The organism is Maritimibacter sp. DP1N21-5 (genome assembly GCF_019218295.1).
Classification (GTDB): Bacteria; Pseudomonadota; Alphaproteobacteria; order Rhodobacterales; family Rhodobacteraceae; genus Maritimibacter.
Genome location: NZ_JAHUZF010000002.1, coordinates 1 through 115343, shown reverse-complemented (window position 1 = coordinate 115343; position 115343 = coordinate 1). Strand labels below are relative to the sequence as shown.

The following is a 115343-nucleotide window of genomic DNA, read 5'->3' as shown; positions in this document are numbered from 1 at the left end:
GCAGAAGCGTCGCGCCGAAGCGCCCGCCCTCGATCCCCGCCCGCAGCGCCTTTGCCGCGCGTGCCTGATCCTCGGCCAGGGGCTTGCCGGCCATCTCCGCGTCGAGGAAGGGAAACGGCAGGTCGCGGGGGCTTTCGACCTCTTCCACCGATCCCAGCTTGACGAGGCCCTTGACCACGCTCGTCGTCACCCCGGCCTCTTCGGCCAGTTCGCCCAGCGTGAAGCCCAGCCGCCCCTCGGCCTCGAGCACTTCGAGCACCCGCTCCCGCGCCTCGGTCATCCGGTCGGGTTCGCGGCCCCCCAGACGGTAGATCTTTCGCATCGAGGGCGGGTCCATGAGCCCCGGCGCGCGGGTCGCGAGGCGCAACATCTGCGACATGGGTGTGAGCGTGTAGTCCCCGACCCGCCGCAGGAATTCGGCCATCTCGGGACGCATGGGCGCCACGTCGAGCACCTTGCCCACGGCACGGAGCTTTGCGGCGTCGAAGCCCGCTTCCCCTGCCCCCCAGACCACCCCCAGCACCCGGCGGGGGCCGAGCGGCACCTCGACGAAAGCTCCCTGCCAACAGCCACCTTCAGGCGCACGGTAGGTCAGCAGCCGGTCAAGCGGCTGCGCGGTCAGAACCGACACCCGTGCGCCTTCCTCGAAGAAGGTCATACTCTCGTCCTGTCCGAAACCGCCTATCATTCGTGCCCGATCCTCATGAGGTCCACATAGGCCCAAACGACGCCGACTTTCCATCCGCCTCCGCGTTCAAATTCGCGATCCGAGGGGTTTCCGCGCCCAGTCGCCTCCTGTATGAGAGCGCCAACATCTGCCATCGTTTACCCGGGGGACCCCCATGAAATTTTTCGTCGACACTGCCGATGTGGACGCGATCCGCGAACTCAACGACCTTGGCCTTCTTGACGGGGTGACCACGAACCCCTCGCTGATCAAGAAATCCGGCCGCAACATCATCGAAGTCACCAAGGAAATCTGCGAAATCGTCTCGGGCCCGGTCTCGGCGGAAGTGACCGCCACCGATGCCGCCGACATGATCGCCGAGGGCCGCAAGCTCGCCAAGATCTCGGGCAACATCGCTGTGAAGGTGCCGCTCACGCTCGACGGGCTCAAGGCCTGCAAGACGCTCACGGACGAAGGCACCATGGTCAACGTGACGCTCTGCTTCTCGGCAAACCAGGCGCTGCTCGCGGCCAAGGCCGGCGCGACCTTCATCTCGCCCTTCATCGGGCGTCTGGACGACAACTCCTACGACGGGCTTGACCTCATCCAGGATATCCGCACGATCTATGACAACTACGGCTTCGAGACCCAGATCCTCGCGGCCTCGATCCGCACCGTGAACCACGTCAAGGATTGCGCCCTGATCGGTGCCGACGTGATGACCGCGCCTCCCGCCGTGATCAAGGCGCTGGCCAATCACGTGCTGACGGACAAGGGCCTCGACGCCTTCCTGGAGGATATCAAATCGGCAGGGATCAAGATCCTCTGATCGGGTCTGCTTGCACGAACACGACAGACGCGGGGGCCTCGGCCCCCGTTTTTCGTGAAATAATTGCAGAAATCACGCATCAAGCCTGCTAAGCTTGGCTCAACAAAAAAACGAAGCAGTCACAGGACAGGCCCATGACAACGCAGACGACGCAGCAGTCGAGTTTTGCCCCGATCAGCGAAGACACGCGCGAGGCGCTGATCAAGTCCCCGGAATACATCCTCGAGGATCAGGATCTCATGCGGGCGCTGATCGCGGCCAACGAACGCGCGATGGGGTCGAATATCGTCGATCTGCGCGGAATCGCCATGGAACGGCTCGAAGCGCGACTCGACCGGCTCGAGGATACGCACCGCAGCGTGATCGCTGCCGCCTATGACAATCTGGCCGGGATGAACATCATCCACCGCGCCGTGCTCCGGATGCTCGACCCCGCCGATTTCGAGGTCTTCATGCGCGATCTTGGCGGCGAGGTGGCCCAGATCCTGCGTGTCGATTGCGTGCGACTGGTGCTGGAAAGCCAGCAGGACGAACAAAGCGCCGCGATCGAGAAGCTGGGCGACGTGCTGGTCACTGCGCCCAAGGGATTTTCCGACCGCTATATCGGACGTTCGCGCGAAGCCGGCGGGCCCGGGGTAGTGCTGCGGCAGGTGCAGGATCAGGACCAGAAGCTCTATGGTGACACGGGCTTCTGGATCCGGTCGGAGGCGATCCTGAGGCTCGATCTGGGCGAAGGCCGACTGCCGGGCCTGCTGGTGCTCGGCGCCGAGGACCCGCACCAGTTCAAGTCGGGACAGGGAACCGACCTTCTCGGGTTTTTCGGCGGTGTCTTCGAACGGGCCATGCGCCGCTGGCTTGCCTGAGCGAATGTTCGAGGAAGACAAGCACCGAGATAGAACTGCGGCAATTCCGGCCCTGATTTGTTCGATCCCACCATGTCAGACGGTATAGACATTTCGCCCGGCGCCCGTGACGCCCTATCCAGATGGCTCGATCACATACGGGCCATCGACGGGGCCGCCGACAACACGATCGAGGCCTACCGCAAGGACGTCGTCGGCTTCCTTGCGTTCCTGTCTGCACACCATGGCACCGGCTTCGGACGCGTCGCGCTTGCCGATGTGACGCTGTCGGACATGCGGTCGTGGATGGCACGGGAGCGTGCCGACGGGTTGTCGTCGCGATCCCTTGCACGGGCGCTGTCGGCGGTGAAGGCCTTCTACCGTTGGCTGTCGGACCGGGACGATTTCGATGCCTCCGCCGTCCTGATGACCCGGGCGCCCAAGTTCACCAAGAAACTCCCCCGCCCCGTCAGCGCCGAAGCCGCGCGGGAGGTTATCGCGCTCACCGAAACGCAGGCGCGCGTCGGCTGGATCGGGGCGCGCGATGCGGCGGTGGTGACGCTCCTCTACGGCTGTGGGCTCCGCATTTCCGAGGCGCTCGGGCTAACCGGCGCCGATCATCCCCTCCCCGAGGTGCTGCGCATCACCGGCAAGGGCGGCAAGGAGCGGATCGTGCCGGTCCTGCCCGCCGCGCGCTCGGCGCTCGCCGCCTATGTCCGGCTGTGCCCCTATCCGGTGACGCCGGCGACACCGCTGTTCTACGGCGCACGGGGCGGGCCGCTGGGACCGCGCGCGGTGCAGATGGCGATGGAGAGCGCGCGGCTGCAACTCGGGCTCCCCTCTACCGCCACACCCCATGCGCTGCGCCATAGCTTCGCGACCCACCTGCTCAACGCGGGGGGCGACCTCAGGGCGATTCAAGAGCTGCTGGGTCACGCCTCGCTATCCACGACTCAAGCCTATACCGCCATCGACACCGAACGGTTGATGGAGGTCTACGACAAGGCCCACCCCCGCGCACGCTAGGCAGGGTTGCCGTTAGCGGAATCTTCACGCCGCCCTGCGATGGTGTCACCGATCATTACCGACCGGAGGCGCAGATGGCCTTGTCCCCTTTATCCCTGATTTCCGACATGCGTCCGGCTGCCCTGGCCGGTCGGGCCGTCGATGCGGCGCGACAGATGGCCGCTGAACCGAGGCATGGCCCCGAGGGAAAGGGGTTCGCCGGTATGATGGACGCGCTCGATGCCAACCGGGACGGGCATTTGTCCGGGATCGACGCCATCGGCCATGCCGGTCGCGGCGCGGCCCGGGTCTTTTCCGCCTTCACCGGCGTCGAGATCGACACTTCAGGGCGCGATGACCCAACCATGCTACAACGTGGGTCACATGCAGATGTGCAGGCGGACGAGGGAACAAAACCGGCGCATCCGGCGGTGTTACCCTCAGGGACAGTGCCGCCTACGATCGCAGGCATTCACCAGCTATACGACCAATTGCGCGCGCTTCGCTGATCCTGGAAGAAATGCGCGAGGACCATTCCTGCCTGGTCCGACACCAACGCCGTATCTTGAGCCGGCGTCAACACTGGCCCCTTGCCAGCCCGGATGCCTTCGTCCATGAGGGGGCATGACCCAGACTGCAAAAGCCCTCGCCGTCCATCTTTTCACTGCCATGGGGGCGATCTTCGCCATGCTGGCCATGCTGGCCGCGGTGGAAGAGGAATGGGGGCTCATGTTCCTCTGGCTCGTCGTCGCCTTCGTAGTGGACGGGATCGACGGGCCTCTCGCCCGCCGATATCACGTCAAGCGCTACGCAGCCCAGATCGACGGGGTCCTCATGGACCTCATCATCGACTACCTGACCTATGTGTTCATCCCGGCCTATGCGCTTTTCAAGTCTGGTATCCTGCCCGGCTGGACCGGCTGGATTGCGATCATCGTCATTACCTATGCCTCGGCGCTCTACTTCGCGGACACGCGGATGAAGACCAAGGACAATTCCTTCGCGGGCTTTCCGGGATGCTGGAATATGGTGGTCATCGTGCTCTTCGCACTCACGCCGAATTTCTGGGTGACTCTCACGCTGGTTGTGGCGCTGGCCGTCGCCATGTTCGCGCCGCTCAAGTTCATTCACCCCGCACGCACCGAACGTTGGCGCAGTGTCTCGCTTCCTGTCGCAATTGCCTGGACCATCTTCGCGGGCTGGTCGGCCTGGGTGGATTTCGCCGCCGGAAGCTGGGCGCATTGGGGCCTGACCGCGACCTCGATCTACCTGCTTTTCGCCGGCGTCGCGCAGCAGATCATCCCCGCGCGCAAGACCGCCTAGAGCAGCAGCCCCCCGGCCCCTTCGAGGCGCAGGAGCGCGACCTTCGTTTCGATCCCGCCCTCGCCCGAATATCCCCCAAGGCCCGAGGCCGCGAGAACCCGGTGACAGGGGATCAGGACCGGGATCGGGTTGCCACCGCAGCCCTGCCCCACCGCCTGCGCGGTCACGCCAAGCTCGCGTGCGAGATCGCCATAGGTCCGCGTCTCGCCGAAGGGAATCGCCAACATCGCGTCGCAGACGGCACGCTGGAACGCGGTCCCCGAAACGCGAAACGGCAGGTCGAACGCCTGCCGTTTGCCTTTGAAATAGTCGTCGAACTGCGCCGCCGCATCGGCCAGCAGGGGACTTTGCCCCTCCTCCCGGCCCCGCCACGACAACCGCATGATCGCCCCGTCCTCCTCTGTCACGAACAGAGGCCCGACGGGGCTTTCGACGCGGGCGGTCGTCACCCCAGCGCCTCGTCGCAGCGGTGGCAAGTGGCGTCGTGGCTGTGCGTGCCCACGTCGGACAGGATTTTCCAGCAGCGCTGGCACTTCTCGCCATCTGCCCTTTCGAAGACCACGGCGATTCCAGGCACTTCCGTCATGCGAAACGCCTCGGACGGGGCCGGATCGGTGGTCACGGACACATCCGACACGATGCAGATATCGGCGAAATCGACCGACCGAAGCGCCGCGGCGAGCGCCGCATCTTCCACATGCACCACGGGGGCGGCTTCCAGCGACGCGCCGATCACCTTGTCCCGACGCTGCACCTCGAGAGCCGCAGTCACGACACGGCGCGCCCGACGGATGCCGGCCCATTTCTCGGCCAGCGCCGCATCCTTCCAGGCCGCTGGCGTGTCCGGGATATCCACGAGATGCACCGAGCTGTCGTCGCCCGGGAAGCGTTCGAGCCAGACCTCCTCCATCGTGAAGACGAGCACCGGCGCGAGCCAGGTCACGAGCCGATGGAACAGGATGTCGAGCACGGTGCGCGCGGCACGGCGGCGCAGGCTGTCGGCGGCGTCGCAATAGAGCGCATCCTTGCGGATGTCGAAATAGACCGACGACAGGTCCACGGTCGCAAAGTTGAAGACCTGCTGGAAAAGTCCCTGGAAATCGTAGGAATCGAAGCCCTCACGTACGATTTCGTCAAGTTCCGCCACCCGGTGCAACACCCAGCGCTCCAGCTCCGGCATCTCCTCGACCGCGACCTTCTCGGCCTCCGAGAAGCCCGCGAGGTTGCCCAGGATGAAGCGCATGGTGTTGCGCAGGCGCCGGTAGCTGTCGGCGGTGCCCTTTAGGATCTCCTGCCCGATGCGCAGGTCGACGGTGTAGTCAGACTGCGCCACCCAGAGCCGCAGGATGTCGGCCCCGTATTGCTTCACCACCTCTTCCGGCGCGATGGTATTGCCCAGCGACTTGGACATCTTCATGCCCTTCTCGTCGAGGGTGAAGCCATGGGTCAGCACGCCGCGATAGGGCGCGCGGCCCTTGGTCCCGCAGGCTTGCAGAAGCGAAGAATGGAACCAGCCCCGGTGCTGGTCGGTGCCTTCAAGGTAAAGGTCGGCGATGCCGTCCTCGGTGCCGTCCTCGCGATCCCGAAGCACGAAGGCATGGGTCGAGCCGGAGTCAAACCACACGTCGAGCACGTCGAAGACCTGATCGTAGTCGTCCGGGTTCACGACATTGCCCAGCACCCGGGCCTTGAAGCCCTCTTCATACCAGACGTCGGCACCTTTTTCCTCGAACTCGGCCACCACTCGCGCGTTCACGGTGGCGTCGCGCAGCAGGAAATCGGGATCGGTCGGCAAGGCGCCTTTCTTGGTGAAACAGGTCAGCGGCACACCCCAGGCGCGTTGGCGCGACAGCACCCAGTCCGGGCGCGCTTCGATCATGGAGTAAAGCCGATTGCGCCCGGTCTGGGGCGTCCATGTCACGAGCTGGTCGATCGAGGTCAGCGCCCGTTCGCGGATCGTATCGCCATAGGTCCCCATGCCGTCGTCGAGCTTGTAGTCGACGGCGGCGAACCATTGCGGAGTGTTGCGGTAGATGACCGGGGCCTTGGAGCGCCAGCTATGCGGATAGCTGTGCTTGATCTTGCCGCGGGCGAGCAGACCGTTCACTTCGACCAGTTTGTCGATGATGGTCTTGTTGGCATCGCCCTCGCCGCCCTTGCGGTTGAGGATGTATTTGCCCCCGAAGAACGGCAGATCGGCCCGGAAGCCGCCATCGTCCATCACGTTGTAGGTGATGACCTCGGACAGCATCCCCAGATCGCGGTAGAGCTCGTATTCCTCCATCCCGTGCGACGGCGCACAGTGGACGAAGCCGGTGCCTTCTTCGTCGGTCACGAAATCGGCGGCGCGGAAATCGCGCGGCTGGTCCCATTCGCCGTTCGCGCCCTCGGCCCCCGCGAGCGGATGGGCAAGCGTCATGGCCGCGAGCTGATGCGAGGTCACGTCAGAGACACGTTTCCACTGGCCCTCTTCGAGCCGGGCCTTGGCAAAGGTCTGCGCGGCGAGCTTGTCGGCAAGGATGAACCGTTCACCCACGGAGGCCCAGCATTCGTCCGGCGTCGCGATGACTTCGTACAGGCCATAGGCATAGTCGGCCCCGAAGACGACGGCCTTGTTGGACGGGATGGTCCAGGGCGTCGTCGTCCAGATCACGACCTTTGCGCCGAGGAATTTCTCGCGCGTTTCGGCGATGGTGGCCGCGACGGCTTCACGCGCCTCGGAGCTTTCCTCTTCCGACGGGCGATCCTCTTCGGCCACGGCAAAGTCGATCACCGGGAATTTCACCCAGATAGTGAACGACTCCTTGTCGTGATATTCCACCTCGGCCTCGGCCAGCGCGGTCTGTTCGATGGGCGACCACATCACGGGCTTCGACCCCTGATAGAGCGTGCCATTCATGAGGAATTTCATGAACTCCTCCGCGATCACGGCCTCGGCGTGGAAGTTCATCGTCAGGTAAGGATCGGCCCAGTTGCCGGTGATCCCCAGCCGCTTGAACTCCTCACGCTGAACGTCGATCCAGCCCTCGGCGAACTTGCGGCACTCCTGCCGGAAATCGATGACCGGGACATCGTCCTTCGACTTGCCCTTCTTGCGGTATTCTTCCTCGATCTTCCACTCGATGGGCAGACCGTGACAATCCCAGCCGGGAACATATCGCGCATCGCGACCCATCATCTGCTGCGAGCGCACGATCATGTCCTTGAGGATCTTGTTCAATGCGTGACCGATGTGCAGATGCCCGTTCGCATAGGGAGGGCCATCGTGAAGCGTAAAGGGCGTGCGGCCCGTTTTTTCCCGCAGACGGTCGTAGACGCCGATCTTGTCCCACCGGGCGAGCCAGCCGGGCTCGCGGTTGGGCAGACCTGCCCGCATCGGAAAGTCGGTTTCAGGGAGCGTCAGCGTGTCCTTGTAGTCGGGCGTGACGGTTTCGGTGGTGTCGGCGCACATCTGGGGCGTCCTTCGGCTTGGCCCGCGCGGGGTGAAGCGGCTCACGGCGCGTTTCGGGCGGATCGTATTTTCGCTGGTTTTATTGAACAGGCGGCGCGGGGTCCATACGCCTTGTCCCGGCGACTCCTGTCAGAGCGCCGGGCCAGTAATTCGAATGATGATCGCCTTAGAAAACATGACCGCGATATAGCGCGCGGCCCCCGAGCGGGCAAGCCCGCACCCGTCAGGAGGAACCGAAGAGCCCCGTCAGCGCCCGCTTGATCAGGTTGGACACGGACGGACGTTTGCCTCGTGTGAAGGGCAAGGGACGACAGACCTCCATCGCGGCGACGCCAACGCGCGCGGTCAGGGCGCCGTTCACGACGCCTTCGCCGAAGCGGCGGGAGATACGCGACAGCGCCGTGCCCCCGGCCACCGATCCGATCAGGTCGTCGCCGACCGCGACCGCCCCCGTCGCCACGAGATGCGTCATGACCGCCCGCGTCAGTCGCCACGCGCCAAGCGCCCCGGAGCGTCCGCCATAGATGTCGGCCACGCGCCGGATCATGCGGATGTTCGCGGTAAGCGCGGTCGCCACGTCGGCCAGTGCGAGGGGCACCACGGCCGTCACCGTCGCGACCTGTCGCGTCGCCGCCTCGACTTCGCGTTTGGCCGCCTCGTCCAGCGGCAGAAGCAGTTCCGCCTCGGCCAGATGAATGAGCCCGTCGGCATCGAACACCTGCGACTCGCGCTCTTCCATCCGGTCGAGATACCAGCGCATCTCGCTCTGGGTGCGGAACAGACGCTTGAGCTCGCCCACGACCACTTTCGCCTCCGCCAGGTCCTGATGCGCGATGGCGGCCTCGGCCGCCGAATGGATGTGATCGACCCGGCGCAAGCGGGCAAAGGCCGCGAGCTCCCGGATCGAAATGACCAGAAGCACGATCAGGAACCCGGCGAAAAGCACGGTCGCGACAAGGCCCAGAACCGGATTGCGGTTGAGAAGGTCGGTCACGAAGTTCCAGGCTGCAACGGACGCCATGAAACCGACAAGCGACAGCGCGAAGCCCCAGAACCAGCGCGACAGCTTCGACGGTTTGCGTGCCGCGATCCGTGCCGCCAGTTCCATAGCGCGCGGCTCAGGCAGGCCAAGATCGGTGTCGGGCACCGGGGGGGCGCTCGCCGGGGTCTCGGGCGCATCCGCCTTGTCGTCGAGGTCGATCAGCACCGGACCGGGTTTGCGGCTCATGTCGCCTTCTCCCATTGGAAACGGATGTCGGTCAGCCCTTCGTCGTTGGCCGTGCCGATGGCGGTCGGGCGAAAGCCCATCGTCGCATAGAAACGCCGCGCCTCGTGGTTCGCGGCATGGGTGTGAAGCGACAGGCAAGCGTGTTCCGACTGGACCCGGGACAGGAGCGCGCGCCCGATCCCGTGGCCCCGGTGCACCCGGGCAAGGTAAAGCGCATGCACCTGGCCATCCTCCACCGCGATGAAGCCCACGACCCGAGCCCCGAGCCGCGCCACCCGCACCCAGCCACGCGCCACCATGTCGCGTGCGATCCGCGCCTCTTCGGCCCGGCTGCGGGTCCGGTGCAACCACGGCGGTTCGTCCAGAGCATCGGACAGGATGCGCGCCACGGCCCGCGCGTCCCACCGCCGGGCGGGTGTTATGCGAAGGCCCCTCACAACCGGTCCCCGATCAGGAAGTCCGCTGCCCGATCAAGCCGGATATGCGGCGGCCCTTCGCCGGGACGAAGCGTGATCTCGGCAGGCCGAAACCGCATGATCCCGTAGTCGGCGTCGAGCCAGTCGACGGCCCCGTCCCGCGCAGGTTTAAGGAGCTGCGCCGGGTCCTCGGGCAGCTCGCCCGGATAGAAGGCCGCGCGTTTGTCGCCGTCCAGAAGGGTGCCGCGCACGCAGTCGAGTTTCTCGCCCTGGTGGTCGATGGTTTCCTCGGTCGTCGTGCGCAGTGCCGCGATCGACATGGCCCCGGTCTGCGCCCCGGCGAAATCCGCCCGGTCGCGCGCGTCCCGCATGAGGGCCGCCATGATCGCGGTCAGCCGTGCGTGCTGGAGATGGTGCAAGTGATCGGCCTTGGTCGCGCAGAACAGGATCTTCTCGACCCGACGCCCTACGAAAAGCTGGGTGAGCCAGGCGTTGCGCCCCGGTCGGAAGGCCGACAGGATCTCGGCCATGGCGCGGCGCAGGTCCTCGAGCGCAGCCGGCCCCGCATGGATTGCCCCCAGCACATCGACCAGCACCACCTGCCGGTCGATCCGTGCGAAGTGGTCGCGGAAGAAGGGTTTCACGACCTTGGACTTATAGGCTTCGAACCGCCGTTCGAACTCGCGGTAGAGCGATCCCCGCGGGGTCCGGTCGGGCTTGGGAAGGGGCGCAAAGGTCAGCGCGGGCGATCCCTCCATCTCGCCGGGCAGGAGGAAGCGCCCCGGCGTACAGTCGGAGAACCCTGCCTCCCGCGCGTCACGCAGATACCGCGCGAAGCTATCGGCCAGCGTCTTGGCCTCCGGCTCCTCGAAACGGTCCTTGGCTTCGGTCTCGCGGGCCATTGCCAAGAAGTCCGATGCACTGCCGCGCGGCGCCGCGCGGGCAAGCGCGTCCGCCGACCATGTCGCATAGTCCTGATCCAGGAGCGCGAGGTCCAGAAGCCATTCGCCGGGATAGTCCACGATGTCGAGATGCACCGTGCGCGGGCTGCGCACCCCGGCCAGAAGCCCGCCGGGCTTGATCCGGAAGGACAGGCGCAACTCGGAAATCGCGCGGGTCGAGTCCGGCCAATGGGGGTCCGGTCCGGTCATCGCGGAGAGATGCGTCTCGTAGTCGAAGCGTGGCACATCGTCGTGGGGCTGCGGTTGCAGGAAGGCGGTCAGGATGCGTCCCTCGGCGGCGGGCACGAGACCGACCATCCTTTCCCGGTTCATGAGGTTCGCGACCAGCGAGGTGATGAAGACCGTCTTGCCGGATCGAGACAGACCCGTGACGCCGAGCCGGATCACCGGCTCGAACAGCGCCTCGTTCACCCCGTCGCCCACCGCCTCGATCTGGCGATAGATGCCGTCTGCTATGTCACCGAGACCCAAGGAATCCCCCTTTGTTTCGATGAACATAGGAAGAGACCGGCCAAGGTTCCAGATCGCCCGCTCAACCGGGCCATCCACGGGGTTCTATCGCTTGTCTCCGTAGTTGGGCTTCGACCGTCTGGTCTCGATGGGGTTTGGGCCTCAGGCCCGGCGCCGGATCGGCGCGCGCGGCGCCGTGAGCGGCCGACGGTTGCGGACCTTCAGGGGCAACGACAGGCGGACGCGGAACATGTCGCCTTCCTGGCTCACCGACAGTTGCCCGCCCACGCTGCGCGACCGCTTGGCCATGCCGATGATGCCAAGTGAAATGCCCGAAGCCCCGGGGTCGGCCTTGGCCGCACCTTCGGCCGTCTTGGCCGATTGCGGCGCCTCGTTCCGGATTTCGATGGTCAGCCGCTTGGAGGTGACCTTGGCGTCCACGAAGATGCCCTTGCCGTTGGCGTGTTTCTTTGCGTTGTTCAGGCTTTCATAGACCGTGCGGTAAGCCACCACCTGCAGGGGCTTGTCGGCGAAGACCTCTTCCCCGTCGAGCCGGCGCGGAACGTGAATATCCGTTTCATCCTCGAAAGCGTCGATCGCCAGACGCACACTTTCCAGAAGCGAGGCTCCTTCGAGTTCCGGAAGAATGAGCCCGACAGAAATATTGCGCAGATCAGAGAGCGCCTGGGACACGAGTTCGCGCGCCTTGCGTTCGGCTTCCACATGTTTGGGGTCGATGGGCACCTGGCTTTGGTAAAGCGACGAGAGCGACAGAAGCTGGATCGGCCCGTCGTGAAGTTCGGCCCCGACGTGGTTCAGGAACCTGTCGTTTTCATCTGCAAGCGCCCGGCGAAGGCCTTCGGATTCGTCCAGGAGTTCCGAGTTGTGCAGGGTCAGGGCTTCCTGTTCCTTCAGCACGTCGAGCAGCTTGTTTTCCTGCCGCGTGAGCCGCCTTTGGGCGAAAAGGATCAGGAGCGAGAGCAGGATGATCCCGACCACGATGACGATGGTGCGTATACGGTCGATTTCGCCGACCATGCGTTCGATCCGGGCCACCAGAAGTTCGACCGAGCAATAGATTTCCGCGATGACGATCAGCTCGCCCGCGGTGTTGTACATCGGCATATAGACTTCGTAGACGTGGTCCCCGATCCAGACGTCTTCCTCGTTCTCGACGCTTTCGAGGTCGAGTTGGTTGATCACCGTCTCGCCGTCGTAGACCCGCATGTCCTGCGGATCCATCATGTAGTCGCGCAGGGGTCCGCCTTCCGACGAGTAGAGCAACCGGCCATCGAGGCCCCAAAGCTTGATCAGGTTGATGTAACCGTCTTCGACGCTGCTTTCCAAAACGTTGTCGATCGCCGTCCTGATGGCCGGGTCGATGGTGCCAGTCAGCGGCTCCTGACCGATCAGCGGCACGAGAATGGACCGCGCGAGCGCCTGTTCCACCTCGAGAGAGCTTTCCACCATGTTTCGTGCAGCGATCCCCCGCTGCACGAAAGAGGTGATCTGCGTCGTGCTCCACAGGATCAACACGATCAGGAACAGGAACTGCGTCAACAGCCCGCTCGAACGCCAGAGGTCGGCAATATGGTCCCGCACACGGAACACGTGCACGCCGAGCGACATGAGCACCGAACGGACCGCGTCAGTTGCCATAGATAGATACCCCATGCCCAATCCTGGACCAAATCATGCCCTGAGAAGGTGTTTGTGGCAACAAATTAAGCGTTTCGAGGTTACGAGTGGGTATCACCACTCGGTCATCGCACGAGACATGCTGTCGCGAATGGGCTGCACGATGTAGTCAAAGGGGCTCCGTTCCCTCGTGGTCAGATAGACCTCCACGGGCATCCCCGGCACAAGACGTGCACCATGCGGCAGCTCGATGTTCTCGACCGGCTCGGCATTGGCGAGGTAGAAGGATGCCCCCGCCGCCTGATCCGTCACGCTCGCAGGTGCGATGTGCGACACGACCCCGTCGAACTCGGGCGTCAAACGCTGATCGAACGCAAGAAAGCGCAGACGTGCGGCCTGGCCCAAGGCGATCTGGTCGATGTCCGTCGTGGCCACCTTGAACTCGATCACGAGCTTGGCGTCACGCGGCACGATGGTCACCATGGTCTGCCCTGGCGCCACGACCTGGCCGATGGTGTTCACCGGAACCTGGTTCACGGTGCCGGCCACCGGCGCACGCACGACGCTGCGCGCCAGAAGGTCTTCGCGCGACAGGATCTGGAGTTGAAGCTCGGCGATCTTCGGGGTCAAAACGCGCAGTTCCTTATGCGCATTCGACACCGCCGCCGTGTCCAGTTCGGACATCTCGAGCTCGACGCGGCTTTGTTCGACCCGGTTGGTCATGAGCCGGGCTTCCACCTCCGCGAAATCCCCGGTGAGCCGCGCCTGCGCCGAGGCGGACTCGGTCAGACGGCTTTCGGCCACCGCGCCGCGCGCCACCAGTTCGGTGTTGCGCTCGAGGGCCTCATTGGCAAGTTCAAGCTGTTTGAGCAGCGCATCGCGCCGTGACTTGAGCGCTTTTTCCTCAAGCAAGAGACGCTCAGACTGAAGCGCGAGAGCCCGCTTGCGCGCGGTCCGCTCCTGCCGTTCGTTGTCCAGAAGCATCATCTCGCCAGCCATGGCCGCAACGAGTTCCACATCGGCCGCATCCGCGCCGGCAGGTGCCGCCAGTGCATCCCATCCCTCGCGCTCGGCCTCGAAGCGGGCGGCCTGAGCACGGGCTTCGCGCAGTTGCATGCGCAGGATGGCAAGTTCGCTTTCGGTCTCGTGGGTTTCCAGTTTCACGAGCGGATCGCCCTTTGCGACCTCCTGCCCCGGCAACACGAGGATTTCGCTGATCGTGCCGCCCTCGGCATGTTGGGCCGTGCGCAATTCGCGGTCCACCTGCACGTTGCCGCTCGCGATCACGGCGGCGTTCAGCTTGGCTTCCATCGCCCAGCTGCCAAGTCCGGCGACCAGCGCCACCATCAGGACGCCGGATATGGCGATCGGCCACCCCAAGCCAAGCCGCAGCGACGGTCCCGCTTGTTTCATCGTCATCTCTGTCATTTCAATTACCCCCTCAAATTAAGTGCAGCGCTCAGCCAAGATCCGTCGAGTGAAGGTCGGCCGGATCGACCGGCTCCACCGTCATCGCGGCCTCGGCCGGCGCTGCGTTTTGACCGAACCCCATTCGGTCAGCAAAAGCGTCCCGTGCCGACGGATCGCGCAGCACGATGACCTGAGACAGGAAGGGCAGACCGGACGGATCGTCCACCAGCCCCGATTGCCGCAGGATTTCTTCCATCGGCAGATGTTGCATCAGATCACCGACCACGAGATCCGTGACCCGGCCCACCGTTTCATCGGGCAGGTCCCCAAACCAGTGCCCCATGTCCTCAAACAGCCGGGCGATGGCATCGCCCCCCGGCTGTGCCGGCGCGGGACCATCCGGGCCGGCGTTTTCGCCGGGCTGTTCCGTCTGGCCTTCGCCGTTCTCTCCTGTCTGGCCCGGCGCCGCGTTCGCTCCGCCGCCACGGTTCACCGGCGCGGCGCCGGTGCTGTTGGTGCCCGTGAAGGCCGCCAGATCGGGCCCCGACAGGGGCCCCATCGGATCGGGCCATGTGTTGCCCTCGCCCAGCGCGCGGCTGATCAGGTCGTCAAGGCGATCGGACCCCTGCCGCCCGTTGGACGCATGGATCGAGGTCGAGAAGTCGCGACCGCCACCATCCATGTCTGACTTGTCCTTCTCTGCGTTGATCCCGTCGAGGCGCAGAGGATCGACGGCGGCGAGTTGATCCCCGGACGGGGCGGGCCCCGCCGCGGCGGCGTCATCCTCGCCGGTGTCGCTTTCCTGCTTGTCCACCTCGATGGCGCTCGCGTCTTTCGCGTCCGAGAACAGTGTGTTCGCGAAGTAGACGAAAGGCAGCAGCATGAGCGCAAAGATCCGGGCAGCGCGGCTGGGCCGCTCGTCGACGGGTTTTGCCGCTTCTTCTGCCGCGGTCGGCGGCGTGGTCGGCTGTGCCTTCCGCCCTGCGCGACTTGCGATATCGATACGGCTGGTCACGACATTCCCTCCTGATTATGCACCCGCTGCCGGAGCACGGGTGTTGTTCTGGAAATCGACCGAGGTCACGAGGCTGCCGGACTTGCCCAGGACCTCGTCGCGCGGCCCAAAGGCAGCGAGGCGTCCGTTGTGCACGACGGCGACCGTGTCCACGGCGGCCAGCACGTTGGTCCGGTGCGCAACCACGATCACGATGCCGCCGCGGTCGCGGATGGCGGTGATGGCGGTGTTCAGCGCCTGTTCCCCCTGCGCGTCGAGCGCGGCGTTGGGTTCATCGAGAAGCACGACGAAGGGCTCGCCATAAAGCGCCCGGGCCAGACCGATCCGCTGACGCTGACCAGCCGACAGCCCTGCCCCGCCGGATTCGACGCGGGTCTCGTAGCCGTCGGGCATCCGGGCGACCATCTGGTGCACCCCGGCGAAATCCGCCGCCTTGCGCACGAGCTCGCCGTTTCCGTTCTCGGCCATGCGGCCGATGTTGTCGGCGATTGTGCCGGTGAAGAGGTTCACCTCTTGCGGCAGGTAGCCGATGAAATCCCCGCGCATGGACGGGTCGTAGTGATCCAGCGCGATCTCATCGAGGCGGATGCTCCCGCGCAGCGGCGACCAGACCCCGGCCAATGCTCGCATCAGCGTGGATTTCCCGCCGCCGCTCGGCCCGATGATGGCAAGCGCCTGGCCCGCCTTCAGGTCGAAGGTCAGGTCGCTGATCAGCACGCGGCCGGATTCCGGCGAAGCCACGGTCACGTTCTCGACCTTGAGGCTCGCCTTCGGCAGCGGATGGGCCATGGTTTCGCGCGACCGGTCCCAGGCAGCGAGCGTGTCGCGAAGCTGCTGGTAGGAGTGACGCGCTCCAAGGATGTTGCGCCAGTTCGCGATCACCTGGTCAATCGGGGCGAGCGCCCGCGACGAGGCTACGGAGACCGCGATGATCGCACCTGCCGACATCTGGCCGTTGATGGTGAAATAGGCACCAAGCCCGAGCAGGCCCGATTGCAGGATCATGCGAAGCACGCGGCTGTAAGACGAGATCGTCGATCCCGCGGTTGCGCCACGGGTCTGATAGCCGAGATGTTCGTCATTGAGCGCCTCGTAGCGGTGCACCGCACGATCCGCGACACCCATGGCCGCGATCACGTCCGCGTTCCGGGCATTCGACTCTGCTGCGGCGTTGCGGGCGACCAAGGCGGACTGCGTCGCCTGCGTCAGATGCCGCGAGCGCAGTTCGGCCACGACCGTGAGAAGCGCCAGAACCACGGCGCCGGCGGCCGTCACCAGCCCGAGAACCGGGTGAAGCATGTAGACGAAGATCAGGAAGATCGGCATCCAGGGCAGGTCGAAGACCGCCGAGGGCGCTCCGCTGCTCAGGAACCCGCGCAGGTTGTCCACGCTGCGCGACCGCTCCAGCGCCTCGGTCGTCGAATAGCCGAAACGCGGCATGTCGATGGCGATGCGGTGGGCGATCGGCGTCAGACGATGATCGAGCCGCGCCCCGAGCTTGACGAGGATGTGCGACCGGATCGCATCGAACGAGCCGTGGAAGAGATAGAGCGACAGCGCGAGGATCGACAGGAAACCCAGCGTCTCGACGGACCCCGACGTGAGCGCGCGGTCATAGACCTGCATCATGTAAATCGAACCGGTCAGCGCCAGAACGTTGATCATCCCGGACAGGATGAAAAGGAAGATTGCAAGCCGACTGAAGTCCTTGCGGATCATCGCAGCGGCCTTGAGGCGGCTGCGGAAATCGGTGGTGTTGCGCGAACCTTGCATGAAACTACTCCGAAAAACTGACCTTCAGGTCCTTGTTTGGTCCGGCCCCCCCTGAGGGGTCTTGTGGGGTGCGGGGGGGCCGGTGGTGCTGGCGGATCAGAATGTGAAGTCGCCAGCCCCAAGCGTGTGACGGCTGTTGACGGTCAGCGAGAAGTCCGCTTCGCCGTCATCGTCGACGTGACCCTGGACCAGCGTGGCGCCGTCCTCGGTCTCGGAGAGTGTGACCAGACCCGCGGCCGGGCTGGCGCCCTGGGCGGCCAGAGTGAAGGACTGGTTGCCCACCACACCGCGCACAGCGTCGATCCCGGACAGGTCGATGGTATCGCCCGGCTCGAAGTCGAGGATGTGGTCGCCATCTGCGGCCGTCTCGCTGTTGAAGCGGTAGGTGTCGTTGCCTTCGCCGCCCGAGAACGTGTTCGCCGCATCGCCCGCGATGATAACGTCGTCGCCGCTGCCGGCTGCCACGTTCTCGATCGAGACCAGACGGTCCACGGTGTCCCCGATGGTGAGCGTGCCCACGTCGGGTGCCGACAGGTCGACCCGCGCGCCGATGTTGACGGCCGTGATGTCGAGCGTATCGGTCCCTTCTCCGCCGAAGACGAAGTCAATGGTCGCATCATCCGAGAGGAAGAAGCGGTCATTGCCAAGGCCGCCGAAGAGGGCGTCGGAGCCGTCGCCACCGTCGAGCATGTCGTCGCCGGCACCACCCACGAGGGCATCGTCGCCGCCTTCGCCGAGGATCAGATCGTCGCCTTCGCCGCCTTCGAGCGTGTCACGCCCTTCGCCGCCGCGGATCAGATCGTCACCCGCACCGCCGGTGAGGACATCATTGCCGTCCGTTCCGAGAAGGACCTGGGCGGTAGCGGTTTCGGTCGGGGTCTCTTCCCCACCCGTTTCCTCGCCGCCGGTTTCTTCACCGCCGGTTTCCTCGCCTCCGGTTTCCTCGCCGCCCGTCTCTTCGGTCGGCGTTTCTTCGTCGGGCGTCTCATCCGTCGGGGTTTCTTCCCCACCGGTTTCCTCGCCCGTCCCCGGAATGTCGTCGGCGTCCACTTCGATCACCGGCAGGATGATGCCCGCGTCTTCCATGTCCTGCGAGAAGACATCTTCCTGAAGGCCCTGGATGCCAGTGTTACGCATCACGATATCGGCCAGGCTCTGCCCTTCGAGGAAGTTCTCGTAGACCGGAACGTTGTCCATCCGTTCGGCGTAGTAGAACCGGTCACCTTCCTGCAGACGGTCGAACTGTTCGTGGATGATGACCCAGAAGGTCTGCCCCACGACACCGCCGTTGATCCGCTTCTCGGCCAGCCCGCCGACCCAGAGATCGACCCGGTCGATCCCCTTGATGGTCACCGTGCCGTCCTCGTTGATCAGGAAGGGCACATCGGGGTTCGCCGCCATGAAGATGCCGATCGATTCACCCTGAAGGATGAGGTCCGGATAGGCCTCCTTGAACCGCGCGATCAGCTCATCGGACACGTCGTTGCGTTCCTGATAGTCCTCCCACGAGGTGTAGGGGCTCAGATCCCCGGCGAAACCGACCGCTTCGGAGACATAGGGATTGTCCGAAGCCGAGAGCGCCGCACGCACCTGGTTCATGGTGCCGATCCCGAGGTCCCATCCCCGTGCCACGTTGAACGAGAAGAGATCAGCGTTGATCCGGACGAGGTCGTTGCGCACCGCGTCGGTCATCGCCACGTCGATCGCCTCGGACGCCTGACCTGCCAGACCGCCAAGGATCTGCGCCGTGCCGTATTGGGCATAGCCCGGCTGCGGTGCGTAGCCATAGGCGGACAGAGCGTCCAGAGCGTCCTGACCCGTCAGCATCGGCGCCGGTCCGGCCCCGTCGGGATCCATGGCGAAGGCCATCGGATCGTTCGTCGGGTTCAGGAACACGTCGTAGAGAGGCACGTCACGAGGTTGGCCGTTCTCGTCGAGAATGGTGAGGGTCTGGCCGATCATGGTGTGACCCACGCGATAGGCCGAACCCGCGAACTCGTAGCTGATGCGCGCATCGACATCCGGGTTGTATTCGGAATGGCCATGCGTGCCGTCGCCCATCATCCCGCCGAGGAGCTTGTCGGCGAACTCGTTGAACACGACCCGCTGATATTCGGTCTCGTTCAGGATTTTCGCCGCCTGGAACAGGTCCTCCTGGGTGCCCTCGAAGCCCGCGTCGATCAGTTTTTCGACGTGGAAGTTGTGGTTGCGTGCCCAGATCGTGTGGAGCGAGGTGAGCCCCACGTTCTCGTTCACCCGGCCGTCGCCACCGATGTAGTGATCAAGCAGCGACATATAGGGGTTGGTGTCGATCAGAAGCGGCCAGCCCTGCCCCATGAAGTCGGTGGACAGTTCGGCCACGACCAGCGGGTTGTAGGACCCGTTCACCACGAGGTCGGGATAGTACTCGAGCAGGGTGACGTCGCCCATGTCGGTTCCACGGAAGACCGTTCCGGCCTCGATGTGGTGATCGAGCGCTTCGCGCAGCGTCGAGAGCAGCTGGTGGCCCGGTGCCGAGGGATCATCCTCGCCAAGGAGCACCCGCATCCCGACACCGCCTTCTCCGTCGCTTTCGCGCAGGAGCTGGCCGATCAGGCTCGAGGAGCCGTAGACCTGGTTTTGGTCGACGAAGGGCGAGGTGATGTTGTTATGCACCGGATTGCCGTATTCGTCGTAGCCCACAACTTCCGCGCGGGTCAGGTCCGCCGGGTTGTCCGACGTCGGCGAGCGAAGCGATCCCGGTCCGCCGATCTCGATGGTCCCGTTCGCCGCGTTCTTCTCGATGAAGGTCAGGCCGTGGTCGAAGTATTGACCGAAGGCCATGAAGAACATGTTGGCGTCGGTTTCGGTGGCGGTCCCTTCCGCCTGCTTGCCCAGCAGGTTCGAGATATCCCGCGCATCCAGACCTTCGAACATCGGGTTGACGAGCCGGTTGCCGGTCTCTTCATCCACCATGCCGTAGCGGGCATCGGTCAGGCGGATATAGGCCTCCCCCGCCGCGCCCCAGCCGGCGTTGGTTTCGTTGTTGTCGCGACCCGTGAGGTCACGCACACCAACCACCGGCACATCCACGCCATTGTCGTCTTCATCGTCGTCGTCGCCCTGCGGAGCGTTCGGCATCACGCCGCGGACCATGGCCTCGAGCGCCGCGATGTCTTCGGGCGTGAGTTCATAGGCCCCCGGCTGTTCGCCGGTCAGAAGCTCGCCGGTCTCCTCGTCGAGGGTGCCCAGCAGTTCGAGCTGCGCCGCCTCGGGCGTGCCGTCCACCGCAAGCCTCGGCTGCCCGCCGCTTTCGGTGTAACGGATCGAGTTCACGCCATCCGACAGGGTGACCAGACCGTTCTCGTCCACGGTGCGGACAAAGGCCGCCGCATCGCTGCCTTCCGGCAGGAGGATGACGTCCTGCGGACGCATCCCACCGACGATCATGTCGTTGCCACCCTCGCCCCGGAACACGATCCGGTGCGCCGAGTCGAGCAGACCCACATCCACCGTGTCATCATCGCTGCTGCCATTGATGGTGATCGTGTTGAAGTTGAGGCTGGTCGGCGAGAAGTCTCCTATCGGGATGACCAGGTCGAAACCGGGTCCGGTGTTGATGGTGATTTCCTCGATGTTCTGAAGCTCGGCGATCACCGCGTTTGCGTTGATCCCGTTCCGGGTGATCACGATCTCGGTCCCAGCAGCGAGAGTGGCAGTCGGGAAGAAAGCAAGGAACGTGCTGCGCGGCATGATGTAGAACTGTTCGTTCGAGTTGTTGCCGTTCACCGTGAACCGGTCACCCGCGCCGCCGTTGCCGCCGCCGTTGATGATGTCCCGGCCATCGCCCACGAACCAGATGAAGTTGTCGTTGCCGTTGCCACCGATCACGGTGTCATTGCCACCGCCAGCGTCAACGTTACGACCTGTGTTGCCTACAAGGATGATGTCGTTGCCATTTGTGCCGGACAGAGTGCCGGTCGTGTCGACCGAGACGACCACATTGCCTTGAGCCTCACCGGCACTGTTGGCAACGGTGTAGTCGAAGTTGCCCGTTCCGTTGTTGGTCTTGTTGATCGTCGTCGTGGAGCCGTTGTGGCCTACGTTCAGACCGTTGGAGTTGCTGTCCACACCCGTGATCGACAGGCCCAGGTTGTCGGGGTCCACGTCGTTCGCCAGAAGGAGCGCATCCGCGAGGTTGTAGGTCCCGGTGCGACCCAGGATCACCCGGTCCGCCGTCGCTTCCGGCGGCTCGCCCTGCGGCACGATCCAGTCGCCATCCGCAAAGCGCAAGATCTCGACGTTGGTCAGCCGGTCCGTGCCCTCGTTTTCGAGTTCGCGGCCCGTGGTCGGGTCAATGACGCCGGCCGTGGCCGTGTTGTGCGTGACCGTGAGCGACCCGTCGCCGTTCTCGGTGATCGTGTAGTTTTCCTGGATGTCCCAGTATTCCACGATGTCGACGTCGCCGTCCTGGCCACCATCCACGATTTCGCGCAGGGCGCTCAGTTGGGCCGGGACCACTTCGCGGGCGAAGAGGAGCTGATCCAGGGTCCGACCCCCGAAGAGCACCGAGCCGTCGGTCCCGATGACCTGACCGGCGAGGCTGATGGCGCGTCCCATCAGGCTTCCGTCAGGCGCGCTGACCGCGAGCGACACCGACAGCCACTTGTCGCCGTCGATGATGTCGTTGCCCGACCGGCCACGGATCGTGTCGGACCCGCCACCGCCAAGGATGATGTCCGAGCCGTCCGAGGTGTCCATCACGCCGACGAGGGTCTCGTTCGTGGTGCCATCGGGATGGGTGACATCGAAGCGCTGAAGATGCGCCACGAGTTCCCGCAGACCGGCGATCCGGTCGATGTTCTTCTCGAGCAGCGTGTTCGAGAAGCTCTCGATCGGAGCATTGGCCCCCACCTGAGCGGCGTTGCCGGCCACATCGGCGGCACCGTTCACCACCTCGCGACCTGTCAGGATGTCGTCGCCGACCCAGCCCGACAGACCTTCGACAAGGTCGAAACGGTCGCGCAGGATGTTGGCCTGCTGGTTGACGAAGATGCCGATGTTCATATCGGCGTTCACGTCATAGTTGTTGCCCTGATAGGACACCCAGTCGAAGCCGGCCATACCGTTGTTCCGGTTGACGCCGATACCCTGCACCATGATGTCGTCGCCGCTCTCGCCGTCAAAGTCGGTGTCGTTCTCGCCAGCGATCATCACGTCGTGACCGACGATCGTCGAGTTGAAGAACAGTTCCGAGTTGTCGCCAGTGAGCGTGTTCATCATGCCCTGGCTTTCGAGCCAGTCGTCACCTTCGTTGCCGAAGATGGCGCCACCGCCGGTGGGCGCACGGATGAAGTCGTCGCCAGCGCCGCCGAAGATGTCCTTGGCATCCTCGCCGCCGGTGATGACGTCGTTGCCTTCCGAGCCGAAGATCAGGTCAAGACCCATGCCGCCGTTGATGACGTCGTCGCCGTCTTCGCCGTCGATCACTTCGCCTGCACCGATATCGGTGCCGCTGTCGGTGATGATGTCGTCGCCCGCACCACCCAGGAGGTGGTCGACGCCATAGCCGCCGTCGATGCGGTCATCGCCATCTTCGCCCCAGATCGTGTCGTCGCCGAGACCGCCGGTGATCGTGTCGGCCTCGTTGGTGCCGCCGATCACGACATGCTCGTCGCCGAGATAGGTCAGGACATCGGTATCGCCGTCGCCGTCGAGGTCCTCGCGGACCACGAGCTTGTCATGGCCATTGAGTGCAGCGAGCACGTCAGCCTCTTTCGTCGGATCGGCGTTGCCAAGGCCTTCGTTGTACTGAAGCGCCTGGTTCATCTCGATGACGTAATCCGCCGTGGTGAAGGCCGCGCCCGGGACATGAAGACCGACATGTTCGGTGTCCGTCGTCCGGCGCATCAGCTCGGCGAAGCCGTCCGCTTCCAGTTCGGTGAGCAGGTTCATGCCCTGCGTCCGGCTGAGGTAGTAGAACCGGTCGCCAGCCTGCAGGTTCTGGAGCTGCATCTCGAAGACGAAGGAGAAGGTCGAGCCCAGCATGCTGCCGAAGGCCATGAGCGCCTCGGCCAGACCGCCGATCCAGAAGTCGACATGGTTGAGACCCGTTTCGACTCCGGCCCAGTCGCCCGTGCCGTTCACATAGTCGAGCCGCGCGGCACGTTCCGCCGCGGTCTCGCCCTCGGTGCCGAAGACCAGCGCCCAGGCCGCGTCCCGTTTGTCGGCCAGCGTCGTGGCATTCACGATGTCCTCATGCGTGCCGTAGGCCGCGATGAAGTTCACGATGGACAGGGGGTTCTTGAGGTTGGCCGCGAAGTCGGTCCAGCTCTCATAGGGCTTGAGCAGCGTGTCGTTGGTCTGCTCATAGAACTGACGACGCGCTTCGTTGAGCGACGGGATGCCGGTTTCACGGGCCCGCGCCATGTTCAGCGCGGCGAGGTCGAGCGGCAGGCCCAACAGGTTGTTGCGCAGCGCCTCGGTCATGAACTCGTCGATCTCGTTGCCGGCCAGACGCGTCATGCCGCGCAGGATTGCACCTGCGGCAGCTTCCGCATCCACACCCGCTTCGGCGAAAGCGATCGGGTTGAGGAAGGCATCGAGAAGCTCGATCTCTTCCATGGTCGCACCGTTCTCGGTCGCGTGGAGGAGGTTGACGGTCTCGTTCAGCATCGAGTGGCCGAAGCGATAGACCACCTGGGCGAACTCCTCGAAGATCGCGCCGTCGACCTGGGCCGAATGCGAGAAAACGAAGGGATCGACCGAAGGCGTGATCGTGCGGGCGAATTCCTCGAAGACGAGGTGCTGATAGACCATCTCGGTCGAGAAGCGCGCCGCCTGGAACAGGCGTTCACCGTCCCACACCAGAGAAGAGAGGTCGGCCGGCAGCGTGGTGATCGGCACGAGGAGCCAGTTGTTGAGGAAGTCGATATCGACAACGCCGGTGCCCTCGGCGGGCGAGGTCAGATGCTCGATGATCGCGTCGATCTGACGGTTGTGCTCGCCGTGGAACATCGTGTGGATCGAAGTGAGCGCGATATTCTCGTTCCCGCGCCCGTCACCGACGATGTAATGCGCGTCGAGGAGTTCGTCGTCGTATTCGGTCGCGATCCCGAACATGTTCGGGATGATCGGGTTGCCGATCACGTCGTCTGCGTCGGCGGTCACTTCGACCATGGGCGTCGCCGGGTTGCGGTCGTGATCGACCGGGCCCTTGGGCACCGCGTTGTGCGCGATGTCGTCGATGAAGCCGCGTGCAGCGCTGAGCGCATCAAGCCCGGAGATCGGATCGTCGAGGTCACCTTCAACCGGACCGGAAGCGGTCATCATCTGCGGCAGACCATTGGCGCCCCGCACGAACTCGCCGTAGAGGTCCGTGACCAGAAGCGGCACGGAATGGACGTTCAGGTCGTGCAGCTCGATCCCGAGCATGTTGAACGCCTGTGCCTTCACGTCGGCCCAGGTCGGCGGGCCACCAGCGGCCCCTTCGAGCATCTTGCCGGTGGCCATCGGGCGGCCATCCACCATCACGTATTCCCGCAGGAACACCTGGTGAGACGGGTTCGAGGTATAGACCTGGTTCAGGTCCACCCAGGGTGTCGTCTGGTTGTTGTGGTCGCGCACATCGTCGGCGGTGCCGAGGATACCGTCCGCGCCGGGATCGTTGGTGGCGCGGGTCAGGACCATGAAGTTGGTCGGGCTGCCTTCCACGTAAAGCGGATCATCCGGGTTGAGCGGGATGATGACGTTGCCGTTCCCACCCTTGTTGGTCAGGTCGAGACCGTGGTCGAAGAACTGACCGAAGATCGTCATGAAGCCGTTGAACGAGGCCGACGATCCAAGGTCGGTCGCGACGTTGCGGATGAAGACCGAGTCGCCTTCAAGCTCGATCCCGTGCTCTTCCAGCACGACGCCGAGCGCGGCTTCAGCGAGTGCGGCGGCGGCTTCCGCGGCGGCGGGCGCGTCGGCCTCGGTCGCATCGGTGGTCGCGGTGGCAAGGGCGGCATTGGCCGCGTCGAGCTCGCCGCTCGCATCGGCGACCGCCTGATCGGCGGCCTGCGCTGCGGCCTGGGCAGCGTCGAACTCGGCCTGCGCCTCGGCAACCTCGGTCACCGCGTCACCAAGGGCGCCAGCCGCCTCAAGCGCGGCTTCCGCGTCCGCAAGGGCGGCCTGCGCATCGGCGAGTGCAGCCTGATCCGCGTCCAGCGCGGCCTGAGCGTCAGTGACCGCTTGCTCGGCAACCGCGACTTCGGCCTGTGCGGCAGAAACGACATCGGTCTGTTCGGTCACGAGGTCCGCTGCGACACCGGCTGCGGCCTGCAGGCTTGCAAGCGCGGCAGCTGCCGCGTCACGGGCCGCGACCGCCTCGGTGACGGCCGTATCAGCGGCAATCGCGTCGGCCAGCGCGGCTTCCGCATCGGCCAGCACGCCTTCGGCAGTGGCGATGTCCGCAAGGGCCGCGTCATGCGCGGCCTGCGCGGCGGCAAGGTCCAGTTCGGCTTGGGCAAGGTCGGCTTCACGATCTGCGAGCGTCGCCTGCGCGGCGGTGAGCGCGTCGGCAGCGGCCACGGCATTGGCTTCCGCCTCCGCATCGGCGGCCACAGCTGCATCATGTGCGGTCTGGGCCGATTGCTGTTCTTCAAGTGCGGCCTGATAGGCGGCCGAAGCCGCGAGGATGACGGCAAGGTCGCCACCCGCCACCGCTGCGCCCAGGTCGGCGAAGGCCGCATTGGAGGCCGCGACGGCAGCGGCGAGGTCAACGGTCGCCGCATCGAGAGCATCCTGCGCGGCAACGGCGTCGGCATCAGCGGCGTCTTTGGTCGCCTGCGCTGCATCGGCAGCAGCCGTGGCGGCCGCGACGTCGGCTTCGGCGGCGGCAACCGCCGCTTCCGCATCCGACAGGGTGATCGCGGCAAGTGCGGCATCGGCCTGTGCCGCCGACAGATCGGCCTCGGCGGTGTCGACAGCCGCCTGTGCCAGCGCGACATCTGCCGACACCGGGAGCGCGGCAAGAGCCGCTTCGGCATCGGCGAGAACAATTTCAGCCGCCGTGATGCGGGCAGCGATGTTGGCGACGAGTGCCTGCGCGGCGGTCAAGGAAGCGAGTGCGGCGTCGAGCGTGGCCTCGCGGGCCTCAAGTTCGGCGATGGCAGTGTCCAGATCAGCTTGCGCGGCATCGGCGTCGTTCTGCGCCGCGTCCAGCAAAGCCTGCGCCGAAGCGACTGCCGCCAGGGCGTCGATCACGCTGCCGGCGTTCGGATCTTCGGCCAGAAGCGCGGCATTTGCCGCATCGAGTCGGGAAATCGCAGCGGCAAGGGCGGCGTCGGTCACGTTTTTCTGGCCAACGGCATCGGCGAGGGCGGTAAGTGCGGCGTCGACAGCCGCCTGTGCATCCGCCAGAGCGGCATTCGCGGCGGCAACCGCCGCCGGATCGGCAGGGCCAGCCGCGGTGGCAGCGGCACGCGCGGCCTGCGCCTCGCGGAAGGCAGTGAGAACGGTCTGAACCGCGGCGAGCTGTTCGGCGCCGGTGACACCGTTCACGGCAAGCGCGGCCGCGATGGCCGCCGGGTTATTCAGCGTCTGATCCGCGACAAGGTTCGAAACGGTCCGCGGCTGGCTGTCATAAACCGAGCCATCCGCCTGCTGATAGCTGGTCGGTTGTCCGGTGCGCTGGTTGATTTCCGCATCCGCGTAGTTCGGCGTGAGCAGCCGGACCATGACCTCGTCCGAGGCGCCGAAGCGCTCCATCCCGGGTTGGAAGTTGTTGAAGCTGCCGTCGACGGTGCGAAGGCCGTAGGGAACCAGCGGGCTCGAGAGAAGCTGGGCCAGGGCCGCGCCCGGGTCCATGCCTTCATTGATGAGCCGCGTGTGTTCTTCCGAGAGTTGGATCTGAGCAAGGATGTGCGCGAGATCGTTCGTGTTCAAAGTAACCATTTGAATTTCCCCCAAGTAGAAAGTTCAGCCGGCGTCCGGACGGATCGCGGCCATCATTGGGGAAAAAGCTGATGCGATTCTCGGATTCGAACGAATCCATTGGTCGGGCGCTTTTTGCGACGCAGGTCAGGCCGCGGCCAGACCCTGGTCCAAGGGTTCATTCGACCAAGGTCAGAACCAATAAGGAGACTGGTTCTTCCGGCTTCATCCTAAAGTTGATTGATCTTCGCCATGATCTTGCCACGATGATTCTGTTAGCAAACCGATTCGCCTGTCAGGGGCTCGTCGGCACGGCGCCAGGCGGTTTTCAAAGCTCAAAAACCCGCTCGATTGCGCTTAAAACATCAACAATCGAACATCATCGGAATCACAACTGAAGCACAGTGACGCATTTGTGAGGCTCGTTGAATCCATTGTTTCACAATGATTTAGGTCCATCGCCCCTGCCGTTCGAGCAGGTTCGGACTTCCAGATTTGCGTGCGGCGTTCTTAAACCGTTTGGTGAAATTCCCAAGTTCTCGTAATTATGAGTTGGGGAGTAAGAGTAAACGGTTTCGATGTTGTGAACGCCGCGGTTATTTCGCCGCACAAAGGCGTTCACAACCTGTTACGGGTGCAAATTGACTAGAGCGCGCGAGTGATGCGCGACTTATTGCCAGGGGGGAGTAGCGACATGGAACGCTACACAATGGGGTTATTCGACGACCATCCGATCGTGCTTTCGGGGCTTGCTGACATCATGTCGAAGTCCGGTCTGTGCGACGTCGTGGCGACAGGGGCCGACGCCAACGCAGCAGTGGAAGCCGCCCGCGATTTGCGGCCCGACATCCTCTTGATGGATCTTCACATGCCGGGTGACGTGGCGAAGGCCATCGAGACCATCTCGGCGCTGGGTGAGGACTCGCGCGTGCTTGTCTTTACCGCTTCCGAAAAACCCAACGATTGCATGGCCGCACTGGGCAACGGCGCGCGCGGATATGTCGTCAAGGGAACGAGCTGCGAAGAGCTGTTCCAGGCGATCAACACCGTCATGGAAGGTGGCGAGTTCGTATCGCCGAAGCTGGCGATCCGGCTGTTCCGGGAAATGAACCGCGCCACAGCCGAAACCGCCAAGTCCGACCCCGAGATCGCCCTGTCGGCGCGGGAAGACCAGATCGTCGAACAGCTGATGAGCGGTGCGTCGAACCGGGACATTGCCAAGAATTTGCGTCTCTCGGAGAAGACGGTCAAATACTACATGACCCAAATTCTCCAGAAATTCGACGCAAAGAACCGCGTGGAAGTTATCCTCGCCGTTCAGAAGACCCGTTTGCAGTAAAGAGTTCAGACCGGGGAAGCCCGGTCCTGGGTCCAGTATCGGCCGGGCATCGCCCGGCCGTTTGCATGACTAGGGTCCAAGTCCGAGCCGCGTCAACAGCGCCGACAGCGTGGCCCGGTCCTCTTTCGTCCAGGGCGCGCGGCGCGATTTGAACAGTGTCGCCTGACTGCGATGAACCGGCCCGCCCGACAGGATCTTGAGGTGGTTCGCGCGCAGGGTTTCACCGGTCGAAGTGATGTCCGCGATGGCCTCGGCGGTTTCGTTTTTCACCGTGCCCTCGGTCGCGCCCTGGCTGTCGACGAGCTGGTAATCCGCCACGCCGTTGTCGCGCAGGTAGTCCCGGATCAGCCGGTGATACTTCGTGGCGATGCGCAGCCGGAACCCATGGTGACGCCGGAACGCGGCCGCCACGGCATCCAGATCGTCCAGCGTGGTGACATCGACCCAGGCCTTCGGCACGGCGATGATCAGATCCGCATGACCAAACCCCATGGGAGCCAGTTCCCCGACCTGTTCTTCCCAGAGCCCGAGTTTTTCGCGCACGAGGTCCGACCCCGTGACGCCCAGATGGATGCGCCCGGCGGCCAGCTCGCGCGGGATTTCCCCCGCCGACAGAAGCACGAGTTCGACCCCGTCGATGCCCTCGACGGCGCCAGCGTATTCCCTGTCCGATCCGGTCCGGGTCAGCGTCACGCCGCGCTGGGCGAACCAGTCAAAGGTCTTTTCCATGAGCCGCCCTTTCGACGGCACACCGAGTTTCACGCTCATGTCGCGCTCCCCTCTCGCAGCCGTCCAAGAGCATGGGTCAGCTCGGGGCGGATCACGCCACCCACGGCCGGAATTTCCCGGCCGCGTCCCAGCACCCGCGTCAGCGCGTCATAGCGCCCGCCGGTGGCGACCGCGGGAAGGTCCGGACGCGCCACCGAATGGAAGCCGAAAACGAAGCCGTCGTAGTATTCGAGCGTGGTGCGCCCGAAGGACCCTTCGAAATCAATCCCGTCCGGGTCGATCCCCCGCGCCTTGATCGCCTCGTTGCGGGCGGCGAAACGTTCCACGGCACTGGCGATGGCGGGCATGTCCACGGCCAGATCGCGCAGGTGTTCGCAGGCGTTGGACAGCGTTTCACGGATGCCCAGGAGGTCCGACAGAAGAGCGACCTCTGCCTCAGGGATTGGCGGGGTCGCCATATCCTCGGCCAGTGCCGCTACGCGCTCCTCGACCTCGGCCCGGGTGCGCAGCCCGATGAAGGGCGCATCGAGCCCGGCGAAGGGATCGCCCTTGGCCAGCGCCTCGCGCCCCTCCGGGTTGGGCGCGCGGCCCGAGAAACGATCGATGAGCGACCGGAACCGGCGCGGCCGCCACAGGTGCCGAAGAAGCGCCCGCCGACGCCGTTCGGTGGTGGACAACCCGTTCACCGCCGCCATCAGGATCCCCATGTCACCGGTCGCCGCGCGCAGGTTCAAAGGCGCGAGCAGGTCGTGAAACAGCGCGAAGACCTCGGCATCCGAAGCGGCCGGATCGGTCCGGTCGAAGACCTCGTAGCCCACCTGGAAATACTCGGGCGCGCGGTGCGGGTCATTTTCCTGCTTGCGAAAGACCTCACCGGCATAGGCATAGCGCGCCGGTTCCGCGCCCTCGGCCATGTGCCGTTCGACGACGGGCACGGTGAAATCCGGGCGCAGCATCGCCTCGCCCATGATCGGGTCGTGAGTCACATAGGCGCGCCCGCGGATGTCTTCGCCGTAGAGGTCGAGGAGCGTCTCCGCCGGTTGCAGGATCGGGGTCTCGACCACCACGGCGCCAGCGTCCTGAAACGCCGAGAGCAGCCGCGCAGCCTCGGCCCGGACCGCGGCCTTGTCGAGTGCCTCAGGCATCGGACACCTGCGACGGAGTTTGCGAGGCTAGCATTTTTCGAACCTCGTCGACGAGTGAAGCCCGCGAAACCTCGACTTGCGAGGGGCGTTCCTTCCACTCTTCCAACGTTGCGTCTTTCGCGATCTCGGCGCCAAGGATCAGGTCCTTGAGCTGCACGACGCCGCGCGCCTTCTCGTCCCCGCCTTCGATCACCGCGATGGGGGAATTGCGACGGTCGGCGTATTTCATCTGGTTTCCGAAGTTCTTCGGGTTGCCCAGATAGACCTCGGCCCGGATGCCCGCATTGCGCAGCTCCGCCACCATCGCCTGATAATCGGCCATGCGGTAACGGTCCATCACGGTAACGACGACAGGCCCCTCGGCGGCGCGGTCGAGCCGCCCCTTGGCGCGAAGGGCGGCGAGCAGACGATCAACGCCGATGGACATGCCGACAGCGGGCACAGTCTGGCCGGTGAAGCGTGCCACGAGGTCGTCGTAGCGGCCGCCACCGGCGACCGACCCGAACTGACGCGGGCGGCCCTTTTCGTCGAGGATCTCGAAGGTCAGCTCCGCCTCGAAGACCGGGCCGGTGTAGTAGCCAAGGCCGCGCACGACCGAGGGGTCGATAACGATGCGGTCGGGGCCGTAGCCTTGGGCGGCGAGGAGATCGGCGATCTCGCGTAGTTCGTTCACGCCTTCTGCACCAACGTCCGAATTTCCAACAATTTCGCTCAAATAATCGAGCGTAACTGACATTCGATACTGGCCAGACTCTGGATCGTGTGGCGCCACAGTCGCATCAACAGCATTTTCGTTCAGAGTGGAATTAAGCGCGCGGACCAAGCGAGAATTTGGAAGGCCCTTCTCGATTGCGTCGGAAGCTATCTCTGAAAGCCGCGCATTGATCCTCGCAGTCGCGTCAGCAAAGGCCATGATCGTTTCGATCTGGAAAGAAGAAAGTCCTGCGCCTTCTGTGAAGTCGCCGCTCTCGTCCTTGCGGCCTTGACCTAACAAAGCGCGCACGCCGTCGCTTCCTAGCCGATCCAGCTTGTCAATTGCGCGGAGAACGATGCCCCGTTCCGTGAACGCATCTTCCGGTAGCCCTGCCACCTCCAAAACCCCATTGAGCACCTTGCGGTTGTTCACCCGCACAACGTAGTCGCCGCGCGGGATGCCCACGGCCTCCAGCGCATCCGACAGGAGCGCACAGATCTCGGCGTCCGCCGCCATGCTCGCGGTGCCGACCGTGTCCGCATCGCATTGATAGAACTGCCGGAACCGCCCCGGTCCGGGCTTTTCGTTGCGCCAGACCGGTCCCATCGCATAGCGGCGATAGGGGGTCGGCAGATCGTTGCGGTGCTGGGCATAGACGCGGGCCAGGGGCGCGGTCAGGTCGTAACGCAGCGCCATCCACTGCTCGTCCTCGTCCTGCCAGGCAAAGACGCCCTCGTTCGGGCGGTCCACGTCGGGCAGGAACTTGCCCAGCGCCTCGACCGTCTCGACGCCCGAACTTTCCAGCGCATCGAAGCCATAGCGATGATACACCCCGGCAATCGTGTCCAGCATGGTACGGCGGTCCTCGACCTCCGCCCCGAAGTAGTCGCGAAAGCCCTTCGGCGTCTCTGCCTTGGGCCGGGGTTGTTTCTTGTCCTTGGCCATGGATCGTCCCGTCTGGCTTCTCCTGCGGCTCGCGCCGTGTCGCGCGGGGTCTAGCCCGTTCGGCCCATCAGGACAAGCGCCAGCACGGGTTACCGCGACAGGTCCACGTAGCAGATGTAATCGGTATGGACCCAGCCCGACGGCCCCGTCACGGGAGCCTCGTCATCGGCATAGGCGACCACCGTCACCTTGCGCCACTTGCCCACCGGCGCCGGGTCCCAGGTGCGCAACACCGTCCCCGGTCCGAGCTTGGCGATCCGCTGGGACGAGATGTCCGGCGCGGACTTGAGCGCAAGCCAGTTATCGCCGCGCGGATCGAGCCGGCAGGTGACGTAGAACTCGCCCGAGTAGGCCATCGCCGCCGTGGCCATGACACTCGCCACCGCACCCGCCAAATGGGTTTTCCAAAGCTTCATCGTGGCACCTCCTTGTCAGGGAAGTCTCGCATCCCGCGCCACCCTCCGCTATGACGCGGATCAAAGGAGCCGCCGATGTCTGCCGATACGCCTTCCGACAAGGACCGCATCACCGACCTCGAGATTCAGGTCGCGCATCTGACCCGCGCGCTCGAGGATCTGTCGGATGTGCTCGCCCGTCATGACCGGGAGATGGACCGCGTGACCCGTCGGCTTCAGATGCTGATGGAACGCGAGGCGCAGCGAGAGGCGGATACCGGCTCGTCGATCCCGCTTGCCGACCAGAAACCGCCGCACTGGTAGCGGGAACGCCTACCCAAGTGGGGCCCGCGTCAGCGCAGGTCGATCACATGCATCCGGCGCCGCCCTCGGGCGCGTTCTTCTTCGCGCCGCTGGCGATCCCGCCGGGTCTGCCCGTAGATGAGCATGGTGAAGATCACGGTGCCGCCGACCACGTTGCCGGCCAGAACAGGCAGGAAGAACCGACCCACCGCCTCGACCACCGGCAGTTCGCCCGTCACCACGAGAAGCGCCATTTCGACGGAGCCCGCGATGATATGGGTGAAATCTCCGGCCGCGATGAGCCAGGTGAAAAGGATTACCACGACCATGCTCGACGACTGTGCTTGAGGCATCATCCAGACGATCGCCGCGATCAGCACCCCCGCCGGAATACCCCGCGCAAAACCCTGTGACGCCGGCATCGACGTCGCGTGGCGCGACAGGTCGAAGAGCGCCGGCATGATCTCGTCCGGGATTGCCCCGGCGTAGGCGATGAAGGTCGATACGGCGAAGGCGCCCACGACATTTGCCAAGAGCACGATCCCCCAGAGAGCCAGAATTGCCCGGAACATGCGGAACGTCGGGTCCTCCAGAAGCGGCAGGACCGTGGTCATCGTGTTCTCGGTGAAGAGCTGCATCCGCCCGGTAATCACCACGAGAAATCCAAGCGAGTAGCCAAGATTCTCGAGCAGATAGGACCAGGGCGCGTCGGGCAGATAGGTGCGAAAGATCGCCTCGCCCAGGACGGAGAAGGCGATCACGATCCCGGCGGAAATCCCGGACCAAAGGAGCGAGAGCTTGTTGCGTTCGAGCTCTTCCTCGCCGTCGAGCCGGATCACTTCGTAGATCGTCGAGGGCGAAAGCTTCGAGGCCTCGCGCACCTGTTCCTCTTCTTCGGCCTCGACGAGTTGCTCCTCGCGCTTTTCCTTCTCTTCGATATTGTCTGGTTCGCCCATGGTCCAAGTCCCGTCCCGATACGGGCTGACAACGAACGCAGGGCGCGAAAGGTTCATTCCGCCCGCGTGCACGGTCCCCGTCACGCCCGTGTTCGCTTCGGACCCGCAGGCTCTTGGAACTTCCCCCGCCCGGCGCTGGTTTCGGAAGTCGAAGGCATCAGGACGGAGGCCCCCATGACCGACGACAAGACACCCCCCACCACGACGGACGCCGGGATCCGGGTTCAGAGCGACGAGCATTCCCTGACGATCGGCCCCGACGGCCCCATCGTCCTCAACGACCACTACCTTCTCGAGCAGATGGCCAACTTCAACCGGGAACGGATCCCGGAACGTCAGCCCCACGCGAAAGGCGGCGGCGCCTTCGGTCATTTCGAGACCACGGCCGACGTGTCCAAATACACCAAGGCGGCGCTCTTCCAGAAAGGTGTGAAGACCGACGTGGTCATCCGGTTCTCTACCGTCGCGGGGGAACGCGGCAGCCCCGACACCTGGCGCGACCCGCGCGGGTTCTCGGTCAAGTTCTACACGACCGAAGGTAATTTCGACATGGTGGGCAACAACACGCCCGTCTTCTTCGTGCGTGATCCGATGAAATTCCAGCACTTCATCCGCAGCCAGAAACGCCGTGCCGACAACGACCTGCGCGACCATGACATGCAGTGGGATTTCTGGACCCTGTCGCCGGAGAGCGCCCATCAGGTCGCCTATCTCATGGGGGACCGGGGTATCCCCAAGACCTGGCGCGAGATGAACGGCTATTCGTCCCACACCTATTCGCTGGTCAACGCGGAGGGCGAGAAGTTCTGGGTCAAGTTCCACTTCCACACCGATCAGGGGGACGGCAACGCCTATCTCTCGCAGGATGAGGCGGACGAACTCGCCGGCTCCGATGGCGACTACCACCGCCGCGATCTTTTCGATCACATCGCGAAGGGCGAGTTTCCGACATGGACGCTCTCGTGGCAGATCATGCCCTACGAGGACGCCAAGACCTACCGCATCAACCCCTTCGACCTGACCAAGGTCTGGCCCCACAAGGATTATCCGCTGATCGAGGTGGGCAAGCTCACGCTCAACAAGAACCCTACCGATTTCCACACCCAGATCGAACAGGCGGCGTTCGAGCCCAACAACATGGTGCCGGGCGTGGGCCTGTCGCCCGACAAGATGCTGCTGGCCCGTGGCTTCAGCTATGCAGACGCACACCGCGCCCGGCTGGGGGTGAACTACAAGCAGATCCCGGTGAATGCCGCCCAATCGCCCGTGCACAGCTACTCCAAGGACGGTGAGGCCCGCACCGTGCCGGTTACCGACCCGGTCTATGCGCCCAATTCCTATGGCGGTCCGGCGGCGCAGCCTTTGCCACAGGAGGCGGGTCTCTGGCACGCCGACGGCGACATGGTGCGCCAAGCCTATACCCTGCGCGAGGATGACGACGATTTCTCCCAAGCCCATGCCCTCGTGCGCGAGGTGATGGACGACGCCGCCCGGGATCGGCTGGTCGACAATGTCGCCGGTCATCTGGCGGACGGCGTGTCGGAGGAGGTCCTGCTTCGTGCTTTCGACTATTGGAAACAGATCGACGACGAGGTCGGCAAGGCCATCGAAAAGGCCGTGCGCGACAAGATCGGCGGCGAATCCAAGGCGCCCGGCATGGCCTCGGCCGAGGCTATAGCCAAAAGCAATAAAGGCTGACGCGAACCGCGTTGCCTTTCGCCTTTCCGGATGGTCTGTTGCCCAAAGCACCATTCGGGGAGGCCACCATGACCATCGAAACCACCCACGTCGGCAGCCTGCCGCGCGGCGACGAGCTGTCGAAACTCCTCATCGCCAAGGACCACAAGGAAGCCTACGACGAGGCCGAATTCGAGGCGACCGTCGAGGCGTCCATCCGCGAGGCGATCCGCCACCAGCGCGCGGCTGGCGTGACCGTGATCTCGGACGGCGAATTGGGCAAGGTCGGCTATTCCACTTACATGCAAGAGCGGTTGAGCGGCTTCGGCGGCCACATCGACCGCAAACCCGCTAAAGACTTGGCCGCGCACCCCAATCTGGCCAAGAAACTGTCGGCCATCATGGGCAGGCAGGAGTTCACACGCGCCTCCTGCATCGGGGAAGTGAAGCTCGTGAACCTGCAACCGGCACTGGACGACATCCGCCGGTTCAAGGACGCGCTCGGGGCCGAGGGCGACACGGGCCGCGCCTTCATGAACGCCGCCTCGCCGGGGCTGATTACCGCCTTTCAGGTGAACAAATACTACCCCTCGCACGAGGCCTATCTGGCCGACCTGGCGGCGGCGATGCGGCCCGAGTACGAGGCCATTCTGGACGCGGGCTTCGACATCCAGTTCGACTGCCCGGATTTGGCGATGTCGGCCCATACCGGCTATCAGGACATGTCGCAGGACGAATTCGTCAAGATCGCCGCGGCCAACGTCGAGGCATTGAACGCCGCGACCGAGGGGCTACCGGCGGACCGCATGCGCATGCACCTGTGCTGGGGCAACTACGAGGGCCCGCACGACCACGACATTCCCTTGGAGAAGGTCATCGACGTGGTCCTGTCCGCGCGGCCCAGCACGATTTTGTTCGAGAGCGCGAACCCCTGCCATGAGCACGAATGGACGGTCTGGCGGGATGCCGACGTGCCGGAGGACAAGGTGCTGGCACCGGGCGTCATCGACACCTGCTCGAACTACGTCGAGCACCCGGAACTGATCCGGCAACGGCTGGAGCGTTTCGTGGGCATCGTGGGGAAAGACCGGGTCGTGGCGAGCACGGACTGCGGGTTCGGGACGTTCGCCGGGTATGGCAAGATCGACCCGGAGGTGACGTGGAAGAAGCTTGCCAATCTGCGGAAGGGGGCGGATTTGGTGGGTTGAGCGCCAGTCAACTTCTTGCAGCATCCAAATCTGCGCACGCCAATCTAGGTGTTCTGATCGACCGCATGCCTAAGGCACCTAGATCGGCAGCATTGGCTTGAAAGTCTCTGATATTATTCGTGACGAAAACTGATCTCTGGGCGTGAATGTGTGAATATGCCGAATGAACGTCGCACCAAGCGTTCCGCCATTTATACAGTTCAGGTCCCTGAATAGCCTCAGCTGTCAGTTCGGTTCCTTCCACCAAGTATGAATTAAGATCCCTATCGACGCGGGGGGAAATTACCGTCCATAAGGCTGCAATGTCGCGCTTAAACTTAGGACCATCGCCAACATAAAACGACCAATCCCAATAAGTGAGCCCAAAAATTCCTGGAGTTGAGACGATAGGCAGGTCGTCCCAGCCCAATGCAAAAATCCGCTCTTTGAAAACCGCTGCACTCCCGGGAAATCGTTTCGAACGATTGTTTTCAGACGCGGAAGTTGCCAGTAAGGCGACATCAGCGGTGCCGGCTCGATGATGCTCAACCAGACGCAAAACGTCCTTCGACTGCGAACGCCCCTCTTCAACCTCGACTACGCAATTCCAGTCCAAGGATAGTGTCAACAACTCCCTAAACCTCCTCCACCTGCACAACCCCCGGCAGGCTCTTGAGCGCTCCCTTGATCTGCGGGTTGAGCGGGAACTCTACGCCCAGGTCCATATCCACCTCCCCCGGCAGCGCCGGGTCCATCAGGCACAGCGACACCGGGCCGGGCCGCGCCCCCTTGGCTTGTGCCTTTGCGCTCTCCAGTAGCGACGCCACCGTCGCCACCACGCCCGCGTTGTTGACGAAGACCTTCAGCGCCATGCCGCCGGCATCCGCGACCACCGTGTCCACAGGCGCCGCCGACCGGGCGAGCAGTTTCAACTGTTCCGACTCCATCGTCGCCTCGACGGTCACGACCACGTTCGACCCGGTCTCCAGATACTGGCGGTTGGCCTCCAGTGTTTCCGAGAAGACCGTGATCTCGCAGGCCCCCGTGGGGTCGGTCATGGCGACAAAGGCGAAGCGGTTTCCCTTGGCGGACTTGCGTTCCTGCTTGGCGGCGACCGCGCCCGCGATCTTGGCCACGCAATTGCCGCGTGCGACCTTTTTCGTCAGTTCCTCGAGCGTCAGCACGCCCTTGCGTTTCAGCGCGGGCATATAGTCGTCCAGCGGATGGCCGGACAAATAGAACCCGATCGCCTTGTGCTCCTCGGCCAGACGTTCGTTGGGCAGCCAGTCGGGGCAGTTGGACAGGCGCGGTTCGGGCAGGTCGTCGCCCGCTTCCCCGAACAACGACACCTGATTGGACGCCCGCTGTTCGTGGATCGCGGCGGAGTAGCCCACAAGCGCGTCGAGGCTTTCGAACACCCGGCGGCGGTTGCCGTCCAGCTCGTCAAAGGCCCCGGCGCGGGCGAGCATCTCCATCGGGCGTTTGCCGACGCGCTTGAGGTCCACCCGGCGGGCCAGGTCGTAGAGGTTGACGAAGGGCTTTTCGCCCGCCTCTTTTGCGCGCGGGTCCGCGCGACGCCCCTCCACGATCAGCTTCATCGCCTCCAGACCCACGTTCTTGAGCGCACCCAGCGCATAGACGACGCGGCCCTGATCCACGCTGAACGTCGCCAGCGACCGGTTCACGCAGGGCGGCACGATCTCGATCCCGAGCCCCCGGCGGACCTCTTCGGCATAGACGCCCAGCTTGTCGGTCAGGTGGATATCGCAGTTCATCACACCGGCCATGAACTCGACCGGGTGATTGGCTTTGAGCCACGCCGTTTGGTAGGATACCACGGCATAGGCCGCCGCGTGGGATTTGTTGAAGCCGTAGTTGGCGAATTTCTCCAGAAGGTCAAAGACCTCCGACGCCTTCTTCTTGTCGACGCCGTTCTTAGCCGCCCCTTCCTCGAATTTCGGGCGCTCGGCGTCCATCGCCTCCTTGATCTTTTTCCCCATCGCGCGGCGCAACAGGTCGGCGCCGCCAAGGCTATAGCCCGCCATGACCTGCGCGATTTGCATCACCTGTTCCTGATAGACGATGATGCCTTGGGTTTCGGCAAGGATATGGTCGATCGAGGGATGCACCGAGGTGATCTCGCGCAGCCCGTTCTTGACCTCGCAATAGACCGGGATGTTCTCCATCGGGCCGGGACGGTAGAGCGCGACGAGCGCCACGATGTCCTCGATACAGGTGGGCTTCATGCGCCGGAGCGCGTCCATCATGCCCGTCGATTCCACCTGGAACACGGCGACGGTCTTGGCGGCGGCGTAAAGCTGATAGGTGCGTTCGTCGTCCAGAGGGATCGCGTTGATCTGGTTCTCGGCCCCTTCGGCGGGGATGTAAAGCTGGCTCCCATCCGGTGCCGTATGGAGGTCGCGCCCCTGCCCCGCGATGAGGTCCATCGCGTTCTGGATGACGGTCAGAGTCTTGAGGCCCAGAAAGTCGAACTTCACCAGCCCCGCCTGTTCGACCCATTTCATGTTGAACTGGGTCGCGGGCATGTCCGAGCGCGGATCTTGGTAAAGCGGCACCAGCGCATCGAGCGGCCGGTCCCCGATCACCACGCCCGCCGCGTGGGTCGAGGCATTGCGCAAAAGCCCCTCGACCTGCTGGGCATAGGTGAGGAGCCGGTTCACGACCTCTTCCGCCCGCGCCTCTTCCCGCAGGCGCGGCTCGTCCTTCAACGCCTGCGCGATGGACACGGGTTTGACGCCCTCGACCGGGATAAGTTTCGACAGCCGGTCCACCTGCCCATAGGGCATTTGCAGCACCCGGCCGACGTCGCGCACGGCGGCTTTCGACAGGAGCGCACCGAAGGTGATGATCTGGCCCACCTTGTCGCGCCCGTATTTCTCCTGCACGTAGCGGATCGTTTCCTCGCGCCGGTCCATGCAGAAGTCGATGTCGAAGTCGGGCATCGACACCCGTTCGGGGTTGAGGAAGCGTTCAAAGAGCAGCGAATAGCGCAGCGGATCAAGGTCGGTGATGGTCAGCGCATAGGCCACGAGGCTGCCCGCCCCTGACCCCCGGCCCGGACCCACGGGAATCCCCTGTTCCTTGGACCATTTTATGAAGTCCGCCACGATAAGGAAGTAGCCAGGGAAGCCCATGCCCTCGATGATATCAAGCTCGAAATCGAGGCGTTTCTGGTATTCCTCGACCGATACCGCATGGGGGATCACGGCGAGGCGGGCTTGGAGGCCGTCGTTGGCCTGACGGCGCAGTTCGACCACCTCGTCGTCGGCGAACTTGGGCAGGATCGGGTCGCGTTTGTAGGTCTTGAAGGCGCAGCGGCGGGCGATTTCAACGGTGTTTTCCAGCGCCTCGGGCAGGTCCGCGAAGAGGGTCGCCATTTCCTGCGGCGACTTGAAGTAATGCTGGGGGGTCAGCCGGCGGCGCGGCTGCTGCTGGTCGACATAGGCGCCCTGGGCGATACAGATGAGCGCGTCGTGCGCCTCGTAAAGCTCGGTCTTGGGGAAATAGACGTCGTTGGTCGCGACAAGCGGGATCTCCATCGCATAGGCCATCTCGATGAAGCCTCGTTCGGTCTTCTGCTCGGCCTCCGTCGTGCGCCCGCCGTCGCCGGGGTGGCGCTGAAGCTCGATATAGAGCCTGTCGCCGTAGATGCCGAGGAAGCGGCGCATCAGCTCTTCGGCCCGGGCGCGGTTTCCTGTTTGCAGGATCATGCCCACGGGTCCGAGCGCCCCACCGGAGAGACAGATGAGGCCCGCCGAATGCGCCGCCAGTTCCTCCATCGTGACCTGCGGCATCGCGCCGTGCTTGTCGACGTAGAGACAGGAATTGAGCTTCATCAGGTTCTCGTAGCCGCGCTCGGTCTGGGCGAGCAGGACCACCGGCGCGGGGGCTTTGGGCTGCTCGCCGGGAACGGGCGGCTCGAACGTCACGTCGATCTGGCACCCGACGATGGGCTGCAGTCCCGCACCGCTCGCTGTTACGGAAAATTCCAGCGCGGCGAACATGTTGTTCGTATCGGTAAGCGCGACGGCGGGCATGTCCATCGCGTCGCAGAGCCCCGGCAGTTTCTTGACGGGCACGGCCCCCTCGAGCAGCGAATACTCGGAGTGCACCCGCAGGTGGACGAAACGGGGATGAATGAATCGGGGATCGGCAGCCATGCGCCCAAGGTAAGGCCACCGTCGGCGGGAGCAAGCCAAGACGGGTGCGCGGTGCAAAAACGTGTTGAGACGACTCGGGCGTGGCGTGCAACCTTCCCGGAAACCAGAGACCCCTTCCCTCGCGAGGCAGAATGTCAGCACTTCCCCACCCCGGCCCCCCGACGGGCGCCGGGTTTCGCCCCGGTCCGACCACGGAAACGCGTGTTACGCGGTATCTCAAGGTGCAGCCCCCGTTGCTGTGGCGGGGGTTCACCGATGGTGCGACGCTCGTGCACTGGTTCCGCCCCGGCGGGATCGAACTCGCCTCGGCGCTTGTCGATCCCCGGCGTGGCGGTCGGTTCGACCTGACCCAGACCCGGGCAGGCGCGCGGCTGGAGACGATCAATTGCTGCGTTCTGGACTTGGACGAGAACCGCCTCTTCGCAGTCACCACGGCGCTCGGGGCCGAGTATCGGCCGACCGGGACGAAATCGCCCGCGACCCTGATCGTCGAGTTCCACGAGATCGCGTCCGGCACGCGGCTCGAAGCGCGTCTTATGCATGCGGAAAACGCCGAAGCCTCGCCCCTCATCGGCTGGGAAGAGGGTTTGGCGCATCTGGAACAACTTTCGACTCGTTGAGGGGTCCAAGGCGGCATCCGAGGAATTAAGTTAGTCCCAGGACTAACTTTCTGCTTGACCCGGCGGGTCCTGCGCATATGGTTAGCCTCATGACTAACCATATGAACCTTCTCTTTGCGACCCTGGCCGACCCGACCCGCCGCGCGGTGATCGAGCGGCTGGTGCAGGGCGAAGCACCGATCAAGGAGCTGGCCGCCCCGCACGACATGGCGCTACCGACCTTTCTGCGCCATGTGGAGCGGCTGGAGGAAGCCGGCCTTGTCGCGACGCGCAAGGAAGGGCGGCAACGGATCGTCAGCATGACGCCCGACGCCTTTGCCCCGGTCGAAAGCTGGCTCACCACGCAGAAACGCATCTGGGAGAGGCGGCTCGACCGGCTCGACGCGCTCGCGCGGCAGATCGAAGCGGAAACACATCCGTTCCCGAACCCTCCCCTTCAAGACGACAAGGACGGCTCATCATGAGTGTTGACCATCAGACCTTTGCCTTCACACGTGTCATCGGCGCCAGCCCCTCGGCCGTGTTTCGTGCCTTCGCCGAGGAAGAGCTGAAACGAAAATGGTTCCTGAACCCGCACATCGCCTCGGCGGACTATGCGCTCGATTTCCGGGTCGGCGGCCAGGAACGTGGGCGCTTCGTGATGGAGGACGGACCGGCCAAGGGCATCCACGAGAACAGCACCCATTACCTCGACATCCGGGACGGCGAGCGGATCGTCTATGCCTATTCGATGACATGGGACGGGCGCGTGCATTCGTCGTCGCTGGTCACAGTGGAACTTGCGGCGACCGAGGCGGGAACGCGGCTCGACTATACCGAACAGGGCGCCTTTTTCGAGGACTCGGACGGCGGCGATATGCGCAAGGGCGGGATGGAAGCACTCATCGACGCGCTCGCGGCGCAGTTTGGTTGATGGACGGATACAACGGAGGTGACTGACCATGCGTATCGAAGGATTTGACCCGGAAACGGACCTGGAAGTGTCACGGGTGATCGGCGCCTCGCCGGCCGTGGTCTGGCGCTGTCTGACCGAGGCCGCCCTTCTGGAGCGTTGGTTTTGCCCGGTGCCCTGGGCGGTTCGGGACGCGGTGATCGAGGCGGAACCGGGCGGGATATTCCACACGCCCATGTTCGGACCCGATGGCGAGGTGCAGGACGCAGGACCGGGCTGTGTCCTTCTGGCCGAACCCGATCGTGTGCTCGCCTTTACCGACGCGATGGGCCCCGGGTTCCGGCCACGCGAGGGCGGCTTCATGACCGGGGTTTATCTGCTCGAAGCGATCGAGTCCGGGACGCGGATCGTTGCCCGGGCGCTTCACGGGGACGCGTCCACCAGGGAGCGGCACCAGGAGATGGGGTTCGAACCGGGCTGGACGGCGGCGCTGGGGCAATTGGCCGACGTCGCCGAGGCGCTCTGAGGTATCGCCCGTCCTGAGAGGGTCGGGTAGTGGCGACGCCTCGCCATCAGAAGGACATTGCGCGCCCCTCCCCTGCCCAAAAACGTGGCGCGGTCCAAGCCAAACGCCCGCGCCACAGGCATTTTCCCTGAAACACCCCGCCCAATTCGCAGGCAGTGGCGGCGCTCTCGGGTAGACAGCGCCCACTTTCTGCGCTTTGCTGCTTCGGAACCGGGTCTCTCTACGCCGCATCGAGAGACCACGTCGGACCAGAGTAAAGCGGCGGGACAACGGGATGGATATCGCGTTTCTTCTCAATGGAGAGACGGTGTCGCTGACGGGCGTCGATGCGACGACGACCGTGCTCGACTGGCTGCGCGAGGTTCGCGGGCTGACCGGCACCAAGGAAGGCTGCAACGAAGGTGACTGCGGCGCCTGCACGGTCATGGTGACGGACGAAACCGGCACCCGGGCGCTCAATGGCTGCATCCTCTTCCTGCCGCAGATCAACGGCAAAAGCCTGACCACCGTCGAGGGGCTGGCCAGCCCGGACGGGGACCTGCACCCGGTGCAGACAGCGATGGTCGAACACCACGGAAGCCAGTGCGGTTTCTGCACACCAGGATTCGTCGTGTCGATGGCGGCGGGTCAGATCAACGGCGAAACCGACCATGACCGGCAACTGGCCGGGAACCTGTGCCGCTGCACGGGATATGCGCCGATCATCCGCGCCGCGGAACATGCGGCGCGACGACCGGTGCCGAAGTGGCTCCGCGCGCTTCCCGCTGGGCCGGCGGCGGGGCCGATGCCCAACGACTTCCAGCCGACGACGGTGGCCGCGCTTGCCGAAGTGCGTATGACCTATCCCAAGGCGACGATCGTCGCAGGCGCGACGGACGTGGGGCTTTGGGTCAACAAGCAGCATCGCGACATCGCGCCCGTCATCTTCGTGAGCCAGATCGAAGAAATGCGCCGGATCGAGACCGCGCCCTACATGATCCGCGTGGGTGCGGCGGCCAGCGTGGAGGCGTTGCGCATCGCCATCGCCCCGCATCACCCGAGCTTCGCCGCCATGCTCGACCGTTTCGCAAGCGCGCAGGTGCGCGCCGCCGCGACGGTTGGCGGCAACATCGCCAACGGCTCGCCCATCGGGGACACGCCGCCCGCGCTTATCGCGCTGGGGGCGACGCTGCAACTGCGGCGGGGCGAGGACATGCGTGAGATGCCGCTTGAGGCCTTCTTCCTCGAATACGGCAAGCAGGACCTCATGGAGGGCGAATTCGTGGAGGCTGTCGTGATCCCGCGCGAGACCGGCGAAGATCGCTTCCGGGTCTACAAGATCTCGAAACGCTTCGATCAGGACATCTCCGCCGTTCTCGGGGCCTTCAACGTGACCGTGGACAAGGGCCGTGTGACCGGGGCCCGGATCGCCTTCGGGGGTATGGCGGGTGTGCCCAAGCGCGCCGAAGCGGTGGAAGCCGCACTGATTTCCAAGCCGTGGACGATCGAAACCGTGCGTGACGCGAAATGGGCCTTTGCGACCGACTTCGAACCGATGAGCGACATGCGGGCCTCCGCGTCCTACCGGCTGGAGACCGCGTCCAACCTACTGGAACGCTACTTCCACGACCTCAAGGGACAGCTTACGGACGTGCGGGAGGTCAGGGCATGAGTGTCGGAAAACCGCTTCCCCACGACAGCGCGCCGCTTCATGTGACTGGGTCCGCGCATTACATCGATGATGTGCCTGTGCCGGCCGATTGCCTCCATCTGGCCTTTGGCCTCTCCAAGGTGGCGCGCGGCACGATTACTGGAATGGACCTGTCCGACGTGCGGCGTTCGCCGGGCGTCGTCGCGGTGCTGACCGCCGCCGACCTGCCCCATGTGAACGACATTTCGACCGCCGCCCACGACGAGCCGCTTCTGGCGGAGGGCGAGGTCTTCTATCACGCCCAGCCGATCTTCTTGGTCGTCGCGACAAGCCATCGCGCGGCGCGGGTTGCAGCGGCGAAGGCCCGGCTCGAGATCGCGGAAAAACCGCCGATCCTCACTGTGGACGAAGCTCTGGCCGCCAAGAGCTATTTCGAGGGCGGGCCGATCACTTGGACGCGGGGCGACGCGGCCGAGGCGATGCCCGGCGCGGCCCATGTCATCACCGGCGAGATCGAGATCGGCGGGCAGGAGCATTTCTACCTCGAAGGGCAGATCAGCCTCGCCACGCCGCAGGACAACGGCGACATGGTGCTGCTGACCTCGACCCAGCACCCGACCGAGATCCAGCACAAGGTGGCCGAGGCACTTGCCGTGCCCTTCCACGCGGTTCGGGTCGAAACCCGGCGCATGGGCGGTGGCTTCGGCGGAAAGGAGAGCCAGGGCAACGCTCTGGCAATCGCCTGTGCCGTGGCCGCGCATCTGACCGCTCGACCCTGCAAGATGCGCTATGACCGCGACGACGACATGGCGATCACCGGCAAGCGGCACGACTTCCGTATCGCCTACAAGGCGGGCGTGGACGCCGAGGGGCGGTTGGTGGCGGTGGAGTTCGACCACTACGTGCGCTGCGGCTGGTCGGCGGACCTGTCGCTCCCGGTGGCGGATCGGGCGATGCTGCACGCCGACAACGCCTATTTCATTCCGAACATTCGCATCACGTCGCACCGGCTCAAGACGAACATGTGCTCGGCCACCGCCTTTCGCGGGTTCGGCGGACCGCAGGGGGTCCTCGGCATCGAGCGGGTCATCGACCATGTCGCGCATACCCTAGGGCGCGATCCGCTCGAGATCCGGCAGATCAACTTCTACAACAAGCGCCGGGTGCAGGAGACGCCCTATGGCCAGCCGGTGCGCGGCTTCATCCTGCCTGACATGGTCAAGGCGCTGGCCAAGACCGCCCGTTACACCGAACGCCGCGACGCCGTCGCCAAATGGAACGCCGAGAACGAGGTGGTGAAGAAGGGAATCGCGCTGACGCCCGTCAAGTTCGGGATCAGTTTCACCCTGACCCACCTCAATCAGGCAGGGGCGCTGGTGAATGTCTATGCCGACGGGTCTGTGACGATCAACCACGGCGGCACCGAGATGGGACAGGGGCTTTTCCAGAAGGTCGCACAGGTCGCCGCCCAGGGGTTCGGCATCGGGATGGACCGGGTGCGCATCACGGCGACGGACACCGGCAAGGTGCCCAACACCTCGGCCACGGCGGCCAGCTCAGGCTCGGACCTGAACGGCATGGCGGTGAAGGCGGCGGTGGACGAGATACGCGCCCGCATGGCGCGGCTCGTGGCGCCCATGGCCGACGTCCGGCCCCGCGCGGTGGATTTCGCCCATGGCAAGGTCCGCGCGGGCGACAAGGTCTGGCGCTTTGCCGAGGTCGCCCGAATGTGCCACGAAAACCGGGTGAGCCTGTCCTCGACCGGCTTCTACGCGACGCCCGAGATTTCCTGGGACCGGACCATCGGCAAGGGTCATCCCTTCTATTACTTCGCCCATGGCGCGGCGATCACCGAGGTGGCCATCGACCGCTTCACGGGCGAGAACCGCATCCTGCGTGTCGATATCCTGCATGATGTGGGCAAGTCCTTGAACCCGGCCATCGACGTCGGCCAGATCGAAGGCGGCTATGTGCAGGGCGCCGGGTGGCTGACCACCGAGGAACTGGTCTGGGATCACAAGGGCGTGCTCCGGACCCATGCGCCCTCGACCTACAAGATCCCGGCCTGTTCCGACCGGCCCGAGGTCTTCAACGTCGCGCTCTGGGACGGCGAGAACCACGTGCCTTCGATCTATCGCTCCAAGGCGGTCGGCGAGCCGCCCCTGATGCTGGGGATATCGGCGTTGATGGCGCTGTCGGACGCCGTGGGAGCCTTTGGCGCGGGTTATCCCGACCTCGATGCGCCGGCAACCCCGGAACGGGTCTACCTTGCCGCACAGAAATTGGTGCAGGGGTCGACCACATGAGCTTTGACGCCGCCCGACTGGCCGCGCTCATCGCTGCCCATGGCCCCGTGATCCGGGTCGTGGTTGCCGAAGTCCGGGGGTCCGCACCGCGCGAAGTGGGAGCCTCCGTGACAGTATGGTCCACGGACGAGGCGAGCGGGCAGGACGGCACCATCGGCGGCGGCACGCTCGAATACCAGGCGGTCGCGGTTGCACGGGAGATGCTTGCTTCTGGAGCGGCCAAGCGGGTCGAGGCCAAGGCGCTCGGTCCCGACATGGGCCAATGCTGCGGCGGGCGCGTGAAGCTCCTTTGGGAACGCTACGACGCGGTGCCCGAGGGTCCCATCCATGCTCGCCCCATCGCGGGCGGGGACCAGCCACTGGCCATCACCCGCACGTTGGCTGCCGCCCGCAGGAAAGGCGAGGTGCCTGCTCCCGCTCTGATCGACGGCTGGATGCTGGAGCCGGTCCTGACCGAGAAGACGCCGGTCTGGATCTGGGGCGCGGGCCATGTGGGACGGGCGCTCGTCGCCGCCCTCGCACCTCTGCCTGATCTGGCGATCACCTGGCTCGACACCGGGCCCGAGCGGTTTCCGCAGGATGTGCCCCCGGGCGTGACCGCCCTGCCCGCGCCCGAACTGGCGGCGGCCATGCGCCTCGCCCCGCCCAACGCGCACCACGTGATCCTTACCTATTCCCATGCGCTGGACCTCGCACTTTGCGACGCGGCGCTGGGACATGGCTTCGCAGGGGCCGGGCTCATCGGATCGCACACGAAATGGGCGCGGTTTCGCTCGCGTTTGCAGCAGGCGGGACACGAGCGCTCAGAAATTGAGCGTATCCGCTGCCCGATCGGGGACAAGGCGCTTGGCAAACATCCGGCCGCGATTGCGCTTGGCGTCGCGGCACAGATAGCGTCTGACGTGGTGTCGGGACAGCACCGGGGACATATGGGGGATCGCGATGAGCACGCCGTATCTGGCGCTTGAAGGCCTGACCAAGGCCTATCCCGGCGTCGTCGCGAACGATCAGGTCTCGTTCGAGATCATGCCGGGTGAGGTCCACGCGCTGCTTGGCGAAAACGGCGCGGGCAAATCCACACTGGTCAAGATGATCTACGGGCTGGTGAAGCCGGACCAGGGCGTCATGCGCGTCAATGGCTCGGCCTATGAACCGGCCAACCCCCATGCGGCGCGCGGCTCGGGCGTGGCGATGGTGTTTCAGCACTTCTCCCTGTTCGACGCGCTGGACGTGGCCGAGAACATCGCGCTCGGCATGGACAACCCGCCGAAGATGCGCGCTCTCGCCGCCCGCATCCGGGACGTGAGCGAAGCCTACGGCCTGCCGCTCGATCCGTCGCGGCGGGTGGGCGATCTGTCAGCGGGCGAACGGCAACGGGTCGAGATCATCCGCTGCCTGCTCCAGAACCCCAAGCTCCTGATCATGGACGAACCGACGAGCGTGCTGACGCCGCAGGAGGTTCAGATCCTCTTCGAGACGCTTCGGAAGCTGTCATCAGAGGGCACCGCGATCCTCTACATCTCCCACAAGCTCGAGGAAATCCGCGCACTTTGCGACCGGGCCACGGTGCTCCGGCTGGGCAAGGTCGTGGGCGAGTGCAATCCACGCGAGAAGTCGGCGCGCGAGCTGGCCGAGATGATGGTCGGCTCGACGCTTCACACCCCGTCGCGCGACACCGCCGCGCCGGGCGAGGTGCTGCTCACGGTTGAGGGGCTGACGCTTCCCGCCGCGACACAATTCGGCACGACGCTGAAGGACGTGTCGCTGGAACTGCGCGCGGGCGAGGTCTTGGGCATCGCCGGGGTCGCGGGGAACGGGCAGGACGAATTGCTCGCCGCCCTGTCAGGTGAACGGCTGTCGGCGGCGGGGGCGGTGACGCTTTCGGGCAAGCCGATCGGACGGCTCGGCCCCAATGCACGCCGGCGGCTGGGTCTACTAGCTGCGCCCGAGGAACGGCTGGGCCATGCGGCCGCACCAGAGATGTCGCTCACGGAAAACGCGCTTCTCACCGGCGATATCCGCGAGGGGCTGACCAAGAACGGCTTCGTCGGCTGGTCCAGGGCGCGCGCCTTCGCGAAAAAGATCATCGAAGGCTTCGATGTGCGCACGCCGGGCACGGAAACCGCCGCGGGCGCGCTGTCGGGCGGCAACCTGCAGAAATTCGTCATCGGACGCGAGATCCTCCAGCGTCCCGTGGTGCTGGTCGTGAACCAACCGACATGGGGCGTCGATGCCTCGGCCGCCGCGGCCATCCGGCAGGCACTTCTGGATCTGGCCGCCCAAGGCGCGGGGCTCATCGTCATTTCGCAGGATCTAGACGAACTCATGGAGATCTCTGACCGCTTCTCGGCACTGAACGAAGGCCGGCTTGCGCGCGCGGTGCCGGCCAAAGGCCTCACCGTCGAGGAAATTGGCCTGATGATGGGGGGCGCGCATGACATGCACGAGGCGCACCCGGACGACGCGAAAGGGGTCCCGGCATGAGTTTCATCCGGCTGGAAAAACGCCCGGCCCCTTCGGCCACCCTCTCGGCGCTAACCCCGGTCATGGCGGTCATCGCCACGATGGTCGCGGGCGGGATCATGTTCGCCATCCTCGGCGCGAACCCGCTCGAGGCGATCCGCACCATCTTCTGGGACCCACTCTTCGATCCGCAGTTCGGCCCCTATTCGCGGCCGCAATTGCTGGTGAAAGCCGGGCCGCTCATCCTTATCGCCATCGGCCTCGCGCTCGGCTTCAGGGCCGGGATCTGGAACATCGGGGCAGAGGGCCAATACATCATGGGCGCGGTCGTGGGCGCGGGGGCGGGCCTTGCCTTCTATCCCTCCGAAAGCCCGCTCATCTTCCCTTTCATGGTCCTCGCGGGCGCCTTCGGCGGCTGGGCCTGGGCGATGATCCCCGCGATCCTCAAGACCCGTTTCGGAACTAATGAAATCCTCGTTTCGCTCATGCTGGTCTATGTGGCCGAGAACATCCTTGCCTCGGTCTCCTCAGGCCTCCTGAGAAACCCGGATGGCATGGGCTTTCCCGGCTCGCGCAACATGGCCCGGGATTATCCGGCGGCGTCCAACACCGAGATCATCGCCGGCACCGGCATGCACTGGGGCGTGGTCGCGGCCTTCATCGCGGTCATCTTCGCCTATGTCCTGATGACCCGGCACAAGATGGGCTTTGCGATCCGCCTCGCCGGCGAAGCGCCGCGCGCCGCGCGTTTTGCGGGGGTGTCCCCCACAAGGCTCATCATCTTCTGCCTTGGAACGGCCGGCGCACTCGCGGGTCTCGCAGGACTTTTCGAGGTCTCCGGACCCGCTGGCCAGATTTCGATCGACTTCAACTCGGGCTACGGCTTCACCGCCATCATCGTCGCCTTCCTGGGACGCCTCCATCCCGTCGGCATCCTCCTTGCCGGCCTGCTCATGGCACTGACCTACATCGGCGGGGAGCTCGCGCAACTCATGCTCGGCATGCCGGCCGCGGCGATCCAGCTTTTTCAGGGGATGCTCCTGTTCTTCCTTCTCGCCATGGACGTCTTTGCCAACTACCGCATCCGCATCGGCAAACCCGAGGTCGTGGCATGACCCCTCATTCTCCGGTTCATAAATATCCCGGGAGAGCCCGAGAGGGCAGAGCCCTCTCGGACACCGCCGCGCCGCCAGGCGCGGCTCCCACAGCGCGGGCGCAAGCCCGCTCCGCCAGCGTGAGGGCATGACATGGACTTCGGCTCGATCAACCCGATCCTTCTCATCGCCTCGCTCATGGTGGCTTCGACCCCGATCCTGCTGGCCGCGCTTGGCGAGATGGTCGTGGAGAAGGCTGGCGTCCTGAACCTGGGCGTCGAAGGCATGATGATCACTGGCGCGGTCGTCGGCTTCGCCATCGGGGTCAACACCGGGTCCAGTTGGGCGGGTTTCGGCGTCGCCGCACTCGCCGGCGCGGCGCTGTCGATGATCTTTGCCGTGATCACCCAGATCCTTCTGTCAAATCAGGTCGCCACCGGCCTTGGCCTCACGCTTTTCGGCCTTGGCCTGTCGTCGCTCATCGGAAAACCCTACGTCGGGATGAAGGCGCCGGGTTTCGCAAAACTGCACATTCCGGGCCTCTCGGAGATTCCCTTCCTCGGGCCGATCCTCTTTCGCCACGATCCGATGGTCTATGTCTCGATCCTGCTGATTGCGGCGGTCTGGTATCTGCTCACCTTCACACGGGCCGGGTTGATCCTGAGGGCCGTGGGCGAGAACCACAACGCCGCCCACGCGCTGGGCTACAAGGTCAAGGGCGTGCGCTTCCTGGCCATCGCCTTCGGCGGCGCAATGGCGGGACTTGGCGGCGCCTATGTGTCACTTGTGCGCGTGCCGCAATGGGTCGAGGGCATGACCGCAGGCGCAGGCTGGATCGCGCTGGCCATCGTGGTCTTCGCGAGCTGGCGGCCCTGGCGCATCCTGCTCGGCGCCTATCTCTTCGGCGGCATCACCGTGCTCCAGCTCAACCTCCAGGCAGCGGGGTCGTCGATCCCGGTCGAGTATCTGTCGATGTCGCCCTACATCATCACGATCCTTGTCCTTGTCATCATCTCGATCCGGGGCAACCATGGCGCGCCGGGGTCGCTGGGACGGGTGTTCCATGCGTCGCACTGAGCCGGAAGACGAAAGCCGAGACGACCGGATCGGGGGGTGCCGTGACGCAAAAGGAAATGTTGCAGATCCTCGACGGGTCGCACCCTCGGCTGGGTCGCTCGGTCGCCTTTGCGCTGGACGCGCTGATCGTGCTGTCCGCGATCGCCATCGCGGTCGAAACCGTGCCGGGACTGCCCGAGGGCTGGCGGTTCGCGCTTCTGGTCTTCGAGGATGTGGTGATCTTTACCTTCGCGACGGAATACGTCCTGCGTCTTCTGTCGGCGCCGCGCAAGCGCGACTACGTGCTGTCGTTCTGGGGCATCGTGGATCTCCTGGCCTGGCTTCCGGCCGCCCTTCTCTTCGTCCCCTCGATGCAGGCGATCCGGGTTCTGCGCCTGATCCGGCTTCTGCGACTCATCAAGCTCTTCGACACCGCACCTGCGCTTCACCGGCTCGCACGCGCCTTCTCCAAGGTGCGGGCCGAGCTCGTGGTCTGGGGCGTGCTGTCGGCGCTTCTGCTCTATGTCGCGGCGGTCGGGATCTATGTCTTCGAAAACCCGGCGCAGCCCGAGGTGTTCTCGTCGATCCCGGCCTCGCTCTGGTGGTCCGTGGTAAGCTTCACCACCGTGGGCTACGGAGATATGTTCCCGATCACGCCGGGGGGCCGTATCATGACCACCTTCATGCTCTTCATCGGGCTGGGGATCTTTGCGGTCCCCGCCGCCATCGTCACAACGGCGCTTCTGGAAGCAGAGACCAACGTCCGACCCCGGTCGGAACGCGGGCAGGCCGATGATGAAACCTGAAACCGAAACCAAATCACCAACTGGGAGACTGACATGAAACTTGTCACCAAACTTCTGGCCGGGGCCGCTCTTGGCCTCGCCATGGCCGGCGCGGCGGTCGCGCAGGACAAGACCAAAGTGGGCTTCATCTACGTGGGCCCCGTGGGCGACGGCGGCTGGACCTATGAACACGACCAGGGCCGTCTGGCACTGGAGGAGGAATTCGGTGACGCCATCGAGACCGTCTATCAGGAGAACGTGCCGGAAGGTGCCGACGCCGAGCGCGCGATCACGCAGATGGCACTGTCGGGCGCGGACCTGATCTTCACGACGTCCTTCGGCTACATGGACCCCACCATCGCCGTGGCCGAGAAATTCCCGGACGTGAAGTTCGAACACGCCACCGGCTACAAGACGGCCGACAACGTGGGCGTCTATTCGGCGCGCTTCTATGAAGGCCGCGCCGTACAGGGACACATCGCGGGCAACCTGACCGAGTCGAACATCATCGGCTACATCGGCTCCTTCCCGATCCCCGAGGTCATCCGGGGCATCAACTCGGCCTATATCCACGCCAAGAAGGTGAACCCCGACGTCCAGTTCAAGATCGTCTGGGCCTATACCTGGTTCGACCCGGCGAAGGAGGCTGATGCCGCCAAGGCGCTCATCGAACAGGGTGCGGACGTGATCCTTCAGCACACCGACTCGACCGCGCCGCAGGCCGCCGCGCAGGAGGCGGGCAACGTCTACACCTTCGGTCAGGCCTCGGACATGATCGAATATGCCCCCATGCCGCGCGTGTCCTCGATCATCGACAACTGGGCCCCCTACTACATCGCACGCACCAAGGCCGTGATGGATGGGACCTGGGAAAGCGACAACACCTGGGACGGCATCGGCGCCGGCATGGTCGGCATCGGCGAGATCACCGACGCGGTGCCCGCAGAGGTGAAGGAAGAAGCGCTGGCGCTCGCGGATTCTATCGCTGCGGGCGACTACCACCCCTTCACCGGCCCGATCAACAAGCAGGACGGCTCGGCCTGGCTTGCCGAGGGCGAGACCGCCGATGACGGCACGCTCGCCGGCATGGACTTCTACGTCGAAGGCATCGAAGGCGACATCCCGAACTGATCTCCAAGCCTGGGAAGGAGAAGGCCCTGCCGCGTGCAGGGCCTTTTTCATTGTGGGCATCGGGTCACAGCTATAGCGCGCTTCCCTCTCGCCGTTTGTCATGAGAGGAATGCAACATGACGGATTTCATCATCATAGGCGGCGGGGTCGCCGGCCTGTCGGCGGGGGCCCATCTCGCGCCCCACGGGCGTGTGACGCTGATCGAGGCAGAGACGCAGCTTGGCCACCATGCGTCTTCACGGTCTGCGGCGATGCATATCCCGAGCTATGGCGCGGGTCCGGTCAAGGCGATCTCGGAAGCCTCGACCGAGGCGCATCTTGAGGCTGGCGTGTTGACGCCGCGGGCGGTGATGCTCGTAGGCCGCCCCGAGGATAGTGCGGGGTTCGAGGCCGAATGCGCGGCCCTGCGCATGACCCGGATCGACGGGGACGAAGCGCGGCGGATCGTGCCGCTCCTGTCGCCCGAGGTGACGCTGACCGCGATCACACACGACGCCTGGGACATCGACACTGACGCGCTCCTGCAACGCTATGCCCGCAGCATTCGCGAGACCGGGACCATCGTCACTGGGAAACCGGTAACGGCCATCGAACAGGACGAGGGACTGTGGCGGGTCACGGCGGGCGAGACCTTTGCCGCCCCCGTCGTCGTGAACGCGGCCGGACCCTGGGCCGATGTCGTGGCAGGGCTGGCCGGGATCGCACCCATCGGGTTTGTTCCCCTGCGCAGGTCGATGGCTCGGATCGGCGTTCCGGGCGGGTATGACGCGCGGGACTGGCCGATGCTGATCGGGGCGGCGGGCGACTGGTACGCCAAACCCGATGCCGGCGCGCTGATCGTGTCACCTTCGGAAGAGGACTTGCTGGAGCCCCATGATGCCTGGGCCGACGACATGGTTCTGGCCGAAGGGCTTGCCGCCTTCGAGGAGGATATGACGGCCCCTGTGGAGCGGATGATCGCGAACTGGGCGGGATTGCGGACCTTCGCCCCGGACCGGCTCCTCGTCATCGGTCCGGAGCCGGACGCGCCCGGGTTCTACTGGATGGCAGGTCAAGGCGGATACGGGTTTCAGAGTGCGGCCGCGGCAGGGCGACTTCTGGCCGCACGCGTGCTGGGTCAGACGCCGGACCTCGACACACAAACGGCGGATGCCTTTCTGCCGTCGCGGTTTCGCTGACCGCCCTGCGCGGGTTTTGACAAGGGTCAAGTGAAAGGAACGGAAACGGCGTCATAAGCGCCCTTGGGGGGATGAACGACCAAGGTCCGCGGGCCGGGGAGACAGAATGGACGAAAGCCCCCTCAAGGGTCTCATGGACCCCGACACGATCGCCGTTTTCGGCGCGTCAAATAACGATGGCAGCGTAGGTGCGCTGGTCCTGCGAAACCTCGTGAGCGGCGGCTACGAGGGCGGTATCTTTCCGGTCCATCCGACAAGCGAAACGCTCGCCGGACTGCCCTGCCATCGAACACTGTCGGAGATCGACACCGAGGTCGATCTGGCCGTCATCGCCACGCCCGCGGCCCAGGTTCCGGGCATCATCCGCGACTGCGGCGAGGCAGGCATCCGCAATGCCATCGTGCTCTCTCCCGGGTTCGGCGAGGGCGAAAGTGCCGACGCCGGGAAACGCTACGAGGACGACCTGCGTGAAACCGCGAAGCGGGCGGGCGTTCGGTTCATGGGGCCCAACTGCGTGGGTCTTGTGCGGCCCTGGGCCAAGATGAACGCGAGCTTCCTGCGCGTCGCCACCCCGAAAGGCCGGCTTGCGCTCATCTCCCAGTCGGGCGCGCTGTGTTCCGCGATCTCGGACTGGGCGGGGCCGCACCACCTTGGCTTTTCGGCGCTTGCCAGTCTTGGAAATTCGACCGACATCGACTTTGGCGAGATGCTGCAATACCTCGCCTCGGATCCGCACACGGACGCGATCCTTCTCTACGTCGAGGGTGTGCGTAACGCGCCCGGCTTCATCTCGGCGCTGCGCTACGCCGCGCGCCTGAAGCCGGTGATCGTTCTGAAATCGGGCCGCCATGCGGGCTCTGCCGAGGCATCCCATACCCATACCGGCGCGCTGATCGGATCGGACGCGGTGTTCGACGCGGTGATGGAGCGCACGGGCGCAGTGCGCGCGATGACCTTCGGCCAGCTCTTCGCCGCCGCCGAGATCCTGTCGTCGACCAAAAAGGCCACTGGGAACCGGCTGGCGATCATCGCGAACGGGGGCGGCGCCGGGGTTCTGGCGGCCGACCGGGCGGCGGATTTGTCGGTCGACCTCGCCCGGATCGCGCCCGAGACCCGGGCCGCCATGGCTGGGGCCCTGCCCGCCTATGCGGCACAGGGGAACCCGGTCGATATCCTGGGCGATGCCGGACCCGAGGCCTTTGCGGCCGCGGTCAAGGCCACCTATGCCGATCCCGACACCGACGGGCTTCTGGTCATGCTCACGCCGCAGGCGATGACCGACCCGACGGCGGTGGCGCAGGCCGTGGTAGATGCCCTCCCGAAGCGGCGCACGAAGCCGGTCCTCGCCTGCTGGATGGGCGAGGCCGTGGTGGCCGAAGGGCGCCGGGTCCTGTCGTCGAACGGCGTCGCCGACTTCATTTCGCCCGAGCGAGCTGTCGAGGCGTTTTCCTACCTTGCGCGGCACCACCGTAACAGAAAACTGGCGCTGGAGAATCTTCGTCCCATGTCGCCCGAGAACGCGCCCGACCTCGAAGGGGCGCGGATGATCATCGAGGCGGCGCTCGCGGAAGACCGCGAGATGCTGACGGACATCGAATCCAAGGCGCTGCTGAAGGCGTTCAGGATACCGATCAACCTGACCGTGGAGTGCGAAACGCCGGCCGAGGCGATCGTCGCGGCCCAGACCGTGGGCTATCCGGTGGCGATGAAGATCCTGTCGCCCGACGTCACGCACAAATCGGACGTCGGCGGTGTGCGCGTGGGCATCGGCGATCCGACCGAGGTGAAACGCGCCTTCCGCGACATCACCGAACGCCTGCGCCGGATGCGCCCGGACGCGCGGATCAAGGGCGTGACGGTCGAAGCCGTTTCCACCATCGAGGCGGCGCGCGAGCTGGTCATCGGCGCGAGCCGCGATCCGGTGTTCGGGCCGACGATCCTGTTCGGTGCGGGGGGCACGGCGGTCGAGGTGCTGAACGACAGCGCCGTCGCGCTCCCCCCGCTCAATGCCGTGCTGGCCGAACGGCTGATCGACAAGACGCGGGTGGCGCGACTGCTGGAGGCGTTTCGCGACATGCCCGCCGCCGACCGCCGCGGGGTCGTCAACGTGCTGCGCCGGGTCTCGGCGATGGTGAGCGAGCTACCCGAGATCGTGGAGCTGGACATCAACCCTTTGCTGGCGGGGCCGAACGGGGTCATGGCGGTGGACGCGCGGGTGCGCGTGGCTCGACCGCCGGCGATGGACGGGCAATACGACCACATGGCGATCCATCCCTATCCGCGTCATCTGGTCGAGGTCGATCACCTCTCCGACGGCACGCCATTGGTCATCAGGCCGATCCGGCCCGAGGATGCCAAGAGTGAGCAGGACTTCGTGAAGGCCCTGTCCAAGGAAAGCCGGATGTTCCGCTTCATGGGCGTGCTGAACGAGCTGTCGCCCGAAATGCTCGTGCAGTTCACCCAGATCGACTACCGCCGCGAAATGGCCCTGGTCGCCATGGCCGAGATCGACGGTCGCGAGGTGCAATGCGGCGTGGCGCGCTATGTCATCAATCCGGACAACCGGAGCGCTGAGTTCGCCATCGTGGTGGGCGATCAGGTCAAGAAACAGGGCATCGGCACGCGGCTCATGAAGGCGCTGTTCCGGGCGGCGCGGGACCATGATCTGTCTGTGATCGAGGGCACGGTGCTGCGCAACAATGCACCGATGCTGGAATTGATGCGCGACCTCGGCTTTTCGGTGCGCGGCGATCCGGAGGACCGGGACATCGTGATCGTGGAACGGCGGCTGTGATCCGGGCCGCCGCGCTTGATATGGCGCAAGGCGCAGGGGGCCGCGCGGCGCCATGGTGGAAACACCGCCGAGGGAGGGCACATGCTGGGTTACATTTCGCACCACGAGTGCATGGATCACGATGCCGGGCCGCATCATCCCGAACAGGCGGCGCGGTTGACCGCCATTTCAAACCAGCTCATTTCCTCGGGGCTCGATTACGTGCTCCGGCACTACGACGCGCCGCGCGTCACGCGCGAACAGCTCGAACGGGTGCATGATCCGGCCTATCTCGACCGCGTCTATGCCATTGCACCGGGCGAAGGGATGCGCTCGGTCGAGGTCGACGGCGACACGGTGATGTCGCCGGGCACGCTGCGCGCCGCCGAACGGGCCGCAGGCGCGGGGGTGATGGCAGTGGATCTGGTGATGCGTGGCGAGGCGGGGCCGGTCTTCTGCGCCGTGCGCCCGCCGGGCCATCATGCCGAAAGGGCCGTAGCGATGGGGTTTTGCCTGTTCAACAACGTGGCCGTGGCTGCCGGACATGCACTGGCGGCGCACGGGCTCACGCGGGTCGCCATCGTGGATTTCGACGTGCACCACGGCAACGGAACCGAAGACATCTTCCGGAACGAGCCCCGGGTGCTCTTCTGTTCGAGCTTCCAGCACCCATTCTATCCCTTCACGGGGCACGAAAAGGAAACCGCCAACCTCGTGGACATTCCCTTGTCGGCAACGGCGGGGTCGAAAGAGTTCCGCGCGGCGGTGTCGGAGCACTGGCTTCCCGCGCTCGACGCTTTCGCGCCGGAGCTGGTGATCATCTCGGCGGGCTTCGACGCCCATGTGGCCGACGATATGTCGAGCGTCTCGCTGACCGACGACGATTACGAATGGGTGACGAAGGCGCTCCTTGACGTGGCCAACCGCCATTCGCAGGGACGGATCGTGTCGATGCTCGAGGGCGGATACGAGCCAGCGGTGCTGGCCCGCTCCGTTGTCCGCCACCTGAACGTGCTGATCGGCTAGGACGGGCGCGGGCCCTTCCCGCCGCCGTCAGAGGAGAATGCCCGCGAAATAGGCCGACAGTCCGGCCGTGTCGCCGATGGGCAGGATCTGTCCGACATACTGGTCGGGGCGCACGATGATGACCGCGCCCTTCTCCTTGTCGATGCCTCGCAGGTCATAGATGTTGCGCCCTTCACGCGGGTCGATGCAGAAGAGTTTCTCGTGATCCTGAAGGCCGAGCTTGCCCTTGGTGGGCTTGGTCGCCGAAGGAGCGGCGGTCAGGTCGATGGTGTCGAACCGCTCCTGAACGATCGTGCGCACGTCGATGGTGGCGTCGATGTCATCGCCCGGCTGGCGGTGCTTCAAGATCGGCGAGGCCGGATCAGTCGCGAGCCAGGTGACGAGGTCATAGGCAGACGTCTCGTCGGCACCGGCGAAGATATAGACGCGGAACCGGCCATCGGCGTCGTGAACATGGCCAAGCTGCTGCGCCATCGCATCCGCTGCGCGCACAACGGGGGCGGAGTGGAAGCGTTTGCCGATGGGCTCTCCAGTGGCCAGCGCCTGGTGAGTGGGCGCGGCGGTGAGAGCGCTTTCATCGTAGCGCACGGCCAGTCCGGCGGTGAACTCGCCGTTCAGCTTGAAGTGCTGAATGAAACGCGGCTCGTCGGTGCCGTCCAGTTCGCTCTCGCCCAGGGGGGCCGACATGATCCGCGCCCATTTGTGGTCGGTTTCCACGAGACGCCGCGCCTCTTCCCGGCGTTCGGTCGTATAGGAATGCAGGAGCGCCTTTGGCGCACGACCGCGCAGGACGAGACCCAGTTTCCAGCCCAAGTTGAAGGTGTCCCCCATCGAGACGTTCATTCCCTGCCCCGCCTTGGGGCTGTGGGTGTGACAGGCATCGCCGGCCGTGAACACGCGCGGCGTCCGCGTCGCCGTTTCGCCGTCGGGCACGTCGTCGAAACGGTCCGTGATGCGGTGGCCGATTTCATAGACGGACCACCAGACGACCTCTTTCACGTCGAGTGTATAGGGCGCCATGATCCGGTTCGCCGCCGCGATCATGTGGGTTTCGTTCAGATTGCGCGCCGACACCCGTTCGTCGGGGTTGAGCTTGTCGAGCTCCACATACATGCGAAACAGATAGCCGCCCTCGCGTGGGAGGATCAGGATATTGCCTTCCTTGCGCGATGTGATGAGGTTCTTGTAGCGCACATCCGGGAAATCGGTGTTGGCGAGGATATCCATCACGCCCCAGGCCTGATGCGCCGCGTCCCCCACGAGCTTGCCGCCAATTGCCGTGCGCACGTTGGAGCGCGCACCGTCGGCGCCGATCACGTAATTCGCGCGGACCGTCGTGGTTTGACCTGCTTTCGGGCCCTCGGTGTATTCGAGGGAGACGATCACCGGGTGATCGTCGGTCGTCGTGTCGATGGTGAGATCAGCGACCTTGAGGCCGTAATCCGGTTCGAGCCGGGTCGGCGACTTGCGGGCCACGTCGAGGAACAGCTCGTGGATACGCGCCTGGTTGATGAGCGTGTGGGGCATTTCCGACAGGTCGTCGGCCACGTCCTGTACCCGGCCCACCCGGCGGATCGCATCGGGATTCGCAGGATCGGGCATCCAAAAGTTGGTCTGGTTCACCCAATAGCTCTCGCGTTTGACCTTTTCGCCGAACCCGAAAGCCTGAAACATCTCCATCGACCGCACGTTCACGCCGTCCGCCTGCCCTTTTTCCATCGGGCCGGGCTTGGGTTCGACGATCATGGTGGTGAATTCAGGGAACTGCGCCATCTGCGCGGCCATGCAGAGACCCGCCGGGCCACAGCCCGCGATCAGGACATCGACCTTTTCGGGAAGCGGATCGCCCGGTTTGCGATGCCCCGCGGCTGTGGGATGCACGTCAGGATCGCCGCCCCGGAAACCGTCGACATAATACTGCATGGAGATCCTCCCTCTGGGTTCAGGGGTATTGATATCTATACATACTATTTTCCGTCAAGGAAAAAATATGTATGCAAATCAGATCCTGCAAGCTATTGATCGAATGATGGAATAGCAGGTCTGCGATGGAAGCTTACGGCATGGCCGGGCATCTTGTCCGGCGACTCAACCAGATTTCCGGGGCGGTTTTCGCGCGCCGCATGCAGGAGGCGGGGGTCGATCTGACCTCGGTCCAGTTCGCGGCGATGGATGCCCTCGCGAGCCATCCGGGGATCGACCAGGCCGGGGTGGCGGCCCGGATCGCCTATGACCGGGCGACGATCGGCGGCGTCATCGACCGGCTGGTGGGCAAGGGTTATGTCGAGCGGATCGTGTCGAAACGCGACCGGCGCGCGCGGGAGGTGCGGCTGACGACAGAGGGGGCGCAGGTCTTCGAGGAAATTCTTCCCATCGTGCGGGACTTGCAGGACGAGATCCTCGGCGGGCTTTCGGAGGAAGAGCGCGGGGCGTTTCTGGCGCTGGCGCAGAAGGCGGTAGAAGGCGGGAATACGCCATAGGACTTGTTTGCGGGAAACACGGGACAGCGTTTGTTGGATCGACTTTCGCTTGCGCGAAATCCGACCGGCTGGGGGAGGTTTCACCTCCCCCAGACCCCCACCAAGGTATTTATGAAGCAGTGAAGGAACGAAGGGCTTTGTCTGGACGCGGCCGTCAGACCAGGTCCCGAGCGTGCAGGAGAGCGGTCAACTCGGCCAGGCTCTCTTCCTCGGTTTTGCCGGAGGTGTCGAGGCTTTCCTCGGCCTTCTCGTAGAGCGCTTCGCGCGAGGTGAGGATGGATTTGAGCTGATCCATGGCCTCCGGGTTGCCGGCCATGGGGCGTTCGTCGCCCTGTTCGCGCACGCGCGCCATGTGTTCGGCGGGGGTCGCCTTGACCCAGATGGTGTGGAAATGGGTGAGCAGGCGGTTGTAGGTCTCGGGCTCGGCCACGATGCCGCCCGCGACGGCGAGGATCATCGTGTCATGGGTCGCGATGACCCGCGACAGGGCTTGCGCCTCGAGCCGGCGGTATCCTTCCTGACCGTAGAAGGCCATGACCTCGTCCACCGGCATGCCGGCCTGTTCCTCGATTTCGCGATTGAGTTCGACGAAGGGGATGCCGAGCGCCTGTCCGGCCCGGCGTCCGAGCGTCGATTTCCCGGCGCCGCGCAGCCCGATGAGACAGACTCGATGGGCGCGTTTCTCGGTCGCGGGTTCAGGCGAGAGCGTTGCGCGGACCGTGGCCTGAATGTCGGCGTTGGCGGTGCGGTAGAGATCGGCGATCCTGAGCGCATCGGAGGTCCAGGGATCGTCCTCGCCCACGAGCCATTCGATCTTGTGATCGAGGGCATAGGCGACCTTCTGCAAGAGTGCGATGGAGATGTTGCCCTCGCCCGCTTCGAGCTGGGCCAAGTAGCGAGGTGAGACGCCGGATCGTTCCGACAGGACCCGGCGCGGGATACCCTTGCGGTCCCGCGCCCGGCGGACGCGTTCCCCCACGCGGGCGATGAGGTCGTCGGTCAGGCGGTCAGCCTCGTTCCGGACCTCGGTCTGGGCCTGCGCTTCGCCCCGGAAGTTGGTGATCTCGCTCATCGGGTCCGGCTAAATGTTCCTTATAGTGCACTGAATCTAGGCGGTGTGAGGGATAGGGGCAAAGGGTTTCGCGCATTAATCGGGATATAGTGCACAAAATCCTCAGCTCGGCAGATGCGCCTCCAGCGCGCGGCGCAGGTGAGCGGGGATCGTCTGCTTTTCGAACGTCGAGGCGACGGTCACGACCTCGACGAAAGTACCCTGAAAGCACAAGGTTCCATTCTGGAAACCTTCGACCTGAAAGGTGACCGATGCGGTGCCGAGTTTCGTGGGGAAGACGCGGCAGATGAGTGGATGGCGCGGCGTGACCGGCGCGCGGAAGTCGATGGACATATGCACGAAGGGCATGCCCATGTCGTTGTCCAGCTCCTGCACGAACCAGCCGCCGCCGAGGTGGGCGTGTAGGAAGGCGTTGATGCTATCGAGGCACCAGTTCGGGATGCGGCCGGTATAGGCGATCTTGGCCGGGTCGCAGTCGCCCCAGCCCACCATGATCTCATGCTCGAAAGTCATCAGTAGGTCTCGACGTGGTAACGCCCCTCTTCACGCATCTTGTCGCGGATCGGTTTCCATTCGAGCCCTTCGCCGCGTGCGATGTCGGCCAGCGCTTCTTCCACGCCCTGCTCCATCTCTTTCTTGCCACAGATGTAGACATAGGCCTTGTCGGACTTGAGAAGCTGGGCCACGCGCTCCTTCTCGTCCCGCAGCTTGTCCTGCACGTATTGCTTGGGCTGATCGTCGAGCCGCGAAAAGGCAAAGACCTTGTGCATATAGTCGTCCGGCACCTTCTTGAGCGGGCCGAAATAGGGCAATTCACCTTGCTTGCGGGCCCCGAAGACGAGCGTCAGCTTGCCCTTGTTGGTCGGCATCTCGCGCTGACGGCGCATGGTGAAGCCGCGGAAGGGGGCCGAACCCGTGCCGGTGCAGATCATGAGAAGTTCCGCATCCGGATCGGAGGGAAGAAGGAAGGTCGAGCCGAAAGGCCCGGTGACCTTGACCTGATCGCCTTTCTTCAAATCGCAGACATAGTTCGACGCGACCCCGTGCAACTCGCGCTTCACGGTGAGGGACATGTTGTTGTAGCCGGGGCGTTCGCCGTCACGGGGCGAGGACACGGAATAAAGACGCGGCAGGTGAGGTTTTCCGTCCGCGGTCTCGCCGGGTGGAATGATTCCGACCGATTGACCCTCGAGCGCGGGCATCGGGGCGGCGCCGAAGTCGAGGATGATGTGGCGGACGTCGGCATCGCTGTCTTCGGCGGTCAGGCGGTAGTTGCCTTGCACCGTCGCAATCACCGGTTTGCCGAGGTTGTAGAGGTTCACCGTCGCCTTGGACGCGGTCTTGGGCGCGACCGATTTGCCGCCCGCACCGGAATGCGCTTCGGCGAGGAGCGCGGCCATCGCTTCGTCGAGAGCCTCCATGCTGCCGTCCCCGTCGGCCGAGGGCGCGATGTCTTCCTGTGCCGGAAGCTCGTCCCAGCCGAATTGGTCGTCGAGCGAATAGGGTTCGGCGACCACGCGCCATTCGTCGATGGAGCCGGTCGGGCAGACCGGGATGCAGTCCATGCAGAAGTTGCACTTTTCCGCGTCCACCACGACGTTGTCGTCATTGTGGGTGATCGCCTCGATCGGGCAGGTCATCTCGCAGGTGTAGCAACGGATGCAAATTTCCGGGTCGATCAGGTGTTGCTTGAGCGGCTTGTTCATCTGGCTGGTCCTGCGGCGACGATTATGGGGGAGCGCCCCGGAGCGACATCGGGGCGCGAATTGATCTGGCTTGATCGGGCGCAAGCGTCCGAGGCAATGTGACCGGGGTCTCAGCGATTGGCCTATTTGGCCTTGAGCACCATGTCCGGCACGACGAGCGCCTCGATCAACTCATGGCAGAGGCCTTTGCAATCGGTGCACCCGACACAGCCGGACTTGAGGCCGGTGAGCGTGGCGCCGAGTTCACGTGTGCGCGGGGCGAAACCCGCCTTGCGGTCGATTTGCATGGTGTCCTCCCGTTTGGTGAGGTGGGCGAGGTTGCCCTCGCCCGATCCTATCACGTGGTTTGGCCTACGCCATATGGAGCTTCACGTATTCGAAGTCACCGGGCTTGTTGTCGATGCCGACTTTCGGCGGGGCGATCCAGCCCGCATATTGGCCCGGCTCGGTCACGGGGACCATGAGCGACTGGATGAAGTCGCCATCCGCGTGGGTGGGGAGCCATTGCGGGATGCCTGCGTCATAGTCGGCGCCCGACACCATCACCCCTTCGGGGTTGAAGTTGTGGCCGGCGAAAACACCGATCTTGCGGTTGAAGCTCTCATGCGGAAGCTTCAGCTCGAACTGAACGCCGGACTTCTCGGTGATCTTGTTCCAGCGGCCCACGCCGCCGGCGGCATCGTTGATGTAGTCGTCACGCAGGCGCATGTTGATCGCGGTAAGCGCGGGCACCTCGCGCTGCACGACCTTGCCGTCCTCGAAGTCCCAGACCTTGTAGGTCGCGTCCTTGAGTTGGTGGTCGTCGTCGATCCGGTGCTCATGGTAACGGCCCTTGATCCCGGCGTTGAAGGCGTTCGCCGCGTTAGTCGACACTTCCTGCCCGAAGAGGTCGAGCGAGAGCGTGTAGTGCAGGTTCAGCTTCTTCTGGATCGTGGGGAGGTCGATGACGCCCAGCGAGCGGATCTTCTCGATGTCGTAGGGGTCTTCGATGCCGTTCTCGCGCATCACCTGACAGGTCCGCTCGATGGTGCGGCCGACGCCGGTTTCGCCCACGAACATATGGTGGGCTTCTTCGGTCAGCATGAAGCGACAAGTGCGCGACAGCGGGTCGAAGCCGGATTGCGCCAGCGACTCGAGCTGCATCTTGCCGTCACGGTCGGTGAAATAGGTGAACATGAAGAACGACAGCCAGTCCGGCGTTTCCTCGTTGAAGGCGCCGAGCATACGCGGGGCTTCTTCCGACCCGGAGGAGCGGATGAGCAGGTCGTCGGCTTCTTCGCGGCCGTCTTTGCCGAAGTATTTCTGGAGCAGATAGACCATCGCCCAGAGGTGACGGCCCTCTTCCACGTTCACCTGGAAGAGGTTGCGCATGTCGTAAAGCGACGGCGCGGTGAGGCCCAGGAAGCGCTGCTGTTCGACAGACCCCGGTTCGGTGTCGCCCTGAATGACGATGAGGCGCTTCATGAGGTTGCGGTATTCGCCAGGCACTTCCTGCCAGGCGGGCTGGCCGTAGTGTTCACCACAGGGGATCGTGCGTCCTTCCACCTGCGGAGCAAGGAGCACGCCCCAGCGGTATTCCGGCATCTTCACGTAATCGAATTTCGCCCAGCCCTTCGGGTCCACGGACACCGCCGTGCGCAGGTAAACCATGGACTTCTGGAATTTCTCGGGGATCAGGTCATTCCACCAGTTGATGTAGCCGGGGTGCCATTTTTCAAGCGCCTTCAGCACCTTGCGGTCGGCGGAGAGGCCCACATTGTTCGGGATCTGGGTGTCGTAGCTGACGTTGATGAGATCGGCCATGTCGTCTTCCTCCTATACCGCGCTTACACGCGTTCCATGTTGTAATCGCCGCGCACGCCGGTGCCGTAGCGCTGAAGCGCCCCGTCCTTGCCCACGGCGTTCGGGCGGTTGAAAATCCAGTTCTGCCAGGCGGTCAGGCGACCAAAGATGCGGGTCTCCATCGTCTCGGGTCCGGCGAAGCGCAGGTTGGCCTCCATCCCGGTCATCGCGTCGGGGGAGAAGGACGCGCGCTCTTCCATGAAGATGCGGATTTCGTCGTCCCAGTCGATGTCGTCGAGGATCATGGTCACGAGACCCTGCTCGTCGGCCGCTTCTGCCTCGAGCGCCTCGCCAATGGCGGCGCGCGCCGCTTCGAGGCTTTCGGGTTCACCAAGGAACCGGGTTTCGAGCCGCGACAGGTCGTTGCCCATCGGGTAGAGACCGAAGTTCGAATTGGACAGCGTGATCGTCGCGGTCGGACGATTGTCGCCCTCGAACTCGTCTTCCATCATGTAGCTGCGGTCGACGGCGAAGAGGATCTCTGCCAGCACACCGGCGTAGCAGGACCCGTGCTCGACCAGAGCGGCAAGCGACCGGGAGGTGACGTCGATCCGTTTCAGGACGCGCTTCCAGTATTGCAGGATCTCGTTCGCGAGCCAGTTGTCGGCATTGGCGGTCAGGATCTCCTCGTGGGCGATGACCTGTTCCGGGTCGCCCTGCGTGCGGAAGACCCAAAGGCCAAGCTCCATCTCGTTGAGACGCAGGTGCAGGATCGCATCGTCCAACTCGCGGGCGAGCTTGAGCATGTAGCCCTGATCGCCCTGGGCCACCACGTCGTCGATGGAGGCGGGAGCGTCGGCATTGGGACCAGCGAGGGTGATCGTGGCCTTCCGGCCGTCACGGTCGATCTCGACTTCGACGAGGTCATAATGAACCGCATCGGCTTCGACCTTGCGGTCGATAGGGCCGAGGGTGATGCCCTGCGCCACATCCGCCTTGGACGAATTGGCGGCAAACTCGCGCGCACGTTCCGCGACGGTCTCATCGAACTTCGAGTTCGGGATCACCTCGTCCACCAGGCGCCAGTCCACGGCGCGCTTGCCTTTCACGCCCTCTTCGATCGAACAGAAGATGTCTGCCCGGTCGCGGCGCACCTTCCGCTTGTCGGTCACGCGGGTGAGGCCCCCGGTGCCCGGCAGCACGGCCAGAAGCGGCACTTCGGGCAGCGCGACCGAGGACGTGGAGTCGTCGGTCAGCATGATGTGGTTGCAGGCAAGCGCGAGCTCATAGCCACCGCCTGCGCAGGCGCCTTTGACGGCCGCGATCCATTTCTGGCCGGAGTCCGCTTCGGCGGCCTCGAAGGTGTTGCGGGTCTCGTTGGTGAACTTGCAGAAGTTGACCTTGTGCGAGTGGGCTGCGCCGCCCAGCATGCGGATGTTGGCACCTGCGCAGAAGACCTTGTCCTTGGCCGACTTCATCACCACGGTCTTCACTTCCGGGTGCTCGAAGCGCATCCGCTGGACCACGTCGGCCAGCTCGATATCGACGCCGAGATCGTAGGAGTTGAGCTTCAGCTGATAGCCGTCGAACAGGCCGCCGTTTTCGTCCACGTCCATGAAGACGGTGGCCACGGGGCCGTCATATTCCACTTTCCAGTGGCGGTATTTGGACGGGTCGGTCCGGAAGTCGATCACCTTGCTCATGGCGGGGTCTCCTTGTTCGCGTTGGAGGCAATATAGTGCGCGTCACGCTCCGCGTAAACCCTTACATGCACTATATTGCCAATTAAAGTTCATATATTTTATAGTAAGTTAAGCGACAGCAATTCACGCCAATGCGCTATTCTGCACTATAGTGCACATTTCTGGAGAGCGCGTTCGCGAGTGATTCCCGCTCCCGCCGCGCCCAGTCCACATGCCTGCCCTGCCCCGCCCGGGACAGGTGGTCGTCGATCAGGGGAAGGATCCGGGCGACAGCGTTGGGTCGATCCATGGCCAGCTTCAGCCGCGCATTGGCAAGTTGGATCAGCGCCGCCATCTCGGCCTTCTCGGGTGAATTCGGAGGCAGGTCCATCCAGACCGGCTCCCATGCCTCATGCGCTTCCCAGAAGAACCCGGCGCGATATTGCGCGAAGCCTTCGGCCAGACCGGACTCGATGCTTCCCTCGGGTGGACGGGCGTTGCGGCCCGGTATGTGGGGCTCCCGGGTCACACGCCTTCCGGCAGCGCCGCTTCGATGTCTTCGAGGCGACGGCAGAAGTCGGTGATCGCATCCAGCGTCTCGGTGGGTTTCTCGAGATGCGGCGCGTGACGGGCGCCGTCGATGATCGCGGTATCGACCGGGGAATAGGTGCGGCTCTCGATCTCTTCGATCTGGGCAAGCGTGCCGTATTGGTCGTCCCGCCCCTGGATCGCGAGGCAGGGAATGCGCCAGTAGTCGATGACCTCGGCCACGTTCCACGACCTGAAGCCGGGCGCGAGCCAGCTGTCATTCCAGCCCCGGAAGGTGTTCTCGGGATCGCGATGATACTTGGCCATACGGGTCCGCATGTCGGTCGTCTCAAAGGCGTCGCGCGCCTTTTCGATCTCGGCCAGCCCCAAGGGCTCGGTGAAGAAATGCGGTGCGATGAGAATGAGCGCGCGGACCCGCATGTCCGACACCCGGCCCGCGTATTCCGCCGCGATCGTGGCCCCGTCGGAATGACCGAGCAACACGAAACGATCGGAGTCGAGCGCGTCCAGAACCTCGGGCAGCACGTCAACGGCCTCACGGGTCATATAGTCGAGCGGTCGCGGCAGATCGGCCAGATCGGATTGGCCATAGCCCGCCCGGGAAAAGGCCATGACGCCGAATCCGGTGGCATTGGCGATCCGTTCGGGAAAGTCGCGCCACAGCGCCGTGGCCCCGAGCCCTTCGTGCAGCATGACGATGGTCGGCGCCTCCGACGGCGGCCGTCCCCAGCAGCGGTATTCGAGGCTCTTGCCGTCGGCCGTGAACGTTCCCTGGGTCCACTCCAAAGCCATCAGCAGGTTTCCCGAAGCTTGAACCGCTGGACCTTGCCGGTGGCCGTCTTGGGCAATTCGTCGACGATCTCAACCCAGCGCGGGTACTTCCACATGCCGATCTTGTCTTTCACGAAACTCTTGATGTCGTCCTGCGACGGGGGCGCTACGCCTTCTTTCAGCACGATATAGGCAGCAGGCTTGATCAGATCGCCGTCATCGGCACGCGCCACGACGGCGGCTTCGAGCACGGCGGGATGGTCGACCAACGCCTGTTCGACCTCGAAGGGCGACACCCAGATGCCAGAGACCTTGAACATGTCATCGGTCCGCCCGCAGTAGACATATCGACCCTCGGGCGTGCATTCGTATTTGTCGCCGGTGCGGGTCCAATGCCCCTGGAATGTCGCCTGCGACTTCGACCGGCGGTTCCAGTAGCCTTCGGCGCTCGACGGACCTCGGACGAGCAGCTCGCCCACCTCGCCCGGGGGCACGTCTTCGTCATGCTCGTCCACCAGCCGAACGTCGTATCCCGGCACGGCCTTGCCCGAGGTGCCATAGACGATGTCACCGGGCGCGTTGGACAGGAAGATGTGCAGCATCTCGGTCGAACCGACGCCATCGACGATGGGGGCTTTCCAGATCTTCTGCCAGCGTTCACCGACCTCTCGCGGCAGCGCTTCGCCCGCCGAGGTGCAGATGCGCACCTGATGATCGGGGTCAGTGCCCGCCTTTTCCTGCGCGGCGACCATTGCGGCGTAGAGCGTCGGCACGGCGCAGAAGACGGTGGGACGTTCGTTCGCAAGGATAGCCGAAACACTGTCTGGCGTCGGGCGGCCGCCGAAGATGATCGTCGTCGCCCCAACCGACATCGGGAAGCTCATCGCGTTGCCCATGCCATAGGCGAAGAACATCTTGGCCACCGAGAACACCGTGTCGTCCTCGCGAATGCCCAGCACCTGCGCGCCGAAGGTGTCGGCCGTCGCCTTGAGCGAGCCGTGCACATGGCGCACGCCCTTGGGCGTCCCGGTCGAACCGGAGGAATAGAGCCAGAAGGCGAGCTCGTCGGCAGAGGCGTCGCAAGTTTCCTCGACCTCGGCGCCCGCGACGAAATCCGCGAAGCTTTCGGTGCCCTCGGGTTTGTCGCCGACAACCACGACGCTGCGAAGAAAGCGGTTGCCGTCGATCGCGGGTTTCACGGTTTCCCAGAGGTCCCTGGACACCACGAGGATGGACGCACGGCTGTCCGCGAGGATCGCCTCGTAGACCTGCGCCGAGAGGAGCGTGTTCAGCGGCACCGGGATGGCGCCGGCCTTCAGCGCGCCCCAGAAGGAAATCGGGAACTCCAACTCGTCGCGCAGGATCATCGCGACACGTTCTTCGCGCCGCACCCCGTGGCGCAGGAGCGCACCCGCGAATTGACCGGACTGCTCGGCCAGTTCGCCATAGGTGAGCGACCGCTTCAGCCCGTCCGCCTCTCGGAAGGCGACCTTGTCCACGCGGCCTTCGGTCACGTGGCGGTCCACGAAATAGACCGCTGCGTTCTCGTTCGTCATGTGATCCTCCCTGCGGATGCCTCCTCGCACCCGGAAATGCTGTCTGTCCGGTTATTTGCCGGTGAATTCGATGGCGCCGTCAGGCAGGAGGTAGAGCACATAGGCTTCGCCTCCCGTGACGGTGGGATGATGGTCGGAGCCGGGCGGATAGACGTACCAGCCGGGCTCGAAGGCGTCGAATTTCGGCGCGCCCTTGAGGGGCATGATTGCGCCGATCTCACCCGTGGTGTGGACGTGGTGGGGGCCCTTGACGTCTTCCATGCGGACCACATCGACCGAAAAGCTTCCCGCAGAAGCCCCCGGTTTGATCGCGCGGCTGAACTTGATGCCGCCCGCTTCGCGCGACATGAGCCAACCTTCGGCCTCGCCCTGCGCGCAAAGCTCGGTCAGACGGCGGAAATCGTGGCCGTCTTTCGGGTATTCACGGTTGAGGAAATCGGCCATCGCATCGTCGAGCGGCACGCCCTCGAGCCGGGCGGCGATGGAACCAACGAGCATGGAGAACTCTTCTGCGGCGGACATGATCCCTCCCTGAACCTCATCGAGTCGCGTTGTGCTATATAATGCACATGTACCGGCATGTCGCAAGGGTAATGGGTGGAAGTTGCACTTTTGTGCATAATTGCTCGCCGTCGCTTTCCGGGCTTGGCGACACCGCGACCCATGTCCGACCGGGGCCCCGCTCATGCCCCGGGGGCCGGGGTCCTCAGGCGGCGATCATCTCGGCGAGATCTGCGTCGCAACGGGCGACCTGACGCGCGACGAGCGCGGCCACCCGCCGGATGCGGTCAGGGTCCGGGTGATGGTCCGCGACGGCGGCCATCCGGGCCCACATCGCCTGTTCCAGCACGCGCGCGGTCAGGCGCATGAAGGGCGTTGCGATCGGTCCCGGGTCGGACCCTTCCTCGAGATGCTTGCGCGCGGCTTCCCATGCCGCGAGCGCCCGCGCCGTGGCATCGCCCTCGATGCCCTTCACGAAGCGCACAAAAGCGTCCATCGCGGCGCCGTTTTCCAGTCGCAACAGGCGCGCGGCGAGACCCATGGCGTGAATGCCCGAAGCACCTTCATAGATCGCGGCGATTCGCAGGTCGCGGTAGGTCTGTTCGATCCGGTATTCCTGAAGGTAGCCATAGCCTCCCAAGACCTGCATCCCAGTCTCGGCAGCCCGCAACCCCTGTTCGGTCGCATACCACTTGATCACATGGGTGAGAAGTTCGAGGAGCCAGGGGTCGGAGCCAGACTCCAGCGTGACGAGCGCGAGGTGAGTCATCGCGCGCGCGCCCATGGCGACGGCGTCGATCTCGTCCAGCATCCGGCGCACGTCGCCGTGTTTGTCGATGGTGACAGGCCCATTCGCGTCGCGCCCCTGCACCCGTTCGGCGGCATAGCTCGCCGCGATGTCATAGGCCCGCGCAGAATGCGCGACGCCTTGCAGCGCCACATCCACCCGTGCATGGTTCATGATCTCGAACATCGCGCGAAGCCCCTGCCCCTCGGCCCCGATGAGCTCCGCCTCGGCTCCGTCGAAAGCGAGTTGGCTGGTCGGCTGGGCGTGAAGACCCATCTTCTCTTCGATCCGAGTCGTCTTGACCGCGTTGCGCGAGCCGTCCTCCAGCACCGTAGGGCAGGCGTAAAGCGACAGGCCCTTGACGCCAGAATCCATGTCACCTGACCGCGCCAGCACCATGTGAAGGATCCCCGGCGACAGGTCCTGATCGCCTCCGGAGATGAAAATCTTCTCGCCCGTGATCCGCCAGACATCACCATCCTTCACGGCCTTGGTGCGAATCCGAGACAGGTCGGACCCTGCCCCCGGTTCGGTGAGGGCCATGGTGCCCAGCACCTCGCCCGAAGCGAGCATCGGGAGATACTTCGTCCGCTGCTCTTCGGTTCCGAAATGCTGAAACACCCGGTTGTGGCCGACGGCCAGCGACACGAGCATCTGGAAGGAATGGTTCGCGCCCATAAGGATCTCGTGAACCACGCCGCCGGTCAGCCCGTCGACGCCCATGCCACCGTATTCCTCGGGAAGCATAAGACCGGGCCAGCCGCCCTCGACATATTGCGAGAACATGGCGTGGAACTCGGGCGGCAGCACCACCCGACCGTCGATTAGCTTCGCCCCGACACGATCGCCGATTTCGTCGGTGGGCGCGATGACCCCTTCCGCGAAGGCTACGAAGTGACTCGCGATTTCGCGCGACATCTCGGGGTCGTATTCGGCAACCGAGGCGCTGTCGACCACGTGGTTGAGAACGAAGTAGATGTCGTCGAGAGGGGCGGAAAAAGGCTTCATGTCAGTCGTCCAGGGGCTTCAGATCTTGATGCAGGCGGGATCGCTATCGGAATAGAGCCGGTCGAGGATCGCCTTTCGACGGTCGAGCACCTTGCGGTAGTTGAGGTTGCCCTTGGCCGTCATCTCGCCATCGGGCATCGATGGCGGTTCGGCCAGCACCACGGCACGGGCGACACGGGTGGAGGAGCCGGAGCCCTCGCGCGCACGTTCGGCCAGTCGCCGTTCTATGTCGGACAGAAGCGATCTGTCTGTGAGCGCGCCATTCGTTTCCGTATTTTTGTAACCCTGCGCCGAGAGCACGGCGGGGTTCGGGAAGATCATGAGGCCAATGTCGCCCTTGTCCGCGCCGGTCACGACGATGTCCTGCGCGATGGGCCCGATGCAGGCCAGCATGTCGAGCCGAAGCTGCGCCGCGCGGACCCACGTGCCGGTCAGGAGCTTGAAATCCTCGGACAGGCGACCGTCGAAGCGGAGGCCCTTGTTCGGATCATTCGCTTCAAGAAAGACCATCGCGTCGCCGGTGATGAAAAAGCCCTCATCGTCGAAGGCCTCGGCCGTCTTTTCCGGGTTGCCGAGATAGCCCGTGAAGATGTTTGGCCCGCGCACGCGCACTTCGCAGCGCATGTCGTCGTCCGGGATGAGCTTGACCTCGACACCCCGCATGGGCACGCCCACGATGCCGGAGCGGTCGGTCTTTTCGTGCTGGAGAAGGCAGGCGGGCGCGGTTTCCGTTAGTCCCCAGGAGGAGTTCATCAGCGGCACCTCACCAATTTCGGCCTTGGCGAGGTCCTCGAGCCCTTCCCAGACCTTTTGTGGCAGCGAGGCGCCCGCGTAGAAGATCATGTCAGCGTTTTCGAAGTAAGCCTTACGCAGATCGAGGTCGGTCTGCATCGCGTCGACGAGACCGGCAAAGCCCACCGGCACGTTGAAGGAGATGGTGGGCGAGACCGTCTTGATGTTCTCGATGGTCCGCTTGATCAGGGCGGGCACCGGCTTGCCATCGTCGATATAGAGCGTGCCGCCATTGGCAAGAGCGAGGTTGAAGTTGTGCGACCCGCCGAAGACGTGGTTCCACGGCAGCCAGTCGCAGAGCACCGGGGGATACTCCGACAAGAAGGGGAGCGCCGCCTGAAGCTGTGCCTGGTTCGTGCACATCATCCGGTTTGTCGTCGGCACGCCTTTGGGAGCGGAGGTCGAACCGGACGTCAGAAGGATCTTGCCCACCGTATCCGGGCCGGTCGCCGCATGGGCTGCGTCCACGTCGGCCTTGCCGCCCTTCAGGAGGTCAGAGAAGGGAGTGACGGCGGTATTCTTGCCCGGGTTTGTGGCCACGACCTCGATCCCGTCGAGGATGTCGGTGGCCAGCGCCTCGGCATAGTGATCGGCATCGACGGTATAGGCCATGCGCGGCTTCACCATCTCGACCGCGTGGCGCAGGCGGCCGTGCGCCCCGTGAATGAGCGCGTATTGCTCGGCCACGGGCACGACGGGCACGCCGACATATTGGCCCGCGAGCGCGATCAGCCCGTGATCGACGCCGTTACCTGAGATGACGATCACCGGCGTGTCGCCGTTCAGGCCCCGGTCAAGGAAGGCCGCCGCAATGGTGCGCACCTGTTCGAGCGCCTCCTTGTAGCTGACTTCTCGCCAGCCGGCCCCCTGCCGTTCGGCAAGGAATGTGCGGTCGGGGGCTTCTTCCGCCCAACGATGGAGCCAGTCGCCGGTGCGATCGGCCACGGGTCCGAGCGGCTGCGCGGCCGTGTAGATCATGGCGCCGTCGGCGCGGGTTTCCACGCGTGTGTCGTGGGGGGCGTATTTCGTAGCGGTCATGGGATCAGCTCCTCCCTGTTCCAGTTTCGATCATGGCGAGTGCTGCCAGCATTGTGCGGCGATCCTCGTCAGAGACGCCGGCGTAGAGCCGGGCTTCATGTGCGTGCACGGCCTCGGTCGCCTGGGCGAGAAGCCTCGCGCCAGCCGTCGTGAGCCGCAGCGCGTAGGCACGACGGTCGGATGGGAGCCGATCACGGCTGACCAGACCTTTGGACGACAGCTCGTCGGTGACGGCGACAAGATTGGGGCGTTCGACCGACAGCGCGGATGCCAACTGAGCCTGGCTAAGACCCGGATTCTCGCCGATCAGCACGAGCGCGGAGAACGTGATCATTCGGAGCCCGAGCGGCTCCAGCGTTTGAGCAAGATCGGTGTGGATCACGTTCCACGCGCGCTTCAGGTTGAAGCCCACGAAGGGACGCAGGGCTGCATCCGTGATCGTCGCCGGCGCTGTGATCTCATCCTCCCTCATCGCCATCACCGGAAGGTGGGGTCGCGTTTTTGAAGGAAGGCCGACAGCCCTTCCATCGCATCCGGCGAGGTCTGGGTCAGCGCGGCGCAGAGGCTTTCCGTGAACAGCCCGTCAGCCTTCGACATGTCCTCGATCCGCTGGAGCGCCTGGATCATGATATAGTTCGACAGCGGCGCGTTGCCGGCGATATTGCGTGCGAGGTCCTGCGCCTTGGCAAGAGCCTCTCCCTCGCCCACGGAATAGTGCGCGAGTCCGAGCGCCAGCCCTTCATCCGCGCCATACTTGCGCCCCGTGAGCATCATCTCGACCATGCGGTCGGCACCCAGGATGCGGCCCACCCGCACCGATGCGCCGCCACCGACGAAGATGCCGCGACGGCCTTCGGGGAGCTGGAAGATCGTCGACGGCTCCGCGATGCGCACATGCGTCGAGGTGGCGAGTTCCAGCCCGCCGCCGATCACCGCACCGAACATCGCCGAAACCACCGGAAGACCGCCATACTGAATTTTGTCCATCACGACGTGCCAGCCCCGTGAATGGCGCATGGTGCCCTCGGCGTCGCGCTGGGTGTGTTCCGCGAGGTCCAGGCCCGAGCAATAGTGTCCCTCGGTCCCCGTAAGCACCACAGCCTTCACGCCCGCGGGCGGGTTGGAGAAGAAACCGTCGAGCGCCGCAAGAAGCGTGTCGTTCATGGCGTTGCGTTTGCCGGGGCGGTTCATGGTGACCGTCGCTACCCCGTCCTCGGATACTTCGACCTTGATGATGTCTTCGGCCATGACGTTTGGTCCTTCGCGCTATTTGTTATCTCGTATACCCATCGGGGCGGCAAGAAGCCCCGGCGCCGGACGCCGGGGCCTGTGTCTTTCTAGTTGACGAGGAACAGCGTGATCGTCGGGAAGGCGATGAGCAGCCCCACGCGCACGATGTCCGAAGTGATGAAATACATCACCGCCTTGTAGGTCTCGACGATGGGCGTCTGCCGGTCCATCGCGTTGATGATGAAGAGGATCATGCCAACAGGTGGCGTAATCAGCCCGGTTTCCACCACGATCAGCACGAGGATGCCGAACCAGATCGCGGTCATCTCCATGCCGACTGCATTGGCGCGCGCTTCCGTCAGACGAACTCCAAGCTCGCCCGAGAGCTGCCGCGGCACCTCCTGCCCTGCAGCCATGAGCGCGTTGATCTGGTCCATCACATCCTGCGCGACCCCCTGCGCGGCTCCGGAGGCGATTGCCTCGCGGATCATGTCGTGTTGCATCGTCACGAAATCCACCATGCCGAAATCGAGCACCGAGATGATCGGGAAGAAGATCGGGATGGTGAGCAGGATCATGGAGAGCGAATCCATGAGGCAGCCCAGCACGAGGTAGAAGGCCAGGATGATGAAGAGCACGGTGTAAGGCGAATAGTCCTGTTCGCCGACCCAGTTCGCCATGGACTGGGGCACCTGGGTGACGGCGAGGAAGCCGTTGTAGAAGGCCGCGCCCAACACGATGAAGAAGATCATGGCCGTCGAACGGGCGGTGGCCGTGAAACTGCCGATCAACGATTGTCCGGTAAGACCGCCGTTGAAAAAGGCGATGATCCCGGTCCCGAGCGCACCGACCGCAGCCCCTTCGGTCGGGGTGAAGAGCCCGCCGTAGATGCCACCGACCACGGCGCCGAAGACGATGATCACGGGCCAGACCGCGAACATCGCACGGAACCGCTCCGCCATCGGAACCGGATCACGTACACCGGCGCTTTCCGGGTTCACGCGTGCGTAGATCGAGATCACGATCATGTAGCCGAAGGCCGCGAGGAGGCCGGGGATCAGCGCGGCGGCAAAAAGTTTGGCGATGTTCTGCTCGGCGAGGATGGCATAGATCACCAGCACGACAGAGGGCGGGATGAGGATGCCAAGGGTGCCGCCGGCGGCCAGCGTCGCGGTGGAAAACCCGCCGGCATAGCCATATTTGCGCAATTCGGGAAGAGCGACGCGCCCCATGGTGGCGGCGGTCGCGAGCGACGAGCCGCAGATCGCGCCGAAGCCCGCGCAGGCGCCGATGGCGGCCATGGCGACCCCGCCCCGCTTGTGTCCGATCCAGCTTTCGGCAGCCTTGAAAAGCGCCTGGCTCATGCCGCCCAGCGTCGCGAAATGCCCCATCAGGAGGAACATCGGCACGATGGACAGGGAATAGGACGAGAAGGTGGTGAAGGTTTCGGTCTTCAGTCGCGCGAGCGCGATCTCGAAACCGCCGTTGATGACGCCCAGCCCCACGAAGCCCGCGAGGAACATGGCGAGCCCGATCGGCACGCGCAAGAAGATGAGCAGCATGAGAGCCGGGAACGACCAGAGGCCGATTTCGATGTTGGTCATGCTTCGCCCCCCTCGGCGGCGATCGTCTTGCCCGTCACGGCCTCGGCTACGCGCACACCGGCGTGCCAGAGGCCGACCACGGCACCGATCACGGCCGCGATGGACGCAGGCACATAGGACCACCAGACAGGGAATTGCAGAAGCAGCGTGGTCTGGCCAGACGACAGCTTGGACAGCATGCCGTCGTAGAGTTTCCATGCGATGATGATGAGGACGACCGCGAAGACCGCGTCGATCACGACCGAGAGCAGGCGTTGGGACCGATCTCCGAGCCAGTCGGTGAAGATGTCCACGGTGGCATGCGCGCCTGTCAGATGGGCATAGGGCAGGAAGGCGAAGATGGCGAAGGCCATGCCTGCCTCGACCAGCTCGTAGTCGCCCTTGATCGCGCCCAGACCGGTTTCGCGGCCCACGATCGAGACCACGACGATCAGGATCAGGATGCTGAGAACGAACCCGCCCGCGATGGCCAGCAGACGCGACAGGGTCAGAAAGAAGTGGTTCATGGGGTCACTCTGGTCTTCTAGAGATCAGAAAAGCGCGCGGCAGGGATCCCGCCGCGCGCGAAGATTCAGTGAGCGCCGTAGGTGTCGATGTTGGCCATGTCGGCCGCGCATTCGTCCATCAGCGTCCGGGCTTCGTCGATTAGGGCCTGGCCGTTTTCCATGGAACCGGCCCACTCTTCGTAGATCGGGTTTACGATCGGATCCCAGGCGGCTTTCGCATCTTCTTCCGAAACGGTGATGATGTTGTTGCCAAGATCCACGGCGACCTGACGAGCCGGGCCATCGGCGTCGGCCTGGGTGCCGCCGGCGAAGACCGAGAACTCGAGGCCGGAGTTGGCGTCGATCACGGCCTTGTTCTCGTCGGACAGGCCTTCGTAGACGCCCTTGTTCATGGCGAGCACGAAGGTGAGGTTGTAAAGCGCGGGGCCTTCGAACTCGGTGTGGTTGGTCACCAGTTCCGGAACCTTGAGCGCGTAGGTCACTTCCCACGGAATGGTCGTGCCGTCGATCACGCCCTTGGAGAGCGCTTCGGAAACCGCCGGGACCGGCATGCCGATCGGCTCGGCGCCGACGCGGGTGAGCAGGTCGTTCACGAGGCGCGAGCCGCCGCGGATCTTCATGCCTTCGAGGTCGGCGGGAACCGTCACCGGCTCGGCGGTGTGGAACATGCCGGGACCATGGACCCAGGTACCGATGATGTGGACGTCAGAGAACTCGCCGTCCTTCATGTGGGTATCAAACATCTTCGAATAGGCGCAGGACGCCGCGCGGGCGTCGGAGACCATGAAAGGCAGCTCGAACACTTCGGTGGTCGGGTAACGGCCGGGGGTATAGCCCACGACGGTCCAGACCACGTCGGCGATCCCGTCGATCGCCTGGTCGATCAGCTCGGGCGGCGTGCCGCCCAGCGCCATCGCGGCATAGCGTTCGACCTTGATCCGGCCTTCCGAATCTTTTTCGACATTGTCGGCCCAGACGTCGAGAACGTCTTTCGGCACGTTGGCCTGCGCAGGCAGGAACTGGTGCAGCTTGAGCGTGACTTCCTGAGCGAAAGCCGATCCGGCGGTAAGCGCGATCACAGCCGCGCCAGCGGCCAGACCCATAAGGGTCGTGCGTTTGGTCATGATTCTCCTCCCTTGACCAGATGTGGCACTATATTGCCACTATCTCATCGCCTTCTGCCATATATTGCCACATGTTTCCACTGAAATTTCCTCGGTTTCACTGTGAACAAGAGCTGGGGCAAAGCGTGTGGAAATTGTTATTAGGCATAACGGTTATACGCAACACCTAATTTTGATCCGGGCCGTCCTCCCGCCCCGGTTCTCGCAGTTGGGCATGTTTGCAAGCGCCGATCAAGTCTTTTCCGACCCACCGGTCGGTGAATTTCTCGGAGCGAGCGGTCGATTTCAGATCGGTTAGGGCGTGAATAGCACGGTTCGGTCGCCAGCCAGCAATCCATGGAGCCCCCGATGTCCGTCCTCGTCCCCGCCCTGCCCATGACCGGAAATCAGTTGAAATCGGTGCTCGATGACATGAGCGCCCGGCATGTCCAGCATCTCGCGACCCGCGCAGAGATGCAGGCCCGGTCCGACTGGACCGAAGGCGACGTGGCGGTCTGTGACGAGGGAACCTTCGTGATCCGGACGACGGACGGGATCGCGCCCCTGTCAGGCAGTGTCGTGGACCTGCCTGCCACCGGTGCTCAGGCCTGGCTGCATCCGACGACGCCCCTGCCCACGTTTGCCCGCCTGATGACGGACACGCGCCCTGCGAGCTTCTTCCCTGCCGGCACTGCCATCACGGCAGGGGCCACCGTGTTTCTGGTGGTGCCGCAGGATGATCCCGATTTCCACATCGAAACGCCCGGCGGTCTGCGACTGAAGGCCATGGGAGACAGGGTGCCGCTCGAAGCCTTCGGGATCGTGGCCGGGGAGGGGTTCAATACGGTCATGGAGCGCGCCATCACCGCGCTTGCGGCGACCGGAGGAACCATCGTCGGTGAGGCGGGAACCACGTATCTTCTCACGGAGCGCCTCGACATCAAGCTGGGCAAGGTCGCGCTGGACTTCCGGGGCGCCACGCTCGACGCGCGGGGGATCGACGACAGCGCGGGATGCGCGATCCGGCTGGTTCCCGACGCACCCTGGCTTCGCAACGGGGATTTTCCGATCGTCGGGCTCCGGCTGGAAGGCCCCGGGTCCGAGGCCCGCATGCTCGACGGCATACAGATCGGGCGCCCCGACGGCATGGCAGCCGGACACACCGCACATTTCGGGCTCGAGGGCTGCACCGTCACGGGGTTTCGCAACGGGATCACGCTGGGCAACCAGACCTGGCTCAACCGGCTTCGGGACTTCACCGTGTCGAACTGTTGGTCGGCGGGGATGCTCGTCGATACGGTCACCAACGCGGGCGAGAATATCGCACTGTTCGGAGGAGTCATCCATGACTGCCGCAACACGACCGGCACCGCCGTCGCGCTCCGGGTTCCGAAGGAAGCCAACCCGGACATTCAGGCCTATGGCGTCAGCTTCGATTACTGCGACCGTCTGGTCGACCTGCAATCTGGCGCTTTCGCAGGGCATGGCGTCCATCTCGAGAACAACAACGACCACCCGATGGTGAGCGTCGCGCACACCATCGGTTACGAGGGTCCCAAGTTCCTGTTGACCGGGTCCGTCGTCACCGGCGGCCCCTTTGGCCCGGTGCCGGAAAGCCCCGAGGGACGTCCTACGTTCATCGAGGTCTCGGGCGATCGTGCGATGGTTGCCCTGCGCGATACTGCCTGGCACCGCTTCGGCAACCCCGCATCGGCGCTGGTCAAGGTCCTGTCCGGCAAGCCCACCGTCCTGCTCGACAACGTGGATCCCCAAGCGCAAGGCGACATGACGCCCGCCCTGTGCAAAGCGACATCGCTGATCCGGAACGGGAGCTTCGACGAGGGATTGGCCGGATGGAGCGTAGACCGGGCCTTCGCCGGGGCTTTGAACAGCAGTCTCGCAGGTGCCGTCGCCGGGACGCCAGGCACGCGTCCGACCGGATGGTCCCAGCGCGGCAGCCTGCCGGGGGGTGTGAACTTCACAACGAACCTCGACTTCGACCGGTCAGGTCCGAGGCTCCTCCTGTCCTTCACGGGGACGCCGGTCTCGGGCGGGGACTTCGGCTATTACTTCAACGGCGCCGCAGCCATCCCGACCCGCAAGGGTCAGAGTTGGACGCTCTCTTGCGGCGTGCAGGCACTCAAGGCGACGGGGGTTATCCCTAACCTCACGGTCGTGGAACGTGGCGCGAGCGGGGAATGGCTGGAGTCCGTGAACGACCCCTGCCCGACCGATCCGGTCCATCATACTCGCCGGGTCACTCGGACCATCGCCAACCCGGCCACGGCTGCGGTCCAGGCATCGTTCTGTGTGGCCTTCACCGCTGGGGTGCCCGTCGATGCGATCATCGCGCTCGATCTGCCGAAACTCTACCTCGCGGCGGCTCCGGAGCCCGGGCTCTCTGGCAGCCAGCCGGCACCAAGCTGGCGTCTGGGCATCGGTGACACCGCACAGACGGGCGCTTCGGCTCTTCGGTTCGACGGCGACGGGACGAGCCCGCTCCTCTACCAGAGCCTTCCCGTGACGCCCGGACGCAAACAATTGCTGCGTGGCATGGTCATGGTCGAAACGCACACGGCGGGCGCCGTCTCGCTCTGGGCCGAGTTCCGCGATGCCTCGGACGTTATCGTGAGCGAAACCCGTGTGTCGACGCCTGTTTCGACCGTCGCAAGCTACCATCAGAAGGGCGCGGTCATCTCGGTGCCTGCGGGCGCGTCGCGGATGCGCGTCGGGCTCAAGTCCGAGGGCTTCGTCGGCACCTGCTGGCTCGACTCGCTCGACTGCTGGCAGGTCTGAGACCCAAACTCGCCCCCGGCCCGAACCATCGCCGGCCGGGGGGCAGCTGACCGCTTGCACCCGCCCCTGCGCCTTTCTGTCGCTCCGTCTTGTCGGCCAACTTTTCGCCCGCTAACAACAGGCCAGAAAAGGAGCGACCGCTTGGCATCCATTGAGGCTACGACCCGGCGGTGTGAGGCCGATCTTGCTCCATCGGCAGGAGCGCTCAAGACCTTTCGCCTCGTCAAGACGCTGCTTGCTGCCGGCGTGATCCTGAGCGTGGTGCAGCTTTTCCTACTGCCGGTCGCCGGCGTTCATCTCTCAGCCGCCTTTCTCGTCAACAGCGGGCTCACCCTGATCATGCTTCTGGGCATCTTGTCCGGGCGGGTGCAGATCGACGGCGTGTCTCTCGCATACGCCGCGCTCGTTACACTAACTTTGACGGCGGCTCTTTGGTCGCCCGATCCCATGCTCGCCCTGCGCTCGGCGCTTTATATCACCGCCGGGTTCGGCATCTTCGCCGCCTTCCGTTATGTCGTCGCCCTGCAACCTGCGGCAGGACTCTTTGCCCTGAAACTTGTCATCATCGGGGGCCTCGCCCATGCGCTGCTCGTGATCACGTTCCGGCTCGCGCCGGGTGTCGAAGACCGTTTCCTGCACAGCGGGATCGCAAGACTCCTGATCGGTCAGAACGCGCTGGCGGAGCACCTCACGACGAATGCCAACAACATCAAGGACCCGACCAAGGCCGGCGGCTTGTTCCTGAACGGCAACATCGGCGCGATGTATTCCGAAGCGCTTCTCTTCGCGAGCCTCGCCCTGCGCCCCTACGTGACGCGCAAGGCGCTCTGGAGCGTGGTGTCGGTTCTCCACGGCGCCGCCATCGTCGCATCGGGATCGAAGGCTGCCCTCGCCGTCGTCACCCTGTTCCTCATGCTGGCCCTGATCTTTCGCCGCTACACATCGCGGCCAAGGTCGCTTCGCTCGGCATCGGAAGCTATATTGTTCCTGACGATGGCCGCCGGGATTGTCGCCCTGCTCGCGGGCGTGGCAGCACGATCCGAGATCGGAGCTGACGCGGGGATCAACGCGATGCGTCGCGGCGTCCTCTTTGCCTTTGCGTGGCAGGAGTTCCTCGATCACCCGCTGCTCGGTCACGGGTTCGGCGGTTGGGCCGAGGCATTCGCGAGCTATGGAAGTCGCCTCTCAGGCATCGGGATCAAGGCGGATTTCCCGCCGCACAACACGTTCATCTACGGGTGGAGCCAGGGTGGGCTCGCGCTGCTGGCGGCCTATGTCGCGATCTTCGCGGCCTTCTTCCGGCTCGCCTTCGGCCTCGCTCGCAAGCGCGATCCCGCGGCCGCTCAGTTCGGAGTCTTCATGATCTTCGCCGGCCTCGCCCTGACCTTTCACAGCATGGGCGAGAACGTGATCTTTTTCGAAGAGGCACGTCTACAGGTCATTTTCGCCCTGTTCCTCGGCTGGGCGAGTGTCGCTGTCAGGAGCACCGATTGAACGACCGCACGCCGCTCACCGCGGCCATCTTCCGACTGCAGCTCTTCAAGGGATCGGAGGGGTTCATTGCCGCGCAGGCCTGTGGCATGACCCGCTACCGCCCCGTCTTCACGGGCCGGACCATCTTTGGCGAGCGTCCCTGCGGCGACTGCGTCATGCCGCCCGATAAGTCGGTGTGGGGTGGGACGCGGCGGGTGGTCCTGCGGGACCCCCGCCACTATGTCGCCGGGCTCCAGCCCTTCGCCCCTTCCGTCCTGCACGCGCATTTCGCCATCGACGCCGTCTATGCACTGGGGGTGGCCCGCCGGTTGGGCGTGCCGCTCGTCACCACGCTGCACGGCTTCGACGTCACCCGTACCGACCGGGCCCTCCTGTTGTCGGGGCGTCCGGCGCTCGTCAACGGCGTCCTGCATCGTGCCGCCCTGCAACGCCACGGCGACCTGTTCCTCTGCGTCTCCGAGGCGATCCGGCACGCTGCCCTCGCGCGGGGGTTCCCCGCCGAGAAGCTGCGCGTGCACGTCATCGGCATGGACGTCGATCGGCTTGCGCCGCGCAGCGATGCGGGGGGGCCCGGCTCGATCCTGCATATAGGGCGGCTCGTGGAGAAGAAGGGCACGCGTTATCTTTTCTTGGCGCTGGCGCAGGTGTTGGCCGATCATCCCGAGGCCCGGCTGACCATCGTCGGCGACGGGCCGCTCCGCCGGCCGCTCGAGCGGCTTGCGGGCGAGCTCGGCGTTACTCATGCGGTTCGCTTCCTCGGCCATCTGCCCCACGCACAAGTGCTGGACCTCGTCCGGGAGAGCGCGATCCTTGCCGTTCCGAGCGTGACCGCGCGCGACGGCGACCGCGAGGGGCTGCCGACCGTGGTGACGGAGGCCGGCGCGACAGGAGTGCCCGTGGTCGGCTTTGCCTCGAGCGGGATCACGGAAGCGGTCGTGTCGGGCGAAACCGGGCTCCTTGCCCCGGAGCGGGATGTGGTAGGACTCGCCACGCATCTCTCGTCGCTTCTGGCCGATGAGGGTTGCAGACGCAGGATGGGGCTGGCCGCCCGTCGCCGGGTGGAGCAGCATTTCAATATCAGAACCCAGACTGCCGCGCTCGAAAAGATCTACGACGAAGTGCGCGAAACCTATGTCCAACCGCCGACGAGGTAAGGGGACGCAGCAGGCCACTTAAGGTTGGGAAAGCCAGGTTTTTCCGTCCTGACGCCAATGTTGTGGCGCTCAACCGTATCGCAGTGTATGCAACCTTAGGTAGATACTCGGCAAGAGAAAACACGTTGAACAAGTCCGTCCTGTCGATCGCGGTCGGCAACCTGGGGTCGAAAGTGATCGCCTTTGCCCGCGAGCTGCTTTTTGCGGCGTGGTTCGGCACGAGTGATACCGCTGCAGCCTTTCGCATCGGACAGACGGCCTTTCTTCTGCCCACCCATGCGATCATCGGCGACACGCTGTCGGCGGGGCTCCTGCCGCTCTACAGGCGACTGCAGACCGAAGACGACCCCGAGGGGCCGCGCCTTCTGGTACTGTCGGCGGTGCTCTATGCGCTGGTCGTGTCAGCCGTCATCACCACCGGGCTCTTTCTCTTTGCGGCGTCCGTCGCAAGGGTCATCGCGCCGGGAGCCAGTGCCGAAGCGCTCGGGCTCGCGGCCCGGCTTCTGCGGATCATGGCGCTCGCCACACCATTCTATGTGCTGGCCGGGCTCCTCTCCTATCTCGAAACCGCCTACGGACGCTTCGGGGCCATCGCGTGGCGGCCATCGCTTCTGAACATCGGCGCGATCTCCGGGGCCGCACTGGCCGTTTACTTTGGCGTGGACATCTGGCTGGCCGGCGGCGTGCTGGCCGGGCATGTCCTGTTCTTCGTCTGGACCGCCGTCCAATTGTGTCGTCTCGACCGGATGCTGCCGATCAGACCGGCACTTCGCCCGCTGTGGCGGGTGTTTCGCCGCTTCGCCGTGACGGTCCTGCCGCTTCTGGGGCTGCCGCTCGCCGCACAAACCAACGTTTTGGTTGAGCGGATGGTGTCGTCCTGGCTGGGCACGGCTGTGATCCCGGCTGTGGACTACGCCCGTTTCATCGCAGAGACGACGATCCAGCTTGTCGCAATCCCGCTCGGGGTCCTGACCCTGTCGCGCTTCGGAGGGGACAACGGCACCGCGATGCGGACCCATGTCGCCGCGACGCTGCGCGCGATGGTGGTCTTCACGGTCCCCATCGGGATCTTCATCGGATTGGAAGCGACCGGGATCGTACGACTGGTCTATGCCCGGGGCGCTTTCGATGCCCGGTCGGTCGAGATCACGGCGAATATCCTGCGCTGGATCGGATATGCCATCGGGGCGACGACGCCCGCCTACTATCTGATCAAGGCCTTGAACGCGCAGCTTCGCAACGGCGAAGCGCTGCGCATCACGGTGCTCGCATCGGCGGCGAACATCATGGTGAACCTTGCGCTATGGCAAGTGGCCGGCCCCGCGACGATCGGGATCGGGCTGGCCACCTACGGGCTGGTCATGCTGGTCTTTGCGCTGCGCGCCCACAGTTTGTCGGGAGAAGCGATCCGGCTCGTGCCGTGGCTCGGGCTCGGCGTGGGACTACAAGGCATTCTGTCGCTCGCCCTCCCTTCCCTTCTTGCCACGATGGTGGCCAGCCTTGCGCTCTGGCTCTGCCTGCTTCAGGTTGCGCCGCCGCTCCGTGAGGCGGCAGGGCCCGTGTTGACCCGGGTTCCGGGGCTTCGCCGTTTCTATGCCTGAGAAGGCGGACCGGGGCGTAAGACCGTCTCGACCAAGTCCATCATCCGCTTGGTCCGGCGCGCGTAGGTTTGCTCCCGCGCCGCATCCAGTCGCACCTCCAGAGCGGGACAACACCCGCCGAGTGCCTCCTCGATGCAGGCAACGAAGGCGGGCGCATCCGGCGCGAAGGCCGCGACATGGCCGTAGTCCTCGAGCGCCGGCAAGGGCACCGAGACGACCGGCCTCCCTGACGCGAGATACTCGAAGAACTTCATCGGAAACATGCCGCGCGTGTAGTCGTTGAGCCGGTTCGGCAGGATCGTCACGTCCATCCCCTTGAGATAGGCAGGAAGGCTGTCATAGGCCCGCGCGCCAAGGAGGTGGATGTTCGGGATGGCGCTCACTTCGCTGACGTCGGTCAGGGGATCACCCTCGCCGACCGCACCGATGAAGACGAAGGACCAATCAGGCCGCGCCCGTGCGAGCGCGGCGATGAGCCCGAAGTCGAGCTTGTAGCTCGAGATGGCACCGATGAAGCCGATACGCGGCCCAGCGATCCGAAGCAGGTCTTCGGGCACGCGCGTGTCGGAGGCCACCGCGCGGTTGAAATGGTCGAAATCCGCGACATTCGAAAAGTAATGGGTGCGCGGATTGTGCGGTTCCAGTCGGCGCTGAATGTCGCGGGCCGTGGTAAAGACGATGTCTGCGGCGGCACAGAGTGTGGCCTCGCCCCTCCGGATGAGGTCCGCCGGCATACCGGGCTGTGCGGCGATATCATCCACTGCGTGGTAGACCGTGACCCCGAACCGATCCGGATCGAGGTATCGCGTTGTTAGGGGCGAGTAGGTCCACAGGAGCCTTGGCGAAAACCCCAAAATCCGCGGCCAGACCCGCAACCCGAGGCCCAGCACCATACGGTTCAGACGCCGCACCAGCGCGCGGTCCTGAAACGGCAGGACAAGCGGGGACCAGACCCAGAGGTTATCGCGCACGCGCCGGGGCGGTCGAAACCCGCGCTTCAGGCGGTCCCAGATCCGCCTGATGTCCCGTCCGGTCAGGGTGGGCGCCCGCAGCCCGATGGAATCCACATAGAGCACCGGATGCCCGCGCCGGGCGAGTTCGAGGGCGACGTGCTGCTTGTTGGTCCAGAACGGGTTGTCCCAGTCGGCAGTCGAGAGGAGCAAGACCCCCTCACGCCGCCCGCCGTCAGCAGAGACACACGCTAAGGGAGAGTTTCGCGAAGAGATTCTTTCGTGTATGGACATGGGTATCTCGGTTCTATCCCTTCGGCTTAAGGGAACTACCCCCAGTTGGAACGCAACCAGAGCGTGTTTTTAAACTAGACAGGATGCCGCCATGCGACAAGACATCATCGGGCCCGAGCTGCGCGACGACATGATCGACATCTGGGACATCGCCGCCGTCCTCTGGCGTCGCAGGTTGGTCTTGCTGGCGGCGATGCTGGGCACCGCGGGCGTGACCTTCGGGCTGGTGCGCATGGTCGTGACGCCGACCTACAGCGCGCGCGCGGAACTGGTCGTCGATCAGCGTCAATCGAGCATGCTGGAGCTTGGCTCGGTCCTGTCGGCCTTTGCCGGCGGGGACAGCGCGATCAACACCGAAATGGAAGTCATCATGAGCACCGAGCTCCTCGGGCAGGTAGCCAAGACGCTGGACCTCGCGCGGGACCCGGATTTCAACCCCGCATTGGTCGTGCCGGGGCCGATCGCCCGATGGATGGCAGGCGGCCATCGCGACGATCAGACACCGGAGCAGGTCGAGGCCGTCGTCCTCGAACGGCTGGCGCTTGCCGTGACCGTCTCCAATCCCGTCGACACCTTTGTTCTGCACATCGACGCCACGTCTCCCGACCCCGCTCGTGCCGCCGAGATCGCGAATGCGGTCGCCGGGACCTATATCGAGGACCAGGTGGGCTACAAGGTGGCCGCCACCGACCGCGCGGCGGCCTGGCTGGGCGAGAAGGTGGCGGACCTGCGCCGTGAGCTCGTGCAGGGGGAACAGGCGCTGTCGCGCTTCAGTGCCGAGATCGGCGCGCTCAGTCCCGAAACCCTTGCCGCGACCGAGGCGCAGGGCAAGCTCCTGCGCGACCGCATTTCCGAAACACGGACCGCGGTCGACGAGCTGGTCCGTCTGATCCTCGCGTTGCGTGCGCTGACCGGCCCCGGCGACCTGAGCGCGTTTCCGACCGACACAGCACTGGCACGCCAGACCTTCGCCCGCCTGTCCGCTTTGGACGCCAGAGCCTTCGATATCGCACGCGATGCCACGCTCGGACAGTTGGACCTGCGGCGTGATACGCTCATTGAGCAACTGGCTAATCTCATAGAATCCTCCGCCGCGCTCGACCGCGACTATGGCCAGCGCTCGGCGGAAATGATCGAGCTGCAACAAAGGACGCGCGAGGTCGAAGCGACCCGGCAGCTCTATGAGTATTTCCTGTCCCGCCTGAAGGAGACCTCGGTCCAGTCCGGCATGTTCCAGCCCGATGCGCGCATCCTGAGCGCGGCGATCGCGGACCCGGATCCGACGAAGCCCAATCTGGTGGGCGCGTCAGCGGGCGCCGGCATTGTGGGGCTCCTTCTCGCCGCCCTCGCGAGCCTCGTCCTCGAAGGACGAAGCAAGGTTTTCCGTTCGGTCGAGGAGCTTTCCGCCGGGACGCGGCGGGTGGTGCTGGGCCAGGTGCCGCTGGTCCGGCAGGCGCGGCGGGGCGGGCTTCTCGACTATATGGCCGCGAACCCGACGTCGGCCTATGTCGAATCCATCCGCAACCTGCGCACCTCAGTTCTCATGCAATCCGAGGGCCGTCCCCCGCAGGTCATTCTCGTCAGTTCGGCCCTGCCGGGCGAAGGCAAATCCACCGTCTCCTTCGCGCTCGCGCAGAATCTGGCCGGGATGGGCAAAAAGGTGCTGCTGGTCGAGGGCGACATGCGCCGCAGGATCTTCGCGGAGTTCTTCGATCTGGCCGGTCACGATATCGGTCTGCGAGCCGCAATCGACACGCCGGAGGCCCGGGAACGGTCGATCACGACGGTGGGCCGCTTTGGCTTCGATGTCCTGCCGTCGGAAACGGACGAGGCCAGCCCCGCCGACCTCCTGTCGTCCGACGGGCTCGGGCGTCTTCTGGACAGGCTTCGCTCGGACTATGACCATGTGATCGTCGACTGCCCGCCAGTGCTCGTGGTGCCGGACGCCCGGATCATGGCGCGGCTCGTTGACGCCATCCTTGTCGTCGTGCGCTGGGATGCGACCAAGGCCGGTCAGGTGGCGGGCGTTATCGACGCCTTCGAAAGTGTCCGGGGCGCACCGGAACCCGGGCTTGTTCTGAACCAATGTGATCCTGCGGGCATGCGCAGATATGGCATGGCCGACAGCTACGGCGCTTACGGGACCTACGGATCGCAGTATTACCGCGCCAGTTGATCCGTCCCGCGTGTGTCCGTCGCCATGGTCCTGGTGACGAGTTCGCCCAGATTTCGCCGGAACGCCTCTTGCGAGAAACGGGCGGCATTTGTCCGGCAGGCGGCAGGTCTGATCTCGGTTTCGGCCTCGATGAACCGGTCCACCGCGCCAAGAAGGCTGTCCACGGTCAGGTCCTGATACCACACGCCGGTCGGCGCGTCAGTCCCGAGGGGGCGGACGGTTTCGGCCGTGCCACCCTGCCCCAGGCAGATGACCGGGGTCCCGGCGGCCTGCGCCTCGACCGGGGCGATCCCGAAATCCTCGAGGGCGGCAAAGACCAGCGCGCGGGCCGAGGCCATCTCGTGGCGGAGGCGGTCGAAGGACACATGCCCAAGCACTACCACATTCGGTCCTGCGAGTGCCCGGACCCGGCGCATCTCCGAACCGTCCCCGATCACCTTGAGCTTGAGGTCCGGTCGCCGTGAAAACGCTTCAACCACGAGATGCGCGTTCTTGTAGGGCACGAGGCGCGAAGCAAAGAGGAAATGCTCCTGCCGCGTTTCGCTGTCCGAATGGAAACCGGCCGTATCCACGGGCGGATAGATCACCTCGGCCTCCCGGCGATAGACCTTCCAGATGCGCTGCCGGATGAAGTCGGAATTGGCGACGAAGACGTCGACCGAGGGCGCCGTGCGCATGTCCCAGAGGCGGAACCGATGCATCATTTCACGGGCAAGATGGCGTTTGAGCCCGCCGAGCGGCCCGGTGAGGCTCGCCATGTATTCATGTGTGAGGTCCCAGGCATAGCGCGCAGGAGAATGGACATAGGCGATGTGCTTCTGATGCGGGGCGGTCAGAACACCCTTGGCCAAGGCGTGCGAAGAACTGAGGACCACATCATGGGCCGTCACATCGAAGGCCTCGATCGCCCGCGTGCCTTGCAGGAGGAGATGGCGGTAGTAGCGGTGCACGCCCGGAAGCCGGTTCAAGGCGCTCACATGCACCGGCGAGTGCCCGACAAGGGCGCTTCGTTCGTCGTCGGTCAGGAAATCGTAGAGCGTATAGACAGGCGCACCCGGATAGACCTTGAGCATCTGTTCGACGACGCGTTCGCTGCCGGCGATCATCGCGAACCAGTCATGCACGATACCGACGTCGAGCCCCCCGAAAACAGGCGCGCGCTCCTCGTTGGTGTCTTTCATGGCGCAGGTCTCCGGCCCCTGATTTGCGCCCGATATGAAGCCGGACGAAACAGGCGTCAACCGCGCCCGCCGCCACATGTTCGAAGGGATAGGCGTTCGGCGGGGCGCGGTCGGGCGCCGGAGTCACAACAGGATCGACGCCCCCTGCAGAAGCGTCCCGGCGCCGATCAACTCGAGCATGTCGGTGCCTTCAGCCAACGCGCCACAGCCCGCGATGCCGATCCCCAGACCCAGCATCAATACAGCCCCACGATCTGGGTTGCCGTGGTGCCCGTCGCCCAGACCCGGACCGGGCGGAGCGGGAACGCCATGCCGGCGACGACGGTGAGGGTCACGATGGATCCGTCGCCCATCGTCACACGCAGGCGGCCCGAGGTCGCGACGTTGATCGCCCGCGGCACCCGGTCCAGATCCTCGGTGTCGCTGGGGACGATATCGAAGGCCGCGTCCGGCGGGCTTTCGAGGCTCTTGAAATGTTTGTGGAAGTCGTCAGCCATGTGGGGTCTCTCATCAGTTCCGGCGCGGCAGGTCCACCGCGGCCCGGGCAATCTGGCAAGAAACCTTGCCGGGTTCTTTAACCCGGCGTGCGCAGCCCCTATCGCCGCTACACCGCCGCGCGTGGCTTGGATGCATAGGGGATGGCTTGCGGCTCACCGTCTTTGAGGATGTCGAAGGTCAGCCGCCCCTCGGCGTCACGATCCGCGGCGTAGGACAATCGTTCCGCGATATGGTTGTCGCGCGTGAAGGTCAGGATCCTGGGCATGATCCCTGTCACGTCCTCGGCGTCGCGGAACTCGTGCGAGCAGATGATCAGTTGGTCGCCCACCTGACAGGTCCGCGCAGCCGCGCCGTTCAGGATACACTGCCGCCCGCCCCGCTTCCCATAGATCACATAGGTCGAGATGCGCGCGCCGCTTTGCTTGTTCCAGATGTCGACGAACTCCATCGGCAGGATTCCCACCGCCTCGCAATGATCGGGGTCGAGCGTGATGGAGCCGTGATACTCGAGGTCGGCTTCGGTCACATGGATGCCGTGCAGCTTGGCGGCGACGAATTTCTTCATGGGTGTTCCTTCCTGGGACCACCTCTCGGGCGGGCCAATAGTTGCCGTTACGTAAACTTTACGACGGGCCCCCTGTCAAGGAACCCGTCGGCTCAGTCTTCATCTCGGCGAAAACGCCCGTCCATCGCTGTTCGGCTTAGTGCGCGACCTGGCCCATGAACCAGAATTTCTCGAGGTTCCGCTCGACTTCCGTCGCATTCCAGAGCGCAGAATCCTGCGCTTCTTTCATGTAGTTGCGGATATCGCCGGGTTCACCATGCGCCAGTCGAATGAACTCACCACAGATCACCCGAATCTGCGCGTCGCGGTTCATCGTCAGATGCGTGCCCTGCTTTTGCAGCGCGAGGTTGACCTGATCGGCGAGAAGCCCGCGGTTCGGGACATGACCGTCGAACACGACGACGAAGGTTCCGTTCCCGGCATAGGCAATCAGGCAGGAATAATCGCGCAGGGCGTCGGAGAGTGCCTCGGCCGTATCTTCGATGAGGCCTGAGAACTGCAACCCGGTCGCTTCGCTGTGCAAGGACTCGATGGACCGGATCTGCACCCCAAGGACCACGGAGGCGTTGCGCGATTCCTTGGGCAGCGACGGCAGGTAGTTCTCCAGGGCCGCGTAATCGACGACGTCATCGACGTCGAAAATCGGGACGTTGTCGAAGAGGCCATAGTTCGGCACGGCCTGCACGCTGTCGTCCGCCCCTCGCGCCGCCTTCAACTGGGCCACGCGCCTTTGGGCATGGTCAAGGCGGGTCTTGATCTCGTGGATTTCGAACGGCTTGGTGATATAATCGGTCGCACCGGCCGAAAACGCCAGATCCACGTCGCGCTTTTCGTGCATCGCCGTCAGCATCACGATCGGCGTGAAGGGAAATTTGCCAGACTTGCGAAGCGCCCGGCACAATTCGACTCCATTCATGCCGGGCATCTGAATATCCAGCATGAAGCAGTCGAAGGGTTCATCGTCGGAGTCATCCACGATGGCGAGGGCGTCTTCGGCGCTGCTCGCGGTCATGACCTCATAGTTCGTGGTCGCCTTGATGATCTCCTGCAGGAGCGCGAGCATGACGGTGTCGTCATCCACTACCAGCATTCGCATCTTGCGGTCCTTTCCTCAATCCTGCGGACAACATTGAAGTTATCCTTTCGAACAAGCTTGAAGTGAAATGGGGCAGATTTGTGGCCACTCATTGTCAGTTTGTTAATAACTTCCGAATTGGCACCAGTCGGGGGCATTTTTTTCCATTGGATGCATTTAGGTGACACTTCGAGTATCGGCATCTCCGGGCCATTGGCGTGAACTAATTATTCCATTTTACAGTTGAAATTCAATCTTCGCGCGAATCGGTTTCTGCAAATTCGGAAGGCGCGCAATGGTCGGAATTAGCCTCGGACGGTCGAACTCTCACTTTTTTCGCTGCGACAAACGGACCCGGAACGATCGGGTTCAAATACGCGTGCGGCGTTCTTCCGATGCCGCAAAAAGAGGCGTGTCGCGCCATTCAACCCCACGAATAGATGAAAATACGTCTGAAACGCCCAGATATGGGCATCCCGACCACGCCACCCTTGGCACCAAAGGCGCTCCAGAGTGATGTTCATGGGGAAACAATCCCGCTAAAGCGGCAAGATTGTTGAGAAAAATCCTTGATGCGAGGACGTTCCGCTGTAACGTGCAAATTAGGTGGCGGAATCGTGGCTAGATTGTGGCGAACCATCACCGGGGCAAAGGCGCAGGAGCAATACGATATGGTTTCGCAGGTTCAGTCAAAGGCTATCTCGCCGTTCGCGGCCGGTGTGCCCGCGAAGTCGAAAACGGACCTGAAGGCCGATTGGAACGCCTACGCCGCCTCTTACGACCTTCTGTCGCTCTATAATCCAGCCTATCAGGACCTGCTCTTGGAGTTCAAAAATATTCTCCCGCAGGTCGGACAACCAGAGGTCATCTATGACGTTGGCGGCGGGACCGGCAACTATTCACAGATCGTCGCGAAGGCCTTCCCGAAGAGCGCCGTCTACCTCATCGAACCCGATGACGGCATGCGACATATGGCGAAGGAAAAGCTGTCGGGGCTCGACAACGTGGTCTATATCGACCGCCCCTTCCAGGAGTTCGAAGCCCCGGGCGAAGACGGACCGCGCAAGGCCGACTTCGTGATCTGCGCCCACGCGCTCTATGCCATGCCCGACCCGCACGACCGGCTCGCAGAGTTGCGCGGCCTGCTCCGTCCGGGCGGAATGATGTTCCTCCTCGACCTCGGGCGACCGATGGATGTGGCGGACTGGCGCGCCTATCTCTTCGCGCATCTGCGCAAAAAAGTCGGTCTTGCGAAGGCCCTGCACATTTTCTGGCAGGGTCGCCAGATCGCGAAACAGAACAAGGCAATATTCAAAGCTCAACAAGACAACACTTACTGGACCCATTCAGAAACCGAGATTGCTTCGGCAGTCGAACAGGCCGGGTTTGAAATCCTGAGCCAGAAGACCGCTTACCGCGGCTACAGCGACCTTTTGCTGTGCCGCGCCGTACCGTTGCGTAAAGACTGAAGGGGCCAGTACGATGCAAAAACAGATCATGGAAACTCTCAAGGAGTGCCGATATTCGGTCCTGTCCCATGACGATGACCTGGATCGGGTCTATCGCCTGCGTTACGACTGCTATCGGGCGGAGCAATCCATTCCCATGAACACGTCGGGGATCATGCATGATGCCTTCGACGACACGCCGAACTGCGTGCACGTCGCAGTGGAAATGAACGACATGTTCATTGCCGCCGTGCGTTTGCACCTCGTGTCGTCTCTCGAATACCCCTCGCCCACAATGGAGGTTTTCCCCGAGATCAACTATTCGGTCGAAGCCGGGCATACCCTTCTCGATCCGACCCGCTTCGTGGTCCATCCGGCTGCCCGCAAGATGCGCCTTCCGGTGCATTACCTCGCCCTGCGCATCCCCTTCCTCGCGACGGACTTCTACGATACCGACATCGCGCTTGCCCCGGTGCGCACCGAGCATTCTGCCTTCTACCTCAAGTATCTCGGCTATGAGCATTGCGGCGAACCGCGGCTGTATCCGGGCCTCAAGAAGCCGGTGGGGCTCCTGACCGCGAACGTGCGCAAGCACCGCGCAGAGATTCTCGAAAAGTACCCATTCTTCGGCCGGATCAAGGAGCTGCCGCAGTCCGACATCGACTTCCCGTCGCTGGCCGGCGTCTACACCCCGTCGACGGGCCGTGTGTCGCGCGCGGCGTAACGGATCCCTCCCACATCGGACAGCTACGAAGAACGCCGCCTGTGATCGTGCCTTTGCGCCACAGGCGGCGGTATTGTTCGCAATTGCCTGAAAATCGTCTGATTTCGACCCAATTGCTTGGCTAGAGTTTCTCAGGACAAGCGACCAAAGGGACAATGATCATGACCGGCCTGAGAGCGACGTGGGCGGCACGGCGCGAGTGGTTCAACTCGACCGACCGTGAACAACGGATCAAGGATTACGTGGCCCTGTCCAACCAACTCGTCTGGCAAAGACAGGCGAGCTTCCTGGCCGCAGCCCTCTTGACCGCGTTCTATTTTGACCCGGTCGTGGCCTCGATCTGCTACGCCGGCGTCTTCATGTCGGAGCTTCTCGATCAGCTGCTGGGGGCACGGGCAAGGGCTTGGGACGGCAAGGACCCCAAAGTCGGCGCCAGGCTCCTCAAGAGCATCACCATCAATACAATCGTCAGTTCTCTCGCCATCGGCGTCTTCGTTCTGAGCATTGCCGTTCAACAAACCTCGGGCGGACATTTCACGCCGCTATTTTTCCTGTTCTCGGCATCGCTTTTCGCCGCAATGTACAACAGTCAGTTGGTCAATATTCTTGTCCTTCGACTATCGATTTACGGACTTACTTTCTTGGCTATCGCATTTCTGGATGTCGTTCGATATCGACCCGAGTTCTCCTCGAACATATGGCTCGAGGTCTTCACAATTCTCTTCGTGCTCTACTTCATCATCGACACCTCGATGAAGTTCTACAAGAGCTACCAGGAACGTCTGGAACAGATGCACCGGATCCAGGAAGAGGCCGAGCGCACGAAAGCGGCCTACGAGATCAAGTCGCAGTTCCTGTCGACCGTCAGCCACGAGCTTCGCACGCCCCTGACCTCGATCAAGGCGTCGCTTGACCTCGTGAGCACCGGGGTTCTGGGCGAAGTGCCGGCGACCCTGACACCTGCGCTATCGATTGCGGCCAAGAACAGCCAGCGGCTCAGCGTTCTGATCGACGACCTGCTCGACCTGCAGAAGATGGAAGCGGGCGAGATGGAGTTCAACTTCAAGAAGATCGACGTCAATCATCTGGTCGAAGAGGCGGTTGAGTCCACCGAAGGCTATGCGAACAAGGTGGGCATCCCCGTGACGACCACCCTGTCCCCTGCGCCCCTCGCGATCCACGGCGATCAGGCCCGCCTGATGCAGGTGATGAACAACCTTCTGTCGAACGCACTGAAGTTCTCGAACGAAGGGGGATCGGTGCGCGTTCATGTCACCTCGAACGACAACCGCGTGCGCATTTCCGTGCAGGACGACGGCGTCGGCATCCCCGAGGAAGCACGCAGCAAGGTCTTCGAAAAGTTCAGTCAGGTCGACTCGTCCGACGTCCGCAAGGTGGGCGGCACGGGCCTTGGCCTGAACATCACCAAGCAGATCGTCGACCGTCACAAGGGCATCATCGATTTCGAAAGCGAACGTGGCGTCGGCACGAACTTCTATGTCGAGTTCGACCAGGTGATCGAAGAAGCCAACGAACAACTTCTGGACGAGCGCCTGCCGCTGACCGCCTGACCACGAGTTGCAAGGACCGGCTCGCCCTATGGACGAGCCGGTTTTCTGTTGTAATCCTTGGGCCTTATCTACTAAAGTAGGTATACGGGTGGAGACGTATAAAGTGCCGCACTCTCCGTGAGTGTGACGTAAACATTACCATGAAAGTCGTTGGACCTGTCCTTCCCCACCGGGGGAAGCCGACCTGTGTTCCAACGCATCGGGATGGACGCACTTGATGGACAAGCTTGAACGGATACTTCATGTCGATGACGACGAGGATATCTGCGCGCTGACCAAGATGGCACTCGAGCTGATCGGCCACTACAAGGTCGATCAATACAACTCGGGCGAAGAAGCCCTTGCCGCCGTGCCAAACCTGAACCCCCAGCTCTTTCTGTTCGACTACATGATGCCCGGGATCAGCGGGGTCCAGCTCTGGCGGAAACTGAAGGTCATGCCCGGGCTGGAACATGTGCCGGTCGTGTTCATGACCGCGAAATCGGAGCAGACCTTCGGCGAAAACCTGGTCGACGAAGGGGCGCTGGCGGTCATCGTCAAACCCTTCGAAATCTCGGAACTCTGCGGCAAGATCGAAGCCGCCTGGGCCAGTCGCGCGGCATGAGCCACGTTGACGATGGCCCAATGCGAAAGGCCGACGCACTGATACGCGTCGGCCTTGATTGTTAGCGCCCGGTCCGTCCTAGTTGGCGGTCTTGACGTAGCTCGCATAGGTCGCCTCGACGACACGGGCCAGATGATCGGTGCGTGTCACCGATGCCTTGCGCAGTTCCGGCGAGCCAAGCTCTTGCCGATAGGCGGCCAGCGCGGCCTCCGTCTGGCGGGCAACGGCACCCAGTTCGGGGAAGCCGAGCGTCTTTCCGACACCTGCGATCCGGTGCGCGATGAACATCGCCTCTTCGATGGAGGCGTCGCTTTGCTGCTGGTCGGCATCCGCTTTCGCAACCTGCGCCAGCTTCACATGATACTCGGCCAGTTTGGCGACGAACTGACCCCGGCTCTTGTTCACGGCCGCTTCAAGCGCCTGTTCGACGCTCATGTGCACCGGCGGAGCGGTCGTCTCGTTCGCCGCATCCGACCCGGTCGCCTCTGCTGGCTTGGGCATGCGCACGGGGCGCGAGACAAGGGGGTCCTGCGCGGTCTCGATCTTCGCCATCGCTTCCGGCTTGCGGCGCGGCGCGGTGACGGCGTCGGGCGGCATCGCATCCACGCCACGGGGGACCGGGGCCACCGGTGTCTGTGTCACCGGCCTCGTCCGTTTCTCCAGCGTCGACGGCGTTTCAACCGACCGCACCTTGACGGACTTGCGCACGCCGGCCCCTTTGGGCGCGATTTCCTTTTGCCGGGGCGATGTCGTGCCGAAGACGCTGGGCGCCAGTTTCTTGCGATCGCCCGCGTCGGTCTTTACCTCGTCACGAAGCATCTGGGCGAATTCTGCACGCAGCTCCTGCTGGGCCTCCGGTGTCTTCGCCGAAGCGTCCTGGGCCGTGGCCGCAGGCTTGCGCGTCAGGCGCCACTTGGTGCCCTGCGCGACCGGAGGCGCGGTTTTTACCCGCGCGCTCTCGACCGCGGTCCAGATGGACCGGCTCAATTCGCCCCGCGTCGGCAAACGGATGCCCGCACCGGGAGCGAAGACAAGCTGGGTCGACGCCGGCAGTTTCGCGGCATCCTTGCCATCGGATTCCGGGATGGCGATTTCCACCTCTTCCGATAGCCGCTGGAACATGTGGCTGTTGCGACGCGGAACGAAGCCGCTGAACTCCCCCGACCCGCGATAGGCAATATGGACATCGTCTTCCTTGAACCGCTGGATGATCGTGGTCGCGGTCGCGCGCAGGAAATCCCTGAACTCGAGCGGCGGCAGCTTGCGGTGCAGGTCTTCGGCATTGCGGACCTTGGCAGCGAAGACCGTGGAGCGGAACATTGCGCCGCGCCCGGATTGATAGACGTAGTTCTCGAACGCCGGATAGCGCAGCAGGCGGTCCATTTTGCCCAGATCGATCGCTTCCTCGAAATCGTGCCGGGTCGTGCGGTCCAGCACCTCGATGAGCGAGTCGATGACGCCCGCGCTTTCCTCAAGGGACTTGCGTTCCTTGATCAGCGCCTCGGCGATCCCGAGCCGTGCCATGATCTCTGTCGGATCGAGCGGTTTCGTCAGGTAATCGCTCGCCCCGGCCGCGAAGGCCCGGTCGATATCGGGCTTTTCCGCCATCGCGGTGAGCATGAGAATCGGTGTCTCCGCGTGTCGCCGGGTTTCGCGAAGGGTCCGGCAGAACTGGATCCCATCCATGCCAGGCATCTGAATATCCACGAGGAAACAGCCGAAGGGCACGCGCGCGTTGTTGACCAGCTTCAACGCCTCTTCGGCAGAGGTGCATGTCCGCACGGTGTCGTATCCAGCGCTCTCGAGGATCTTCCGAAGAAGCCTGAGAACGATCTGGTCGTCATCTACAGCGAGGATTTTCATTTTGGCCGTCCTGTTGCTGCCAGGCGGCCGAATCTCTTCGGTCGCCCGTCGTTGATCGAGAAACGACACTGCTGCACATCGTTTCGTTGTTAATACTTTGGAGACCGAATTCGCCGAAACTGGGGCGCAACTACGACCAGATCATGCGGATTCGATACAGACCTGTGATTGGGATCGTCCGCTCATGACGATCCACGCGCCCCCTGCGGCCTAGTCTTTCTTCAGACGATCCATTGCCCAGCCCGCCGTGAAGCCGTGGAGCATCGTGGACAGGAGGATGGCGATCGCAACGATGGCCCAGAGGTCCGACTGCTCGGTGATGTCGCCATGCGACGCCGCATAGGCAAGGTAGTAGATAGACCCGATTCCACGCACGCCATAGGTCGCGACGAACAACCGGTCTTTCCCCGGAAGCCCCGCGCGCCACAGGCTGACCCAGCCCGCCAAGGGGCGGATCACGAGGATCAGGATCAACGCAATCCCCGCATGCGCCCACGACAGGTCCGCAAGGATGAGCGGCAGGACACTGCCGAAGGTGACCAGCAGCACAGCCGTGAGGCCATGTTCGATGGCTTCGGAGAAATCATGCAACCGGCGGTGAAATTCGTGCTCCTTTTCAACCCGTCTCAGGGTAAAGCCCATCACCGCAACGGCTATGAATCCGTAGCCCTCGACCAGTTCGGTCGATCCGTAGCAAAGAAATACGCCCGCCAGTGCGATCACGCCCGAACCCGTCTCGGCCAGGACGGCGTTCCTGGGGAAGTTGAAGAGCACCAATCCAAGCATCCGGCCCCCGGCCCAGCCTGCCAGACCACCAACGATGATCTTGTAGAGCACGTCGACGCCGACCCACTCCAAGCCCCAGTCCCAAGGTGCCAGCCCCTCTGCGGCGACGAAGAGCGCCAGATAGACAAAGGGAAAGGCGAGGCCGTCGTTCAACCCGGCCTCGGTGGTGAGCGCGAACCGCACGGGGCGTTCCTCGCCCTCATGCGGAGGACCGACCTGAACATCGGAAGCAAGCACCGGGTCCGTCGGCGCCAGAACCGCGCCGAGCAGGATCGCGCCCGCGACCGAAAGCCCTGCCAGTCCCGCTCCCAGGAATGCAACAGCGACGATGGTCAGGGGCATCGCGACGGCAAGCAGACGTATCGCCGGCACCCACCGCCGCAGGTCGCCAACCTCGTCGATCCTCATCCCGGCACCGAACAACGCGACAATGACGGCCATCTCGCTCACGCGCTCCCAGATCACGGGCGCGTCATTGGGATCCGGCAGAGGCGAAAATCCCGGCAGCAAGAAGGTAACCGCCCCCGCGAAGAGAAGCATCAGAGGCGGAGCCGTCGGCTCTCGCCGCGACACCAGGCGCGGCAGCCACAGGGCGAGAATGACGATCGTTCCGACGAAGGCGAGTTGCAGATGGTAGGTCTCGAAGTCGAAAAAAGACGCAAGCTGACTGTCGATCATGGCTGGCCGCAATCGTCGTGAATGTCAGGGCAGCGGGGTCCGATCATCACTTGTGGGTCCTGTCTTGCAAACTGCGTATCAAAAGAACATGACAGGCGCTTTCTGGTTCCTTGGCCGACCGAAGGGGATTGGTTTGGTCAGCCTGAAACGCTGATCGGCCTCAAGCACCCGACGATGACCTTCCGGCCTTGGACGTGGCCCACGACGCCTTCGCCCGGGATCTCCGCCACATCGGACGGAACGGGCAGAGCGAAGCCCCGCTCCTTCACGGCGGCGACGATGGCCTACGCCACAGGGTGCTTGGTCGCCTGGTTGAGCGCGGGAACGACGCCGGTGATCCAGATCAGGCTCGCAGCGTTGGGTCGACCGGAAAAGTAGAACGCAAGTCCCGCAATAAAGCCGGTCGCGGCAATGAGCAGGATAGCGGTCTTGAAGCGGTCGGTCCGTGTCGTCTCCGTGCGGCCTATCTCCCCTCGGCTGAGGCGATGGCCGCTGTCTCTTCGGAAAACAGTCGTCCAACTCCCACGCCTCTTGCGTTGCCATCAGCATCGCGCAGGAGGAACAGAGCGTCGAGCCCGCCTCGTTTTGCGAGTGTCGCTCCCTCCTCCGGCCCAAGCACCATGAGGGCCGTCGCCCAGGCATCGGCCTCGGCACAGGATCGGGCCACGACGGTGACGGAAGCCGGCGACGCGATCAGCGGCGCGCCCCGCCTCGGGTCCATCGTGTGCGACAGGCGGCGCCCCTGAACCTCGACCCAGTGGCGATAATCGCCGGAGGTGGCGACGGCGGCATCCTCAAGCGCGAGGATCGATTGCGGCGTCCGGCGCTCGGCGTCCGGCGCCTCGACCGCGATGGTCCAGGCCTCGGCGTCCGGACGTAGGCCCAGTGCACGCATCTCGCCATCTATCCCGACGAGCGCATCCGTAATCCCATGATCGCGCAGGGTTTCGGCGAGCCGGTCGACGCCATGGCCTTTGGCGATGCCGTTGAGGTCGAGCGCGATGGGCACGACTTTGCGCACGCGGGCGTCGTCCATCTCAAGCGCCTCATGTGCCGGGCGGCGCGCGGCGGTCATCGCGGCGCGGATGCCATCCGGCGCGGCGTCTCCGGGCCCGAAGCCCCAGGCCGTCACCGCGTCGCCCATGCCAATGTCGAACGCCCCGCCCGAGGCGCGCCCGATCTCGAGGCCGAGGCGCAGGACCGCAGCCAGTTGCGCGGGCACCGCCACCCATTCTCCCACCGGCGCCGCGTTGAGCCGCATCAGGTCGCTGCCCGGGTTCCAGGTCGACATCTGTCCGTCCACCTCTTCCACGGCCGCCTGCAGCGCCGCGCGGATCGGGGCCGGGTCGAAGTCCGGCTCCGCGAAGAACAGCGCCGACCAGCGCGTCCCCATCGTCGGACCGTTCAGGGCGATGCGCGCCAGTTCAGTAGACATCCTCGACATACCTCCCCTCCGCCTTCAGGACCGCCGGCGTGAGGCCGGCCGGTGCGAGGATCTCGGCCAGCGCCTCGGTCACGCCGGCGGCCATGTCCCGCCCGCCGCAGACCATCACGCGCGCGCCGTTGCGGATGAGCTCCGCGACCTGAGTGGCCTCGCCGCGCAGCGCGTCCTGGACATAGTGGGGCCGCGCCCCGCGCGAGACGGCCGTGACCAGCCGGGTCAGACGCCCCTCGTCCTGCCATCCGCAGAATTCCTCGCCGTAGAAGAAATCGCTGTCGGGATGGCGCATGCCGAAGAACAGGTGAACCGGCCTGCCGCGCGTGTTGCCGCGCACAATGCCCGCGAGCGGCCCGATGCCGGTTCCCGCGCCGATCAGGATCAGCGGCGCACGGCTCCGCCCCGGACGGAAACCGGGGTTGGGGCGCAGGAAAGCGCTCACTGTGTCGCCCGGCTCCAGCGCCGTGAGCTGGCCCGAGCAGAGGCCGCCGGGATGCTTCTTGACCACGATTTCGATGAAGCCGTCGCGTCGCCCGGAGGCGAGCGAATAGAGCCGCGGGACGGCGCCTCCTTCGGGCAGAATGCCGATCAGGTCGCCCGCCTGGAACCGGGCGAAGCCGCCCCGGAGCAACCGTTGCCAGAGCGAGGCGCGCGGCAGTGCGAAGCGGAGGATGGCGGTCGGGGCCTGCACCTCGGCGCCGTAGTCGCGGCGCGAGACGAGCGTCAGCGTGGTCGTTTGCGGCTGGACCGGCTGGTGCGTCAGTTCGAGCGCAATGCCGAGCACGTCTCCGAACGCCCGGCCCCAACGGGAGAAATCCTGCGGGGACTGACGGTCGATCGTGTCGAGCGGCAGAAGCTCCGGCCAGCCCTTCGCTTGCGCTGCTGCCGCAACGTCCTTGGCAAAGGCGCAGTAGGCCGGAAAACTCCGATCTCCGAATCCAAGCACAGCCATGGGAGTATCCGGCGTCCCGTCGAGGGCGTTAAGCCGGTCGAGAAAGCCTTTCGCCGACGCGGGCGCCGCGCCGTCGCCATAGGTCGCGGCGAGCAGGATGATCCGCTGGGCGTTGGTGTAGCGTTCCGGGGCGAGCCCCGACATCGGGCCGACATGGACGCTTTGCCCGGCTTCTGTCATTGCGGCCTGCAAGGTCGCGGCGAAGCCCCAGGTGCTGCCGCCCTCGCTGCCGACGAGCAGAATCGTCTCGGCGCGACCGGCAGGCTGATTTCCCCGGATGCGCGGCCGACCGCGCCGCCCGGCGAGCCAGATCACCACACCCGTCGCGCCCATCGCGGGCACGCCGAGCGCCATGAGCCCGAGCACGAGCCCCAGCGTCGCCGCCCCCTGTCCGGTGTGCAGCATGTAGATGGTCTCCGAGACGCGCTCCCATCCTGTCAGGTCGGCCCAGGCGAGGAGAGCGCCGTCGCCCTGATCGAGATATCCCGTGCCCCGGTCCGTCTTGACCGTGAAGACGTCCGTCGCGTCGCCGGGATAGGGAAAGCTCAGCTCGCGCAGCTCGGCGACGGGCGTCTGCCGCAACGTAATCATCTGATCGAGCGCGAACCCCGTCTCCCCGCTTACCTCGGCGGGGACGGCCGGCATGGAGCCTCCGTCTGGTAGAAGATCGAAGGTAGACGCCGTCATCCAGAGGGCGGTCGTGGAGGACAGGACGAGGCCGACAACAGCAATCCGGGCGATCTCGGCGTGCAGCCGCCCGGCGAGCGGTCCGCGCAGGGGCGCGAACCAGTGCCGCCAGCCGCCCGCCCGCCGCACGACAAGCGCGGCGCCGGAGAGCGAGAGGACCAGCATGGCGGCAGCCCCTGCAGCCATTGCGATGCGGCCGCCATCACCGAGGAACAGCGACCTGTGCAGGTTGGTCAGCCAGCGTTCGGCCTGGTTCGGGTCGGCCGAGGCCACGCCCTCGCCCGTCGCCGGGTCGATCACGGCGGCTCCCGGCGCGCCCTGATCGAACCAGTAGGCGGTGATCCGACCTGAGGGCGACCGGCGGATCTGCTCGACGCCCGGATAGACGGCCTGGATGCGGTCCGCGAGAGCGGCGACGGTCAGTCCGGCTTCCGCCTGCGGCGCGGCGATGCGCTCGGCCGCAGAAAAGACTGACAGCGCCGCGCCGCTCAGACTCAGGATGGTGACGAGCGCGAGGGCCAGCAGACCCGGCCAGCGATGGAGTGCACGGATCATGGCCCCGCTCCTCACATGTCGTAGGCGAAGCTGGCGATGTACCGGCGCCCGGTCACCGGCGTGCCCGCGCCATCGCTCGTGAGCGGGACGGCCACCTCGTTCGGGCTGTCGCGCATGTCTTCAACCGCCGCGTCGATGTGGAGCGTGTAGCCCGCATCGAAGAGCGCGTCCGCCAGGTCGAGCGTGATCTCTAGCGTGCGGCCCGCGCCGACGCTAGCGCCGGTGATGCCGTTGATCTGCGCGGTGTCGCCGGCGGTGGCGCGATACCAGTCGCTCAGGTGCTCGTAGTACTTGGACTTGCCGCCGGCCATCCAGAGACTGCCGACATAGGCGCCCGAGGCGTCGGCGACATAAAGCGCGAGATAGGCGCCGTCGCCGCCGTAATTGTTGAGAGTCGTGGTCAGGGTCACCGGCCGCGCAATAGCGTGTCCGGGAAGCGTCAGTGCCGTGGTCAGCGTGAGCGTTGCGAGAAGTGATTTCATCGGATGGGTCCTTGTTCGAAGAGGGGCTGCGGAGCGCTTCAGTTCACCTGAACTTGCGGAGGCGCGGCGTTGCCGAAGAGGCCATTCTGCGGCGGGGCGACGGTACCGGCGGGCGCGGGATTGCGGGCGCCACCGCGGCAATCGTCGTCGTCATCATCGTCGTCATCATCGTCGTCGCAGTCATCGTCATCATCGTCATCGTCGTCGTGACCGCGACGCGAACCGTCCCGCCAGCGGTCGTCGTCGTCATCGTCGCTTGCGAGAACGAGCGGCATGGCTTGCGAGGAGTCATCGAAGAGCGCGGCAACGGGCCGAAGGACGCCATCGGCCGGAGCTTGCATCGCACTCCAGGCGGGAATGCCGATCGCGGCGGTCAGCGCCGTGGATGCGGCAAGAAGGGTCAGAGTCTTTTTCATGGCAGGGTCTCCTTGTCATCTGCTGTGGACAATCTGGAGATCCGACCTGAGGGCTTCCTGACGCGGCAGCGATTCCCGCTTCAGCTTGCCGTCAGGAAGAAAGAGGCCGGCGCGACGAGAAAGGCCCCGCCCGTGAGAGCGAGGCCAAAGGGGGGCCGAAGGGACGGTCGGCCTTGGGGTTGGGTGCGGTCAGGCGATGTCGCCGGGACCGGGTCCGCGCTTGTCGCCGGTCACCATGGCGCCCGCCAGGTTCTCGTGGTGCCGGAAGGAGGCCAGCGCGACGCCGCCCACATGCAGCGCGGCCAAGAGCAGCATCAGGTTGGCGAGCGTCTCGTGGACCTCCTTCAGGGGTCCCTCGACCTCTCCCCGCGCGCCGTATTGCCGCTCGTCGTCGTCACCTTCGTCGTCGGCCCAGGCGGGCGCCACGATGGCGGGCATGGACGGGAGCATCGCCAGACGGGCCTCGTCCTCCATGAGCCAGCCGGTGAAAGCCGTCCCGGACAGTGTAATCAGCAGCGCCACAACCATCGCCGCGCCCGCCGGGTTGTGGCCGAGGTAGCGCCGCTCGCGTCCGCGGGTCATGTCTCCGAGATAGGCCAGCGTCTCGCCGGGGCCTTTCAGGAACTGGGCGAAGCGCGCGTAGCGACTGCCGACGAGGCCCCAGACCAGCCGGAAGGCCACAAGTGCGGCGACGGTGTAGCCTGCGAGCTCATGGACGGGTTGCAGCTCGTCCGCAGTCAGCCATGCGGTCGCGAAGGCCGCGACCAGGCCCCAATGGAACACGCGGACCAGCGGATCCCAGACACGGACCTTGCTGCCCGGCCCCGTGCTCATCTCTGGCGCCTGAGGTGAGATTGCGTCAGTCATCGTCGCCTCCTTCGCGATCCCGGCGGGGGCGCTCGTCGTCGTCCTCGTACTCGAACTCGATCACCTGGAGTGTCGCCGGATGAACGGTCACCTCGATCCGGCGTCCCTCGCCGTCCCGGCCGTCGATCTCGTAGCAGCCGTCGTCGATCTTGATCCGGCGCACCGTCCAGCCGTTCTCCTCGGCCAGCCGGGCGACGGCGTCCCGCGGCTGCCAGTCGGCCATCGGCACGAAGCAGTCGTCGTCCGCCAGCGCGACACCGGCCGGCAAGACCGCGAGAAAGCCGAGAATTGTCAATGTCTTCTTCATGGGCCAAACTCCTCGATGCGGCCATCTTGACGATATTCATGCGCGGCGAAGCTGACAGCAGCCTGAAGGGACATATCCCGCCGCTTCAGCTTCCTGTCAGCCAGACGGATCATGGAGGGTCATCGGAAGTGGACGGGGACGGGGACGAGCATGCGCATCCTGCTGATCGAGGACGACACGGTGCTTGGCGCAGCGGTGCGCGACCAGATCGCGGCCGATGGGCAGTCGGTCGATTGGGTGATGCGCCTTGAAGCAGCCGGCGACGCGGCGAAAGCCGCGTCCTACGACCTGATCCTGCTCGACCTGATGCTTCCGGACGGTCGCGGGATCGGCTTCCTGAAGAGCCTGCGCGCGCGCGGAGACGTGACCCCGGTCATCATCCTGACCGCGCTCGACCAGGTGTCGGATCGGATCGAGGGGCTGAACGCGGGCGCCGACGACTATCTCGTGAAGCCCTTCGACCTCGCTGAGTTGTCCGCGCGGATCGGGTCTGTCGCTCGACGCTACAGCGGCAACCCGAACCCCATCGTCACCCACGGGCCGCTGGACATTGATCTCGCTGCCCGCAGCGTTCATCGCGAGGGCAAGCCGGTGCAACTGACCGCAAGGGAATGGGCGTTGTTCGAAGCCTTCCTCGCACGTCCCGGTCAACTCCTGTCCAAGGCACAGTTGGAGGAGAAGCTTTACGCCTTCGACGCGGAGGTGGAGAGCAACACCATAGAGGTTCATGTAAGCCGCCTGCGCAAGAAGCTGGGGACGGCGGTCATCGAGACCGAGCGCGGCATGGGCTACAGGCTGGGCCGTCCATGAGATGGCCCGCCAGCCTTCAGGGCAGACTCGGCCTGTCGCTCGGCCTGGCGATGACGGTTCTGTGGCTGCTCGCGGCGACTGTGACGGCCGTGATCGTCCGGGGCGAGCTGGACGAGGTCTTTGACAGCGCCCTGCGAGAGACTGCGGAACGGATCCTGCCGCTTGCGGCGACCGACATCGTCGGCCGGGAAGATCAGGGCGTGACTCAACGGCTCGCGCCCATCCGGGAACACGACGAGTTCTTCACCTACCTCGTCCGCGATGCCGAGGGGCGCATCCTGCTGCAATCGCACGCGGCCGACCCTGCCGTGTTCCCGCCCTGGGAGGGTCAGGGGTATCGGCAGACCGCAACCCACCGGTTCTACAGCGACGCGGCGCTTCAGGACACGATCCGGATCACCGTGGCCGAGCCGCTGGCTCATCGCGCGTCGGTCGCGCGGGAGATCCGGATGGGGCTCGGCCTGCCGCTGCTGGTCGTGCTGCCGATCGCGTTGGTGGCAATCATTCTTGCCGTTCGCTTCAGCCTCGATCCGCTGCGCCGGTTCCGTGATCGGCTGGATGCACGTGGTGCTCGCGACCTGTCGGAGGTTCCTGCCAGCGATCTGCCGACGGAGATTGGTCCGCTGGCCACGACACTCAACGGCCTGCTGGTCCGGCTGCGCGATGCGTTCGAGGCCGAGCGCAGCTTTGCCGCGAACGCAGCCCACGAGTTGAGAACGCCGCTGGCCGGCGCCATCGCCCAGGCGCAGAGGCTGAGGGCGGAGACGCGGGAGCCGACCACCGAAGCCCGTGCCGCCGAGATCGAGGCGACGCTCAAGCGCCTGACCCGGCTCTCAGAACGCCTCATGCAGCTCGCGCGGGCGGAAGGCGGGAGGCTGCGGATGGACCGGAGCGCAGACCTGAGGGCAGTCGCACGCGTCGTGGTAGACGATATCGGACGCGCGGGCGCTCCTGGCCGCATCGTCCTGAACCTTCCTGACGCAGCTGTCATGTCGGACATTGACCCCGACGCCTTCGCCATCTTGTGCCGCAACCTTGTGGAAAACGCTCTCCGTCACGGAGCGGAAAATCTGGCAGTCGAGGTGACGCTGACGGCGGACGGCCACCTCGTTGTCGCGAACGATGGTCCCGTCGTGCCGCGCGAGATGCTCGACCGACTGACGGCACGCTTCGAACGGGGCAATACAAGCACCGATGGCAGCGGGCTTGGCCTTGCCATCGTCGCGGCCATCGCGAACCGGATCGGAAGCTCGCTCGTTTTGAAATCGCCGCGACCTGGTGGATCTTCCGGTTTCGAAGCATCGCTCAGGTTGCCGACCGAAGTCCCGGACACCACTGCGAAGCGCGACGCCTAGCAGGAGACGGATGCCGGAACGTCAGCAAACCCGCGCTTGGTCCCGCATCACGGCAAAATCGGCCATCATGTCCGCGACCGCCGAGCCCTCCGGCAGGAGAGCCAGTTCGTCGGTGCTGGCAGACTAATTCGAACTCGTCTTTTCATCGAAAGGCGTGCTGTCCCTTATGTCGCGAGAAGTCCGTGCCACTCGGCCAGAGCGGCGGTGCGAGCGGCCTTGAACTGGGGTCTGTGTGGGGTTTCTTCGTCATCGTCTATCTCTCTGAAATCCCACAGCGTGTGCTGCATGTATCTGCTATAGCGATGGCGTCGATGGGGGGGCGGGATGTGGGACGTGATGAGGCGGGCCTGGAGAGGGGAGGCACGGGGATGAGATGGACGGGGTCCGGGCGCGCTGCTCTTGTCTTGGAGGGGCAGATCGATAGTTCCGGTAGGGCAGTGGATCGAACGCCGTTCGCGCACCCCTCACAGGCTGGCACGTGCGGTGCCCCATTGCGGGGGCGATCGAGCAGGCTCGAAAGGTGCGCCCCGGCCTTGTCGAGCGCCATTGGGGGTGGAAGCCGACAACACGCTTGTGTCTGAGGCTGTCACCTGCCGCGCCGGGTTCCTCATCGCGATCGCCTCGCGAAACTATCGGATCGGGCGAGACAGGTGAGGCGTCCGTCGGTCAGTGAGCGTATGCCACTACGGACAGGACGGTCTGATGCTGCGGATCCGTGAATGTCCCGTCCATGTTGAGCTTCACCGGATCACCGTTTCCGAGCACGTAGCGGATCGCCTCTCCATCTGATTGCTTGATTACGGTGACGGGTCCATCGGAGTCGGAGATGCACTCCAGGATCTGCACATTCGTCCAGTCTGCGGTCATGAGAACCTCCCTTGGTAGATCGTCGGCGGGTATATCCGCCAGTTGCCTTCCTGATTGTCGTTCACGACACAGCTGGGAAATTTCCATAGGAAAAATGGGCGCGTCAACGGTCTCCTGCAACGGTTTCAGCCTTGGGTCATTCTTGGCCCACCCCGGCGGTTTCGCTGGCAGAAAGACGCCGGAGCGTGTTTGAGGGCAGGTCCCATCGCGACTGGCCCTGCAATGGCTCGGGATACCATGCGGCCCGGCGATGGGGCTGCCCACTGACATCGGCATACCAGAGTGCTTGCCCCGGGCCGCGTCCAAGAAAAGCCATATTTGTTAACTGCTTAGATAAGAGCCGCCTGAAAATTGAGCTTGTTTGTCACCGTGAGCTCTGATCTAAAGGTGCGGCTCAGTGACGTGGGGTCAAAGGGATGGACAAACTGCAATCAATCTACGAGCTGCGCAATCTCCTGCGGCAGGTCGAGCGCGAAGTTGGACTGAGCCATTTGACCCGGGTCGAGCGCGATGTGCTTCTCGCGGCGCGCAGTCTCTGCCTGACGAGAGAGAATATCCTCGTGACGGATTGCATTCAAAGCCATCCCCTGCTGGAACGCGTCGCGCCAGAGGTTGTCCAGCAAGCGATTACGCGATTGCTCGGCCTTGGACTTCTCCTGCCGGCGGGCAAGTGCATGCCCGGTTCTTACGTTGTTCAGTGGGAATTGGTGGAAAGTCTTTCGCGCATAGGGTAGAACGGCCGAAAATTTATTCGGTCTGCCCAATGCAATATTTCAGCGTCGTCCTTGCCGTGGTCTTGGCCTACGTCATCGCTCACGGGTTCACAGCCCTTCTGATAACGCCGATCCAGTCCCATTTCCTGCCGGACATCACGACATTCGCGAGCCTCGCCTACCTGCCACATGGGATCCGCGTTCTCGCGACCTGGCTCTACCGATGGAAGGCCGTTCCGGCGTTGTTCGTGGGTGCGCTGCTCTCGGAAATGCTGTTCACGCCGGGCGGTGCTTCTGCGATCCTGTCGCCCGTCATGTTGATGTCGGTCCTCGTCGGTGCGGCAAGTGCGTTCCTGGCCTTCGAGGGAATGCGCCTGATTGGGTTTCCGGCCTACGCCAGCCCACGCCGCCAGATTCACTGGACGCATGTGCTCATGACGGGCGTGGTCTCGTCCCTGCTCAATTCAGCCGGGCAGTCGATCGTCTTCTCGTCCGAGATCCTGACGAGCAAAGCGCTCGGTGTGTTCGCGATCTATGCGCTGGGGGACATCGTGGGACTGGTGCTCACGACACTCGCTCTCATGCTGATCTTCCGGTGGGTGCGTCTGAGCAACGGCCGGTCGGCCGGGAATCGGCAAAGCCGGCGCTGATGTTGATCGAAAGGCCTTCCCTCCGGGTCATTCAAATCTGTGTCGTTCTGACAACGAGATGAGCAGCATCAGATGATGACGCAAGATCAGCGATGCTCGTTGTCGCGCGGCTTCGCGAGCTGTCGGGCGATCTCCTTTCGCCCCGGGTTGCACCTTTTTCAAACTGCTGAAACTTTGCGCACATCTCAATGGAGGGGTGGATGTGCATATTCTGAAGGCGCTGGGTCCCGCTGTCGCGCGTGTCTCGACGATCGAGGCCCTCCGCGCCGGGGGCGGCGCCTTGGTCGGCCTCGCGCTGACGGGGCTATTTCTGCTGTCGCCGTATATCGACGCTGACCAAGGGTTGTTTCTCATCGCGCCTTTCGGCGCAACGTCGGTCCTCCTCTTCGCCATACCCAACAGTCCGCTCGCGCAGCCTTGGTCGGCGATCGTCGGCAATACGATCGCCGCGGTGATCGGCATTGCCGTTTGCCTCACCTTGCCGGACCCAGTGCTGCGTGTCGCTCTGGCCGTCAGTCTGGCGATCACCGCCACGATCCTGTGCCGTGCGGTGCATCCGCCTGCCGGGGCCGTCGCGATGACGGCAGCGCTGTCGCCCGATATTGCCAGGGAGCTGGGCTTCTGGTTCGCCCTCGCGCCCGTGGCGGTCGGCACCACCGCGCTCGTGGTGCTCGCGGCGCTCTATGCCAGGATCACAGGGCGCCGATACCCGTTCCGCCAGTTCGATGATCCCAGCAAGCATGGCACGGACGATCGAAATCCGACCGAACGTCTCGGCCTGTCGGAAGACGAACTAACGGAGATCCTCGAACGCTACAGTCAATCGTTCAACCTCGGGGTCGAGGACCTGGCCCGACTGATCGGCGCTGCCGAATTACAGGCCGCCGCGCAGTCCTCGGGTCCGTTGACGGCCGAGGACATCATGTCGCGCGGTCTCGTCACGGTGAGCCCTGACACGCCGCTTGGGGCGGTCGCAGATCTCTTCCGGCAGCACAGGTTCACGTCGCTCCCCGTCGTCGCGCCTGACAAGGGCTTTCTCGGCGTCATCTTCCAGATGCATCTCATCAACCAGGCGCGCGCCGATGCCCTGCGTCTCGAACGGGGCTACGGTGCGGCGCTTCGGCGTTTGCTGGACCGGGACCGGGAGAAGCCCGTGACAGCCGGCGACATCATGAGCGTCGCCGGTCCCCGCGCGACCACCCACACACCGATCGGCGCGCTTCTTCCGATGATGGCGGAGGGCGACGTGGATGCCGTTCCGGTCATCGCCTACGGAAAGATCGTCGGGATCGTGACCCGAACCGACCTCATCGCCGCACTGGCCCGGAGAGCGGCGCGCGGCGGCGGATGAGTTTGATGTCAGTATCTTCACAATAGATACTGCAAGGTCGGCATGCCGAAGGTGCTTTCGCAAGCCCGTGATCGTATTGCCAAGATCGCGCATCAAAGACGGTAGACCTGACTTCACTGCGAACGAGGCATTTCCGGCCGACATTACATGCTGGCCTGCCCATTCGGTTCTCTGCAACAACGACAGTGAACAAGTGGTATGGATGCTGGTGCGCATGGAAGCGCTGACACCGCATGGCGCCAGCGCCCATTGCCATTTGCAGGTATCTTTGTCCGCCGTCTGCTGAGGCGGCTGGATTGACTACCAACTGACACCCCACAGTCCGCAACGTCCAACCCGTCTAGCTGGACGACCAGCCAAACCGCTCGGGATACTGAAGGACATGCCGATCGATGGGAGCGGCCTTGATCCCTGTCAGGGTGGCGATGTCGTCAGTGACAAGCTCCTGTTCGCCAAGAGCCATGGAGGTGAACGCGCTTCGGCGGGTTTTCTTCATCCCGACCGGGTCGGGCAGCCCCTTGAGGCAGAGGTTTTCGTAGTCATCGACGTCTTCGAACCTGAGAGACAGATTCAGGAGATCGTTGATGCGATCCGTCGTCTCCTGCATCGTCAAAGCTTCCGGCCCGGTCAGGTCATACACCTTGCCCTCATGCCCGGGGGTGCGCAGAACGGCGGCGACGGCACTTCCGATGTCGCGGCGCGACACCCAGCTGACCCGGCCTTCCCCTGCCGGCGCGCGGCACAGGCCCTCGTCGTTGTAGAAAGCTTCTGCGGAAGACTGGTAGAGACCGGTCCGCAGGATGGTGAAGGGCACCCCGGACTCCCGGATCATTTTCTCGGTTTCCCAATGGGAGGTCGCGTGTTCGAACTCGGCATCGGGCGCGCAGTTTATGTATGACAGATAGGCGAGCTGAGCGACGCCGCGATCGGCCGCGGCTTTCACGAAGGCGCGGTGCATTTCCAGCCGGATGTCGTAGGTTTCGTAGACCGAGACCATGAAGACGCGATCGCCGGGATTGAACGCCTCGACGAGTTGGGGGTCGAGATAGCCGGTGCGCACCACTTCGGTTGGCTTGAGATGCGCGACTTTTGACGGGTCGCGCACGAGCAAGCGCGTTTCCACGCCGGATTCACTCAGGATTCGTGCTGCCTCTCCGCCAACATGTCCACTTGCGCCGCTAATGACGATCATTGTTTCACCTCCTCGTTGTTCGTTGAATCATGTTCAGATGGTGAATATTTTTTCAGCGTCCCTGCCTGTCGTCTTGAACCTCGCTGCCACGACAGTTGACTGTCTTTGCCAAAATGCCAGTTGCGGGTTCGCAGCCGGTTTCCGGGACGAAACTGTTGGGTATAGTCGGCCAAACCTGACACTGCTGACGCGCGTTGTCCGCGGGCTGGCCCAGGGCTGGCACCGGGCTGCTCGCGCAAACGACCACGAGGACCAAAGGCCGTTCATGCACCGACACGCAAACTGGTCCACATGGGCGGGCCTTTCCGATCCGGGCAAGAGACCTGAGTTTTCAAACAGGCCGTCCGCCTTGCAAAGCCGGTAGAATCCTCGAATTCTAGCCAACAATCTTCTCGACTGACGGGGGTGACATCATGGGTCCAGGAGACTTTGCCGACAGGCTCAACAGGGTCTACGGTCGGTTCGACGTGCAACCTTTGTCCGGGCCCTTCTCTGGCGGTGCGTGGATCGGGGACGAGAAGAACCCACTTGCCCCGGCGAGTATCGTCACGAGACAGGTCTCCGTTACCCGCGCCAAGAATGCCCTGAAACCGGCGCTCGACGACTTTCTCTTCTTCCTGATCCAGACGAAGGGGCGTCAGCATATCAGGCACCACAGGCGATCCCTGACCCTGTCCCCCGGCGATCTGACGATCTTCAACGGGCGAGACACCTGCGAGATGATCGCCCCGACGGCCAGCGAAGTCCAGGTCATGAGCCTTGGTCGCGGGATATTGAAGGACACCGACCTGTTCGACTCGCTCGCCTTCAAGCGATTGCCCGGCCAGACGATGCGTGTCCGGATTTTGGCCGAGATCCTGCGGATGCTGGCCACATCTCCCGGGTCCGCTTTGATTGCCGAAGACAGCGCCTATATCGAGGACCTGTTGAGGGCGGCGATCCGCGGACTGGACGATGAGCACAAGGTCGTCCTTTCATCCAGCCGCCAGCCCACGCTCGAGGACATCGAGAAGTTCGCGCGCCAGCACCTGAACGAGCCCGATCTTGGGCCAATTCGCATCGCCAGCGTGTTCGGCTTGTCCCTTCGATCGCTCTATCGGTTGTTCGCCGCACAGCAGGTCACTCCGTCGAACTGGGTTTGGTCGCTTCGGCTCGATGAGGCAGAGCGGCGGCTCGTGTCGCGGGACTGGGCCCCGCAGACGGTGACCGACATCGCGTATTCGGTGGGCTTCAACGATTCCGCTCATTTTTCGCGGACCTTCGCTCGAACCTACGGGATGACACCAAGCCGCTATCGTCGCGAGCGTTTGCCGTTCTTGACTTAGGCATTGCGCCTACTGGCCACGCAGGGTCAACTGGCTTTTCCGGCCAAGATATCCACCTGCCGACGGCTCTTGAGGGTCGGTTGAAAGATACGTGCGAGTGGGTTCGACGCCTCCTCAGGCCACGCGGTGGGGGCGGGTATCTTTCACCGGATCGAGCGCGAGCAATCTGCGTTCCGTGACCAAGAAGAAACGATAGACCGCGCCCGCATCGCAGCACATAACTTCAATGCAATGCGTTGAACAATCTCCTGAAGATGCCCAAGGCCGGCGCCCTTGCCATACCGTTCGCGATCAAGCGCGTGGCCCATTAAGTCACGGCGAATGCGTTCATCCACCCCGACAGCAAGCATCCGGTCCTCGAAACTGTGGCGAAGTCCATAGAGCGAATGTCCAGGGGTCTCCATCAGACCATTCCCGCGAAGGTATTTGTTCACAGTTGCTGACAGGCTCGCCGAGCTGTGTTGATACCGAGGGAACCCGTTTGAGAAATGTCGCATCGCACTTAGGCTCACCCCCACCAATGGAATTTTGCGACGAGCGTTTGCGCTCTTGAATTGGCGAACGACAGGCTCAATCGAAATATGTGGAACGTCCCCTCCGAAGTGGCTTTGTCCAGCCATCAAGGCCGCTAACTCGCAGGGTCGCGCGCCCGTGTTGACCATAGCCAGAACGATTTGCTCCCCATCCCGCGACATACTGCTCCCACGCCAGGCCAGCCTTTTTCGCAGCCTCGGAGGACCCGTCAGTATGAAGGGAAAGCCAAGTGAGTTTCCGGGGCTCAATCGACTCATATCGCTTCGGCACCCTTTTGTTCAGGTACAGGGTTTTCCCCAGCTTCTTGATCGCCATACCAACGTACCCTGATCAAGAGATGCATAGCACCTCGAGACATCCAGAGGCCCGTCAATCAGACGATTTCATGAAATCAACACACTTATCAAGACCTTACAGGAAATCACGGCAAGGGATCGTGGCGGAGGGAATGGGTCTGATATCCAACCTTCTCCACCTGCAGGTCATTCGATTTAGAGGTCGCAGAATCTCGTTTACCCTGTTCTGGCGTCAACCGGAGCAGCGCCCGACAATGGCCTCCAGTGTCTGGTCTCGGCCACTCGCCTTCAGTTTGGCGACCTCGGCTTCAAGTGCGGCAATCCGCGCATCCCGCGCCGCGAGGGCTGCGGCAACATCTGCGGCCTCGAACCGCTGCGGAATATGCTGGGGACAGTTCGCATCCCAGGCAGACACCGTGAACAGGATCACCTGCTCGGCGCGCGCCTTGTAGCCGGCGGGCATGAGGTCCGCGACCAGCCTGCCATCCTCCTCGATGACTTTCGCCGTTCCCCATATCTTGATCCGCCGCCGGTTGGCGTAGTCGATCAGAAACAAGTAGGCCTTGGGGTTGTCCACGAGATTTCCCGTGGTGATGAATTGCCGGTTGCCGACATAGTCAACAAAGCCAAGTGTCTGCGGGTCGATCACCTTCAGGAAGCCGGCGGGACCGCCCCGATGCTGGATATATGGCTGCCCTTCGGCGTTGGCGGTCGCCATAAACAAGCTGGTTTGCCCTTCGATGAACGCTTTGAGGTCGAGCGTTATTTCAGTGCGCCAGCCCCCCGCCTGTTCCTGATTGGCATAGGCCTTGCGCGAACCATTGCGGGTCTGGATGTCCTTTACCGTCGGGGTGAAGGCGACATCGCTGGTAGTGCCCCGTGGGGTGGTGTAAGAGGCCGCGCGCGAAGCCCTTGGCGTAGCGCAGCGCGCGGCCGGGCTGGCGGCCATCGCGCTTCTTCGTAGTCTGAGGTTGTTCGAAGACCGAC

The 115343-nt window shown here is 64.2% G+C and carries 92 protein-coding genes (1 of these 92 running past the window's edge); 40 read left to right on the top strand and 52 right to left on the bottom strand.

The features are described 5' to 3' along the window. Positions 1 to 658, bottom strand: the start of a protein-coding gene (locus KJP29_RS01085; RefSeq protein WP_218461693.1) for a primosomal protein N'. It extends 1529 nt beyond the left edge of the window; only the first 658 of its 2187 coding nucleotides appear in the window; its start codon is at positions 656 to 658; the stop codon falls past the left edge of the window. Between the two features lie 184 nt (positions 659 to 842). Between KJP29_RS01085 and fsa the strand changes: the two genes are divergently transcribed. The 5 genes from fsa to KJP29_RS01060 all read left to right on the top strand — a co-directional run bounded on the left by fsa (position 843) and on the right by KJP29_RS01060 (position 4666). Then, positions 843 to 1496: a fructose-6-phosphate aldolase gene (gene fsa, locus KJP29_RS01080; RefSeq protein ID WP_218461692.1), complete on the top strand. Its 654-nt coding sequence runs from the start codon at positions 843 to 845 to the stop codon at positions 1494 to 1496. 134 nt (positions 1497 to 1630) lie between these two features. Continuing rightward, the gene (locus tag KJP29_RS01075) at positions 1631 to 2359 is read left to right on the top strand and encodes a DUF484 family protein (protein WP_218461691.1); all 729 of its coding nucleotides are present in this window, start codon (positions 1631 to 1633) and stop codon (positions 2357 to 2359) included. 72 nt (positions 2360 to 2431) lie between these two features. After that, positions 2432 to 3364 (top strand): tyrosine recombinase XerC, encoded by a 933-nt coding sequence (locus KJP29_RS01070; RefSeq protein ID WP_218461690.1) that lies wholly within the window; start codon positions 2432 to 2434, stop codon positions 3362 to 3364. Positions 3365 to 3438: 74 nt separating this feature from the next. Beyond that, a complete protein-coding gene (locus KJP29_RS01065) occupies positions 3439 to 3852 on the top strand; it encodes a hypothetical protein (protein ID WP_218461689.1) in 414 nt (137 codons plus the stop codon). A gap of 115 nt (positions 3853 to 3967) precedes the next feature. Continuing rightward, on the top strand, positions 3968 to 4666 hold the full coding sequence (locus KJP29_RS01060) for a phosphatidylcholine/phosphatidylserine synthase (protein WP_218461688.1): 699 nt from the start codon (positions 3968 to 3970) through the stop codon (positions 4664 to 4666). On the opposite strand, the gene KJP29_RS01055 is transcribed toward KJP29_RS01060, so the two are convergent. The 10 genes from KJP29_RS01055 to KJP29_RS01010 all read right to left on the bottom strand — a co-directional run bounded on the left by KJP29_RS01055 (position 4663) and on the right by KJP29_RS01010 (position 26924). Next, positions 4663 to 5115 (bottom strand): methylated-DNA--[protein]-cysteine S-methyltransferase, encoded by a 453-nt coding sequence (locus KJP29_RS01055; RefSeq protein ID WP_370630751.1) that lies wholly within the window; start codon positions 5113 to 5115, stop codon positions 4663 to 4665. The genes KJP29_RS01060 and KJP29_RS01055 overlap by 4 nt on opposite strands. After that, complete coding sequence (gene ileS / locus KJP29_RS01050; protein WP_218461687.1) at positions 5112 to 8117, bottom strand: isoleucine--tRNA ligase; 3006 nt, start codon at positions 8115 to 8117, stop codon at positions 5112 to 5114. Before ileS ends, KJP29_RS01055 begins: the two co-directional genes overlap by 4 nt. Before the next feature lie 223 nt (positions 8118 to 8340). Then, positions 8341 to 9345, bottom strand: coding sequence for a YcjF family protein (locus tag KJP29_RS01045; protein ID WP_218461686.1), 1005 nt, complete (start codon positions 9343 to 9345; stop codon positions 8341 to 8343). Then, positions 9342 to 9734, bottom strand: a complete 393-nt coding sequence (locus tag KJP29_RS01040) for a GNAT family N-acetyltransferase (protein WP_218461685.1) — start codon at positions 9732 to 9734, stop codon at positions 9342 to 9344. The genes KJP29_RS01045 and KJP29_RS01040 overlap by 4 nt, the downstream gene beginning before the upstream one ends. A gap of 44 nt (positions 9735 to 9778) precedes the next feature. Continuing rightward, complete coding sequence (locus tag KJP29_RS01035) at positions 9779 to 11194, bottom strand: YcjX family protein (protein WP_218461684.1); 1416 nt, start codon at positions 11192 to 11194, stop codon at positions 9779 to 9781. 141 nt (positions 11195 to 11335) lie between these two features. After that, positions 11336 to 12832: a sensor histidine kinase gene (locus KJP29_RS01030; protein WP_218461683.1), complete on the bottom strand. Its 1497-nt coding sequence runs from the start codon at positions 12830 to 12832 to the stop codon at positions 11336 to 11338. A gap of 93 nt (positions 12833 to 12925) precedes the next feature. Continuing rightward, entirely contained in the window at positions 12926 to 14239 is a 1314-nt protein-coding gene (locus KJP29_RS01025; RefSeq protein WP_218461682.1) for an HlyD family type I secretion periplasmic adaptor subunit, read from the bottom strand. A 31-nt stretch (positions 14240 to 14270) separates the two neighbouring features. After that, positions 14271 to 15236: a hypothetical protein gene (locus KJP29_RS01020; protein WP_218461681.1), complete on the bottom strand. Its 966-nt coding sequence runs from the start codon at positions 15234 to 15236 to the stop codon at positions 14271 to 14273. Positions 15237 to 15251: 15 nt separating this feature from the next. Further along, positions 15252 to 17009 carry a type I secretion system permease/ATPase gene (locus tag KJP29_RS01015; protein ID WP_218461680.1) on the bottom strand — a complete coding sequence of 586 codons (1758 nt, stop codon included), beginning with the start codon at positions 17007 to 17009 and terminating at the stop codon, positions 15252 to 15254. A 96-nt stretch (positions 17010 to 17105) separates the two neighbouring features. Continuing rightward, positions 17106 to 26924, bottom strand: coding sequence for a peroxidase family protein (locus tag KJP29_RS01010; protein WP_218461679.1), 9819 nt, complete (start codon positions 26922 to 26924; stop codon positions 17106 to 17108). A gap of 673 nt (positions 26925 to 27597) precedes the next feature. Here KJP29_RS01010 and KJP29_RS01005 point away from each other — a divergent pair. After that, entirely contained in the window at positions 27598 to 28242 is a 645-nt protein-coding gene (locus KJP29_RS01005) for a response regulator transcription factor (RefSeq protein ID WP_218461678.1), read from the top strand. Positions 28243 to 28311: 69 nt separating this feature from the next. Here KJP29_RS01005 and hisG read toward each other — a convergent pair whose 3' ends face one another. From hisG to KJP29_RS00985, 4 genes are all read right to left on the bottom strand, one after another. Beyond that, complete coding sequence (gene hisG, locus KJP29_RS01000) at positions 28312 to 29010, bottom strand: ATP phosphoribosyltransferase (protein ID WP_218461677.1); 699 nt, start codon at positions 29008 to 29010, stop codon at positions 28312 to 28314. After that, positions 29007 to 30116: an ATP phosphoribosyltransferase regulatory subunit gene (locus KJP29_RS00995; RefSeq protein WP_218461676.1), complete on the bottom strand. Its 1110-nt coding sequence runs from the start codon at positions 30114 to 30116 to the stop codon at positions 29007 to 29009. Before KJP29_RS00995 ends, hisG begins: the two co-directional genes overlap by 4 nt. Continuing rightward, positions 30109 to 31755 (bottom strand): histidine--tRNA ligase, encoded by a 1647-nt coding sequence (gene hisS, locus KJP29_RS00990; RefSeq protein WP_218461675.1) that lies wholly within the window; start codon positions 31753 to 31755, stop codon positions 30109 to 30111. Before hisS ends, KJP29_RS00995 begins: the two co-directional genes overlap by 8 nt. An 89-nt stretch (positions 31756 to 31844) precedes the next feature. After that, complete coding sequence (locus KJP29_RS00985; RefSeq protein WP_218461674.1) at positions 31845 to 32171, bottom strand: hypothetical protein; 327 nt, start codon at positions 32169 to 32171, stop codon at positions 31845 to 31847. 75 nt (positions 32172 to 32246) lie between these two features. Between KJP29_RS00985 and KJP29_RS00980 the strand changes: the two genes are divergently transcribed. After that, positions 32247 to 32474, top strand: coding sequence for a SlyX family protein (locus KJP29_RS00980; protein ID WP_218461673.1), 228 nt, complete (start codon positions 32247 to 32249; stop codon positions 32472 to 32474). A 29-nt stretch (positions 32475 to 32503) separates the two neighbouring features. Here KJP29_RS00980 and KJP29_RS00975 read toward each other — a convergent pair whose 3' ends face one another. Then, the gene (locus KJP29_RS00975; RefSeq protein ID WP_218461672.1) at positions 32504 to 33409 is read right to left on the bottom strand and encodes a formate/nitrite transporter family protein; all 906 of its coding nucleotides are present in this window, start codon (positions 33407 to 33409) and stop codon (positions 32504 to 32506) included. Between the two features lie 174 nt (positions 33410 to 33583). Here KJP29_RS00975 and KJP29_RS00970 point away from each other — a divergent pair, with 174 nt between their 5' ends. Together KJP29_RS00970 and KJP29_RS00965 are read left to right on the top strand one after the other, a co-directional pair. Beyond that, entirely contained in the window at positions 33584 to 35107 is a 1524-nt protein-coding gene (locus tag KJP29_RS00970; protein WP_218461671.1) for a catalase, read from the top strand. 68 nt (positions 35108 to 35175) lie between these two features. Next, the gene (locus KJP29_RS00965; RefSeq protein WP_218461670.1) at positions 35176 to 36294 is read left to right on the top strand and encodes a cobalamin-independent methionine synthase II family protein; all 1119 of its coding nucleotides are present in this window, start codon (positions 35176 to 35178) and stop codon (positions 36292 to 36294) included. Between the two features lie 7 nt (positions 36295 to 36301). Here the strand turns inward: KJP29_RS00965 and KJP29_RS00960 are convergent, their stop codons facing one another. Together KJP29_RS00960 and dnaE are read right to left on the bottom strand one after the other, a co-directional pair. Further along, positions 36302 to 36901 carry a hypothetical protein gene (locus KJP29_RS00960; protein ID WP_218461669.1) on the bottom strand — a complete coding sequence of 200 codons (600 nt, stop codon included), beginning with the start codon at positions 36899 to 36901 and terminating at the stop codon, positions 36302 to 36304. Positions 36902 to 36908: 7 nt separating this feature from the next. Continuing rightward, positions 36909 to 40454, bottom strand: a complete 3546-nt coding sequence (gene dnaE / locus KJP29_RS00955) for a DNA polymerase III subunit alpha (RefSeq protein WP_218461668.1) — start codon at positions 40452 to 40454, stop codon at positions 36909 to 36911. A gap of 131 nt (positions 40455 to 40585) precedes the next feature. Here dnaE and KJP29_RS00950 point away from each other — a divergent pair, with 131 nt between their 5' ends. The 15 genes from KJP29_RS00950 (at position 40586) to KJP29_RS00880 (ending at position 57934) form a co-directional block, all read left to right on the top strand. Next, the gene (locus KJP29_RS00950) at positions 40586 to 41074 is read left to right on the top strand and encodes an SRPBCC domain-containing protein (protein WP_218461667.1); all 489 of its coding nucleotides are present in this window, start codon (positions 40586 to 40588) and stop codon (positions 41072 to 41074) included. Positions 41075 to 41175: 101 nt separating this feature from the next. Further along, the gene (locus tag KJP29_RS00945; RefSeq protein ID WP_370630750.1) at positions 41176 to 41538 is read left to right on the top strand and encodes an ArsR/SmtB family transcription factor; all 363 of its coding nucleotides are present in this window, start codon (positions 41176 to 41178) and stop codon (positions 41536 to 41538) included. Continuing rightward, on the top strand, positions 41535 to 41987 hold the full coding sequence (locus KJP29_RS00940; RefSeq protein ID WP_218461665.1) for an SRPBCC domain-containing protein: 453 nt from the start codon (positions 41535 to 41537) through the stop codon (positions 41985 to 41987). The genes KJP29_RS00945 and KJP29_RS00940 overlap by 4 nt, the downstream gene beginning before the upstream one ends. Before the next feature lie 28 nt (positions 41988 to 42015). Next, complete coding sequence (locus KJP29_RS00935) at positions 42016 to 42492, top strand: SRPBCC domain-containing protein (protein ID WP_255553381.1); 477 nt, start codon at positions 42016 to 42018, stop codon at positions 42490 to 42492. Positions 42493 to 42766: 274 nt separating this feature from the next. After that, complete coding sequence (xdhA, locus tag KJP29_RS00930) at positions 42767 to 44143, top strand: xanthine dehydrogenase small subunit (RefSeq protein ID WP_218461664.1); 1377 nt, start codon at positions 42767 to 42769, stop codon at positions 44141 to 44143. Continuing rightward, positions 44140 to 46428 carry a xanthine dehydrogenase molybdopterin binding subunit gene (gene xdhB, locus KJP29_RS00925; RefSeq protein WP_218461663.1) on the top strand — a complete coding sequence of 763 codons (2289 nt, stop codon included), beginning with the start codon at positions 44140 to 44142 and terminating at the stop codon, positions 46426 to 46428. Before xdhA ends, xdhB begins: the two co-directional genes overlap by 4 nt. Further along, a complete protein-coding gene (gene xdhC, locus KJP29_RS00920; RefSeq protein WP_218461662.1) occupies positions 46425 to 47396 on the top strand; it encodes a xanthine dehydrogenase accessory protein XdhC in 972 nt (323 codons plus the stop codon). The genes xdhB and xdhC overlap by 4 nt, the downstream gene beginning before the upstream one ends. Next, positions 47371 to 48912 (top strand): ABC transporter ATP-binding protein, encoded by a 1542-nt coding sequence (locus tag KJP29_RS00915; protein ID WP_218461661.1) that lies wholly within the window; start codon positions 47371 to 47373, stop codon positions 48910 to 48912. The genes xdhC and KJP29_RS00915 overlap by 26 nt, the downstream gene beginning before the upstream one ends. Continuing rightward, positions 48909 to 50006, top strand: coding sequence for an ABC transporter permease (locus KJP29_RS00910; protein ID WP_218461660.1), 1098 nt, complete (start codon positions 48909 to 48911; stop codon positions 50004 to 50006). Before KJP29_RS00915 ends, KJP29_RS00910 begins: the two co-directional genes overlap by 4 nt. Before the next feature lie 132 nt (positions 50007 to 50138). Further along, a complete protein-coding gene (locus KJP29_RS00905; protein WP_218461659.1) occupies positions 50139 to 51062 on the top strand; it encodes an ABC transporter permease in 924 nt (307 codons plus the stop codon). A 41-nt stretch (positions 51063 to 51103) separates the two neighbouring features. Next, a complete protein-coding gene (locus tag KJP29_RS00900; protein WP_218461658.1) occupies positions 51104 to 51847 on the top strand; it encodes an ion transporter in 744 nt (247 codons plus the stop codon). 33 nt (positions 51848 to 51880) lie between these two features. Then, entirely contained in the window at positions 51881 to 52957 is a 1077-nt protein-coding gene (locus KJP29_RS00895) for a BMP family ABC transporter substrate-binding protein (protein WP_218461657.1), read from the top strand. 116 nt (positions 52958 to 53073) lie between these two features. Next, complete coding sequence (locus tag KJP29_RS00890) at positions 53074 to 54135, top strand: FAD-binding oxidoreductase (protein ID WP_218461656.1); 1062 nt, start codon at positions 53074 to 53076, stop codon at positions 54133 to 54135. A 106-nt stretch (positions 54136 to 54241) separates the two neighbouring features. Next, positions 54242 to 56929: a bifunctional acetate--CoA ligase family protein/GNAT family N-acetyltransferase gene (locus tag KJP29_RS00885; protein ID WP_218461655.1), complete on the top strand. Its 2688-nt coding sequence runs from the start codon at positions 54242 to 54244 to the stop codon at positions 56927 to 56929. A gap of 81 nt (positions 56930 to 57010) precedes the next feature. Continuing rightward, the gene (locus KJP29_RS00880; protein WP_218461654.1) at positions 57011 to 57934 is read left to right on the top strand and encodes a histone deacetylase family protein; all 924 of its coding nucleotides are present in this window, start codon (positions 57011 to 57013) and stop codon (positions 57932 to 57934) included. Between the two features lie 27 nt (positions 57935 to 57961). Here the strand turns inward: KJP29_RS00880 and KJP29_RS00875 are convergent, their stop codons facing one another. Beyond that, positions 57962 to 59857, bottom strand: a complete 1896-nt coding sequence (locus KJP29_RS00875) for an FAD-dependent monooxygenase (protein ID WP_218461653.1) — start codon at positions 59855 to 59857, stop codon at positions 57962 to 57964. A gap of 125 nt (positions 59858 to 59982) precedes the next feature. Between KJP29_RS00875 and KJP29_RS00870 the strand changes: the two genes are divergently transcribed. Continuing rightward, positions 59983 to 60414, top strand: coding sequence for a MarR family winged helix-turn-helix transcriptional regulator (locus tag KJP29_RS00870; protein ID WP_218461652.1), 432 nt, complete (start codon positions 59983 to 59985; stop codon positions 60412 to 60414). A 154-nt stretch (positions 60415 to 60568) separates the two neighbouring features. Here the strand turns inward: KJP29_RS00870 and KJP29_RS00865 are convergent, their stop codons facing one another. From KJP29_RS00865 to KJP29_RS00785, 17 genes are all read right to left on the bottom strand, one after another. Beyond that, positions 60569 to 61486: a helix-turn-helix transcriptional regulator gene (locus KJP29_RS00865; protein WP_218461651.1), complete on the bottom strand. Its 918-nt coding sequence runs from the start codon at positions 61484 to 61486 to the stop codon at positions 60569 to 60571. 102 nt (positions 61487 to 61588) lie between these two features. Then, positions 61589 to 61999, bottom strand: coding sequence for a thioesterase family protein (locus KJP29_RS00860; RefSeq protein ID WP_218461650.1), 411 nt, complete (start codon positions 61997 to 61999; stop codon positions 61589 to 61591). Next, on the bottom strand, positions 61999 to 63192 hold the full coding sequence (gene boxA, locus KJP29_RS00855) for a benzoyl-CoA 2,3-epoxidase subunit BoxA (protein ID WP_218461649.1): 1194 nt from the start codon (positions 63190 to 63192) through the stop codon (positions 61999 to 62001). Before boxA ends, KJP29_RS00860 begins: the two co-directional genes overlap by 1 nt. Positions 63193 to 63314: 122 nt before the next feature. Next, positions 63315 to 63479 carry a hypothetical protein gene (locus KJP29_RS00850; protein ID WP_218461648.1) on the bottom strand — a complete coding sequence of 55 codons (165 nt, stop codon included), beginning with the start codon at positions 63477 to 63479 and terminating at the stop codon, positions 63315 to 63317. Positions 63480 to 63543: 64 nt separating this feature from the next. Further along, a complete protein-coding gene (gene boxB / locus KJP29_RS00845; RefSeq protein ID WP_218461647.1) occupies positions 63544 to 64995 on the bottom strand; it encodes a benzoyl-CoA 2,3-epoxidase subunit BoxB in 1452 nt (483 codons plus the stop codon). A 23-nt stretch (positions 64996 to 65018) separates the two neighbouring features. Further along, positions 65019 to 66677 (bottom strand): 2,3-epoxybenzoyl-CoA dihydrolase, encoded by a 1659-nt coding sequence (boxC, locus tag KJP29_RS00840; protein WP_218461646.1) that lies wholly within the window; start codon positions 66675 to 66677, stop codon positions 65019 to 65021. 136 nt (positions 66678 to 66813) lie between these two features. Next, positions 66814 to 67185 carry a DUF309 domain-containing protein gene (locus KJP29_RS00835; RefSeq protein WP_218461645.1) on the bottom strand — a complete coding sequence of 124 codons (372 nt, stop codon included), beginning with the start codon at positions 67183 to 67185 and terminating at the stop codon, positions 66814 to 66816. Continuing rightward, positions 67182 to 67997: an alpha/beta fold hydrolase gene (locus KJP29_RS00830; RefSeq protein WP_218461644.1), complete on the bottom strand. Its 816-nt coding sequence runs from the start codon at positions 67995 to 67997 to the stop codon at positions 67182 to 67184. The genes KJP29_RS00835 and KJP29_RS00830 overlap by 4 nt, the downstream gene beginning before the upstream one ends. Next, on the bottom strand, positions 67997 to 69532 hold the full coding sequence (locus KJP29_RS00825) for a benzoate-CoA ligase family protein (RefSeq protein WP_218461643.1): 1536 nt from the start codon (positions 69530 to 69532) through the stop codon (positions 67997 to 67999). The genes KJP29_RS00830 and KJP29_RS00825 overlap by 1 nt, the downstream gene beginning before the upstream one ends. A 51-nt stretch (positions 69533 to 69583) precedes the next feature. Further along, complete coding sequence (locus KJP29_RS00820) at positions 69584 to 70054, bottom strand: DUF4863 family protein (RefSeq protein ID WP_218461642.1); 471 nt, start codon at positions 70052 to 70054, stop codon at positions 69584 to 69586. A gap of 184 nt (positions 70055 to 70238) precedes the next feature. Continuing rightward, complete coding sequence (locus KJP29_RS00815) at positions 70239 to 71828, bottom strand: acyl-CoA dehydrogenase family protein (RefSeq protein ID WP_218461641.1); 1590 nt, start codon at positions 71826 to 71828, stop codon at positions 70239 to 70241. An 18-nt stretch (positions 71829 to 71846) separates the two neighbouring features. After that, a complete protein-coding gene (locus KJP29_RS00810) occupies positions 71847 to 73658 on the bottom strand; it encodes a feruloyl-CoA synthase (protein WP_255553380.1) in 1812 nt (603 codons plus the stop codon). A 4-nt stretch (positions 73659 to 73662) separates the two neighbouring features. Beyond that, positions 73663 to 74130, bottom strand: coding sequence for a MarR family winged helix-turn-helix transcriptional regulator (locus KJP29_RS00805; protein WP_218461640.1), 468 nt, complete (start codon positions 74128 to 74130; stop codon positions 73663 to 73665). A 5-nt stretch (positions 74131 to 74135) separates the two neighbouring features. After that, entirely contained in the window at positions 74136 to 74906 is a 771-nt protein-coding gene (locus KJP29_RS00800) for a crotonase/enoyl-CoA hydratase family protein (protein ID WP_218461639.1), read from the bottom strand. An 89-nt stretch (positions 74907 to 74995) separates the two neighbouring features. Then, positions 74996 to 76492, bottom strand: a complete 1497-nt coding sequence (locus KJP29_RS00795) for a TRAP transporter large permease (RefSeq protein ID WP_218461638.1) — start codon at positions 76490 to 76492, stop codon at positions 74996 to 74998. After that, positions 76489 to 76998 (bottom strand): TRAP transporter small permease, encoded by a 510-nt coding sequence (locus tag KJP29_RS00790; RefSeq protein ID WP_218461637.1) that lies wholly within the window; start codon positions 76996 to 76998, stop codon positions 76489 to 76491. Before KJP29_RS00790 ends, KJP29_RS00795 begins: the two co-directional genes overlap by 4 nt. 65 nt (positions 76999 to 77063) lie before the next feature. Then, positions 77064 to 78122 (bottom strand): TRAP transporter substrate-binding protein, encoded by a 1059-nt coding sequence (locus KJP29_RS00785; RefSeq protein WP_218461636.1) that lies wholly within the window; start codon positions 78120 to 78122, stop codon positions 77064 to 77066. 348 nt (positions 78123 to 78470) lie between these two features. Here KJP29_RS00785 and KJP29_RS00780 point away from each other — a divergent pair, with 348 nt between their 5' ends. From KJP29_RS00780 to murJ, 4 genes are all read left to right on the top strand, one after another. Beyond that, complete coding sequence (locus tag KJP29_RS00780) at positions 78471 to 80897, top strand: hypothetical protein (RefSeq protein WP_218461635.1); 2427 nt, start codon at positions 78471 to 78473, stop codon at positions 80895 to 80897. A gap of 141 nt (positions 80898 to 81038) precedes the next feature. After that, positions 81039 to 82391, top strand: a complete 1353-nt coding sequence (locus KJP29_RS00775) for an O-antigen ligase (protein WP_218461634.1) — start codon at positions 81039 to 81041, stop codon at positions 82389 to 82391. Continuing rightward, entirely contained in the window at positions 82388 to 83545 is a 1158-nt protein-coding gene (locus tag KJP29_RS00770) for a glycosyltransferase (protein WP_218461633.1), read from the top strand. The genes KJP29_RS00775 and KJP29_RS00770 overlap by 4 nt, the downstream gene beginning before the upstream one ends. Positions 83546 to 83670: 125 nt before the next feature. Continuing rightward, the gene (murJ, locus tag KJP29_RS00765; RefSeq protein WP_218461632.1) at positions 83671 to 85146 is read left to right on the top strand and encodes a murein biosynthesis integral membrane protein MurJ; all 1476 of its coding nucleotides are present in this window, start codon (positions 83671 to 83673) and stop codon (positions 85144 to 85146) included. On the opposite strand, the gene KJP29_RS00760 is transcribed toward murJ, so the two are convergent. After that, a complete protein-coding gene (locus KJP29_RS00760; RefSeq protein ID WP_218461631.1) occupies positions 85137 to 86309 on the bottom strand; it encodes a glycosyltransferase in 1173 nt (390 codons plus the stop codon). The two genes, murJ and KJP29_RS00760, sit on opposite strands and share 10 nt — an antisense overlap. A 172-nt stretch (positions 86310 to 86481) precedes the next feature. Between KJP29_RS00760 and KJP29_RS00755 the strand changes: the two genes are divergently transcribed. After that, a complete protein-coding gene (locus KJP29_RS00755; protein WP_218461630.1) occupies positions 86482 to 88566 on the top strand; it encodes a polysaccharide biosynthesis tyrosine autokinase in 2085 nt (694 codons plus the stop codon). Here KJP29_RS00755 and KJP29_RS00750 read toward each other — a convergent pair. The 4 genes from KJP29_RS00750 to KJP29_RS00735 form a co-directional block, all read right to left on the bottom strand. After that, positions 88551 to 89747 (bottom strand): glycosyltransferase, encoded by a 1197-nt coding sequence (locus KJP29_RS00750; RefSeq protein WP_218461629.1) that lies wholly within the window; start codon positions 89745 to 89747, stop codon positions 88551 to 88553. The two genes, KJP29_RS00755 and KJP29_RS00750, sit on opposite strands and share 16 nt — an antisense overlap. 236 nt (positions 89748 to 89983) lie before the next feature. Beyond that, complete coding sequence (locus KJP29_RS00745; RefSeq protein WP_218461628.1) at positions 89984 to 90244, bottom strand: hypothetical protein; 261 nt, start codon at positions 90242 to 90244, stop codon at positions 89984 to 89986. A 107-nt stretch (positions 90245 to 90351) separates the two neighbouring features. Continuing rightward, positions 90352 to 90810: an aspartate 1-decarboxylase gene (panD, locus tag KJP29_RS00740; protein ID WP_218461627.1), complete on the bottom strand. Its 459-nt coding sequence runs from the start codon at positions 90808 to 90810 to the stop codon at positions 90352 to 90354. 136 nt (positions 90811 to 90946) lie between these two features. Then, entirely contained in the window at positions 90947 to 91906 is a 960-nt protein-coding gene (locus KJP29_RS00735; RefSeq protein WP_218461626.1) for a PleD family two-component system response regulator, read from the bottom strand. A gap of 551 nt (positions 91907 to 92457) precedes the next feature. Here KJP29_RS00735 and KJP29_RS00730 point away from each other — a divergent pair. From KJP29_RS00730 to KJP29_RS00715, 4 genes are all read left to right on the top strand, one after another. Further along, positions 92458 to 93354 carry a bifunctional 2-polyprenyl-6-hydroxyphenol methylase/3-demethylubiquinol 3-O-methyltransferase UbiG gene (locus KJP29_RS00730; protein ID WP_255553379.1) on the top strand — a complete coding sequence of 299 codons (897 nt, stop codon included), beginning with the start codon at positions 92458 to 92460 and terminating at the stop codon, positions 93352 to 93354. Between the two features lie 13 nt (positions 93355 to 93367). Continuing rightward, the gene (locus KJP29_RS00725; RefSeq protein ID WP_218461625.1) at positions 93368 to 94057 is read left to right on the top strand and encodes a GNAT family N-acetyltransferase; all 690 of its coding nucleotides are present in this window, start codon (positions 93368 to 93370) and stop codon (positions 94055 to 94057) included. A gap of 161 nt (positions 94058 to 94218) precedes the next feature. After that, a complete protein-coding gene (locus KJP29_RS00720; RefSeq protein ID WP_218461624.1) occupies positions 94219 to 95628 on the top strand; it encodes a cell wall metabolism sensor histidine kinase WalK in 1410 nt (469 codons plus the stop codon). Positions 95629 to 95845: 217 nt separating this feature from the next. Then, positions 95846 to 96232: a response regulator gene (locus tag KJP29_RS00715; protein ID WP_218461623.1), complete on the top strand. Its 387-nt coding sequence runs from the start codon at positions 95846 to 95848 to the stop codon at positions 96230 to 96232. A 78-nt stretch (positions 96233 to 96310) separates the two neighbouring features. Here KJP29_RS00715 and KJP29_RS00710 read toward each other — a convergent pair whose 3' ends face one another. The 8 genes from KJP29_RS00710 to KJP29_RS00675 all read right to left on the bottom strand — a co-directional run bounded on the left by KJP29_RS00710 (position 96311) and on the right by KJP29_RS00675 (position 105263). Continuing rightward, entirely contained in the window at positions 96311 to 98095 is a 1785-nt protein-coding gene (locus tag KJP29_RS00710) for a response regulator (RefSeq protein WP_218461622.1), read from the bottom strand. 210 nt (positions 98096 to 98305) lie between these two features. Further along, the gene (locus tag KJP29_RS00705) at positions 98306 to 99559 is read right to left on the bottom strand and encodes a sodium:proton antiporter (protein ID WP_218461621.1); all 1254 of its coding nucleotides are present in this window, start codon (positions 99557 to 99559) and stop codon (positions 98306 to 98308) included. Between the two features lie 463 nt (positions 99560 to 100022). Then, entirely contained in the window at positions 100023 to 101003 is a 981-nt protein-coding gene (locus tag KJP29_RS00700; protein ID WP_218461620.1) for an FAD:protein FMN transferase, read from the bottom strand. Beyond that, positions 100984 to 103191 (bottom strand): PepSY domain-containing protein, encoded by a 2208-nt coding sequence (locus KJP29_RS00695; protein WP_218461619.1) that lies wholly within the window; start codon positions 103189 to 103191, stop codon positions 100984 to 100986. The genes KJP29_RS00700 and KJP29_RS00695 overlap by 20 nt, the downstream gene beginning before the upstream one ends. Before the next feature lie 11 nt (positions 103192 to 103202). Then, positions 103203 to 103673 (bottom strand): DUF2271 domain-containing protein, encoded by a 471-nt coding sequence (locus KJP29_RS00690; RefSeq protein ID WP_218461618.1) that lies wholly within the window; start codon positions 103671 to 103673, stop codon positions 103203 to 103205. A gap of 38 nt (positions 103674 to 103711) precedes the next feature. After that, on the bottom strand, positions 103712 to 104089 hold the full coding sequence (locus KJP29_RS00685) for a hypothetical protein (RefSeq protein WP_218461617.1): 378 nt from the start codon (positions 104087 to 104089) through the stop codon (positions 103712 to 103714). A gap of 189 nt (positions 104090 to 104278) precedes the next feature. Beyond that, the gene (locus KJP29_RS00680; protein WP_255553378.1) at positions 104279 to 104956 is read right to left on the bottom strand and encodes a cytochrome b/b6 domain-containing protein; all 678 of its coding nucleotides are present in this window, start codon (positions 104954 to 104956) and stop codon (positions 104279 to 104281) included. Next, complete coding sequence (locus tag KJP29_RS00675) at positions 104949 to 105263, bottom strand: PepSY domain-containing protein (RefSeq protein ID WP_218461616.1); 315 nt, start codon at positions 105261 to 105263, stop codon at positions 104949 to 104951. Before KJP29_RS00675 ends, KJP29_RS00680 begins: the two co-directional genes overlap by 8 nt. A gap of 150 nt (positions 105264 to 105413) precedes the next feature. Between KJP29_RS00675 and KJP29_RS00670 the strand changes: the two genes are divergently transcribed. Both KJP29_RS00670 and KJP29_RS00665 read left to right on the top strand, forming a co-directional pair. Beyond that, complete coding sequence (locus tag KJP29_RS00670) at positions 105414 to 106073, top strand: response regulator transcription factor (RefSeq protein ID WP_218461615.1); 660 nt, start codon at positions 105414 to 105416, stop codon at positions 106071 to 106073. Beyond that, positions 106070 to 107428, top strand: a complete 1359-nt coding sequence (locus tag KJP29_RS00665; RefSeq protein WP_218461614.1) for an ATP-binding protein — start codon at positions 106070 to 106072, stop codon at positions 107426 to 107428. Before KJP29_RS00670 ends, KJP29_RS00665 begins: the two co-directional genes overlap by 4 nt. A 666-nt stretch (positions 107429 to 108094) precedes the next feature. On the opposite strand, the gene KJP29_RS00660 is transcribed toward KJP29_RS00665, so the two are convergent. After that, positions 108095 to 108295, bottom strand: coding sequence for an MHC class I heavy chain (locus KJP29_RS00660; protein WP_218461613.1), 201 nt, complete (start codon positions 108293 to 108295; stop codon positions 108095 to 108097). Positions 108296 to 108711: 416 nt separating this feature from the next. Here KJP29_RS00660 and KJP29_RS00655 point away from each other — a divergent pair, with 416 nt between their 5' ends. From KJP29_RS00655 to KJP29_RS00645, 3 genes are all read left to right on the top strand, one after another. Then, positions 108712 to 109029, top strand: coding sequence for a hypothetical protein (locus KJP29_RS00655; RefSeq protein ID WP_218461612.1), 318 nt, complete (start codon positions 108712 to 108714; stop codon positions 109027 to 109029). 29 nt (positions 109030 to 109058) lie between these two features. After that, positions 109059 to 109658 carry a hypothetical protein gene (locus KJP29_RS00650; protein ID WP_218461611.1) on the top strand — a complete coding sequence of 200 codons (600 nt, stop codon included), beginning with the start codon at positions 109059 to 109061 and terminating at the stop codon, positions 109656 to 109658. A 202-nt stretch (positions 109659 to 109860) separates the two neighbouring features. Continuing rightward, the gene (locus tag KJP29_RS00645; protein ID WP_218461610.1) at positions 109861 to 111009 is read left to right on the top strand and encodes an HPP family protein; all 1149 of its coding nucleotides are present in this window, start codon (positions 109861 to 109863) and stop codon (positions 111007 to 111009) included. A gap of 340 nt (positions 111010 to 111349) precedes the next feature. Here KJP29_RS00645 and KJP29_RS00640 read toward each other — a convergent pair whose 3' ends face one another. Next, on the bottom strand, positions 111350 to 112201 hold the full coding sequence (locus KJP29_RS00640) for an NAD(P)H-binding protein (protein WP_218461609.1): 852 nt from the start codon (positions 112199 to 112201) through the stop codon (positions 111350 to 111352). A gap of 413 nt (positions 112202 to 112614) precedes the next feature. Here KJP29_RS00640 and KJP29_RS00635 point away from each other — a divergent pair, with 413 nt between their 5' ends. Continuing rightward, positions 112615 to 113526, top strand: a complete 912-nt coding sequence (locus tag KJP29_RS00635) for a helix-turn-helix domain-containing protein (RefSeq protein WP_370630749.1) — start codon at positions 112615 to 112617, stop codon at positions 113524 to 113526. A 1062-nt stretch (positions 113527 to 114588) separates the two neighbouring features. Here KJP29_RS00635 and KJP29_RS00630 read toward each other — a convergent pair. Next, on the bottom strand, positions 114589 to 115343 hold a 755-nt coding region (locus tag KJP29_RS00630; RefSeq protein ID WP_370630748.1), incomplete at its 5' end, for a pyridoxamine 5'-phosphate oxidase family protein.

Bases quoted from the DNA above. Each gene is read 5' to 3' on its own strand.
- fsa (WP_218461692.1), top strand. From the start codon at position 843: ATGAAATTTTTCGTCGACACTGCCGATGTGGACGCGATCCGCGAACTC.
- KJP29_RS01075 (WP_218461691.1), top strand. From the start codon at position 1,631: ATGACAACGCAGACGACGCAGCAGTCGAGTTTTGCCCCGATCAGCGAA.
- KJP29_RS01070 (WP_218461690.1), top strand. From the start codon at position 2,432: ATGTCAGACGGTATAGACATTTCGCCCGGCGCCCGTGACGCCCTATCC.
- KJP29_RS01065 (WP_218461689.1), top strand. From the start codon at position 3,439: ATGGCCTTGTCCCCTTTATCCCTGATTTCCGACATGCGTCCGGCTGCC.
- KJP29_RS01060 (WP_218461688.1), top strand. From the start codon at position 3,968: ATGACCCAGACTGCAAAAGCCCTCGCCGTCCATCTTTTCACTGCCATG.
- ileS (WP_218461687.1), bottom strand. From the start codon at position 8,117: ATGTGCGCCGACACCACCGAAACCGTCACGCCCGACTACAAGGACACG.
- KJP29_RS01045 (WP_218461686.1), bottom strand. From the start codon at position 9,345: ATGAGCCGCAAACCCGGTCCGGTGCTGATCGACCTCGACGACAAGGCG.
- KJP29_RS01030 (WP_218461683.1), bottom strand. From the start codon at position 12,832: ATGGCAACTGACGCGGTCCGTTCGGTGCTCATGTCGCTCGGCGTGCAC.
- KJP29_RS01025 (WP_218461682.1), bottom strand. From the start codon at position 14,239: ATGACAGAGATGACGATGAAACAAGCGGGACCGTCGCTGCGGCTTGGC.
- KJP29_RS01015 (WP_218461680.1), bottom strand. From the start codon at position 17,009: ATGCAAGGTTCGCGCAACACCACCGATTTCCGCAGCCGCCTCAAGGCC.
- KJP29_RS01010 (WP_218461679.1), bottom strand. From the start codon at position 26,924: ATGGTTACTTTGAACACGAACGATCTCGCGCACATCCTTGCTCAGATC.
- KJP29_RS01005 (WP_218461678.1), top strand. From the start codon at position 27,598: ATGGAACGCTACACAATGGGGTTATTCGACGACCATCCGATCGTGCTT.
- hisG (WP_218461677.1), bottom strand. From the start codon at position 29,010: ATGAGCGTGAAACTCGGTGTGCCGTCGAAAGGGCGGCTCATGGAAAAG.
- KJP29_RS00995 (WP_218461676.1), bottom strand. From the start codon at position 30,116: ATGCCTGAGGCACTCGACAAGGCCGCGGTCCGGGCCGAGGCTGCGCGG.
- hisS (WP_218461675.1), bottom strand. From the start codon at position 31,755: ATGGCCAAGGACAAGAAACAACCCCGGCCCAAGGCAGAGACGCCGAAG.
- KJP29_RS00985 (WP_218461674.1), bottom strand. From the start codon at position 32,171: ATGAAGCTTTGGAAAACCCATTTGGCGGGTGCGGTGGCGAGTGTCATG.
- KJP29_RS00980 (WP_218461673.1), top strand. From the start codon at position 32,247: ATGTCTGCCGATACGCCTTCCGACAAGGACCGCATCACCGACCTCGAG.
- KJP29_RS00975 (WP_218461672.1), bottom strand. From the start codon at position 33,409: ATGGGCGAACCAGACAATATCGAAGAGAAGGAAAAGCGCGAGGAGCAA.
- KJP29_RS00970 (WP_218461671.1), top strand. From the start codon at position 33,584: ATGACCGACGACAAGACACCCCCCACCACGACGGACGCCGGGATCCGG.
- KJP29_RS00965 (WP_218461670.1), top strand. From the start codon at position 35,176: ATGACCATCGAAACCACCCACGTCGGCAGCCTGCCGCGCGGCGACGAG.
- dnaE (WP_218461668.1), bottom strand. From the start codon at position 40,454: ATGGCTGCCGATCCCCGATTCATTCATCCCCGTTTCGTCCACCTGCGG.
- KJP29_RS00950 (WP_218461667.1), top strand. From the start codon at position 40,586: ATGTCAGCACTTCCCCACCCCGGCCCCCCGACGGGCGCCGGGTTTCGC.
- KJP29_RS00945 (WP_370630750.1), top strand. From the start codon at position 41,176: ATGAACCTTCTCTTTGCGACCCTGGCCGACCCGACCCGCCGCGCGGTG.
- KJP29_RS00940 (WP_218461665.1), top strand. From the start codon at position 41,535: ATGAGTGTTGACCATCAGACCTTTGCCTTCACACGTGTCATCGGCGCC.
- KJP29_RS00935 (WP_255553381.1), top strand. From the start codon at position 42,016: ATGCGTATCGAAGGATTTGACCCGGAAACGGACCTGGAAGTGTCACGG.
- xdhA (WP_218461664.1), top strand. From the start codon at position 42,767: ATGGATATCGCGTTTCTTCTCAATGGAGAGACGGTGTCGCTGACGGGC.
- xdhB (WP_218461663.1), top strand. From the start codon at position 44,140: ATGAGTGTCGGAAAACCGCTTCCCCACGACAGCGCGCCGCTTCATGTG.
- xdhC (WP_218461662.1), top strand. From the start codon at position 46,425: ATGAGCTTTGACGCCGCCCGACTGGCCGCGCTCATCGCTGCCCATGGC.
- KJP29_RS00915 (WP_218461661.1), top strand. From the start codon at position 47,371: ATGAGCACGCCGTATCTGGCGCTTGAAGGCCTGACCAAGGCCTATCCC.
- KJP29_RS00910 (WP_218461660.1), top strand. From the start codon at position 48,909: ATGAGTTTCATCCGGCTGGAAAAACGCCCGGCCCCTTCGGCCACCCTC.
- KJP29_RS00905 (WP_218461659.1), top strand. From the start codon at position 50,139: ATGGACTTCGGCTCGATCAACCCGATCCTTCTCATCGCCTCGCTCATG.
- KJP29_RS00895 (WP_218461657.1), top strand. From the start codon at position 51,881: ATGAAACTTGTCACCAAACTTCTGGCCGGGGCCGCTCTTGGCCTCGCC.
- KJP29_RS00890 (WP_218461656.1), top strand. From the start codon at position 53,074: ATGACGGATTTCATCATCATAGGCGGCGGGGTCGCCGGCCTGTCGGCG.
- KJP29_RS00885 (WP_218461655.1), top strand. From the start codon at position 54,242: ATGGACGAAAGCCCCCTCAAGGGTCTCATGGACCCCGACACGATCGCC.
- KJP29_RS00880 (WP_218461654.1), top strand. From the start codon at position 57,011: ATGCTGGGTTACATTTCGCACCACGAGTGCATGGATCACGATGCCGGG.
- KJP29_RS00875 (WP_218461653.1), bottom strand. From the start codon at position 59,857: ATGCAGTATTATGTCGACGGTTTCCGGGGCGGCGATCCTGACGTGCAT.
- KJP29_RS00870 (WP_218461652.1), top strand. From the start codon at position 59,983: ATGGAAGCTTACGGCATGGCCGGGCATCTTGTCCGGCGACTCAACCAG.
- KJP29_RS00865 (WP_218461651.1), bottom strand. From the start codon at position 61,486: ATGAGCGAGATCACCAACTTCCGGGGCGAAGCGCAGGCCCAGACCGAG.
- KJP29_RS00860 (WP_218461650.1), bottom strand. From the start codon at position 61,999: ATGACTTTCGAGCATGAGATCATGGTGGGCTGGGGCGACTGCGACCCG.
- boxA (WP_218461649.1), bottom strand. From the start codon at position 63,192: ATGAACAAGCCGCTCAAGCAACACCTGATCGACCCGGAAATTTGCATC.
- KJP29_RS00850 (WP_218461648.1), bottom strand. From the start codon at position 63,479: ATGCAAATCGACCGCAAGGCGGGTTTCGCCCCGCGCACACGTGAACTC.
- boxB (WP_218461647.1), bottom strand. From the start codon at position 64,995: ATGGCCGATCTCATCAACGTCAGCTACGACACCCAGATCCCGAACAAT.
- boxC (WP_218461646.1), bottom strand. From the start codon at position 66,677: ATGAGCAAGGTGATCGACTTCCGGACCGACCCGTCCAAATACCGCCAC.
- KJP29_RS00830 (WP_218461644.1), bottom strand. From the start codon at position 67,997: ATGGCTTTGGAGTGGACCCAGGGAACGTTCACGGCCGACGGCAAGAGC.
- KJP29_RS00825 (WP_218461643.1), bottom strand. From the start codon at position 69,532: ATGACGAACGAGAACGCAGCGGTCTATTTCGTGGACCGCCACGTGACC.
- KJP29_RS00820 (WP_218461642.1), bottom strand. From the start codon at position 70,054: ATGTCCGCCGCAGAAGAGTTCTCCATGCTCGTTGGTTCCATCGCCGCC.
- KJP29_RS00815 (WP_218461641.1), bottom strand. From the start codon at position 71,828: ATGAAGCCTTTTTCCGCCCCTCTCGACGACATCTACTTCGTTCTCAAC.
- KJP29_RS00810 (WP_255553380.1), bottom strand. From the start codon at position 73,658: ATGACCGCTACGAAATACGCCCCCCACGACACACGCGTGGAAACCCGC.
- KJP29_RS00805 (WP_218461640.1), bottom strand. From the start codon at position 74,130: ATGAGGGAGGATGAGATCACAGCGCCGGCGACGATCACGGATGCAGCC.
- KJP29_RS00800 (WP_218461639.1), bottom strand. From the start codon at position 74,906: ATGGCCGAAGACATCATCAAGGTCGAAGTATCCGAGGACGGGGTAGCG.
- KJP29_RS00795 (WP_218461638.1), bottom strand. From the start codon at position 76,492: ATGACCAACATCGAAATCGGCCTCTGGTCGTTCCCGGCTCTCATGCTG.
- KJP29_RS00790 (WP_218461637.1), bottom strand. From the start codon at position 76,998: ATGAACCACTTCTTTCTGACCCTGTCGCGTCTGCTGGCCATCGCGGGC.
- KJP29_RS00785 (WP_218461636.1), bottom strand. From the start codon at position 78,122: ATGACCAAACGCACGACCCTTATGGGTCTGGCCGCTGGCGCGGCTGTG.
- KJP29_RS00780 (WP_218461635.1), top strand. From the start codon at position 78,471: ATGTCCGTCCTCGTCCCCGCCCTGCCCATGACCGGAAATCAGTTGAAA.
- KJP29_RS00755 (WP_218461630.1), top strand. From the start codon at position 86,482: ATGCGACAAGACATCATCGGGCCCGAGCTGCGCGACGACATGATCGAC.
- KJP29_RS00750 (WP_218461629.1), bottom strand. From the start codon at position 89,747: ATGAAAGACACCAACGAGGAGCGCGCGCCTGTTTTCGGGGGGCTCGAC.
- KJP29_RS00745 (WP_218461628.1), bottom strand. From the start codon at position 90,244: ATGGCTGACGACTTCCACAAACATTTCAAGAGCCTCGAAAGCCCGCCG.
- panD (WP_218461627.1), bottom strand. From the start codon at position 90,810: ATGAAGAAATTCGTCGCCGCCAAGCTGCACGGCATCCATGTGACCGAA.
- KJP29_RS00735 (WP_218461626.1), bottom strand. From the start codon at position 91,906: ATGCGAATGCTGGTAGTGGATGACGACACCGTCATGCTCGCGCTCCTG.
- KJP29_RS00730 (WP_255553379.1), top strand. From the start codon at position 92,458: ATGCGAGGACGTTCCGCTGTAACGTGCAAATTAGGTGGCGGAATCGTG.
- KJP29_RS00725 (WP_218461625.1), top strand. From the start codon at position 93,368: ATGCAAAAACAGATCATGGAAACTCTCAAGGAGTGCCGATATTCGGTC.
- KJP29_RS00720 (WP_218461624.1), top strand. From the start codon at position 94,219: ATGACCGGCCTGAGAGCGACGTGGGCGGCACGGCGCGAGTGGTTCAAC.
- KJP29_RS00715 (WP_218461623.1), top strand. From the start codon at position 95,846: ATGGACAAGCTTGAACGGATACTTCATGTCGATGACGACGAGGATATC.
- KJP29_RS00710 (WP_218461622.1), bottom strand. From the start codon at position 98,095: ATGAAAATCCTCGCTGTAGATGACGACCAGATCGTTCTCAGGCTTCTT.
- KJP29_RS00705 (WP_218461621.1), bottom strand. From the start codon at position 99,559: ATGATCGACAGTCAGCTTGCGTCTTTTTTCGACTTCGAGACCTACCAT.
- KJP29_RS00700 (WP_218461620.1), bottom strand. From the start codon at position 101,003: ATGTCGAGGATGTCTACTGAACTGGCGCGCATCGCCCTGAACGGTCCG.
- KJP29_RS00695 (WP_218461619.1), bottom strand. From the start codon at position 103,191: ATGATCCGTGCACTCCATCGCTGGCCGGGTCTGCTGGCCCTCGCGCTC.
- KJP29_RS00690 (WP_218461618.1), bottom strand. From the start codon at position 103,673: ATGAAATCACTTCTCGCAACGCTCACGCTGACCACGGCACTGACGCTT.
- KJP29_RS00685 (WP_218461617.1), bottom strand. From the start codon at position 104,089: ATGAAAAAGACTCTGACCCTTCTTGCCGCATCCACGGCGCTGACCGCC.
- KJP29_RS00680 (WP_255553378.1), bottom strand. From the start codon at position 104,956: ATGACTGACGCAATCTCACCTCAGGCGCCAGAGATGAGCACGGGGCCG.
- KJP29_RS00675 (WP_218461616.1), bottom strand. From the start codon at position 105,263: ATGAAGAAGACATTGACAATTCTCGGCTTTCTCGCGGTCTTGCCGGCC.
- KJP29_RS00670 (WP_218461615.1), top strand. From the start codon at position 105,414: ATGCGCATCCTGCTGATCGAGGACGACACGGTGCTTGGCGCAGCGGTG.
- KJP29_RS00665 (WP_218461614.1), top strand. From the start codon at position 106,070: ATGAGATGGCCCGCCAGCCTTCAGGGCAGACTCGGCCTGTCGCTCGGC.
- KJP29_RS00660 (WP_218461613.1), bottom strand. From the start codon at position 108,295: ATGACCGCAGACTGGACGAATGTGCAGATCCTGGAGTGCATCTCCGAC.
- KJP29_RS00655 (WP_218461612.1), top strand. From the start codon at position 108,712: ATGGACAAACTGCAATCAATCTACGAGCTGCGCAATCTCCTGCGGCAG.
- KJP29_RS00650 (WP_218461611.1), top strand. From the start codon at position 109,059: ATGCAATATTTCAGCGTCGTCCTTGCCGTGGTCTTGGCCTACGTCATC.
- KJP29_RS00640 (WP_218461609.1), bottom strand. From the start codon at position 112,201: ATGATCGTCATTAGCGGCGCAAGTGGACATGTTGGCGGAGAGGCAGCA.
- KJP29_RS00635 (WP_370630749.1), top strand. From the start codon at position 112,615: ATGGGTCCAGGAGACTTTGCCGACAGGCTCAACAGGGTCTACGGTCGG.